The 81,301-nt window shown below is 45.2% G+C and carries 52 protein-coding genes, 1 other RNA gene and 2 pseudogenes; 20 read left to right on the forward strand and 35 right to left on the reverse strand.

All coding sequences use genetic code 11. The features are described from left to right. Window positions 1-547: 547 nt before the first annotated feature. The 5 genes and pseudogenes from argS to D7D25_RS18825 form a co-directional block, all read left to right on the forward strand. On the forward strand, window positions 548-2,341 hold the full coding sequence (gene argS, locus D7D25_RS13490; protein ID WP_122969472.1) for an arginine--tRNA ligase: 1,794 nt from the start codon (window positions 548-550) through the stop codon (window positions 2,339-2,341). Between the two features lie 57 nt (window positions 2,342-2,398). Then, window positions 2,399-3,646 carry an acyloxyacyl hydrolase gene (locus D7D25_RS13495; protein ID WP_122969473.1) on the forward strand — a complete coding sequence of 416 codons (1,248 nt, stop codon included), beginning with the start codon at window positions 2,399-2,401 and terminating at the stop codon, window positions 3,644-3,646. Between the two features lie 161 nt (window positions 3,647-3,807). Then, entirely contained in the window at window positions 3,808-6,264 is a 2,457-nt protein-coding gene (locus tag D7D25_RS13500; RefSeq protein ID WP_122969474.1) for a glycoside hydrolase N-terminal domain-containing protein, read from the forward strand. 63 nt (window positions 6,265-6,327) lie between these two features. Then, on the forward strand, window positions 6,328-6,591 hold the full coding sequence (locus tag D7D25_RS13505) for a hypothetical protein (protein ID WP_122969475.1): 264 nt from the start codon (window positions 6,328-6,330) through the stop codon (window positions 6,589-6,591). 10 nt (window positions 6,592-6,601) lie between these two features. Then, a pseudogene (locus D7D25_RS18825) lies at window positions 6,602-6,694 on the forward strand (ThuA domain-containing protein); the annotation flags it as partial. A gap of 21 nt (window positions 6,695-6,715) precedes the next feature. On the opposite strand, the gene D7D25_RS13515 reads toward D7D25_RS18825, so the two are convergent. Beyond that, window positions 6,716-8,989, reverse strand: a complete 2,274-nt coding sequence (locus D7D25_RS13515) for a S9 family peptidase (RefSeq protein ID WP_255417309.1) — start codon at window positions 8,987-8,989, stop codon at window positions 6,716-6,718. A gap of 177 nt (window positions 8,990-9,166) precedes the next feature. On the opposite strand from D7D25_RS13515, the gene D7D25_RS13520 reads away from it, so the two are divergent. Next, on the forward strand, window positions 9,167-9,385 hold the full coding sequence (locus tag D7D25_RS13520) for a hypothetical protein (RefSeq protein WP_148038930.1): 219 nt from the start codon (window positions 9,167-9,169) through the stop codon (window positions 9,383-9,385). Window positions 9,386-9,636: 251 nt separating this feature from the next. Here D7D25_RS13520 and D7D25_RS13525 read toward each other — a convergent pair whose 3' ends face one another. The 26 genes from D7D25_RS13525 to rnpB all read right to left on the reverse strand — a co-directional run bounded on the left by D7D25_RS13525 (window position 9,637) and on the right by rnpB (window position 47,512). Then, window positions 9,637-10,161, reverse strand: a complete 525-nt coding sequence (locus D7D25_RS13525; RefSeq protein WP_122969477.1) for a hypothetical protein — start codon at window positions 10,159-10,161, stop codon at window positions 9,637-9,639. Window positions 10,162-10,397: 236 nt separating this feature from the next. After that, window positions 10,398-12,032 carry a beta-N-acetylhexosaminidase gene (locus D7D25_RS13530; RefSeq protein WP_122969478.1) on the reverse strand — a complete coding sequence of 545 codons (1,635 nt, stop codon included), beginning with the start codon at window positions 12,030-12,032 and terminating at the stop codon, window positions 10,398-10,400. A 74-nt stretch (window positions 12,033-12,106) separates the two neighbouring features. After that, a complete protein-coding gene (locus tag D7D25_RS13535) occupies window positions 12,107-13,480 on the reverse strand; it encodes a DUF5016 domain-containing protein (RefSeq protein WP_122969479.1) in 1,374 nt (457 codons plus the stop codon). A gap of 30 nt (window positions 13,481-13,510) precedes the next feature. After that, the gene (locus tag D7D25_RS13540; RefSeq protein WP_255417310.1) at window positions 13,511-14,998 is read right to left on the reverse strand and encodes a RagB/SusD family nutrient uptake outer membrane protein; all 1,488 of its coding nucleotides are present in this window, start codon (window positions 14,996-14,998) and stop codon (window positions 13,511-13,513) included. Window positions 14,999-15,119: 121 nt separating this feature from the next. Further along, entirely contained in the window at window positions 15,120-18,371 is a 3,252-nt protein-coding gene (locus tag D7D25_RS13545) for a TonB-dependent receptor (RefSeq protein WP_370453857.1), read from the reverse strand. Window positions 18,372-18,536: 165 nt separating this feature from the next. Continuing rightward, a complete protein-coding gene (locus D7D25_RS13550) occupies window positions 18,537-19,499 on the reverse strand; it encodes a FecR family protein (RefSeq protein ID WP_122969480.1) in 963 nt (320 codons plus the stop codon). A 63-nt stretch (window positions 19,500-19,562) separates the two neighbouring features. Next, entirely contained in the window at window positions 19,563-20,129 is a 567-nt protein-coding gene (locus tag D7D25_RS13555; RefSeq protein ID WP_122969481.1) for an RNA polymerase sigma factor, read from the reverse strand. Window positions 20,130-20,380: 251 nt separating this feature from the next. Continuing rightward, window positions 20,381-21,520: a Gfo/Idh/MocA family protein gene (locus D7D25_RS13560; protein WP_255417311.1), complete on the reverse strand. Its 1,140-nt coding sequence runs from the start codon at window positions 21,518-21,520 to the stop codon at window positions 20,381-20,383. Between the two features lie 177 nt (window positions 21,521-21,697). Continuing rightward, on the reverse strand, window positions 21,698-24,043 hold the full coding sequence (locus D7D25_RS13565) for a glycoside hydrolase family 3 N-terminal domain-containing protein (RefSeq protein ID WP_122969482.1): 2,346 nt from the start codon (window positions 24,041-24,043) through the stop codon (window positions 21,698-21,700). Window positions 24,044-24,088: 45 nt separating this feature from the next. After that, entirely contained in the window at window positions 24,089-25,225 is a 1,137-nt protein-coding gene (locus D7D25_RS13570) for a family 16 glycosylhydrolase (RefSeq protein WP_255417312.1), read from the reverse strand. A gap of 17 nt (window positions 25,226-25,242) precedes the next feature. Beyond that, window positions 25,243-27,114 carry a hypothetical protein gene (locus tag D7D25_RS13575; RefSeq protein WP_122969520.1) on the reverse strand — a complete coding sequence of 624 codons (1,872 nt, stop codon included), beginning with the start codon at window positions 27,112-27,114 and terminating at the stop codon, window positions 25,243-25,245. Window positions 27,115-27,129: 15 nt separating this feature from the next. Next, entirely contained in the window at window positions 27,130-28,650 is a 1,521-nt protein-coding gene (locus tag D7D25_RS13580) for a RagB/SusD family nutrient uptake outer membrane protein (protein ID WP_185140263.1), read from the reverse strand. 19 nt (window positions 28,651-28,669) lie between these two features. Continuing rightward, complete coding sequence (locus D7D25_RS13585) at window positions 28,670-32,098, reverse strand: TonB-dependent receptor (RefSeq protein WP_255417313.1); 3,429 nt, start codon at window positions 32,096-32,098, stop codon at window positions 28,670-28,672. Between the two features lie 317 nt (window positions 32,099-32,415). Next, window positions 32,416-35,232, reverse strand: coding sequence for a carboxypeptidase-like regulatory domain-containing protein (locus D7D25_RS13590; protein ID WP_122969485.1), 2,817 nt, complete (start codon window positions 35,230-35,232; stop codon window positions 32,416-32,418). A 3-nt stretch (window positions 35,233-35,235) separates the two neighbouring features. Then, window positions 35,236-36,267, reverse strand: a complete 1,032-nt coding sequence (locus tag D7D25_RS13595) for a hypothetical protein (protein ID WP_148038931.1) — start codon at window positions 36,265-36,267, stop codon at window positions 35,236-35,238. Then, a complete protein-coding gene (locus tag D7D25_RS13600; RefSeq protein ID WP_122969487.1) occupies window positions 36,260-37,072 on the reverse strand; it encodes a molecular chaperone in 813 nt (270 codons plus the stop codon). The genes D7D25_RS13595 and D7D25_RS13600 overlap by 8 nt, the downstream gene beginning before the upstream one ends. 24 nt (window positions 37,073-37,096) lie before the next feature. Then, complete coding sequence (locus D7D25_RS13605; RefSeq protein ID WP_122969488.1) at window positions 37,097-37,660, reverse strand: hypothetical protein; 564 nt, start codon at window positions 37,658-37,660, stop codon at window positions 37,097-37,099. A 712-nt stretch (window positions 37,661-38,372) separates the two neighbouring features. Next, a complete protein-coding gene (locus D7D25_RS13610; protein WP_122969489.1) occupies window positions 38,373-39,356 on the reverse strand; it encodes a FecR family protein in 984 nt (327 codons plus the stop codon). A gap of 214 nt (window positions 39,357-39,570) precedes the next feature. Beyond that, complete coding sequence (locus D7D25_RS13615) at window positions 39,571-40,149, reverse strand: RNA polymerase sigma-70 factor (RefSeq protein WP_122969490.1); 579 nt, start codon at window positions 40,147-40,149, stop codon at window positions 39,571-39,573. Between the two features lie 79 nt (window positions 40,150-40,228). Beyond that, a complete protein-coding gene (locus tag D7D25_RS13620) occupies window positions 40,229-41,452 on the reverse strand; it encodes an aminotransferase class V-fold PLP-dependent enzyme (protein WP_122969491.1) in 1,224 nt (407 codons plus the stop codon). Between the two features lie 3 nt (window positions 41,453-41,455). After that, a complete protein-coding gene (gene sufD / locus D7D25_RS13625; RefSeq protein WP_122969492.1) occupies window positions 41,456-42,796 on the reverse strand; it encodes a Fe-S cluster assembly protein SufD in 1,341 nt (446 codons plus the stop codon). Between the two features lie 21 nt (window positions 42,797-42,817). Further along, entirely contained in the window at window positions 42,818-43,561 is a 744-nt protein-coding gene (gene sufC, locus D7D25_RS13630) for a Fe-S cluster assembly ATPase SufC (RefSeq protein ID WP_122969521.1), read from the reverse strand. Between the two features lie 144 nt (window positions 43,562-43,705). Beyond that, window positions 43,706-44,470, reverse strand: coding sequence for an ABC transporter ATP-binding protein (locus D7D25_RS13635; RefSeq protein ID WP_122969493.1), 765 nt, complete (start codon window positions 44,468-44,470; stop codon window positions 43,706-43,708). A 12-nt stretch (window positions 44,471-44,482) separates the two neighbouring features. Next, a complete protein-coding gene (locus D7D25_RS13640; protein WP_122969494.1) occupies window positions 44,483-45,232 on the reverse strand; it encodes an ABC transporter permease in 750 nt (249 codons plus the stop codon). A gap of 75 nt (window positions 45,233-45,307) precedes the next feature. Further along, complete coding sequence (locus D7D25_RS13645; RefSeq protein ID WP_122969495.1) at window positions 45,308-46,840, reverse strand: YihY/virulence factor BrkB family protein; 1,533 nt, start codon at window positions 46,838-46,840, stop codon at window positions 45,308-45,310. Between the two features lie 310 nt (window positions 46,841-47,150). After that, window positions 47,151-47,512: RNase P RNA component class A (gene rnpB / locus D7D25_RS13650), an RNA gene on the reverse strand. Window positions 47,513-47,584: 72 nt separating this feature from the next. On the opposite strand from rnpB, the gene D7D25_RS18575 reads away from it, so the two are divergent. The 10 genes from D7D25_RS18575 (at window position 47,585) to D7D25_RS13695 (ending at window position 64,273) form a co-directional block, all read left to right on the forward strand. Continuing rightward, window positions 47,585-47,752: a DUF6051 family protein gene (locus D7D25_RS18575; protein ID WP_255417314.1), complete on the forward strand. Its 168-nt coding sequence runs from the start codon at window positions 47,585-47,587 to the stop codon at window positions 47,750-47,752. Window positions 47,753-47,945: 193 nt separating this feature from the next. Next, entirely contained in the window at window positions 47,946-49,094 is a 1,149-nt protein-coding gene (locus D7D25_RS13655) for an efflux RND transporter periplasmic adaptor subunit (protein WP_122969496.1), read from the forward strand. Window position 49,095: 1 nt separating this feature from the next. Then, window positions 49,096-52,278 (forward strand): efflux RND transporter permease subunit, encoded by a 3,183-nt coding sequence (locus D7D25_RS13660; protein ID WP_122969497.1) that lies wholly within the window; start codon window positions 49,096-49,098, stop codon window positions 52,276-52,278. Beyond that, window positions 52,265-53,674: an efflux transporter outer membrane subunit gene (locus D7D25_RS13665; RefSeq protein WP_122969498.1), complete on the forward strand. Its 1,410-nt coding sequence runs from the start codon at window positions 52,265-52,267 to the stop codon at window positions 53,672-53,674. Before D7D25_RS13660 ends, D7D25_RS13665 begins: the two co-directional genes overlap by 14 nt. Window positions 53,675-53,802: 128 nt before the next feature. After that, entirely contained in the window at window positions 53,803-54,366 is a 564-nt protein-coding gene (locus D7D25_RS13670; protein WP_255417315.1) for an RNA polymerase sigma-70 factor, read from the forward strand. A 127-nt stretch (window positions 54,367-54,493) separates the two neighbouring features. Further along, window positions 54,494-55,465, forward strand: coding sequence for a FecR family protein (locus tag D7D25_RS13675; RefSeq protein WP_122969500.1), 972 nt, complete (start codon window positions 54,494-54,496; stop codon window positions 55,463-55,465). 217 nt (window positions 55,466-55,682) lie between these two features. Beyond that, entirely contained in the window at window positions 55,683-59,168 is a 3,486-nt protein-coding gene (locus D7D25_RS13680) for a TonB-dependent receptor (RefSeq protein ID WP_122969522.1), read from the forward strand. A gap of 12 nt (window positions 59,169-59,180) precedes the next feature. Next, window positions 59,181-61,070, forward strand: coding sequence for a RagB/SusD family nutrient uptake outer membrane protein (locus D7D25_RS13685; RefSeq protein ID WP_122969501.1), 1,890 nt, complete (start codon window positions 59,181-59,183; stop codon window positions 61,068-61,070). A 136-nt stretch (window positions 61,071-61,206) separates the two neighbouring features. Continuing rightward, on the forward strand, window positions 61,207-62,607 hold the full coding sequence (locus D7D25_RS13690) for an arylsulfatase (protein ID WP_122969502.1): 1,401 nt from the start codon (window positions 61,207-61,209) through the stop codon (window positions 62,605-62,607). 109 nt (window positions 62,608-62,716) lie between these two features. Continuing rightward, window positions 62,717-64,273, forward strand: coding sequence for an arylsulfatase (locus D7D25_RS13695; RefSeq protein WP_122969503.1), 1,557 nt, complete (start codon window positions 62,717-62,719; stop codon window positions 64,271-64,273). 69 nt (window positions 64,274-64,342) lie between these two features. Here the strand turns inward: D7D25_RS13695 and D7D25_RS13700 are convergent, their stop codons facing one another. The 8 genes and pseudogenes from D7D25_RS13700 to D7D25_RS13730 all read right to left on the reverse strand — a co-directional run bounded on the left by D7D25_RS13700 (window position 64,343) and on the right by D7D25_RS13730 (window position 75,164). Further along, complete coding sequence (locus D7D25_RS13700; protein WP_122969504.1) at window positions 64,343-65,488, reverse strand: ATP-binding protein; 1,146 nt, start codon at window positions 65,486-65,488, stop codon at window positions 64,343-64,345. Window positions 65,489-65,812: 324 nt separating this feature from the next. Then, the gene (locus D7D25_RS18055; RefSeq protein WP_158602623.1) at window positions 65,813-65,974 is read right to left on the reverse strand and encodes a hypothetical protein; all 162 of its coding nucleotides are present in this window, start codon (window positions 65,972-65,974) and stop codon (window positions 65,813-65,815) included. Window positions 65,975-65,976: 2 nt separating this feature from the next. Further along, window positions 65,977-67,515, reverse strand: coding sequence for a sulfatase (locus D7D25_RS13705; RefSeq protein ID WP_122969505.1), 1,539 nt, complete (start codon window positions 67,513-67,515; stop codon window positions 65,977-65,979). Window positions 67,516-67,784: 269 nt separating this feature from the next. Continuing rightward, window positions 67,785-68,129, reverse strand: a pseudogene (locus D7D25_RS18580) (alpha-L-fucosidase); the annotation flags it as partial. A 152-nt stretch (window positions 68,130-68,281) separates the two neighbouring features. Next, on the reverse strand, window positions 68,282-69,772 hold the full coding sequence (locus D7D25_RS13715; RefSeq protein WP_122969507.1) for a RagB/SusD family nutrient uptake outer membrane protein: 1,491 nt from the start codon (window positions 69,770-69,772) through the stop codon (window positions 68,282-68,284). 15 nt (window positions 69,773-69,787) lie between these two features. Continuing rightward, window positions 69,788-73,105, reverse strand: a complete 3,318-nt coding sequence (locus tag D7D25_RS13720; protein WP_122969508.1) for a TonB-dependent receptor — start codon at window positions 73,103-73,105, stop codon at window positions 69,788-69,790. Between the two features lie 289 nt (window positions 73,106-73,394). Continuing rightward, window positions 73,395-74,384 carry a FecR family protein gene (locus D7D25_RS13725; protein ID WP_122969509.1) on the reverse strand — a complete coding sequence of 330 codons (990 nt, stop codon included), beginning with the start codon at window positions 74,382-74,384 and terminating at the stop codon, window positions 73,395-73,397. Window positions 74,385-74,597: 213 nt separating this feature from the next. After that, window positions 74,598-75,164 (reverse strand): RNA polymerase sigma-70 factor, encoded by a 567-nt coding sequence (locus tag D7D25_RS13730; protein WP_158602624.1) that lies wholly within the window; start codon window positions 75,162-75,164, stop codon window positions 74,598-74,600. 971 nt (window positions 75,165-76,135) lie between these two features. On the opposite strand from D7D25_RS13730, the gene D7D25_RS13740 reads away from it, so the two are divergent. The 4 genes from D7D25_RS13740 (at window position 76,136) to D7D25_RS13755 (ending at window position 81,285) form a co-directional block, all read left to right on the forward strand. Further along, window positions 76,136-78,604, forward strand: a complete 2,469-nt coding sequence (locus D7D25_RS13740) for a glycoside hydrolase family 9 protein (RefSeq protein ID WP_122969511.1) — start codon at window positions 76,136-76,138, stop codon at window positions 78,602-78,604. A 688-nt stretch (window positions 78,605-79,292) separates the two neighbouring features. Continuing rightward, complete coding sequence (locus tag D7D25_RS13745; protein ID WP_158602625.1) at window positions 79,293-80,117, forward strand: endonuclease/exonuclease/phosphatase family protein; 825 nt, start codon at window positions 79,293-79,295, stop codon at window positions 80,115-80,117. A 165-nt stretch (window positions 80,118-80,282) separates the two neighbouring features. Beyond that, window positions 80,283-80,540 (forward strand): hypothetical protein, encoded by a 258-nt coding sequence (locus D7D25_RS13750; protein ID WP_122969513.1) that lies wholly within the window; start codon window positions 80,283-80,285, stop codon window positions 80,538-80,540. A 244-nt stretch (window positions 80,541-80,784) separates the two neighbouring features. Next, entirely contained in the window at window positions 80,785-81,285 is a 501-nt protein-coding gene (locus tag D7D25_RS13755; RefSeq protein WP_122969514.1) for a hypothetical protein, read from the forward strand. The last annotated feature ends 16 nt before the right edge of the window (window positions 81,286-81,301 follow it).

The raw sequence follows: 81,301 nt of genomic DNA on the forward strand, positions 1-81,301 counted from the left end.
CCCCCCCCCCCCCCCCCCCCCCCCCCCCCCCCCCCCCCCCCCCCCCCCCCCCCCCCCCCCCCCCCCCCCCCCCCCGAGAACGACCTTCCTTCCATTCTGTACCATAGCGCTGGTTACTCTCCGGCAGATCAACTTCAATCCGAAATAGCACAGCGGATATTATTGCCCCGGCATAGGCAAAAAGATGGTATGGTGAAGCTGTCTTATAAATCAAAAAACATTGAATCCGCATACATGGTTATGGCCGGAATTGACAAGCAGGAGCAAATACTGTATTCCGATACCCTTCATCTTATTCCTGGCACTAATATCGTATCTCTTTCAAGGAAAATCCATTTACAGCAAAAAATATTTCACAACCTATCGGCAATCGGCTTGGCCTGCAAGATCCTCTTTGGATCACTCCGGGTACATCGCCGGTTGAACAGGGATCCTCTTGCCATATAAAATCAGTGACACCCGGATTATGGAGTTACACACAGATAGAAGCAACGCGGTTCCATTATTTTTTACTACTTTTGTGTCTCTAAAACAGCAATATCAAGACATGCATATCGAGAATAATCTTCAGGATGCCATTATCCGGGCGATAAAAGCACTTTATCAGGCAGACGTGGAAACGTCGCAAATCACGCTTCAAAAAACAAAGAAAGAGTTTAAAGGACACTACACGCTCGTCACCTTCCCTTTGCTGAAAATCTCCCGGAAAAAACCGGAGGAGACGGCACAAGATATAGGTTCCTGGTTAACGGAAAAGACAGCGATCATCTCCGGATTCAATGTAATCAAGGGATTCCTGAATCTGGAAATTACGGCAGATGCTTGGCTCCGATTACTGGAACGAATCGACGGAGAACCCGATTACGGTTTCACACCTGTTGCGGACGACGCACCACTCTATATGATAGAGTACTCTTCTCCCAACACCAATAAACCACTGCACTTGGGGCATGTGCGAAACAACCTCCTGGGACATTCGTTGTGCCAAGTATTGGCCGCCAACGGAAAACGGGTGGTGAAAACCAACATCGTGAACGACCGGGGTATCCATATCTGCAAATCGATGCTTGCCTGGCAGAAATGGGGCAACGGCGAGACGCCCGAATCTTCCGGTAAGAAGGGGGATCACCTCATCGGCGACTATTATGTGCTGTTCGACAAAAAATATAAAGAGGAATTGGGTTCATTACAGGACAAAGGCCTGTCGAAAGAGGAGGCCGATGAACAGTCGCGACTCATGGCGGAAGCCCGCGAAATGTTACGCAAATGGGAAGCCGGGGACGAGGAGACCGTCAACCTGTGGAAGCGGATGAACAAGTGGGTATATGCGGGGTTTGACGAGACCTACCGCCGGATGGGCGTGTCATTCGATAAGATCTACTATGAATCGGAGACTTACCTTGCCGGAAAAGAAGAGGTGCTGCGAGGCCTGAATCAAGGACTTTTCTACCGGAAAGAAGATGGATCGGTGTGGGCCGATCTCACTCCCCACGGACTGGATCACAAGCTGCTACTACGGGGCGACGGGACATCGGTTTATATGACGCAGGATATCGGCACAGCCAAATTACGGTTTGACGACTATCCCATCGACACCATGATCTATGTGGTGGGGAATGAACAGAACTATCATTTCCAGGTACTTTCCATCCTGCTCGACATGCTTGGATTTGAGTTTGGCAAGGGACTCGCGCACTTCTCCTACGGCATGGTGGAACTACCCGAGGGGAAAATGAAATCGCGTGAAGGGACAGTGGTCGATGCCGACGAGCTGATGAGCGAAATGGTGGAAACGGCCCGTGAGACATCCAAGGAATTGGGTAAACTGGATGGCATATCCACCCAAGAAGCCGACAAAATCGCGGAGATGGTGGGTATGGGCGCACTCAAATACTTTATACTGAAAGTGGATCCGAAGAAGAACATGACCTTTAATCCGAAAGAATCAATCGATTTTAACGGCAACACAGGGCCATTCATCCAATACACCCACGCGCGTATACAATCCGTCCTGCGCAAAGCCGGTGAACAGGGCATCACCATTCCTGAAAGACTGGAGAACACCCTCGCCCTTTCCGGGAAAGAAGAAGGGCTGGTACAGTTACTCGCGGAATTCGACGCGGTGGTGAAACAGGCAGGCACCGAATACAATGTCTCCCTCATCGGGAACTATGTGTACGAGCTGGCAAAAGAATTCAACCAGTTCTACCACGATTTCTCCATCCTTCGTGAAGAGAACAGCTCGTTACGTGATTTCCGGTTGTTATTGTCAAAAAACATAGCCCTGACCATCAAAAAAGGAATGAAATTATTTGGCATAGAGGTTCCCGAACGGATGTGATATCAACTGAAGAATTGATTCAGTCGGAAGTCCGGGATCTGCCATATCGGAAGCGCCATGAGCAAAACAAAAATCAATAGAAACATACTTCTTCTTGCCATCCTGTTTTTCTGGAACACAGGGGGCGTGCGCTCACAACTCCATCGCGACTCGGTTTACTCCGACCGGCCGACTCTTATTCACCGGGTAGAGATAGGAGGCCGTCCGGGTTACATCATTCCCACCAACAAATTCCTGGGGGGAGTGAATGAACGATCCCGACCCATCAGGTATGCCTTTTCCTCTCACCTGAAATATGCTTTCCAGTTCCATCCCGACAGCCGTGCCGGACAGATCTACCGCGGCGCTTATCAAGGAATCGGGTTTGCCTATTATAATTTTGACAATTCCCGTGAGATCGGCAACCCGAAAGCGGCCTATCTGTTTCAGGGAGCGACCCTGGCCGAGATCACCCCTCGCCTGTCGTTCGATTATGAATGGAATTTCGGGCTGTCGACCGGATGGAATCCTTACGACTACTACAAAAATCCTTACAACGGAATGGTCGGATCAAAGGTCAACGCCTATATGAACGTGAACTTTTATTTCCGGCATCTTCTTTCCCGGTATTTCGATCTTATTTACGGCGTCACTTTCACCCATTTCTCCAACGGAAATACTAAATTCCCCAATGCCGGATTGAATGTGACAGACATAAAAGCGGGGATCACCTATAATATCAACCGGCAGGTAAACCAGCTCTCACAAGGCTTGCCAGGATACGGCTCTCTTATAAGGGATTTTCCCCGACATGTAAGTTACGATGTGGTTTTCTTCGGATCCTGGCGTCGCAAAGGGATCGTCTTCAATGGCGAGCCAATGGCTTCGCCTGACAAGTACACCGTGCTTGGATTCAACATCAACCCCATGTACAACCTGGGATACAAGCTCCGGATTGGGGCATCGTTGGACGGGGTATATGACAACAGCGCCAACATATATACCGAAGATTACATCATCTCCTACGGCGACCCCAATCCCGGATATACATTTTATAAACCGGCGGTGAATAAACAACTGGCGCTGGGGCTTTCCGCGCGGGCAGAATATGTGATGCCCTATTTCGATGTGGGAGTGGGTGTGGGGGCCAACCTCTTGCACGGCGGTGGCGACCTTAAAGGGTTTTACCAAATATTGGCTTTAAAAATAAAAGTCACCCGTCACTCGTTCATCCATATCGGATATAACCTGCAGAATTTTGATACGCCTAACTACCTGATGTTAGGCCTTGGCCTGCGGCTGAATAACCAGCATCCGCAGCATTAAATAAAGTGGAAAGGCGGAAAAGTGATTTGAATTAGCAATTACCAATTACTAATTACCAATGGATCAATGTGATATAAGTCCGGGATCCCAAATTTTTCATTTTTCACTTTTAGTTTAAGAAGTCTTGATTCATGACTCCAAGAGTCTTAATTCTAAATAAAATGAAACTAAAAAAACTGATCACATCTTTTTTCCTGACAGGCAGTATAGTGTTGACCTGGGGGCAGAATCCCGCATTAATGACGCACTATGATTCTCCCGCTACAAATTGGGAAAATGAAGCTCTGCCGATTGGCAACGGCCACATAGGTGCAATGGTCTTCGGCGGTGTCGACGAAGATGTTATTCTTGTGAATGAAAAAACATTATGGTCAGGCGGACCGGGTAAAAATCCTGATTACAACGGCGGGCACCGGAGAACGCCTGCTGAAAACCATCGTACTTTGCAACATATCAGAAATACTTTACAGGAGAAAATGACGGATTTCACAGCTACACAGTCCGCAGGAATAGATGCAAACGGAAAAGTTATCGCACATGATTATGCTCCTGAAGACGACGGATTGAAAAGCCATATCCTGGACCTGACGGGGAACAGAGACGATTTTGGTTCCTATCAGCAATTGAGCAACATCCACATTGGCTCGAATCCGGCAACATCTGCCGGTTATTCCCGGTACGCACGTAAACTGGATATCGACAATGCGGTTGCTAAAACGACGTATCTCCAAAATGGAATAAATTACACACGTGAATATTTCGTCAGCCATCCCGACAATATAATTGTCATTCGTCTTACGGCTGATAAAAGAGGTTCACTTTCACATACATTTTATTTCACATCGCCGCAGGAAAGCATCCTTATAAGCGTGAGAGATAACGTTATTACCCTGGAAGGGAGGCCGGCCGACCATGGCGACGACGGCTTGAAGTTTGTCCAGCAAATGATAATCATCCCTACAGGCGGAGCGATAAGTAATGACGGTAACCAAATCAAGGTGAAAAATGCCGACGAAATATTGCTGATCTCCTCGGCCGCAACCAATTACCATCAGTCGATGAATGCTGATTTCAATTATTTTTCCAGCATCAATCCCCGCAACACAGTTGAAAACACAATACATAAAGCAGTTCAAAAAACCTATACCCAATTGTTGGACACACATATTCGGGATTATAAATCACTGTACGGCAGGATGAGTATTTCATTGGGCAATGCGGCTAACATCAATAATAAGACTACTGATGAGTTATTAAAAGGATATAAAGACGGTACCAATACAACCGCAGAAAATTTATACCTCGAGCAGTTGTATTATCAATTTGGACGCTATCTATTGATTTCATCTTCCCGAAAAGGCTCTTTGCCCGCCAATCTTCAGGGGATCTGGGCAAAAGGATTAACCCCTCCATGGAATGCTGACTATCATACCAACATTAATGTCCAGATGAATTATTGGCTGGCCCAACAAACCAATCTGTCCGACTGCCATATACCGGTCATTGAATATACCAAAAGCCTTGTTTCGCGGGGAAGACTTACCGCGCAACATTATTATTGTAAACAAGACGGAAGTCCGGTGAGAGGCTGGGTCATTCATCATGAAAATAATATCTGGGGTAATACCGCCCCCGGAAACTGGTACACAGCATTTTACTTTCCGGCTGCCGCCGCCTGGATGTGCCAGGATATCTGGGAGTATTATCAGTTCAATCAGGACATAGAATTCCTGAGGGACTACTACCCGATCATGACAGATGCCGCATTATTCTGGGTAGATAATCTCTGGCGCGATTCCCGCGACGGAACGCTTGTCGCGAATCCCTCTTATTCACCAGAACATGGCCCCTATTCGCTTGGCGCATCAGCCGATCAGGCCATTATATGGGAACTGTTCGATATGGTAATCAAGGCAAGCGACACATTAAAATATGATACTCCGGAATTACAGGAGATAAAGAAGGCAAAGGATCAGTTGGCCGGACCCCGGATCGGTCTTGCCGGACAACTGATGGAATGGAAAGATGAGTTGCTGATGGACATTACGGGCGACAATGGGCATCGGCACGTCAACCATTTACACTGGTTGCATCCGGGAAGCAGGATCGTACCAGGCAGAAGTGCGGAGGAGAACCTATATGCAAAAGCGATGCAAACCACACTAAATACGCGTGGCGATGGGGGTACAGGCTGGAGTAAGGCATGGAAAATAAATTTCTGGGCACGACTGCATGACGGTGACCGTGCTCATAAACTGGTGCAGGAAATATTGAAAGAATCCACACTGACAAATCTGTTCGATACCCACCCGCCCTTCCAGATCGACGGGAACTTTGGTGCTACTTCAGGAATGACCGAGATGCTCGTGCAAAGTCACGGCGGTTATATCGAATTATTGCCCTCACTCCCTGATGCCTGGACCAGCGGCAGCTTTAAAGGGATCAAAGCCCGGGGAAATTTTGAAATAGAAGCAGAATGGAATGATGGAAAAATCACATCATTGAAGATCACCTCTGAGTCGGGAAACGATTGCGTGGTGAAATACAACGGGAAAACATTTTCTTTCCCAACCACCGCGGGAACTACCTACGATTTGAGCAATAAAACAAAATTTTAATCATTTGAAACGAGCATGTAAACTATTCTTTTTTATTTTTATTGTGATTGCATTGTCGCCCAGATGTTCTTCGAACACACATCAACTACATCATTAAACTCAGCCGTACTGGGTACTGCCATTCCTTTGGGTGCGGCAACTCCGGCTATTTTCACATCGTGTTCGGGTAACACAAAAAAGAGTTCAGGAAAAACCTACTCGGCAGAGGAATTGGGGATGTTTTCATCCGTGGATATTGCACCGGATGGAAAACCGTTAAAAGCGGCCCTTGTCGGATGCGGGGACAGAGGCACCGGAGCGGCAGTCGATTTCCTAAGTTCAGGTTGAAGGAGCCGTAATGCCTGTAGTGTGGAAAAAACAGTACGGCAAGGGACGTGTTTTCTATTCTTCACTGGGACACGTCGCCAGCGATTTTGATGTACCCGAAGCACTCGAGATCATGAGTCCAATCCTACTTGAGGTATTTCGCCAGGAATCCCAGCATGGTGCTGTAAAAGTCCATACGATTCTCTTCGCGATAGAAGCCGTGGCCTTCGTTGTATTTCACCATATAAGGTATTTCCAGGCCTTTGGCGCGCAGTGCCGTCACAATCTGGTCGGATTCGTGGATGTTCACGCGCGGGTCGTTGGCACCCTGCACCACATAGACCGGCTTGGTGATCTTATCGATCTGGTAGACCGGCGAAGCTTCACGGGCAATGATCTTCTCTTCGGGATCATCCAGGTCGTACCATATCTGCTTCACCATCTCGGTCATCGGCTTCCAGTATTCGGGAAACGACGAGAAGAAAGTCTCGATATTGGAGACACCCACATAATCCACCCCGCAAGTATAGAGATCGGGCGTTTTCACAAGTCCCATCAGGGTAGCATAGCCCCCATGGCTGCCTCCATAGATCGCGATTTTGTTTTCGTCGGCCCAACCCTGTGCAATGGCATAGCGCACACCGTCTTCCACATCATCCATCACTTTCCTGCCGATCTGCTTGAAACCGGCACGCAGGAACTCTTTACCATATCCGCCCGAGATGCGGAAGTTCACCTGCAGGGTGGCATAGCCGCGGCTGGCAAACAATTGCGTCTCGGGATTGAATCCCCACGAGTCGCGGATTCCCTGCGGACCGCCATGCGGATTCACCACCATAGGCACCCTTTTGCCTTCCAGTGCCTCTTTCGGGAGTGTGACATATCCGTGGATCGTCAGTCCGTCACGGCTCTTAAAGGAGATAGGACGCATTTCCGCCATATCCTCTTCCTTCAGTTGCGGCATCAGGTCGTATAACAGGGTGAACTGTTTTGTCTTCACGTCGTACTCATAGTACTTTCCATACAACTTATCGCTTTGCAGGATGATCAGGAATGTGTTTTCATCGTCATCATGATCGGCAATACCGTATATCTTTCCAGGGAAGTGCCGCTTCACGCCGGCATCGATTTCCTTGTAGAGGTCACTCACAGGGATAATTTCCGATTTTTCGCCCTCGTAGCTGAAATAATCAATTTCGTAGTCGCGTTTACGGGAGAGCCCCATACTGGCCACATCATAATGAGGGTTTGAAAACACTTCTTTTATTTCACGGCTGTTTTTCAGGTCGTAGAGAACGATACGGGTTTTATCTCCGTCGAGGTTGGTGACCACATAAGCATCATCGGGGTCGGGCGTATTGTAATTAAAGGCGATGATCGAGAAGCTGTCGTCCCAGTTCGTTTTTTTCTTCAACTCGAAAACCCCTGTTTCCCTGTTCTTATAATACAACTCCATTTCCACTCCGTTTACCATTTTGGTATAGGCGCGCAAATCACCCTCCTTGTCAAAATCATATCCTTGGATAGGATTAGCGGCATCACTGTTTTCATAGAGTTTTTCCAATTCACCCGTCACCACATTCAGTTTATAAGGCTCGAATATCTGCGGGTTATCTTTATTCATTGAAATGATGATGTAATCTTTCTGGTCTTTCAGGAGAGAAATGATTCCGGCCTTTACCCCCTCAAAAGGAGTGAGGTCGCGGCTGTTTCCCCCATCGATATTTGTCGCGTAAATATGGTAGTTCTCATTTCCCCCGTTGTCCATCGCATAAAACAACCGATCGTCGTTGATCCATCCATATCCTTTGATCGGCTCCTCTTTTTCCTCGATGGCACGGATCACCTCCCCGGAGGCAAGGTTTTTGATATACACATGGTTTTTAAGTCCATCCTTTTCCTTGTACGACAGATACTTTCCGTTGGGTGACAGTTGGAATGCCGACGCGCTGGGCCGTGCAAAGTAATCGGCCACACTGTATATGTAATCACCCTTATCAAAGTCGGCCAGTTTCCGCAATTCCTCTTCGCCCGTTACCAGGCCGGCATCCCCCGGCAGTTTACTTTCAAACCGTTTCAAAGTAAGCGGGAGAGTCATTCCGGCTTGCTCGTAGTTCCCGGTAATACTGTCTCCCCGCAGTTCCCCATTATAAACGATCTGCGCCGCGGTCACGCCCAGTTTCAGCCGATTACCCGTCAGCTCCGCCTTGTCCACCGGTATGCCGGCCGCTCCCTGCATAGGCACGTCCATTGTGCCGGACAAATCCCCGTCGCCACCGGTAAGGTGAAAAATCAGTTCCAGATCCACTCCCTGCACCGAGAGGGTGCCTTTCCAGTCACCTGCAATAGTTTGCGCATTCAGACTCATAGTTGTCACAATCACGGCGATCAATACGCCCATTCTTTTTATTATGTTCATATCATTAAGCTACTTTTATTCAGGTTAAAATATCTTCACATAAATTTATCCGCTATCATCAAATGACAAAAAAACATTCGAAAATATAATTATCTGACTATGAACGAAATAAATTGATTCTATTTGGCAAAGATCTTGAATTTTTTGTGTCTTACAGCTGATTGCCGGTTAGTCATAATGAAAACAAAAGAATCCAAGGTCTCGCACAAAAGTAGTGAATTCGTTCAAGTTCTGAAAAAGAATCTCGGGGAAAATATCAACCTTGCCCGAAAAAAAATCAATGGCACCGCTTACACCTCACTCTCCTACAAGGAAGTCCAGGGCAAAGCCAGGCAGTTCGCTGCCGGGTTAAATCAACGTCACGCGCCAACCTGGAAGCATTGGAAAACCTGTTGAAATCGCAGTCCTTGCACCGAGTCGAGAAAAAATGTCACAAAACATCATTATAAGGCAACAACATCGTTTCATTATCAAGACCCTTTTTCAATGTCGAAGACACCACGGAATACTGCCTGCTGAGCAAGGACCACGGGTGGGTTTCGGAATTTGAAGGGAAAGAGATTCCCACAGTTTCTCCGGCCTTATCCACGAATAAAGGCGTACCATCCGTACGCCTTTATTCAACTCCCTTCCAATGCAAGGGAAAATCAGTTGAGTTTCTTTTCGACGTCTTTCACCACGTCTTTCACTCCTTCCTTAAAGTTTTTCCAACCTTTTTCAACGCTCGCCGCCACTTTATTGTAGGTGCGATTCACATCTTTCTTGAGCTGTTCCCAATTCTCTTCGGTACTGTTCTGGATTTTGTCCACTTCTACCTTAAACTCGTCTCTTTCTTTTTCCAAAGCGGCAATGGATTTTTCGTATTCAGCTTTAGCCTCGGCCGATAATTCCTTTGACTTTTCTTTAAAGTCGGCTTTCATTCCGTCAATTTGCCGATTCAGCCTATCCAGCTCGGCGTTAGCGTCGGTTAATGCCTTATCTTTATCGGCATATGTGTAAACGGTAAAATCCTTAGCTGTGACTGTGGTTTTGTTTTTGTCTTCAACCACTACTGATACGGTATCTTTGGCCGTTGTGGTCTCTTTTTGCTTGGGATTATTACATGAGAACAAAGTCAGTCCCGCCGCGAAAGCAGCTACAAATACAATTTTTCTTACATTCTTGATTTTCATTTTTTTCTTTTTTATCCATTAAACTTCCCTTATATAACAAATTCTGTTTTAGGATTGTTTGCTGGAACTCATCAAAAACACTTATTGTCTTTGCCCGGTCGCCCGCGGCGTTGTAAGCAAACGTCGCTGTAATGCCGTTTTGGACGACAAATCGCTCAATTGACTGAAAAAATGGGGTTCAGGAATTCATATTTCAAGAGCGGCCGGCATGACCACATGTCCACCGCCCCGGTCTCTTAATGGGTAAATGCTGATTTTCTGGGTTTGAATCCTGATTGTTCAAGCCGGTGCAAGTGCCAGGGAATACGGGCCTGAAAACCGCCCCAGTTACGTTGGCTGCCCCATGCGAGTTCGGAGAAAGCCTGAAGGGAGGGGAATAAATGATACTCCAGCCTTGTTTCGTTAGGGATCATCTCCGTCCAGACACATGCCTGGAAACCATTCACATTGCTCTTCACAATATTCTTGAACTGTGGTTCAAACTCAAATTCATAAAGCGATCGCAATTGCGCATCGGAAGGATCAGCGCTCAAATAGAAACGTCCCCACTCCATAAATATCATCTGAAACCCTCCCTGAGTTATCAGGCCAGGCCTGTCCGACATCCAGTCCCTCCAGTAAGTATACAACAGCTCCTGCGGCTCGGAAGGGATGAATGCGTCGTCCCAGGCCATCACCTCTTTACCCAGAGACCGGGCATAATCGGCCATCTCTTTGATAAAATAGTTCTGCAATCCCTCTTCGCCGTTCAGTCCTTTTTCGACGATGAGCGCTTGGCAATGAGGACATTTCTTCCATTGCGTTTTCTCCACTTCATCTCCGCCGATATGAAAATATTTACCGGGAAAAAGTTCCGCCACTTCTTTTATTATATTTTTAATCATGGGATAGTTCTCCGTCTTACCCGCACAGAGAGGATGGGAGAATTCCGTCCCCCACCCGGCCTCACCTGTACAGGAGAGGTCGTTGTGGGCGTTGATGGCTGCGGTGAAATGTCCCGGCATATCAATCTCGGGGATTACCTCTATCCCCCGCGTGGAGGCATAGTTAACCAGCTCCTTCAGTTCGTCCCGGGTATAAAACCCGCCGTATTGATCCACACCTCTGATAAAACGGGAGTCAATCCTGAAACTGTCATCAGACTTAGCCTGTTCAATGAGCCTAAGATCATACTCATCAAAAGGGCGCCATGCCCCGATCTCGGTAAGAGCAGGATATTGCTTTATCTCCACACGCCATCCCTGGTCATCTGTGAGATGTAACTGCAGCTTGTTTATTTTATAGAAAGAGAGATGATCTACAATTTTTTTCAGATAATCGATCGTAAACATGTGGCGCGCCACATCTATATGGAATCCTCTCCAAGCTTTTTTGGGTGCGTCCGACAATATCAACAGGGGGATATTCTTGACTCCATCGTCGGAAGTGCCACACTGAAGGAGTATCTGCCTCATGGTTTGAATCCCCCATAGAAGACCTTCGGGGGCACTGTAATAGATACTGCATCCATCATCTTCAACGGTGATCCTGTAACCTTCTTTTTGCAATGTGTTGTCGTTATAAATGCGGATGAAAGCATTCCCGTTTGCGGCGCCACCGGGGTTAACTGTTATTTCCGCAAGGGTAGCCGACAGCAAGTCCCTTCCTATTCCTTTGATATCCTCACTTATGGTCGCATCTCGGGGTATGGCGATATTATATCGGCCATGTTCAAGCGAGACGGGTAATGGAATTATTGAAACCCTTTTTACCGTGAACTGATTTTGCGCCTGACCGTTGTCGTCCGAACAGGAGTAAGCGGACAGAAGCTGAATAGCCATCAGGAAGAATAGTAAACCCTTCCTCTTCATCGTTATATATGTTTTTTTCATCTGATTATTTTATTGTTTTATTCCGGTATATGGAACCTTTGATGTCTTCACATTCCACCGGCCCGTTCCACCATTTAATTGCTTAAACGCTCAATCTTCATACTCTCCTTACCCACACCGCCCGAGGTGTCAAAAGTAAGACGGAAATATCCGGGAACAAAGCCTGTGTCATTTGTAAAACCATTGGATAGAGACACTTTAAAGCCGGTGGCATCGCCGCTGAACGATTCTTCCGACAGTAACATACCTTTCTCCTTTCCCCACCCCAGATCACTATATATTTCCACTTCGAAAGAAGCCCATTCATGCGTATCGTTAAGATATATGGTTGCCTGGTATGTATGTTCCCGGGTCTTCACAGCATAAGCCAGACGGGTAATGTCCTCAAGATTCCACCCCCCGGAACTATAATCATCATGCCACCGGGGAGCACAGGTGAACCCGTGCCCGACAAGCCAGAAGGCATCGGGTGCCACATCCCTCATATCCGCGACCCACATATAATTATACTTCATTGAGTAGTAAACCGTCCATGTCCCTGTTTCACGGATAAAAGCCAGTTTCCCGGTTGTTTGGTCATAACTGAAGAAGTCCCGGTTATAGGCACCTCCCAGATCCTGAATACCCGTCACTTCTATATCGGCATTCCGGGTGAAGTCTATTGTAGCCTGATAGAGGCCGTTATTGTCAAGCATGAGTTGTACTCCGTTTACGGATATTATTTTAGAAATGCCGGCAAACCCGAGATTAAAGCTGAATGTGTTAAAAATAACCCTTTGTATGACAGCATTTTCAAAATTAAAAATGAAATTAGCGCCGGTTCCGGATACTAGCTCAGCCCCATTCCTGGTTTGGGAAAGTCCCCAAATCAAGGCAGATGCCTCAAGCGTGGGAGCAGTAGATATCTTGCCGTCGAAGGTCTCGGGAAAATCACCGTTCTCCGTCTGATACTCGTAAGGATTATTCTCAGTACGTGTCATGGGCAACACCCTCCCGTCGTAATGGAGGTAGAGGGTGGCCGGAAGTTCCGGACGCTTAATCCTGAAAGTCTTCAGCTCGGTTTTTTCGCTGCCCTCCACATTTATCGCCGTGAGGTTGAGGATAGCATCCCCTTCGTCAAAAAGGCTATGAAAAGGGATGAATATGCCGTGGTTCTTGATCTGGGCTGATGATCCTTTGGTACGGATTGTTTCGGAATAGATCACTTCATCCTCAAAGGTCAAAGTCACTTCGAGAGTTGAGAGTGGCGTCAGGGGATCGGTTATGTCCATGGAAAAGAAAATGGAGTCAGCCGCTTCCACTTCGTTGGCAAAGGAGTACGACACATTGGATATTTCGGGAGAGGAGTAAGGGTAAACAACACGTCCGCTACTGTCGTCCTCACACCCACCCAGCCAAAATGCCATACAGGAAACCATCATATATATGTACGTATATTTGTTTTTCATCTCAATTCAGTTTTAGTCAGACATCAATAATCAATAACCTTCATTTTGCGTGAGGCGCTCATTCTTATCTATCTCGCTCTGAGGAATAGGCCATTTCGCCCTGAAAGGTTGTAAAGAGGCAAACAATATCTTACCGTCTTTATTTTTATGTTTTGTCATCACCTCTGTCAGCCGATCGTTACGGACAAGGTCGAACCAGCGCTGGCCTTCCATATACAATTCGAGTTGACGTTCGTTTTCAACGGCGAGACGGGCGTCAGACTGTCCCATATTCCGGTTCAGGGACGATGTCCCCAGACCGGCCCTTTCACGTATCCGATTTACGATGTCGATTGCTTCGGGAACCTTGTCCAATTCGACCAAAGCCTCGGCTTTCAATAATAAAATATCAGCCAGGCGCATCAATATTATTTCCGAGTTTTTTTCTCGGATTTTATACGAGAACGGATAATTATCGGCCGGATAATACACATCATAAGGAGCGTTTTTCCAGATTATGGACGAAGAATAACGGCTATCATTTACTTTATCGAACTTGGCGATGAAATCGTGTGTAGGAGTGCAATAGCGTCTCCATGTCACAGACCCGTCATCATATTCCTTGAGCAAAGTCCAATAAGCCCAGTTAGGAGCTTCGGTGGTATAGTAAACTTCAAAAATGCTCTCTGTGGTGAATTTGTTATCCGGTTTCCACAAATCGTCGAAATCGCCCACCAACTGATACCCTTGGGCGATGACTTTATCACAGAATTCAACCACTTTGGTATAATCACGCCTACCCTTTTCTCCTTTTGTAGCCAACACTTTCGCCAATAAACCGTAAGCGGCCCCCTTGGAAGCCTTAAATCCCCCTTTATGCTGACTGTCCAGATATTGAATTGTTTGCTCCTCATCAAGATCTTTCAGTATTTGCTCGTATACTCCATCTTCAGGTGTCCGTTCGGGATATATGACAGGATACCACCGTTCGATATTGTCATTGGTCAAAGCAGGTACAAGTTGATTGGTCATCGGGATACCACCCCATATCCGTACCATATCAAAATAAGCCCATGCCCTGATGAATTTTGCCTCAGCCATGATCCGTTTTCTTTCCGCATCCGCTATCGCCGACACATCCATTAATTTCACATTTTCCAGGACATTCGTGGCGGCTCCGGCCATTGAAAGATACTGCTCCCACACCAACTGCACCTTCTTATTGGTCGCATACATGTTTATCATGTCCACATATTCCTCGTCCGTTCCGTCGCCTCCGACGTAACAATTATCCGATTGTACATCATTGAGCATAAAATTCTCCTGCTGAAAGATATCCGCCTTGAAATTGTTGTATGCCCCCGACAGTTCGGCTTCCGCTTCCGCCTGGTTTTTATATTTGGACACAAGGTCTTCCTCACCGGTCCCTTCTTCTGTAAAATCGGCTTGCGGATTCTCATTCAGGAAATCCTCACATGCGCTAAAGGCACCCAGGAACAAAGACAAACTTGCCATGATTAATATTTTTTTCTTCATCATATAATGTCTATTTTCAACTTGTTTGTAGTATCATGAAACCTATTATAATGGTCTGATTATCACGGATAATATTGATCTAACCAATCACAACACAATTTATATCCGTCTCCTATTCTCCGGATTAAAACTCCATATTGAATCCAAACACAACTGCCTTAGACTGAGGATAAGTGCCATAGTCCACCCCCATTGCCACGGCGTGTCCGCCATATGCGTTGACTTCGGGATCGTAACCACTGTAACGGGTTAAGGTAAAGAGGTTCTGTGCTGTGGCATATACCTGCAAACGGGACAGATGTATCTTTTTGAGCAACGAAGGCATAAAATCATAAGACAGGGTTATATTCTTCACCCGCAAATATGAACCGTCTTCCACGAATCGACTTGAGTTGTGTATATTCTCCGCATTTCCCGGCCGGGGTATATCGGTGACCATACCCGGCCTTCTCCATCTGTCAATGACCTTCACGGACTGGTTGCGGAAATCCATCATACCTTCGGTATCTATTTTCGACGCATTGAATATTTGGTTACCCTGGCTGCCCTGCAGAAACAGGGAGAGAGAAACGTTCTTATAGGAAAATGTATTGGTCATGCCGTATATGAAGTCGGGTTGCGCACTGCCTATCACAGTCCTGTCTTCCGGCCCCACAGAGCCGTTTCCGCTTATATCACGGTATATGATATCCCCCGTTTCAGGATCCACGCCCTCCGATATATATCCGAAGAACGACCCCAGTTCCAAGCCTTCCTTCAGAATAACCGCATGCTCTTCGGTGCCGTATGTAGGAGCATAATAATACACTTTGGCAAGTCCCAGTCTGGTAACTTTATTCCGGTTGAAAGAGATATTAAGATCGGTATCCCATCCGAATTCACCCGTGAGATTCTTTGATGATACCAGGAATTCCACTCCTCTATTTATCATCTCTCCGTCATTGCGGGTAAAATTTCCTGACAGATTGCTAATATTGGCGGGGAGGGTTACATCGAGCAACAGGTCGGTGGTTTTTTTATGGTATGCGTCAATGGTTATATTGAGACGGGAACCAAGAAGCGTCATATCAAGCCCGGCATTCCACTGCGACGTTTTTTCCCATGTAAGTTCAGTGTTTGCGGCCCTGCTCTTCCATATTGCCTGCCCGGGATACTGATTATCGGTAGTAGGCACCACGCGGCTCGCTCCCAGTCCTGCAAGATAAGCATAGTTGCCGATTCCTCCTTGATTACCGTTCTTACCGTATCCGACCCTTATTTTCATATCATCTACCAAGGGTTGCAGCGGCTTCATGAACTCCTCGCTGGAGACACGCCACCCTGCTGAAAGTGAGGGGAAATACCCCCATCTATACCCCGGAGCGAATCGCGACGATCCATCGGAGCGGAAGTTTACCGTAAGCAGGTATTTACTGTCATAATTGTATGCCAGTCGACCGAGGAATGAGGCCAATGACCATGCCGAAGCGGGTGAACTGGCAGCATCTTTGTCTATCTGGTTTGCAGCATTGATGGAATGGAGATGGGGATAACCCACCGCCATGTCAAAAGCGGCAAGATAGAGACCATCAGCCTGAGCATGTTGTTGCGTGGCTCCACCCATCAACGAGAGGTTATGTTTGTTGAAAGAACGGTCATAAGTAAGGATATTTTCTATCAGCCATTCATTATTCTTACTGAAACTCTCCTCGACACGCCCCTTGGTGGCACGTCCATCGGAGGTGGAAAGGGGGTCGAGATAATAGTTCCATTGTTCGTTGTAGATGTCGGTGCCGAAAGTGGATTTGAGTTTTAACCCCCTATAAAGGTCGAAGGTGAATGCCAAAGAACCTTTCAGGAAATCCGTAGCAGTCACATTGTCGGCGGCGTTCGCGGCCAATGGATTCATGATACGCGCCCCATAAGCAGTTTCATCATATTGTCCGGGATTGTCGGGATCCCACTCCTGCATGAATGGAGGGGTATTGATCACAGACAAGATAGATCCCGACCTTAAAGAGCTGGCATTGGACCTGACCCACTGCCCCTTTGTCTTGGAATATGAAAAATTCAGGGCGACATGGAGCCAGTCGGTCTGTTGGCTGTCTATATTGGCGCGAAAGTTGTAACGATTAAACTTCGATTTTCCGACAATTCCCTTCTCATCACTAAATCCCCCTGAAACAGCATACTGAATTTTTTCAGACCCTTTACTTACCGATACCTGATAATTCTGATTAATCCCGGTCTCGAAAAACCGGTCCGTCCAGTCTGAATAACGGTATTCATCATCAGGAATAGTAGGAGCGGCGATGGATCCTTGTTTTTTCAGGTCTTTCATCAGTTCCTTATATTGCTCCGTATCAAGGGCATTTATCTTCTTGCCGAGTCTTGAAAATCCAGTGTAAGCATTCAGTCTGACCCGGGTTTCTCCTACCCGTCCGCGTTTGGTGGTAATCAGCACAACACCGTTTGCCGCGCGTGCGCCATAAATCGCCGCTGATGAAGCGTCTTTCAGTATTTGCATCGACTCAATATCGTTAGGACTGATATTGGAAATATTGTCCGTAGGCATACCATCCACCACATATAAGGGCTCGTTGGATGCCTGCACCGACGTTGCCCCGCGCACGCGGATAGTCATTCCCGCTCCGGGTTCCCCCGACGGCTGAACAACTTGCACACCTGCGGCTTTTCCCTGCAAAGCCTGCGCTGCAGACATAAGTGGGCGTTTGTCTATGTCTTCGGTCGACACAACCGATACGGCGGTGGTAATATCGGCTCGCCTCATCGTACCGTAACCTATCACAACCAGTTCTTCCAACGATCGCGTATCTTCCTGCAAGACAATAGTGAAATTGCCCCGTCCGGCGGTGTTGACATACTGAGTCAAATAACCGATATAGGATACAAGAAGCACGGCATCACTTTTCACCTGTAACGAAAAATTACCGTCAATATCGGTCACCGTACCATTGCTGGTGCCTTTTTCGATGATATTTGCGCCGATAACCGGCTCATTGTTCTGATCAAGGACAGTTCCGGTGATTGACTTCGTTGATGGGCCGTCTGCCGGCATCGATTGGACTTTTTCAATCAGATTTTTTATCAGAATTTGGCGGTTCCTGACTTCATAAGTGAGAGACATCGGAGTCAATACACTCTTCAGGATATTATCCAATGAAGTTTGATTTACCTCTATGCTTACTTTTTGATCCAGATCAACATTACTATACATAAATGTATATTCTGTTTTGGATTCTATGGTTTGAAAAAATTCCTTTAATGTCTTTTCTTTTAATGCCAGATCCAATTTTTTTCCTGTTTGCGCAAACATGCCGATAGGCATGCACATACAAAAAGCAATAAGCAGTATTGTATAATTAGATTTTTCCATGTTATTTTTTACTTTCAATTAAAGTGCTTATTTTTGTTGAGAATACAAAACCCTATAGTTAAGAAATCCCTGATTTCATAACTACCATAGCGGAAAGGTGAAAGTATTCTCCAGGCATGGGAACTGTCGCGGTTCTCATGCTTTTTTTTCATGGACAAAGGAGTATCATTTATATCTGATGGTCACCTCCTCTCCGTTAATACTGTACTCCAACGGAGTCAGCTCGTTCATCAATTCCAGGAATTCGCGGAAAGATTCTTCCTTGATAGTGAATCCATAGCGATAATCCGTATTATTGTTTTCCAAATGGATATTCAACCCATACCAATACCCCATTCTCTTAAAAACTTCTTCTGCCGTGGCATTTTCCACCCGGCATTTATTCTCACTCCAGAGAGCGGTTAATTGGGTATCCTCCTCTATGATTTCAAATTGCAGATTCCCGGTGTTTACCTTGAAGGTTTGATTCGGTATCAGCATGGCTAACCTGTTTTGTTCTTTATCTTCCACCGATATACTTCCTTCAATAAGGGATATATTTGTTTCCGGTGCATGGGGATGGGCCGCCACATTAAATTTGGTGCCATGTACCTGAATGTTCACCCCCTCGGTTTCGACAGAGAATAGTTTTGTGTGATCTTTCGTAACTTCAAAATATCCTTCGCCTGCTAACCGTACTGTCCTGGTTTTAGTCCCGAAATCGGAGGGATAACTTAAAAATGATCCTGAGTTCAACCATACCTTTGATCCATCCGGTAAGATGAGATGCGTTTTTTGTCCTGATTCGGCCATCACGATCATATCCGGCACGGATATTTTGTCAGGAGAAAAATAGAGGTAAGGGCCCCAGGTGAGAAGAAGTGGCAGGATAATCACAGCGGCAATTTTCAACCAGCGGAGATTATGGGATTTGACATGAATATGTCGTTCCAGCACTTCCACAATGCGTTGATTCCTCTCTTCCGGTACCGGAAGAGGTGTAAGCGGGTCTTCCCACAATCTTCGCATGGTGGATTCCAGCTCTTTATCCGAACTGTTATTCAGGATGGAACGTAATTCCCTGAATTGCCCGGGAGTAATCTTGCCGAACATGAGTTGCGACAATAGCCTTATTAATGAAGTCTTCATGTATATCCCCTTTCTGCAAGTAATACGGAAAAAAGGGATGGATGTCCCGAGCCAATTTATATGTTATATAACATAAAATAGGAAAAATAATAATAAATCAGCCTTAAGGGTCGCCAGGATCAGTGATATTTGATTGTTTACCGTTTTATCCGATATGCCCAGGCGTTCGGCTATCTCTCTGGCTGATAATTCTTCTTGCCTGCTCATGCGGAATATCTCTTGCTGGCGTGGAGTGAGTTTGGCGACCGATTGGGCTATCAGCCGGTGGTATTCCTCCAGGGTGATTTGTTGTTCGGTATTATTCTCCGACAATTGCCGGTAATAATTACTCGCGATAAAATTCTCGAAATCAACGGAATTAATCCGTTTACGAAAATGATCAATCACCAAGTTATAAGTAATCTGGAAAAGATAGGACTTAAAAGACGCGTCGGAAGATATGTTGTTTCTGTTATCCCAAATGCGTATAAATGTTTCCTGCAGGATATCCTCCGCATCCTCTGTGGATTTGGTCAATCTCAGGGCAAAGCCATAAATCGACGCGGAATAGAGTGAGTACAACCGGGTAAAGGCCTCTTTGGAGCCTCCGGCCAACTGTTTAACAAGATTAGCATGTACATCCACTTCCATACATGCAAATTACTTCCTTTTTTTTTTTACTCGCAAAAATTTTTGAGCGTTTTAACAAAACGTCTCACCCCGACGCCAATATCCTCTGGATTCCATCCTCAACCGGATGAGCGGGGGTGAGAACCACTCCTTTTGTCACGACTTTGTATGGAAGTTTGGACGATTTGTTGTTTTCACAGCAATTCCACCTATATCCTATTCGAAAAAAACAGTATTCCCTCAAACCGGTTGAACGGATCGATTTTGCGGCATCAGATGTCAAAAACAGAAGACTTCTTTTTGAACTGAACGGTTCCACCCTCTGCCGCGCTCTGTTTTGCCGCATCTAATATTCTCACGACGATCAGGTTGTTTTCAAGAGAAGAAAGGTCTGTCTCTTCCACTTTGATATCTCCTCTGATCACATCCGCGAAATAGCTGAACGGTTCTTTCGCATCCAAAGGAAATTGGGTGACTTTCATTTGTTTTTTGGGAACAGAACGATTTAAACGATATTCCAAATCTTGCCCGTTGAGCGCCGTCACATAGCCCTCCTTTCCGTAAATGGAGAGGTCTTTTCTCTCCACAGGCCAATTCCACGATCCCTGGATTATCGCCTGCGCATGCGGATAAGTCAGGATAATGGTCGCCTGATCATCCACTTCGGGATAAACTTCGGGTTTGATCGTCTGCAATACAGCCGTAACCGTTTCAGGTTCCTGGTTCCGCATAATCCAAGTCATCAGGTTGGCTCCGTAACAGCCAAAATCGGTTACCGCCCCTCCCCCATTCAAAACGGGATCGGTAAGCCAGTCAAGGAATCCGGGAGAGCATCCAATCTCCACAGGCCCTTTATGTCCATCATTGATAACAACTTTGTTTATATCTCCGATCTGCCGGTTCCGGACAGCCATTTCGAAAACTTTGTAATAGGTCGGATACCATGTGGTTTCGTAGTTGGTCAAAAGATGAATATTATTTTCCCGGGCCAATTTCGCCATTTTTCCGGCATGTTCTCCACTGACGGCCAACGGTTTCTCGACCATTACATGGATTCCTCTCGGGGCGCACACCTCCACGGTGTTTAAATGATCGTAAATCGAATTAAAAGCAACCACACCTTGCGGTTGGGTCTGCTCTACCATTGCAGCCAGATCATCGTATACGATATTCATGTCGAATCCGTATCGGTCTGCCAACTCCTGTGCTCTTTTTTTATTGGGTTCGGCAATACCGACAATCTGAATATCTGCACGCTTCCTATGGTTATTCAAAAGGCCGTGAACATGGTCATGCGACAGGCCGTCGATCCCGATCCTTACAGGATGACCCGATGGCGGCGTATCAATAAGCTGCTTGCAAAGCAAGCCTGCAAGAAGAATAAGACCAATTGATAAAACAGGAAATTTCATATAATGCTCCTTCACGTGTTGCATTCATTAAAAACAGAAAGCAGGAAAAACCTGCTTTTCCTGTTTATTACGCGAGAGCAAATGTAATGAAAAATTTTTTCAACTTACCTATAATAATGATGGTATCTTACGAAATCTTACATTCGTGTCTGAATAATGATGATTCCGGCACACTTTTCACTTATTTGGCGTATCCCAAATTCGCGCTTTCGCACAATGAATCATCGCGATCTGATCGCCCGCCTGTAGTTTGAACTCGCCCGCTTCAAGTGTCCATTCTCCTTTTTCGTTTACAAAGGCAAGGTCATCGGCCGCCAATCGAAGCGTAACGGTCTTGGTCTCACCCGGTTCGAGTGCTATCTTCTCGAATGCACGCAGGCGACGCACATCGGGAGAAAGGGAGGCCACCATATCGCTGCTGAAGAGCAGTACTGCTTCCTTACCGGCCACTGTTCCGCTGTTCTTCACATCTACGGTTATAGTCAGCAGGTCACCCGAGACAAAATCTTTCTTGTCCACCGCCAAATTAGCATACTCAAACGTGGTATAGCTCAGACCGAAACCAAACGGATACTGCACCGAAGTCTGCGCTCCGTAATCGTAAGCGCCTTCCATCTTACCGTCGATATTCTGGCTGGGCTTATGATCGTAGGTGATCAATCCATGTTCGAACTTGGGATAAGTATAGGGCAACTTGCCGCTGGGATTGACATCTCCCGCGAGGATATCGGCCAGGGCATCTCCCCCGAAATTACCCGGGAGATAAAGCTGAAGCACCGCTTTGGAATCGGGTTCAATCTTACGGATCAGGCGGGGTCGTCCTTCATTCAATACCAGTACGACCGGTTTTCCTGTCTTTTGCAGCGCCAGTGCGAGGGCTGTCTGGTTTTCCGACAGCGCCAGTTCATCCAGGTTACCCGGTGTCTCGCAGTAGGAGTTCTCACCCACACACAATACGATATAATCCACTCCGGCTGCGGCGGCTACCGCTTTTCCGATCTCAGGGGGATTTTCTTCGTAATACTGCCCATCCATCTTATAGGTAACTCCCGGCTCATATCTCACGTTGGTGGCACCAAATTTGTTTTGCAGCGCCTCGTAGATGGTATTGTAACCCTGGGCGAACTCTTCGGTTTTTTCCCCCTGCCAGGAATAGCTCCACCCCCCGTTGAGGGTACGCATAGAGTGTGCATTGGGTCCCGCTACCAGGATACGGGCATTGGTCGGCAACGGAAGAATGTCATTTTCATTCTTCAAAAGAGTGATCGACTCGTCCGCAGCCGCCTTGGCTACTGCTTCGCTCTCACTACCCCCAAAATCGGGATATTCGGAGCGTGACCAGTAAGGCCGTTCAAAAAGCCCCAGACGGAATTTCAACCGCAATACCCTGCGTACCGCATCGTCGATCCGTTTCATCGGCACCTCACCCTTTTCCACCAGCTCTACTAAAGTGGGGCAGAACGCGAGGTTATACGGCTCCATGACTAAATCGATCCCCGCATTGATAGCCGTTTTCACCGCTCCTTTATAATCGGTGGCAATCCTGTCGCGCGAGAGCAGGTTCTGCACATCGGCCCAGTCGGTCACAATTACTCCGTCGAAAGCGAGGTCTTCTTTCACCCATTCGGTCAATAACCTATAGTCGGCATGCGTGGACACACCGTTGATGATACCCGAATTGACCATCAGCGAAAGCGCTCCTCCTTCGACGATAGAAGCGCGAAAGGGTTCAAAATATTTCTCACGCAGTTCGCTTTCGGAGATGATGGCCGGCGTACGGTCTTTGCCCGAGACCGGTACTCCATAACCCATATAATGCTTCACACAGGCCGCGATACGATGGCTGCCCACACTATTGCGGTCATCACCCTGAAACCCGAGTGTGGAGGCCAAACCCATTCGCGCATTGAGATAAGCATCCTCGCCGTAACTCTCCCACTGGCGCGGCCAGCGGGCATCCCTTCCCAGATCCATGGTAGGGGCAAAAGTCCAGGGGATATTACTGGCACGGGTTTCGTAAGCCGTAATACGGGAACCCTCTTTCATCAGCTCGGTATTAAAGGAGGCGGCCATACCCACACCCTGAGGAAAAAGGGTAGATCCGGCGGTATAGGTGGTTCCGTGAATGGCATCAATGCCATAGAGCACAGGTATACCTGTCTCGGCCAATGCCCTCTCCTGAATAGCTTGCACTGTTCTTTCCCAGACTTCAGTGGTACGTGCCCGGTTGTTCGCCGTATTCAGGATGGAACCCACCTTGTATTTGCCTATCACCGTATCTAGCATGGCGGGATCGATTTCGAAAGGCTCGTCGCTGAAATAGACATTCCCTCCTTTTCCGATCACGTCGAGCGTGAACTGTGCCATCTGCCCCACTTTCTCCTCAAGGGTCATCCGCGCCATGATACTGTCGATCCGTTTCTCGATACCGGGATCCAAACCCAAGCCGGATGCTTTTTCATTTCCCCCGTCACAGGCAACCAGCAGCAGTATCGTCAGGATAAAAAAACTGATTTTCTTCATTTTTCACTTTTCACTTTTCATTCTTCATTCTTCATTCTTCATTCTTCACTTTTTCTGATATACTCTTACGTAATCAATTTCATAGGAGGCAGGCAATGCCGATTCATCCACCCCTTGGGCGCCCCCCCAGGATCCGCCCCAAGCCAGATTAAGCTTCAGATAGAATGGATTGAAAAAAGGCCATGTATCTTTCTTCCCGGCCTTATCATTGGGAAAGTGGAAATATTCAACTCCATCCACAAACCCTTTGATATAATCGGGAGTCCATTCAGTAGCATAGACATGGAATTGGGTTGAAGCATTCTGTATGGTTCTGGATGCGCCTTTCTGTGTTTGATTCGTATGATTGTATGCTTTGGTATGTACGGTAGAATGCACGACATTGGGCTCATAACCCACATATTCCATAATATCGATCTCACCGTCATCGGGCCAAGCGGTGAAATTTTTCGGCATCATCCAGAAAGCGGGCCAGGTACCTCTCCCAGCCGGGAGTTTCAGGCGTGCCTCAAAATAACCGTATGTCCAGCTTTTATCGGTATTCATACGGATAGAATAAACCGTCCCGCCTATTTTTTTCGCAGTGATGGTGAGAATACCGTTTTTTACCACAGCCAATCGCTCCCCATCTTTATCACCGCTGACATAGTGCTGCAATTCTCCATTTCCCCAGCCTCCACCACCGGTTTCGTACCACCATTCTGAGGCATTGGGCCGGTCGCCTTCATCGAACTCATCGTTCCACACCAGGGTATAACCTTCCGGAGCCTCGACATTGGGCACCGGTTTGCCTTCCTGTTCTACCGGAATACTGACCCGCCGGGTTCCCGCTTTAACGACAACCGCACCTTCGCGCGCTGAAGTACTGGTGTTGGCGGCAATGGTTACTGTTACCGTCCCGGTAGTATTGACGGAACCCGTCGGACTGCAGGTTATCCAATCGTCATTACTATAAGCAGCCCACTCGCGGTCAGCCGTAACATCAATGGTGGAGGTCTCCTTGCCATGACCCGCATAAATTTGGGTGGGAGAGCAAGTAACGCTCCCACTTGCTTCAATTTCGCTGTCTTTACTACTGCAACAGACTATGGCAAGCACAAGTAACGACAAAAACAACAACTTCATTTCACTCATAATCATATAATTAAAAGCATGCGCGGCAAAACCATGATGCCGCACCATGCTATAGATTCATTATTTTATTCGTTGCATTCGGATTCTTTCAGGATAATGCTGCTGACGGTGACTTCGGCATTCGCCGGATTCCCTCCAAAGTCAAATACCAAATTTATCTTATCAATCTCAACTCCATCCATAGCGGGCATCTTAAACACATAATCCTCATATGCTGTAAGATCAATATTCTTGGTGAAGAAGAATGTGTTGTCGTCATCGACTTTGGTGAGTTTGACAGTTACCGACCTGATATCCTTGTTTGAATTAAGGATACAGCGGAAATCGTACTTATGCGCGGCGCTGGTGGCAATATTGTCAGTTTTGAAATGCACCTGTGCCTGCCATTGGGCAAATGTTTCTTGGGACAACGTAATCTTGTATGAGTTGCCGTCAGCCACGAAACCGGGGTCTGCTATCTGGTTCCAGCCCGGTGCATAATAAAAGAAGTTGGTATAGTTAACCGACTTCCACATATTGCAGTCGGAGTCCGGCAACCAGTTCACATCATCTTCTTCAGGTTCTTCGATGACGGTGCCGTCGTCGCAACTATGCTCTTTCAATACAATACGACTGACAGTAACGACCGTTTCTGCCGCATTACCGCCAAAGTCGAGCACAAGGCTCACCTTCTCCATGTCAATGCCGGCCATATCTGTCTGAATAAAGGTATAATCTTGATATGCTTTCAGTGAAATACTTTCCTGAAAGTAATACACTCCGTCGTCTCCCGTCTTAACCAGCTTTACCGTCACATTGTTGTGATCCTTGGTGGAATTGAAGATAGTCGAAAAATCATAATTCGTCGCCGCATTCGTCGACAGGTCGGTTAGAAATTTCACTTGCGCCTGCCACTGGTCGGAAGTGGCCTCGGGCAAGGTAATCTGATAAGAATTAGCGTTGTCGGCAAAGCCGGGATTATCTATCTGGCTCCAACCCGGGGCATAGTAAAACTCGTTGGTGAACGTTGCGCTCTTCCACATGTTGCAGTCACTATCCGGATCATAACCGCCCGGTTTTGTTTCTTCACCGCTTGTCAGGATATAATGCCAGGCAATGGATCCGTTGTCCGAAATCAGCTCTATTTTGGTAGGTGAAATACCTGCCAGTTTATATTTCGGAGTATTGTAAATATCGTCGTTGGCGATATAAGGGAAGAGCGTGTGCGCCGGGAACGTCAGGTAAATGTCGTTTCCTTCCGCCACAAAACCATAGGTGGTTACCTGTTCCGGAACGGCCGCCATAAAGTCGTTCCCGTCGTTGGTATTATACTCGCTGAACAGGGAACAACCGGTATTCACATACACTGTGCCTCCCGCACCCGGATGATAGGTATAGCCCATGCCCGTCGTAAAGGTAAGTATATCGTCATAAAGCCCCCATGCTGCTTTCTCGTTAGGCGATGCGCTCCACCAACCCGTCCCGTCGGTTCCCGATTCTCCACAAGCCAAGTGCGCGGGTTCGCTGGCAGCAATTGACCATGTTTTGCTTTCAGCCCCGGCAAGGAATGTAATGTACTTGTCAAAGTCCACCATCGTGTTGTCGATCGTAAACGTCCTGATGATAGAGCCATCGCTGATACCGTTTGCATTCCCGATCTTGATCTCTACCGTGTAGGTGCCGGCAGTGCTGTAAATTTTGGTAAGGCCGTTCACTGTGGAATAGGTGGTTTTACTTTGTTCCTCAAAGATCCATACCGGATACGCGGCCCTGTTATTCAATGTGAACGTTACCTGGTTGATTTCCTGGTCGACAGTGATATTCACGTCAATATCCGCGGCCAGGGGGATGCCAGACTCGTTCGGCGATGTAAAACCGTCCGGTGAACAGTCTGCCAGGCAAAAAGCCATCGCCGCCATCAAGAGGGTAGCCCTGATATAGCCATATATATTTTTCATAATCATTCTATTTTATTAATAGTTATTCTGAGTTAACGTGCCTTGCGCCGCATCAATCTCATTTTGAGGAATGGGGAGGTGTTTTTTATTGGTTGTCCATGAGTTTGTGCGGTACTGGCCATCGGGAACAAGCACGGTGGTCGCTTTACCGGTACGCACCAGATCCCAGTAACGTTTTCCTTCGCCCACAAATTCCAACCGTCGCTCCTGCATGATGTTGTCCAGCGTGGCAGGAATGTTTCCCAATCCCGCCCTGCCGCGTACTTCGTTTAAATAGTTCTGTGCCGTTCCTTTACCTGAAATACCGCGGACTAAAAGCTCGGATGCGTACAATAATGTTTCCGCATATCTGTAAACACGGAAATTGTTATTGTAGTTCATATCGGCAACGGCAGCATGTCCCGCATTCCCACCCACCCGGGGCAGGTATTTCCTTAAGAAATATCCGGTATCCTGATAACGTCCTGAGTAAGTAGCACCGGTGGAGAGGGCATAGTGGGCGAAATTAAGGATGCCGCCATCGCGACGTTCATCGGCTTCATCATACATTTCGTAAGTTTCCACCCGAACCGGTTCAAATCCCCATCCGCCCTCATAATCGGGACTGCCGCCCAGATTGTTTATGCCTATAAATTTCGGATAAATTGAACCACCCGCGCCAGTCGCATTGTCCCAAGCGCGTTTACCGGCAGTGGAAACATAATTGATCTCGAAAATCGACTCGGGATTCCATTCCCCGGCTTCTTCCCAGATGGAAGCGAAATCGTCCACGAGCGCGTAGCTGCCGGAAGCGATGATCTCTTCCATATAGCTCAGCGCTTTGGAGTATCTGCTTTCGTCCTGTTGGTACATTACCACTTCAGTATAGAGCATATACGCCATGGCTTTCGACACGCGTCCATACCATTGGGCCGTTGTACGCATGGGTAATCCCCCGTTATCGATCGCATCTTCCAATGATGTTATTATACCATTGTACACATCATCGGCAGTGCTTTGCTCATGTATATAAGGGAACGCGAGATTCTGTTCATAATAGGGAATATTGCCCCACAATTTCCACAACCACGTATAATAGAACGAACGCAATACTTTTGCCTCGGCCGTATAAAGAGCCTTATTCTCGTTAGAAATATCGATTACATTTTCAATGTTTTCCATTACAACATTCGAACGGTTTACACCGGAATAGAATGTTGTCCAAAGATCACTTACCACAGAGGTGGGCAAAGCGTTGTAGTTAAACATACGGTGCAAATAAATACAGTCATTTTCATCGGCTCCCCCGACGTAAACGTCATCAGCCATCACATCTGAGACCAAACCGATATGCGTATATTGCCCCCAGGCATAGTCAAACCATTTTAATGGGTCGTATGCGGCAACGAGAGCTTCAAAGATCCTTGCATCCGAATTATAATATTCGTCGACAAAAACCTTGTCGGGCGATTCTACATCCAGAAAATCAGTCGTACAGGATGTTCCCGTCAGACCCAACAGTATGCAACTTATTAAAATTAAAATATATTTTTTCATACGATAGCCTGATTAGCAATTAAAAATTTAAATTTAACCCGAATGTATACGTTCTTGCCTGAGGATATATACCCCGGTCGATACCGATCTGTGTGCCTCCGGCGGATATTTCAGGATCAAACCCTTCATACCTGGTAAAAGTCAGCAGGTTTTCAGCTGCTACAAAAAGGCGCAAGCTTGAAATCAGGAGATTTTTCGTCATCTCTCTCGGGAGGGTGTATCCCAACTGTATGTTCTTCAACCGCCAATACGAACCGTCTTTCACGTACAAATCGGAGGAGAGCCAATTGTTATTATCATCGGTAAAGGTGAAACGCGGAATACGGTTGGAAGTCCCTTCGCCCGTCCATCGCTCCAACATATACGAAGGCAGGTTGATATAAGCGATATCGGTACGGCGCGTCGCATCAAAAATATCGTTTCCTTGTGTACCCTGCCACATCATGTTGAAATCAAAATCTTTCCATGCAACAGAAAAATGCAACCCAAATGTCCAGTCGGGCATCCCTTTACCGATTTTGGTCTTGTCGTTATCATCAATTTTACCATCGCCGTTTATATCGACGAACCGCACATCGCCCGGCATCGCTTTAGGCTGTATCAAAGACACATTTCCATCGGCATCGGTATGGGTATAACTGTTGATTTCATCCAAGTTCTGAAAAATACCGTTGGTTTTATACCCGTAGAAGAAAGGGAACGGTTGGCCGTTTTCGGCTCTCGATACAGTTCCCACGTTCTGGTAATTGTCGTAATTTTCGAATCCGGTTTCGTTACCCAATTTAATGAGTTTATTTTTCAGGTAGGTAGCATTCCCCCCGATACGGAAGTTAAAATCGGATACCTTGAATCTATAGCTTGTTTCGAATTCAAAGCCGGAGTTTTCCATTTCACCGACGTTACCCCAGGGTTTGGATTCACCCACATAAGAAGGGATGGGCATTACCATCAACATACCGTCCGTAATTTTCTTGTAATAATCACCACTGAAGGTCAATGCATTTCCAAGCAATCCGAAGTCAACACCGATATTGGTCTGTATGGATTGTTCCCAACGCAGGTCTCTGTTTGCCAGTCCGTTTGGTTTGGTACCGTTGAGCAGTCGGATGGCATCTCCTGTGCCGAAGAAATAGTTATTTCCGGTTTGGGTAAGCGCCACATAACGGAAGTCATCGAGGTTTTCGTTACCGTTTTTACCCCATGAAAACCGTAGTTTTGTGCTGTTCAGCCAATCGGGACGGTTTTGCGCAAACTCTTCGTTCATAATATTCCATCCCAGCGAGAAGGAGGGAAAGGTGGCCCAAGGATTGTTGGTTCCAAACCGGGAAGAACCGTCGCGGCGAACAGTTGCCTGAAACATGTAACGCTCGGCGTAGTTGTAGCTTAACCGCGCGAAATAAGAAGCCAGGGCATGAGGATTGGTAGCGCCTCCGTAAACCGACATGTCGCCGTTGGCAGCGGTACCGGTCGTGAAGTTGATATTCGCCTTGTTGGGATTTTCTTCCACCATATAGTAATTGCTGCCACCCAATTGGCGCCCGCCGGTTTTCTTTGCCGATTGTCCCAACAGCACAGCCATATTATGCAGTCCGACAGCCTTATCGTAAGACAATGTGTTTTCTAACTGCCATACTAAAGAACGGTTCATCTGCGACCACACGGATGATTTTTCAGCCTTATTGGATTGTCCCAGGTAATACACGGGAGTCCAACCATCGGTTCCCCAGAATGACAGATCCGTCCCGAACGACGACCGGAATTTCAGGTTATCCCAAATGGTGAGTTCGCCCCAGAAATTGGCAATAAACTTGTCGGCATTCCCCTTCTCGCCCGGTAAGGTCAGCGCGGCCAACGGATTGACAATTTCATTATAGTCTGAGCCGGCAATGGTATAGATTCGTCCGTTATTTTTATCGCGTACGGGACTAAACTTCGTCACGTTGGCATATCTTTCGAATACGGCATCCTCGTCTTCTTCATAAATTCCGAGGATAGGCGAGAAAGCCAGAGCGCTGCCCAAAGGCGAACCATACTCGGAATTAGTGGTGATACCTTGCGACTGGATGCGCGAATAGGCCAGATTGGCGCCAAAAGTGACATTATTTAACCAGTTACGTTCGTTCTTGGTATCCATGAGCACGTACGTGTTGTTGGAACGTAACGCGAGACGTTTGTAATTGGAGCGGTCGAAATTTCCACCGACAATACCTTCCTGCGAGTAATAACCTGCCGACAGGTAATAGTTGAGCCGTTGCGTGGTACCGCTCGCGCTGAACTGATGCTGGACTAACGGTGCGTTATAATTGAAAACTTCCTTCTGCCAGTTTGTCCCCTCCCCAAAAGAATAAGGATCGGCATACAAGGGCGAGTTTCCCCCGTTTAGCCTGCCTTCATTCATTAATATGGCATATTCGGTGGCATTCAGCACTTCCCTTTCTTTCCAAGGGCTTTGCATCCCATAGGAGAAATCATAGGTAAAACTCACTTTTCCCTCTTTTCCCTTTTTCGTGGTGACAAGAATAACACCATTCGCGGCGCGCGTGCCGTAAATAGCTCCCGAAGCGGCATCTTTCAATACTTCTATGGATTCAATATCATTTGGGTTAAGGTAATCTATACCTCCGTCGATCGGCATGCCGTCCACAATATAAACGGGATTGGAATCATTAATGGTTCCGATACCACGCACACGCACCTTTGCCGCGTCACCGGGCTGACCGGAAGCGGAAGTAACGGTGACCCCTGCCGTAAGCCCTTTCAACGCATTATCCACCCTGACGGGAGCCGTAAAGGCGAGATCATCGGCAGTGACACGACCGATAGCGGCCGTGACCACGCTCTTGCGCTGTACCCCATAGCCGATTACCACCAGTTCATCGAGCATTTCGTTATCTTCCCGCAGTTGCACGTTAAGCACGGTTTGATTGGCAATAGTGAATTGTTGTTCCAGATAGCCGATATAAGATACCCGAAGGATAGCTCCTCTCGGTACTGATAACGCATAATTCCCATCTATATCCGTGACGGTGCCGATTGTAGTTTCCGGAACGGAAATGTTGGCGCCGATGACCGGATCACCATTTTCATCAGTCACCCGCCCGCTCAGACGTATTTCCTGTTGCGGAGCCTGCGTTGTTTCAGTTGTTGCGGCCGTCGACTTATCAAAAATATAAATTTTGTTGTCTCTCAGCTCGTAACCGATATTACGGGGTGTAAACAACTGATCCAACACCTGCGTTAGATCGGTATCGGTCACCCTGATCGTCACCGCATCATTCAGATCCACCGCTTCCTTGCTAAAGGCCAGGGTGTAGTCTGTCTGTCGGGTGATACTTTCCAGTACGGTTCTCAGATTTGTTTGGCTGAAATTCAGGTTCACTTTTTGTGCCGAACTGATTACGGTGCTCAGCACAAAGAGCGACATCAGAATCATCCATCGCCTTTTCATTGGAATTTTTCCCATGGTTTGTTCACCTATTAAAAATTAGACATTAAAAATTTTTCACATCACTATAATTTATCTGTGCTCTCTATTTTTTACCACAGATACTGATTTAACACTTTTGAATGCTTGTTATCGCTTCTTTATAGTAGACACCGGGGAAAAGAAAAAGGATGAGTAAAAAATAAAAATTTAACAAAACGACAAGAAAAACGCAAAAAACAGGAAAGAGATAATGATAATGACAAAAAGTCACCATGCTCCGCAGAAAAGGGTCGAAGGAGAACAGGCACAATATCCGAAACATATGAACATCATATCGGTCAATCGGAGGCGAAGAAGCGTTTTATATTAATTTTCCTCTCTTTCACTTCGATCTGAAAAAGATCGAGCACTGTGGTTTTACCGGCTTCGATGGTGAAAGCGCGGCTATAATCTTTACACTGGGAGTGTTCAGGCAACGTTTTGGCATCGAGGGTAATGGTGTAGGTTCCCATGGGCAGGAAAGTGGTGAATTTTCCGTCGGCATCGGTGACAACGGTTTGAACGACCGCTCCGCCGGCATCCATTACCATAAATCGATGGCCTTCATACCTGGGCAGAATCTCCACACTATTCTCGTCGCTGATATAACCGACCCTTCCCTGTAATGTACCGCTTTGTTTGAGGGGAATATTGATCACCGTTCCGGCACTGTTGACAGTGATTTTCTCCCGGTCGAAGCACCAGCGCCCCGCCTGCAGCGGACTCACCACATACTCGCCGTAGGGTACCCGCGAGTAGCGTACCGTGCCTTCTTTGTCAGAAATAAAGGCTTTGTTATCAATGCTCAGCAGATAGTCTCCGGCCGGCTCATCTCCGTCATCATAGCGGTTATTGGCATTATGGTCGTAATAGACTTGAGCGACTACCTTGCTCTTCCGCCCCTTCATCGGCTGCGATTTGCTGAAATTCCATGTCACCCCCACCTGCACGTGGAACATATCACTGTGATTGACAAACCTGTGTCTGTACCAATAAGCGTTCATAAAAAAAGCCCTATTATCTTTCGCGAAAAAGTTTGCAGTGAGGTTCGCCGACGGCACGCTGCCCTGACACACATCATGGCTGAAGTTGACACCTGAGGAGAAAGATAATTTTTTAGAAATTTTTTTATTGATGGAAACCGAAGAGGCAAACCGGTTGAACCCCTTATGCTGTTGCCTCGCCATCATATATTCATAGAGATAGCAAGCTCCTTTCTGGTATGAGGCGTCTATCATCACTTCCCGGAATGAGTAATTCAGGGTTGTTTTTGCCTGTCCCGAAGGACCACCTTCCAAAGGATCGGCAAAAAACCCCGCCTCCAGTGTGCCGAAGAGGGAGTGCCTCGCATTGGGACTTTGCCATCGCGCTTGCCACCCCATGCGATGAGAAGTCATTCTCACATTCCCTGAAACAGTTGTTTCATCGAGCAAGGAAGCGTATGAGGGGGAACTTTCACCTTGATGCCGGTAATAGAGCGACGAGGTTACTCTCCCCAATTTTGGCAATGAAAGCATGATATTTCCATAACTGTTTTCCGAACGGTAAGTGTGGGTGTAGGAGTATGATTGGGGCGCCGTTCTGTTGTAACCAATACTGCCGCTGACATAGGTGTTTTCAGACAATCTCTTGTTGACTCCCTGCGTGAAGGAGAGAGTTCCTTTTCTGCTTCCTGGAAAATATCCGTCGCTGTAATAACCCGATCCGTCCAAAACGACTCCGAAAGGGAGATTGCCCCTGTAACGAAGTTCAGCCGCGCCGGAGAATTTACCCTCCGGCAGGTTCTCATAGCTGCCCAATGCCCCATGCGCCTCCAGGTGGATGCTCCAATTCCTTCCTAACAAGCTTCTCCACTGAAGGCCCCCCACATTATATATGGCTTTTTCATAAGGGTTTTTCTGGTAGATATAGGTCGCTTCCATACCCCTGTCTGGATTATTGGCTCCCAACGCGCCTTGCATGTAAAACGAGTAATACTCGGTAAACCATGGCTGTGAACCTATCAGGTTAAAATTCTGATCGACCGCCCCGAAAGTGAGCGTTTTTCCCCTGTCGGCAGTCGACAACATTGCTTTTCCGCCCCGGCCAAATAGCGGCAATTCCGCCTGTTCGCTCACGTTGCCAATGGTGAATTCATTCTCCTCAAACTTATACATCAGCGAGGTATTGGTAATCATGGGTGTATGACCGGAATTGTATTTGTAGATATTCCCTTTCAGGTGAAGATAGCCGGAAGGCAGGTTCATATATCCCCCACCCTGCAATTGCACCATATTCGAAGTGGCATTGTACTGCCGGCAGCTCAATGTGACTGAATTGTCGGCCAATCCCTGTCCGGGATACAAACCACGGGCGGGATGGGTATCCACATACCTCCTTACCGTAAAAACATTCTGCACGGTAACGGTCTTGCTCCCAAAAATCATTTTGTCCTTCCCCTTCATGGCAGTGACATGCACCGAAAACTGTGCCGACGAAAGGAGATTGCCACTGGGAATAAAGCTGTGGGTAAACCGTTTCTGTTCCATTGGCGCCATGGTGATTTTCATCTCCGTGAAAGCAGGTGCCTCCCGCAGGTTGGGAACGTTAAACACCAATGTCACCTCCTGATATGTGTTTCCGCTGTTATTCACCGCCACATGCACCCGCACCGAATCCTCCTGACGGGTTATCATCAGCGGGGTGTCATCTGTCATGAAAAATATCTGCTCCCGCTCTTCAATATTGATGTGGGTTTCCCGGGCCAGCACCCTTTCTTTTTTCGCATTGACAAGGATATACCGGATAGTCTTTTTTCCCGCGCCGACATCCCTGCCTGCAATTAGACGGTAAGCGACAAAAACACTGTCATCCGGAGCAACAGAGATCTCACGTTCACCCAGTGACAGGGAACGGAGTTCGGAGAGTGGATCCAACAGGACAGTTCCTGTGAATATCTGTTCCGACCGATTGGTTATCTTCAGGATATGGCTTATAACCTGCGCATTGACCGAACACTCCCGTATCTCCAAGCCGACCGGTTCTTCCGCCACAGATTGTGCCTTTATTCCGTGGAAAGGATAAAGGCTGATGAGCAATAATCCTGTGAGGGGGAGCTTTTTCCTATTGCGCCACATTGGCTATCGGGGAGAAATTTCATATGTGAGCGATGTCTCGTATTGTTCGGGAGGAACATTGAACAGGCGCGAATCATTCGCTTCGGTAAAATAGGTAATATCAAAATTCACAGGTGTGCCCCCGGTAGAGGTTCCTTCCAGTATGGTCTGGGTGCCTGCGGAAAGCGTACGGGAATACCTGTTTCCGCTTCCTCCGCTTAATTGCAGGCGAACAACATCCAACGGTAAGGTATTGCCGGCGGAGGAGGAGAAATGGGAGGATACGGATCTTACCGTAACCTGATAGGCAGTAGTGGCCGAAACAGATAATCCGTCGGCATAAGTAACACTTTTGCCGTTGATATGATCCGCCATCGTTTTAAATTCCAGCAGTCCGTTAGAAGCTTCCGTTGAAACCCGGATGGTGTACCGTTTCTCTTCAGGAGGAGGATTACCCAGACTGGCTACCTGTATCTTAAAAGCATGTTGCAGCCGGGCTATGGGTATGTTATTTTTATCGTACAGCGTATATTCTATCTGGAACGGATACTCTTTCCATGCCTGCAGGGAATTCAAATAGCTGCCGGGAGCGACCGTCAGATTAAATCCCATAATAAACTCAAAATAATCATTTTGAATGGGGCTCTTGTTTATGATGGGGGCATTGGAATTGGGAACAAGATAGACTTCATTCGGTCCGTTTTGAAATGGAACGGATAAAGGCATTCCCACCTGAGTAACGCCGGGGGCGGGCCCCGGTTTCAAATTGCCGGATGTCGCTGTGGGGGAGAAACTTATTTTGTCCGCGGGAAATTCATTCCCTCCGTATACAACCGGGTAGTTTACTATCCGGGCGGATAATTTCCAGTTCCCGAAAGTAATATTCCCATTCCCGCTGATTTTCAACCTGGCAACATCCGCTTGTGACACCGCACCTGAATAGGAACCCACGCTAAGATAGTCGGATCCCCCCTGCCAGGCCAGATTCACCTGCCCGTATGCCGATAGATGGAATAAGAGAAAAAGAAATTCTATGTATATGAATAGCCTACTCATGAGTGAACAGCAGCTCCGCGGCTTCTATCGTGGTGCGGTCACCGCAATCGAGCATCACGGTGGCGGTATATCTTCCTTTCTCCAGCTCGTGCCGGAGAGGAATCTGCATGATGCGGCGGTCACCGGGCATCGTATAAAAATCGGCCGCTTCTATGTTCAATTCTTTGCCGTCATCCTGGTTGAACAGGTTGGCGCTCGCCCGGCCGTTAATCCAAATATTACCTAAGTTGCTGAATAAGAGCATCAGCGAATTGGTTTCCCTATCGTATGCCAGATTCTCAATTTCCACTTTCTTTATTTCCGGAGCGTTGCCTTTACGGTATATTTTTATTCCCTGGCGGACATTGATCTTGATGGCTGCCCCCCGCGTGTCCACGCCCTCCACGGGATTCATCTGCGTTACAAACAGCATGGCGGTCTGCACATTCGCGTCACGGTCTATTTCGGCAGGTATGGTCATAGTCAGATCGATCTCCCGGCTTTCTCCCGGCCCAAGGGTCATATACATGCCACCAGTCAGGCTTAGCCAGCCGGCACAGGAATTATCCAGTGAATCGGGTGGGAACATAAGGTTGCCACCATGACTGTCGTATTCCCAATCCCCCATTGTAAGGGAGAAATTGAGCGGATGATCTTTACTGACATTGCTGACCAGCACTTTCTGTGATCCTGTCTCTCCCGCGTCCAGACTATAATATAGCCGCGGCGGGGACACCGAAATCCCTACCTGTGAAAAGAGGGTGGAAGGAATTATGAAAAAAAGTCCGGCGAATAGTAAAAAAGAGCGTACTAACAGATATCTCATCGATTAGAATATTTGACTCATACTTTATTTTGATACTATAGTGTAGGTCACCTGTGCTGTATACACTGATTCGGCATCATCATGGATATATCTGTTGATGTACTGGTATGAGGCGCCGGCGGCAGTGTTATCGTACTTTACATTGTAATTGAGCACACTTCCCCCCTTCGATGCTGTAATTATAGGGGTGTCCCCCGTCGTTAAAGCTTGTTCATTAAACTCACCCACCGCGGTATTTGTGCCAAGTGATGCTAAAATCTTCACGTCACCGGCCGATATAACCTCCACTCCGTCACCTCTCTTAAACTCCCCGTTCGATTTCACATTTACCTCAAATCCTCCGGTACTGAACACAGTCAAATGATCCTTTTGCTCGGAAGAGACACCACTCGCATAATGATCTTTTGTTTCGTACACGAGATTTACTGTTTTCTGACTCGGATTAACAACAATTGTCTGAATTGGGTTAAACCGGATATTCACGGTCACATTATCCGCATTCGACGGACCTTCTGCTTTCACATTGTTCACACATGCCAAGCCGCAAATGATCAAAGCGGCGATTGAAAGAAAGTTTTTAGTTCTCATTTTTGAATTGATTTATAAAGTGTTTATTTCTTTATCTTTGGTCTGTTTACCGGCCGACCATGCCATGAATTTATATATAAAGGCATTTTATTATGCTTTACAGACAACTGAATCCGACAGATAATAAGACAAAAATCCGGAAATCATTGCCGTGCAATTTTTTTCGGGTTTTCACCTATTAAACTACTTGTAAAATAATCTTTTTTGTGATCCGGATATCGAATCCTGCAGGGTGAATGTGCAGATATCCTTAATACGAGTCAGTGAAGATGATTTTTGTATGCCCACTTATTTTCACTCTCTGTGCCATGAATAATCCATCCTTTATTCAACAGACATATTACATCATATTCACTCAAGAAAGTGAGTCAAAGGTACGTCGACTTTTCAGAATAACAAAAAAAGGACATTATTTTTCATTTATTTAACATACATAGCACTTATCGAGTAGTTTTAGCCAAGGTTAATCATCCGTAATAAACTTATTCCAAAAAGGTTGTTTAAATTACATGAAAAGCACCCCGTCCATTTTTTAACGATTAATATCACAAATCATCAGATGTGTGTCAGTTTTTTACAAGACATCCTATTGGGCAACAGATAAGTCGCATAGTGATACATGTTAAGGGTTTATAGTAAGGGAAACAAGAAGAATGAACAAACGGGGAATCCAGTGGAGTCAGACACCAGTCCTGCGGGGTTTGCGAAAAGATTAAATAGAAACAGTCACCGTATCGCCCTCGACAACAAATTTCACCGGGGATATTTTCTGAAGCTCCTTCAGCACATTTTCAATACCGGGTTGCCTGGTCGTGAGGGTGTAACTATAATTCAATGCTGCTGCATCTTGCACCTGAAATTGCACGTCAAATCGTCTCTCCAGCTCTTTCATCACTTCAGCAAGCGGGGTATCATAGAAATGGAGCACATTCTTTTTCCATAATGAAGCATTGGAGGGATTGATAAGATTCCGCAAAGTTATTCTCCCGGTCGACTTGTCATATTCTATTTTTTGTCCCGGCAACATGGGGTAACTGTTTTGATGCACGTGAAAAGCGGTTCTCCCCTCATCCAGCACTACTTCTATAGTGTTGCTATTGCCATAGGCTCTTACATTGAAAGAGGTACCTACCACCTCTGTCTCGGTATGCTGGGCGCGCACCACAAAGGGTCTGCCGCGATTGGAAGCCACATTAAAATAGGCCTCTCCTTCGAGATAGATTTCCCTTTTCCGTAATCCGAACCTGTTCGGATAACGGATCTTTGTATCTGCGTTAAGGAATACCTCCGTACCGTCCTGGAAAAAGATCCGCGCATCTTCTCCTTTAGGAACATATACTTCGGTATAGGTTGTTCCGGAGAAAAGATCGGTCTGCCTGTTCAGGTAAAAACCCAATCCACAAAGAAGCAATATGGGCAAAAGAACGGCAACCACTTTGAGTAGATTTTTCCTGAGGCGGTTTTGGTAGATGTTCCTGTCGATCCTTTTGTACAGGAGATCGGACTGTAATGGGGTAAATGATTCACCAAGGTTAGCTTCATTCTCCATCAGATAAGCATCTCTATCGAGCATATCCGACAGGCATTGCTGTCCCTCGACCGTGGAAGAGAACCAATCGACCACCTCCACAGCCTCCTCTTTCGAAGCCGATTCGGCTATAACCCTGTTAATAATATTTTTGTCCGATGATTGCATTTAATAACGACTTTAGAGTCAAGAACCAAGACTTATTAAATTAAAAATGAAAAATGAAAAATGAAAAATGAAAGTGAAAAATTTGGGATCTCGGACTTGTGTCGCATCGATCCATTGGTTATTCGCAATTCGTAATTGCCAATTAAATCAATTTCCCTCTTTCTACCATATAGACACATATCCGGGCAAAAGAAATGAGTTTCGTTTCCTGTTTTTATAATAAGAGCATCTTAATCTGCTGAAAATAGGATCGTAATATTTTTAAAGATTCCTGATAATGGGACTTGACAGTATGAACCGATATCCCCATCTTATCGGCAATCTCCTGATTACTGTCGGATGTCTTCAGTTTCCTCATACAGATTTCTTTTTTCTGAGGCGGAAGTTGTTCTATACATTTATAAAGCATTTCATGCATCTGCTTCTCTTCCACCTCCCTCAAAACATCCTCATGCGCGGGAAAATCGATCTGCGCATTGACATAGTTAAGAGATACTGCCTCCTTATGATCGCGGATCATATTCAGAATATAATTCTTTGTCATCGTATAGAGATAATTCTTCAAGTTGATCTCTATGTGAATATCCGCAGTGGATTCCCACAATTTCACGAACACATGCTGTACGGCATCTTCCGCCATTTGCACACTCTTGAGGTATTTCAGCGCCAATGAATAGAGATACCGGTGATACTTTTGATATATCATGGAGAAAGCCTCTTTATCCCTCTTTTTTAACAAGATGAATAAAGCGTGATCTTCATTTCTCTCCTTACCCCGGAACTCTTTTTGCATATAGTCTTTACTGGATTGGTTGATTTGATGATCTAACGATTGGATGATTAGTAGAATCAGTCAGCGGATCAACCTATTATTATCGAAACATTTCAACAATCCTTTGAATGCCGCGTATGAGCACATCTATTTCCTCTTTGGTATTATAAAAGGCAAAAGAAGCACGGACAGTGCCCTCCACACCCAATTCCCGCATCAACGGCTCGGCACAGTGGTGTCCGGTACGGACCGCGATCCCCATTTTATCCAGCAGGGTACCCATATCGTAGGGATGGACACCATCCACCAGAAAAGAGATTACGCTGCTCTTATCAGCGGCATTACCCAGGATTCGCAATCCCGATACGGCAAGCAGCTTGCCGGTAGCGTACCGGAGCAACTCGCGCTCATAAATATCTATATTCTCCAGTCCTATAGAAGTAATATAGCGCAAGGCCGAAGCCAATGCCGCCGTGCCCACAAAATCGGGAGTACCCGCTTCAAACTTGAATGGCAGGCTGTTGAAAGTGGTTTTCTGAAATGAGACACTCGAGATCATCTCTCCCCCGCCCTGGTAAGGGGAGAGTGCGTCAAGCCATTTCTCCTTTCCATATAATACACCCACACCGGTAGGCCCATACACTTTATGTGAGGAGAAAACCAAGAAATCGCAATCGATCTCGCGCACGTCCACTTTCCGGTGCTGCACACTTTGCGCCGCATCGACCAGCACGGGGATATCATGCCGGTGGGCTGTCTCCACGATCCGATCTATCGGATTGACCGTTCCCAGCACATTGGAGATATGGGTAACCGCAATCAGTTTGGTACGGGAGGTGATCTTTTTCTCCAATTCATCCATGATCAGCTCACCCTCGGCATTGATTGGCACCACTTCCAGTTTCAATCCGTAATAATCACATTGCAACTGCCAGGGAACAATATTGGAATGGTGCTCCATGGCTGTGATCACCAGCTCGTCGCCTTTCCGGCAGAAGTCCCTGCAAAATGATGACGCCACCAGATTGATCGACTCGGTGGCACCTCGGGTGAAAACGATTTCATTGGAAGACGCGGCGTTAATAAATTCCTGAACCGTCCTTCTTGAAGCTTCATGCTCATCGGTCGCCGCCTGGCTAAGAAAATGCACACCCCTGTGCACATTGGCGTTCACAGTGGCGTACATCTCGTTGATCTTATCCATGACACACTGCGGCTTTTGCGTGGTAGCAGCATTATCAAAATAGACCAGGGGCTTCCCGTACACTTCACGCGAAAGTATAGGGAAATCGGCACGTATCTTATGTATATCGAGTTCTTTCACTTTTCATTTACAAACAGCACAGTTCCCACAACGCATCAGTTCTCCGCGGAAACGCTTGTCGATAAGGGTGATCAGGCGCTCCTGCAACGTGGGAATACGGATCATATCTATCACGTCGCGGGTGAATGCCACCATAAGCAAGAGGCGGGCCTCTTCCTTGTCGATACCACGGGCACGCATATAAAACAGGGCATCCTCATCAAGTTGCCCGGTGGTAAGCCCATGGGAACATTTCACATCATCGGCATATATCTCAAGCTGCGGCTTTGAGAACATCTGCGCAGTGTCGGTCGAAACCAGGTTCCGATTGGTTTGATATGCCTGTGTTTTCTGCGCATCTTTCTCCACCAATATCTTCCCGCAGAAAACACCGGTCGCCTTATCCTTCAACACATTCTTAAACAGCTCATTGCTGGTACAATTGGGTACCGCGTGATCGAGAAAAGCAAAGTTGTCGATATGCTGTGTTTTATCGCAGATCGCCAATCCCCCCGCATGCGCTTCGGCGTGCTCGCCTAACAAGCGAAACCGGTAGTTATTACGGGTATAACCATTGTGAAGTGTGATGCCGCTGGTAACCACATTGGAATTCTCTTTTTGTTCACTAAAGAGATTGCTCAACCGGGTTACTTTTTCAGAATTCTCTTCAAGTTCGTAAAAATCAACCTGTGCCGAAGGACCGGCAACGATTTCCGTCACCTGGGTCACCACGAAGTGGACATCATCCACGGCATGGTCACAAACAAGCAATTTCACATGGGCGTTCTCCTCCGCGATGATCAGGATTCTGCGGTTCACATTCAGATCCACACCGCCGCGCAGGATATTGATCAACTGCAACGGTTTTTCAACCTCCACATTTTTAGGGACATACACCACAAAACCATCCTGGGCGAACATGGTGTTATAAGCCACTATGCCGTTCTTATGCATGTCGGCAATCCGGGCATAATGCATATCAAACTGTGTGGGATACTCTTTTGCGAATTGCTGTAAACTACCCGCGAAAACGCCATCGGGCAGACCCTCCGTTTGCCCTGCCTTGTCGTAATATCTGTCGTTAATAAGAAAAAAGGTATGTGTGGAGAGGTTGGGGACGTCACATTTGAAAGCATCATAAGGATTGACCGGAATGGGAATATTGCGCAGGTTCAATCCCAAATCCGCATCAAAACAGCGCATTATGTTCGAATGCTTGTAGTCTTCCTGTTTTGAAGAGGGAAACCCTATCTGTGTGAATATATCGAAAGCTCTATCCCGGTGCCTGTTCAGTCCTTCCGTGGAATTGGCGTCCAATTCACCGCGATACTGCCTAAACAGATCTATATATTGTTGTTCAATCATTTTTATTCAGGGGTTACGGGGTTATGACTTTATCAGCCAGTCGTATCCTTTCTTTTCAAGTTCCAACGCAAGTTCCGGTCCGCCGGATTTAATAATTTTACCTGCGTATAACACATGTACGAAATCAGGTTTGATATATTCCAACAGACGTTGATAGTGCGTGATAAGGATAGTAGCGTTTTCTTTGGTCTGCAGCTTGTTTACACCGGCAGCAACCACTCTCAGGGCATCGATATCGAGTCCGGAATCGGTCTCGTCGAGGATGGACAACAGGGGATTGATCATCGCCATCTGAAAGATCTCGTTTTTTTTCTTTTCACCTCCAGAGAAACCTTCGTTCACCGAACGGCTTACCAACTGACTGTCCATACCCAGTAAATCCCGTTTATCACGCATCAACTTCAAGAAATCGGTGGCCGATATCGGCTCCTCCCTCCTGTATTTCCGTTGTTCATTGACCGCCGCGCGCATAAAGTTAACCATACTCACACCGGGAATCTCCACCGGATATTGGAAACTGAGGAATATCCCCTCACGTGCCCTGTCTTCGGGTTCCATCTCCAACAGTTCCTTTCCTTTAAAAAGAATACTGCCGCGAGTAACTTCGAATTTCGGGTTGCCTGCCAGCACAGAAGCCAGGGTGCTCTTTCCGGATCCGTTCGGTCCCATGACCGCATGCACTTCGCCGGCATTGACTTCAAGATCAATCCCTTTCAATATCTCCTGTTCTTCCACAACTGCATGCAGGTTCTTTATCTTTAACATATTCGGATATTTTATAAATATATACAAGCGGCTATTTTAACTGGCCGCTTAAAAAACTGATTATTATATAATGATTTTGTGCAATACGCATTATTCAACTACGGAGTAACAACTCTTACCGTGAAATTGTTCTATCCTTATCCTTTATCCCTTCTCCTCTTCTGCTTCCTTGATCTTTTTGAAAAGGTCGGAGGCGAACACGAAATCATTCAGCTTCTCGTTGTCGGTTCCCATTACTTCCGATTTATTTCCTTCCCACTCTTTCACTCCTTCATTGATGAAGATCACTTTGTCGCCAATGTTGATCACCGAATTCATGTCGTGCGAAACCACTATGGTGGTCATCGAAAAATCTTTTGTCAGATCGAAGATCAGCTCATCGATAAGTTGTGATGTCTTCGGATCGAGACCGGAATTGGGTTCATCACAGAAGAGATATTTCGGGTTCAGGGCAATGGCTCTCGCGATGGCCGCCCTCTTTTTCATACCGCCACTGATCTCAGAAGGATAAAGATGGGCAGCCTCCAGCAGATTCACTCTTTCCAGGCAAAACTCAGCCCGTTTTTTGCGTTCCCGCCGATTCTTGCGGGAAAACATATCGAGGGGGAACATCACATTTTCCAGTACTGTCCTCGAGTCGAAGAGTGCCGCTCCCTGAAAGAGCATCCCTATATCACGGCGTAAACGGCGTACTTCTTTCGATTTGAGCCCCACGAAATTCCTGCCGTCATACCGGATATCTCCCGAAGTGGGGGCCATAAGCCCCACAAGGCATTTCAACAGCACCGTCTTTCCCGAGCCACTCTTGCCAATGATCATATTGACCATTCCATTTTGAAAGGAAGCATTGATATTGTCGAGAACAACCTCGCCGTCAAATTCTTTCCTGAGATTTTTCACTTCTATCATAACGGCATCTCTTTATCCCAATGCTAATTGTGTGAATACCAAGTCACATACCAATATCAGCACGCTGTTGATCACCACTGAATTGGTGCTGGCCTGCCCCACCTCCAATGCCCCTCCTTTGGCAGTATATCCGAAATAGGCGGCAACCGATGCGATAATAAAGCCGAATAACATCGATTTGAATATCGAATACCAGATAAACGACTCCCTGAAGAAAGCCTGAATACCATAGACATAAGTCTCTACCGAGGGAGTTCCTAAAACCAGGCAGATGATATATCCACCAGACAACCCCGTGAACATACTAAAAACAACCAATACCGGCATAAAAGCCACAAATGAAGCTATCTTGGGGAATATCAGATAATTGGCCGAATTCACTCCCATAATATCTAACGCGTCGATCTGCTCGGTAATACGCATTGTTCCTATTTCCGAAGCCACATTCGAACCCACTTTGCCGGCCAGAATAAGACACATGATGGTAGAGGAGAACTCCAACAGGATGATCTCACGCGAAACCACACCGACCGTAAAGCGGGGTAGCATCGGAGAATCTATGTTAAGTGCGATCTGCAGCACAATAACAGCCCCGATGAAGAAAGAAATAATCACTACAATCCAGATAGAATTCACTCCTAAAAAAAAGACACCTTTCATGAATTCTTTCATGAATTCACTCATCCTGTCCGGAATGGTAAGCACCTTTTTCAACAGCAGCGCATATTCCCCTACATCTTCTATGGAACTTATAAAACTCATGTGGCCTGTTCGAAAAGTATCCTGTTGCTATACTTCGCAAAGATAATCATTTTATTTTTTATCTGCTGCGGGGGCTCAAAGATCTTTCAGCAGGAGATCACCGTTTCCGCCATGGAGCCCCATACGCGTGTTCATCAACGCTTTCCAGTGCTCGTGATAAATCCCGTCGATATCGATCATAAAATCTTCCGACCCCTGTTCATCCAATTCGGAAATTAACCGGTCTACGGTAATCAGATTTATATCCATGGCAGGCTGAAAGGCCGGCACACGTTCGTCGCCTCCGCAGGGAGTCACCGAAATGATGTTCAGCTCTACCAATTGATCCAGAATATCGTTGGTAAGCCGTCCCGGCACCTTACATCTGACCGATATCTGATCAGCCGTAAGGGGAGGTTTTTCATCGGCAAAACGCTGTACAATCTCCGAAGCGATCATCAATGTGAAGAAGTCTCTGTAACGCCGGCTGATATTACGGGTTTCCTTTTCGAATGAGAATTTCCGCACGTTCTGCGCCGCATAGGAGATCTCCGCCCCGATCAGCACAATGAACCACGACATCTGTATCCACAGCAGCATCAGAGGGATGGCGGCAAACGTACCGTAGATGGCGTTATAGCGGGTAATCCACATCTGTCCGCTCAGGTAGAGCATCTGGAAGAACTGGAATGCCATGCCGGCGACAATCCCGGCGATCAGGGCATTCATGAACTTCACTTTTGTATTGGGCAGGAACTTGTAGAGCGCGGTGAACAGCAAAATCATTACCACGAAAGGCACAATATCCAATAAACGGGGAATAAAAGGATAAAGGATATAGATGATCTTGAGCGTATCGTTTTGCGGGTAGCTGAGAATATTGAGCGCATTGACGAGAATAAAAAATACCGGCATAAAGAGCACCATGGCGGTGTAATCGGTCATCTTGCGCCCGATCGCCCTCCCTTTGCTCACCTGCCATATCTTGTTCAGGTTGTTCTCTATATCGTTGAAAAGGATCAGCACCGTGTAGAGGAACAGTAAAATACCAATTCCGGCAAATACTCCTCCGCCCTTGGCTTCTTCGAGCGAATTATCAATAATCTGGAACAGGAGGTCGAGAAATTCCCGTGTCCGTTCCTCTGCCGAAACTTCTTCTTCAGCGGTTATCGCCGGTGAGATAGCTGGAATCGTATCCACAACTCCCATCCCCGTAACAATGGCTACCGTGCTGTCGCCTCCCGATTCCGGTGCCGCAATCACAACCTCTTCAGAAGGCCTGTTACCCAGCATAAAACTGAAGATGCTGCTCTCCATGATATTCTCGATGCCAAAGCCGCGGGCAATGGCAAAGATGATAGCCAGTAGCGGCACAATAGAGAGCAATGTCCTGTAAGTGAGTGAACGGGCACTCGCGGCGATATCCAATTCCTGCACATTTCTGACGGTAAGCATAATCGTCTTGATGGCATCGTACAGGATATTTCTTTTGCCGGACAGTGTTTCTGGATTTTGGCGCCAGATACCGTAGGATAGGAAGCGGATCAACTCCTTTATCTTGATCCTCAACTGTTCAAGCCTGCCGGGCTTTTCCTCTTCCGGTTCATATCTTTTCCTTTTCTTGCCCATGACTTTTTCAATTTCATTAGACTATTTGAGTCGCATTCGCTCCTCCATACCCAATTGAGTCGCCTCCGCTCCTCCATACCCAATTGAGTCGCCTCCACTCCTCGATTTTCAATTGAGTCACATTCGCTCCTCGATTTTCAATTGAGTCACATTCGCTCCTCGATTTTCAATTCTCGCTATGGCAGAATATAAACAAGTTTATCTTCCGCACATTTTGATAAATAACTTGGCCTCTGCAATGTTTCAAGGGAGGTTGACATTGCCCTCGCTTAACCGTAATTTTAGCTTAACGAAATAGTTCTAAAAAAAAAAAAGCAGCCGGTCTATAAGCCGGGTTCTGTATACCGACGAATCGGATGTTTGTCATTTATCTACGGAGAAATGTCACCACTCTCCTTTAGCGGCCTACCCCTCGGCATCGGGCGAGCAACCCTAAAAATCCGATATACATGGCCTTGCAACCCATAATGCGTACGGCACACCGCATTACTGCGGCGTCCGGTGAGCTCTTACCTCACCTTTTCACCCTTACCCCGACATCAGCCGGGGCGGTCATTTTCTGTTACGCTTATCTGCCCTCACGGACACCTTCCCGTTAGGAAGCATGGTGCTCTGTGTTGCCCGGACTTTCCTCCACGACACGAGTGTCGTAGCGACAAACCGACCTGCTGCAAGCACAAAAGTAATACGAAATTAGTGATTTAACCCCTATTCCCGCACTTTTTTTACATTTCAGAATATGATTTGGCGTGGAATCCCAATTCCAGAAGTATCCTGGACAAAGCTGCTTTCGAAAAACTGCAGGAGTACTACATTCATATTTTTGGAAACGAAGCCTCTCCCCTATGGGAGCGTGACAATGCTCGCAGAGGCTTCTTTTCGGCACTGTTCTTTCCGCCCAAGGTCAATTGATCGCATTCTATCATCTCGATAACACAAAAAATGTTCATTGGCCATGATATGCAGTTTGTCGATTTTTTTTGTCAAAACGGAAAAATATCCTTTTTTTTGCACGTCAAAAAGGTTTGGGTTATTGAATTCATCCCATTCCTTTTAAGATTGGGTTATTCCCCATTTGTTATGATGTAAAAATCATCCATTATTTATGAGTCATACAATTAAAAAAAACGGGTATTTCATTTCGTCGGCCCTTCTGATAATGCTATTCTCTACCGCCTGCGGAGAGAGATCAAAAAACGACGCCCACACTTTATCAGCGAGGATTTATCCAGTACGGGAGCTTACAAAGCAAACTGCCATGCTGGAGTCAGTGTTCCCCGTTACCCTGAGAGGGGAAGAAGATGCTGAGATCAAACCGCGGGTGAACGGATATATCGACAAGGTATATATCGAAGAGGGCGCTGTTGTGAAAAAAGGGCAGGCGCTGTTCTCCATTAATTCGCCTACTTCCGAACATGACCTGGCCTCGGCAAAAGCAGCAGTGGAGAGTGCGAACGCCAACCTCAACACAGCGCGGTTAAATGTGGAACGCATACGCCCTCTTGCCCAAAAAAATATCGTCAGCGGGGTACAGCTCCAAACCTACGAGAACGCTTATACTGCGGCACAAGCGGCTTACAGTGAGGCTCAGGTGGCACTGAAAGCGGCGCAGGCCACTTCCGGCTGGACAACTGTCACCAGCCCGATCGATGGAATAGCCGGATCAATCCCGTACCGTAGCGGAAATATGGTTACCAACGCAACCACACTGACCACCATTTCAAAGACCCACACCACATATGCCTATTTCTCTCTGAATGAAAAAGCATTATCCTCCTTATTCGGGACTCTTGAAGGAGAAACCCAGGCCGAAAAAATAAACAATATCCCCGAGGCCACTCTCCTTCTGGCCGATGGGAGCATATACCCCGAAAAAGGGAAAATAACAGCCATTTCCGGCATTGTCAATTCCCAGACAGGCGCCGTAAGCCTCCGCGCGACTTTCCCTAACAAGCACGGAACGCTCAGAAGCGGAGCCAGTGGCAGAATATCCATTCCCAGAGAGCTGGATGATGTCTTTGTCATACCCCAAAAAGCCACTTTTACCCAACAGGACAAAGTGGTACTCTATAAAGTGGTGAAAGATTCGGCCAATGAAAACGACTCCACCGTACAAACAATTATATCGGTACTCCCTTTGCCCGATGGCAAGCATTATGCCGTAACCTCAGGCTTGTCAGAAGGAGACAGGATCGTGGTGGACGGGATAGCCACACTGGGCAATGCACGAAAAATAAAAACCGCACAACAATAATATGCTGAAAATATTTGTAGAAAGGCCGGTGCTTGCCACCGTTATTTCGATCCTGATAGTAGTGCTGGGGATAATAGGCCTGGCTACCCTTCCCGTAGAGCAATATCCCAATATTTCTCCTCCCACCATACGCGTATCCACCAATTATAGTGGAGCGAGCGCTGAAGTGGTGATGAACAGCGTGATCATACCGTTGGAAGAGCAGATAAACGGCGTGGAAGGTATGACCTATATGACTTCCACCGCCACCAACAGTGGTTCGGGAAGTATCACTGTATATTTTGAACCGGGAGTCAATCAGGATATCGCTGCCGTGATGGTACAAAACCGGGTAAGCCAGGCAACCTCCCTCCTTCCGGCAGAAGTCACGCGATCTGGTGTAACCGTGGCCAAACAACAGAGTGATAATGTGTTGACAATCTCTTTATCGTCCACCAATCCGGATCATGACCAGGCATTTATCCAGAATTATACCGATATCAACGTGCTGCCTCAGATAAAACGTGTGATGGGTGTTGGAGATGCCAGCGTAATGGGAGCAAAGACATATTCAATGCGAATCTGGCTGAACCCGAACCTTATGGCATCCTACAATCTGACTCCTGCCGAGGTGCAGACGGCGTTAAACGACCAGAATGTGGAAGCGGCGCCCGGCTCAATCGGCCAAAACAGCGATCAGACATTTGAATATTCTCTGCAATATACCGGAAGATTAAAGTCGGTAGAAGAGTTCGAGAACATTATTATCCGTTCTCAGGACGGACACATACTCCGCCTGGGTGATGTGGCAGAGGTTGAGTTAGGGGCCCTATTTTACGCGGTAATGTCGGCCACCGATGGCAGCCCTTCAGTAGTGATGCAGGTAAGCCAGATCGCCGGCTCCAACGCCACCGAGTTGATCAAAAATATAAAAGCGACACTCGATGAAGCCTCAAAAACCTTCCCTCCGGGTTTTAAATTCGTCTATATGGCAGACGCCAGCGAATTTTTAGATGCATCTATCTCCAAAGTTATCTCCACCTTTTTTGAGGCGTTTCTGCTTGTATTTCTCGTAGTTTTTCTCTTTCTGCAAAGTTTCCGTTCCACCTTGATACCTGCCATAGCTGTTCCGGTTGCCATTATAGGAACTTTCTTCGTGTTGCAGGTAATGGGATTTTCGATCAACCTGTTGACGCTGTTCGCCCTTATCCTTGCCATCGGTATTGTGGTGGACGACGCCATAGTGGTGGTCGAGGCGGTACATGCCCAGTTGGAGAAGGGAGTTAAAAATGCGAAAGAAGCGACCCTGTTGACATTAAAGGAGATAGCCCCGGCCATTATATCCATTACGCTGGTGATGGCATCGGTATTTATTCCGGTCAGCTTTATCGGGGGGACGAGCGGTGTCTTCTACAAACAATTCGGCCTCACATTGGCAGTGGCTATTTTCATCTCAGCCATCAACGCCCTCACATTAAGTCCCTCGTTGAGTGCATTGTTACTCACTTCACCGCACGCGGCAGAGGCGGCGGAGAAGAAAAATATATTCAAGCGTTTCACGGCATGGTTTAACAAATGGTTTCTGAAACTGACCGATCAATATGAAAAAACATTGCGTTATCTGGGAAAGAAAAATCACCGCTGGATAACCGTAACAATGATTTTAGTATTCAGCCTGGCACTGTTTTTATTGATGAAAACCACCCCCACCGGATTTGTTCCCCAAGAGGATAGCGGATCGATGCTCTGTATGATCACCCTGCCGCCGGGATCCTCACTCGAGAGGACCGACTCGATGGTGCACCGGGCATACGAAATCGCAAAAGAAATACCGGAGGTGGCACACATTTCAAGTATCAGCGGTGTCAACTTCATGAGTGGCCTGGGCAGCCCCTACGGCACACTCATCATCAAACTGACACCCTGGAAAGAGAGAAAGAGGACAGCTTCAGAGATAGTGACCGCTTTGACCGAAGAAACAAGCTCTATCATAGGCGCTTCGTTTACGGTGTTCAGCTCCCCCACATTAAGGGGCTTTGGGTTGAGTAGCGGCGTGGAGTTAAAGATGCAGGACAGGACAGGAGGGAATATCTATGATTTCTTTGATGTCACACAGGATTTTCTGGGCAAGTTGCAGTCTACAGATCAGATACTGGCCGCTTACACCACTTTTAATCCCAATTTTCCCCAGAAGCAGATAGAGGTGGATATCGCCAAGGTAAAAGAATCGGGGTTACAACTCAATGATATTTTATCCACCCTGCAAATGTATATCGGCAGCATGTACACCTCCAACTTTACGTTGTACGGAAAACCCTACCGTGTTATTATACAGGCTTCACCCGAATACCGTAAAAACATGGATAACCTGAATGCCCTTTTTGTGAAAACCGCATCAGGCGAAATGGCTCCTATTACCGAATACCTGACAATAACCGACTTTTCCGGACCACAATCCTACACCCGGTATAATATGTACGCGTCGATGGATGTCACCATTGTTCCCAACTTTAGTGAAGGATACAGTACCGGTGACGTTATCAATCTTGTCGACCGGATGGGAGCGGAAGAACTTCCGGTAGGATATGGGTTCGAATATACTGGGATGACGCGCGAGGAGGTCGGCAGCGGTAACCAGACACTGCTTATTTTTGTGATCTGCCTGATATTCGTCTATCTCCTTCTTTGTGCCCTTTATGAAAGTTATATCATCCCCCTTTCCGTGATATTTTCGCTTCCGGTAGGTTTGGCAGGTGTATTTATCTTCCTGAAATTATTTGGGGTGACACAGGGTATTACCAATAACATATACGTTCAGATCTCCCTTATCATGCTGATCGGCTTGTTGGCTAAAAACGCCATCCTGATTGTGGAGTTTGCCATCCAGCGACGAAAACAGGGAATGAATTTAGTGGAGGCGGCCGTCAAGGGAGCGGTGGCCCGCTTGCGTCCTATCCTGATGACCTCGTTCGCTTTCATTGCAGGGCTGACACCCCTCTTTTTTGCAACCGGAGCGGGATCTGTCGGAAACCGTTCCATCGGCATCAGTGCCATTGGAGGCATGCTGATCGGAACCGTACTGGGTGTGTTGATCATTCCTTCACTTTACATCATATTCCAAACCCTGCATGATAAATTCGCAAAATCAGGCATTGTGAACATAAGTGATGACTCAATAAACAAAAACAGCAATGAGCAAAAATAAAAATATACTGCCGGTCATCTTCATAGGGATGGTCTTGGTCTTTCCGGGATTATCCTCCTGTCAGGTGTTAAACCGCTACCAAAGACCCGAAATAGACACCTCGGATCTATACAGGGACAGTCACGCAGGGGATACAACCACCATTGCCGATATCCCCTGGAGGGAGTTTTTCACCGACACCCATTTGATTGGATTGATCGAGGAAGGCCTGAAACACAACGCCGATTTGCAGGTGGCGGTAACCGGTATCCGTCAGGCCGAAGCGAACCTGAACATGGCGCGCGCATCCTATTTCCCCACTGTGTCACTTACAGGCCAGGTATCAAACATGACAACGAGTGACGCCAATAAGAGGCTTGGCTACAATTCGAATAACGTCACACTGGGAATTGCCGCGTCGTGGGAACTGGACCTGTGGGGAAGACTGAACCGCCAAGCCAGGTCGAAACATGCGTTGTTCCTGCAAAGCCATTCTTATAGAAATCTCATCCAGAGCTCTCTCATCGCCAATATTGCCACCTCTTATTTTTCTCTGCTGGCGCTTGACGAGCAACTGCAAATAACCACAGAAACAGTCGCGCTTCTGGAAAAAAATGTGGAAACAATGATGGCGCTGAAAGAGGCTGGGATGCAAAATGTAAATGAGGCTGCCGTAGAACAAAGCCGTGCTTTGATGTTGAGGACAAAATTGAGTATCTATGATCTTGAGAGCGCTATCCGTCAAATGGAAAACGCCATTTCTGTAATGCTCGGCCGCAAACCCGGTGCAATAGAACGATCGGCATTCGAAACGCAGACGATCCCGGGGAAACTGCAAACAGGAGTGCCCGCCCAACTGTTGGCAAGGCGTCCCGATGTAATACAGGCAGAACTTGACTTACGTTCTGCTTTTGAGTTGACGAATGCGGCACAGGCGAGTTTTTACCCCTCTGTCACATTGAATGCGGGTTCGATGATAGGTTTCGCGGCCTCCGGATTCACCAACTTCTTCAGCAGTGAAAACTTATTGGCAAACGTTATCGGGGGATTAACCCAACCGATCTTCAACAGGGGACAATTGAAAGGAAACCTGAAAATAGCAAAAGCCCAACAGGAAGCGGCCCTGATTACTTTCAAAAATACCCTGCTAAGGGCAGGACAGGAAGTCTCGGATATCTTGTTTTCTTATCAATCATCCGCTAAAAAAAACAGTGTCCGCCAGGAGCAAATCGTCTCAACCCGGAAAGCAGTGGAATATACAAAGGATTTACTGATCGCCGGTGAAGCCAATTATACCGAAGTGCTCACAGCAGAACAAAACTATCTCTCGGCACAACTTAGCGAGGTAAGCGACAAGCTCGAACAATTGCAATATTCAGTGAATTTATACCGGGCCTTGGGAGGAGGTGCTGAATGAATTGCCTCCCCTTATAGCTATCTTTGCAAAGTATTGCCGACCGTAAAATGATAATCGGTTCGCCGGCTTATTATATTTTTTGTATTTTTGAATTTTATTATATTGAAAAAATACAAAAAATAACATCAGTGCAAGCCTCACCGACATATAAGGCTCGATTTGAAGAAGCGTATGTCTCTTATTATGCGCGAATGAAACGCTTCGCCCGGCAATATTTGATCCGCGAGGAAGATGCGGAAAATATTGTGCAGGATATTTTTTCCGAACTTTGGGAAAAGCGGTTAGATTTTACCTCCTTGGTCAACCTCAATGGATTCCTGTTTATGATGCTAAAAAACAGGTGTGTCGATTTTCTACGACGCAAGACATTTGAGCAACTTGCCGTTGACGAAATACAATCTGAGTACACCCGTACACTCAAACTGAAATTCGACTCACTGGAAGCCCTGGATAATAAATTACTCAACGAGAACGACATAGATACCATTATCTCTAATGCCATAGATAGCCTTCCGGAGAGATGCCGGGAAATCTTTGTGATGAATAAGATCGAAGGGAAAAAACAGAAAGTGATCGCGCGGGAACTCAATATTTCCATCCACACCGTGGAAAGCCAGATGGCCATTGCCTATAAAAAACTGAAAGAAGCATTAAAGGATTACATGCCGCTTTTTCTTTTCTTTTTTATTTGATTATCAATTAATTTATTATCAGAATATAGGTCAAGCAGGGTTAACTCTATACCTCTTTAACAAAAAAATTTCTTTTTTCTTAGCGGATTTTCATCACTTATTCGTTTTATATATAACAAGCATTAAGATGGACGACCAACTTTTACTATATTTTTCAGGAGAATTAACGGTTGAGGCACGACTGGCATTGATTCGGCGCATTGAAAACGACGACAGGTTAAAGGCTGAATTTATTCGTCTGCAGAACCTGAATGCGGTCTCGCAACTCTCATCCCGTCCCACAGACCGTAATGAAGGCGTCAGCCATTTCAAGGTATTCACTTCCCAAATCAAGCGGAATGCCCAAAGAAAGTTCTTCTTCAATATGGCAAAGTATGCAGCCATCGCACTTATTCTTGTGGCTTCCACTGTTTGGGTTACATTTTATCTGTCGAACCCGGACCCGGGGACAGCCATGAACACATTACACGTACCGGCCGGACAACGCGCCCAAATAACGTTGCAAGACGGAACAAAAGTCTGGCTGAATGCACAATCGACATTAGTGTACCCGTCCCAATTCTCCAAAAAGAACCGTACCGTGGAAATAACTGGCGAGGCATTCTTCGATGTGGCCCAGGAGAAAAAGCGGCCATTCATTGTATCTACACAGCATATCGACATGGAGGTACTGGGCACACAATTCAATGTATACAGTTATCCCGGCGCCGGCTACATTCAGACAGATCTGGTAGAGGGTTCAGTGAAAGTCTATCAGGCGGATGATGAAAAAAGCAATATTATCCTGAAACCGAACGAACAGGTAATAATCAGAGGTAAAGATATGACTGTCAGTAATACAAATAATCCCGAACACATGCTCTGGAGAAATGGAATTTACGCTTTTACCAATGAACGCTTAATCACTATTATCGAAAAATTACAACTCTATTATGACATAAAAATTGTAGTAGAAGATTCTGATATCTTTAATGTAAGGTATACCGGGAAATTCCGTCAACGTGACGGCATTGAAGAGATCTTGCATATCTTACAAAAAATTCAAACCTTCAAAATTGAAAGAGATAGAGAAAACAATATTATTACTTTGACAAAGTAAATTAATTCACTAATTATTTAATTTATAAATGCCTATGAGAAATAATATAGAAGTAAAATAAAAGCGACAAGTGCGCCAACACTTGCCGCTCCAATTAAAGCAAAACACTCAATTATCAATTTAGTATTCACTCTAAACACACAAATGTATGAAAATAAACACTTCATTTGATCACTTTTCGCGAAAAAAAAGTGATTGTAAATATTTATTTAAAATCATGAAAATCTGCTTACTATTCCTATTTGCCTTCACTTTTCAATTGATGGCACTCAATACAAACGCACAGGACGCGGTTATTGAACTTAAGACGAATTCCGTGACCATTGGCCAGTTAATCGACGAAATTGAGAAGCAAACCGATTATCTGGTCGTTTATAGTAACCGGGAAGTAGATACCAACCGGAAAGTGAATTTCCAGCACAATTCGGGTAGAGTATCTTCCTATCTCAATACCGCTTTCTCCGACACCGATATTGGTTATAATTTTGAGAAAGATTATATTGTTCTATCAAAAAAAGTACATCAAAATGCCACAGCCATCCAAGCCGCTCAGCAAAATAGAACGATAACAGGAAGGGTTACCGATGAAAACGGAGAACCGATTATCGGTGCAACCATCATTGAAAAAGGAAATTCTTCCAACGGTACCATCACCGATATCGACGGTAATTTCGTCTTTAGCATATCTCTCGATGCCGTATTAGAGGTAACCTATGTGGGATACCAGCCGCAAAGCGTTTCCACAGTCGGGCTAAATACCTTACACATTATATTGCAGGAAGATACGAAAACGTTAGAAGAGGTGGTAGTCGTGGGATACGGCACCCAAAGAAAAGCAAATCTCACAGGTGCTGTTTCTGCCCTAAAGATGGACGATGTGTTGGGGGACAGACCAGTAAACAATGCATTTGCAGCTTTGCAGGGATCGATCCCAGGTCTGATGATATCAGGGTCTTCCACTCCTGGACAGAACAACAAGTCAATCAATATCCGGGGAACACTCTCTATCAACGGAGGTGAGCCTTTGGTATTAATCGATAACGTTCCCGGCGATTTAAATATGATAAATCCCGAGGATATCGAATCTGTCAGTGTACTTAAAGATGCCGCGTCTTCCGCTATTTATGGTGCCCGCGCTGCTAATGGCGTTTTATTGATTACTACCAAACGTCCAAACAGCAACACTGCCTTTCAGTTAAACTACAATAATAACTTCGGGTTTGAGTCATCCATCAACCGTCCTCAGCAGGCTCCTCTATCGGATTATTTCAGAGCCTATCAGGACGCAGGATTTAGCAATATCTACTGGTCTAATTCACAAGATGTGAGCAAGTGGATGGAATATTTAGAAGAATATAAAAGAAACCCCGGTTCGTTTAATACGATTGGGGATGGAATTTATGTAGACAATGGAATACCTTATTACCTACATGAAAAAGACCTGTTTGACAATGTATTAACAACAGGTTACTATTCGAGTCACAATATCTCTGCATCCGGAGGAACGGAAAAAGTCCGTTACAGGATGGCAGGAGGCTACAGTTCTGAAGATGGCCCAATGATTACAAACAAAGACTATTACCGAAGAATGAATATCAGTAGTTTTATTTCGGCAGATATGACGGATTGGTTTACGCAGGAATTGGATATCCGGTATGCACAGAGTAAAAAAACAATGCCCCAGGGAAGAGGAAACGACATCTATACACTGCGTCTCGTTAATTATTATCCCGAAGGGATGTTGCCAGCCTCTCTTTCCCTATCGGGAGAGGAAGCACCGCTATTTACACCCAAGAACGTAATCATGTATGCCAATACCAGCAATACGATCAGAAACAATCCCCGTATCTTCTCAAAATCAATTATAAAACCAATAGAAAATCTGGATATTGTATTCGAATACACTTACGACAAAGACGACTTTAACTACTCCTATTACACCGATAAATGGACACACACCACCATTCAATTGGCTGTGAGCACTGCCCCTACCAACGATGAATTGACAAGGCAACGGTACTTCACAGATTATAATGCGATCAACACGTATGCTACTTATTCCCATTCATTCGGAGGCCATAATTTTAAGTTAATGGGCGGATTTAACCAGGAATCCAGTGCGTATGAAATAATCGAAAATAAAGTGAAAGACCAAGTGTCAAATGTTATTCCATCGTTAGGCAATGCTACCGGTGAAAAAACGCTGAAGGAAGAATATTCAGAGTATTCCATTCGCAGTGGATTTTATCGTTTAAACTATAATTATCTGGATAAATATTTGTTCGAAATGAACGGACGGTATGATGGTTCCTCAAAATTTCCAAAATCAAAAAGATTTGGTTTCTTCCCCTCCGTTTCAGCCGGATGGCAGGTTGCACAAGAAGATTTCATGGGTTTCTCAAAGAGATGGCTGGAAGAACTGAAATTCCGCATATCGTGGGGACAAATAGGTAATCAGGCTATTAATCCTTATCAATACAGTCCCGAGATGGTCATTAATAGTGCAAATACGGTCTGGTTGATCGATGGAAACAGGGTGACCACCATTGGTTTACCTGGGTTGGTAAGCAGCACATTCACCTGGGAGACTGTGGAAACCCTTGACTTCGGTATTGACTTTAGCTTACTCAAGTACCGGCTCAGAGGGACTTTTGACTGGTATCAACGCGATACCCGGGGAATGCTGACAAAAGCCGGAGCTTTACAACTCCCGGCAGTAGTAGGAGCAGAAGCTCCCGCGCAAAACGGCGCTGATATGAGGACACGCGGATGGGAATTGGCTGTTTCCTGGAGGGATAGGATAGGAAAAGTTGGTTACAATATAGGATTTAATATTTATGACCATCGTTCACATATTACTAAATTTGCCAACGAAGGTGGATTATTTTATGACAGAAACGATGCCCAAGATGCAAAAAGATATCGTGTAGGCATGGAGCTTGGAGAAATTTGGGGCTATGTTGCCGACGGATACTATTCAGTGAATGATTTTGCAGATTTAAATACATGGCAATTAAAAGAAGGAGTCACTTCAATTCAAGGATACAATGTCCGGCCAGGTGACATGAAGTTCAAAAATCTAAGAGATGACGAGAACAGTAAAAATCGAATAGACACCGGAGATAATACAGTGGACAATCCGGGAGATAAAACCATCATCGGCAATTCAACTTCACGTTACCAGTTCGGTGCTAACTTGGGAGTTAATTACAAAGGGTTTGATGTAAGCGTGATGCTCCAAGGTGTAGGTAAACGTGATGTCTGGTTGAGTGGAGCAGCTATGTTCCCGTTTGGAGGGACGAGCGCCAGCGATGCAATTTTTCAACCGTTATACTATAATCAGACAGATTATTGGAAACCTGTAAGCACTGATCCGGCAGATCCCAATTATATGGTTGCTGAAAATCCTAACGCAAAATATTACCGTCTTTACGGACAAGTACAAAATGTGGAGTCCAATGCACGTATCTCGGATAAGTTTTTACAAAGTGCTGCTTATTTACGTGTGAAAAACGTCACTCTTTCCTATGCTTTTCCAACCTCTTTAACACAAAATCTTCATGTTAAACAGTTAAAGTTATTTGTGGGAGTGGAAAATTTGACAACATTCTCGTCACTACCCAAGGGTATAGACCCTGAACGGATTAGTTGGAACTACCCATTTTATCGTACTGTTTCATTCGGTGCAAATATCACATTTTAATTTTAAGAAACAATGAGAAAATATATCCTTATATTATTAACAGCCGCTTTGATTATGGCTTGCAACGATGACTTCTTGGAGAAAAATCCACGTACATCGTTAGTGGAAGAGAACGCTTTCAAGACATATGATAATTTCAAAGCATTTATATTCCCCTGTTATGAGATGTTCACCAACACAACGATTGCCACATCCCTTTCCAATGGTTTTTCACAGAATGCCCAATACAGGGGTGACGTAAACGCCGGTTATCTGACTACACGGTTTAATTTTAACTCATACGCTTTTCAAACCGTGCAGAACGCTACCACAGGTAATGGATGGAACTTCGACTATATCCGCCGGATAAACATCATGTTATCGCATGTTGACCAAGACAATGAACTGACACAGGCCGAAAGAGATCACTGGAAAGCTGTCGGTTACTTTTTTCATTCCTTTTGGTATATGGAACTCGTAAACCGTTTCGGCGATGTGCCCTGGATTACCCAAGTGCTGAATGAGACCTCCACTGATGCTTACGGGCCGAGAAACGACCGCAAGATGGTTACCGATTCCATATTGACCCGTTTAAAATGGGCCGAAGAACATATAGGGGATTTCGAAGCCAAAAATGGTAAAAACACCATTAACCAGAATGCGGTGCAAGCCGCCTTGTCACGCTTTACGTTGAGGGAGGGTACATGGCGTAAGTATCATGGCTTAGGCGATCATGATAAATATTTCTCCGAATGTGCACGCGTTTCCGAAATATTAATGGCTAAATATCCGACACTTTACACCGGTACGGACGGACAACCGGCAGCCGGATACGGTGAAATGTGGACAACGGAAGATTTAGGTAAAGTCCCCGGGGTGATTCTTTATAAAGAATACAGGGAGTCCACCCTGTTGAACAACAATAATTATGTAGAGCACACCTCTTCCCATATTATTGAAATGCCGCAGCACACGGTAGACATGTATTTATGTAAAGACGGGAAAACTATCTCAAATTCTTCATTATATGACGGAGATAAAGACATGTACTCCACATTTCGAAACAGGGATCCTCGTATGTATCATACCATCATGCCCCCTTATAGAGTGAAAGCCGGAAAAGGAGATTATAATACCTGGTCTTTTACAGATAATCCGGCTGACAGGGAATATATTGATATAATGGGAATTAACAGTTCCACTTCCAATCCCGGTGTTGGAATGAAACGTCTTCCTGCCCAAAACTGGGGAGCAAACCTCCTAGCCTATGTACCCAATTTACAGAATGGCATAGCTGCACAAGGAACGAAAGCGGCGGCATATGTAGCATGTCGTTCGGGTTACTATGTATATAAAAATTGGAATCAATGGGAAACAAATTTCAATCAGGCGGCTTTAAATACTTCCGATAAACCCATTTTTAAAATAGAAGAAGTTCTCTTAAACTACGCAGAAGTAAAATGGGAACAAGGCCTGTTTAATCAGACAATTGCCAATATGAGCATCAATAAGCTTCGCGAAAGAGCCGGAGTTGATCCCATGATTGTGGCCGAAATTGATGCGAACTTCGACCCGAAAAGAGACACGACCGTAGATCCTGTACTCTGGGAAATACGCCGGGAACGTATGATTGAGCTCATGGGTGAAGGGTTTGGATTCGATGATGTGCGCAGGTGGAAAAAAGCATCTTGGTATATCAACAGACAGCAGTTGGGCATGTGGATACAACAGTCAAAGGTTAACGAGTCGCTTTGGGATGAAAATACGCATTTACCAACCAAATCTAAATCTGAAGGTTATATTTATTTGTGGGCTGATCCCATTGTAGAGGGTAAGGGATGGCTCGACAAATATTATTTGTACCAGGTTCCAACGGATGAAATAGTATTGAATCCGGCATTAGAACAAAATCCCGGATATTAATATTATTTTTTAAACCCTAAAGGCTGTTACGCACAGCGCATGTAAGGGCGGAAGTGGAAAGATTCAGATTTCCTTTTGAAAAATAATATTTCACTCTATTTGATGTAACTTTGAAAAATAACTCGAACGAAACAATATGAAGACTGAAATTTTTGCTGCGGGACTTTCCCTGGCAGCGTTAACCCCGCTCAACGCCCAGCAAAAACCCAATGTGGTGTTTATCGTGGCCGATGATTTGGGCTACGGGGACCTGAGTTGTTACGGCCAGGAAAAATTCCAAACACCCCATATCGACCGGTTGGCGCTCGACGGGATCCGGTTCACCCGCTCCTATTCAGGAACCACCGTGAGCGCACCCTCGCGCGCCAGCCTGATGACCGGATTGCACACCGGCCACACCCCCATCCGCGGAAATCAGGAAATAAAACCCGAAGGACAGTTTCCCCTGCCGGCCGGCACCTTTACGCTTTTCCACCTGTTCAAGAATGCAGGCTATACCACCGGCGCCTTTGGCAAATGGGGATTGGGGCAACCCGGTTCCACAGGCGACCCCAACAATCAGGGTGTGGATGAATTTTATGGATACAATTGCCAACTCCTGGCACATAACTATTACCCAAGCCATTTATGGTACAATCAGACAAAAATAGCGTTTCCTGAAAATGATAACGGACAATTCGGCGCGTACTCGCAAGACCTGATCCAGGCGAAAACGCTGGAGTTTATCGATAAATACAATGGGGATCCGTTCTTCCTCTTCGTTCCCATGGTGCTTCCACACGCGGAACTGATTGTACCCGAAGATTCCATCATCCAAAACCTGAGAGGGAAATTCGATGAAAACCCATACCAGGGGATTGATTCCGGCCCCGCATTCAGAAAAGGAGGATATATGTCACAGGAACATCCGCGGGCTACACACGCCGCGATGGTTTCACGTATCGACATGTATGTGGGACAGATTATCGGGAAGCTCAAAGAGACAGGTGTCTATGAAAATACACTCATCATATTTACGAGCGATAATGGTCCCCACCGCGAGGGAGGCGCTGATCCGGATTTCTTCAATAGCAATGGCATTTACCGCGGATATAAACGTGACCTGTATGAAGGGGGTATCCGTGTACCTACCATCATTGCATGGCACGGCAAAATCGCCTCCGGCAAGGAGAGCAGTTTTCCTTTCGCATTCTGGGATTATATGTCTACCTTTGCAGAATTGCTGGATATCCAGCTACCGGGAGAGAGTGACGGAATCAGCATTCTACCCACATTATTGGATAAAGAAGGCCAGCAGAAGCGTGATTATTTTTATTTCGAGTTTCAGGAATTGGGTGGCCGGCAAGCGGTAATAAAAGACAACTGGAAACTGTTGCACCTTGATATCCGCCAGGAAGGACTGTACGAACTCTATAATCTTGCGTCCGATCCTTCGGAGAATCACAATCTGCTCGATCTCTATCCTCAAAAAGCGGCAGAACTGAAACAGATCATGATGAAGGCCAGAACCGACGATCCCAACTGGCCCTTGTTTTAAGTAATTGATCCGGCCCTCCAATGGAGTTCATCTCGAATAAGATTTTAGATGTCTGATTATCAACAATCTTATTCCTTAATCAATATAATATCTAATAAACTTTCCAATTATGAAAAATTTTTCTACCCGGTCACTCCTCACTTTCGGCAGCTGTCTGGCGCTTCCCGCGCAAGCACAGGAGGTAAAGCCGACAGTGATTCAGGAGAAACCCAACATTGTATTGATCTATGCCGATGATATCGGCTATGGAGATCTCTCCTGTTACGGGGCTCACCGGGTGACTACTCCCCATGTGGATATGTTGGCAGCGAATGGTGTACGCTTCCTCAACGCCCATTCCGCTGCCGCAACCAGCACCCCCTCCCGTTACGGGCTTTTTACGGGCGAGTACCCATGGAGAAGGAACGGCACCGGTATTGCCCGTGGCGATGCAGGTTTGATCATCAAACCGCATCGGTACAATGTGGCTAAACTGATGAGAGAGGCTGGATATACCACCGGAGCGGTAGGAAAATGGCACCTCGGCATCGGAGAGGAGACCGGCACCCAGAATTGGAACGCGAGAATTGCTCCCGGCCCGCGCGAAATCGGATTCGACTACTCCTACCTTATGGCGGCAACGGGCGATAGGGTACCCTGTGTCTATCTGGAAAACCAGGAAGTGGCAAACCTCGACCTAAATGACCCGATCAGCGTAAGCTATTCGCGGAACTTTCCCGGGGAGCCTACCGGCAAGGATAATCCCGAACTGCTGACAAAATTGAGGCCAAGTCCCAACCACGGCCATGATCAGAGCATTATCAACGGGATCTCCCGCATCGGTTATATGAAAGGGGGCAAAGCTGCCCTCTGGGAGGATGAGACCATTGCCGACAGCATCACCTCACGCGCCGTCCGTTTTATAGAACAGAATAAAGAGAAACCCTTCTTCCTTTATTTCGGCACCAACGATATCCATGTGCCGCGCTATCCGAACGAGCGGTTCCGGGGCAAAACCGAGATGGGACACCGGGGCGACGCAATCGCCCAGTTCGACTGGTCGGTGGGTGAAGTGATCCGCGCATTGAAAGAGGCGGGAGTGTATGAGAATACGCTGATTATTTTGTCGAGCGACAACGGCCCGGTGGTGGACGACGGTTATGCGGACGAAGCCGTGGAGCGCCTGATGGATCACAAACCGTGGGGGCCTTATCGCGGCGGCAAGTACAGTATGTTTGAAGCAGGAACAAGAGTGCCTTTTATTGTTCACTGGCCGCAGGTGGTCCGTCCTGGCATTTCCGATGCGCTGGTTTCCCAGATCGACTTCTTAGCCACGCTGGCCGCTTTGACGGGTATTGAGTTGGAGGAGGAAAAATCAAGCGATAGCAGGAATCAACTTCCCGCATGGCTCGGCCTCGACAGCGAAGGGCGTGAGTACCTGATCGGAGCCGGCACTTCGCTTATGATCCGCACCAAAGACTGGAAATATATTGAGCCAAATAATGGCAATGCATACCAAAGGCTCACCGATATTGAAATGGGGAACAGCCCGGAGGACCAACTCTACGATTTACGCCATGACCGGGGGGAATACGACAATGTGGCTGAAAAGAACCGCCTGAAGGTGAGATTTTTTAAGCAGATACTCGAGGAGGAGAAGAGTAAAGGCGTAGGGATGGATTTGTAGGTTACGGACATGAATGTCATCCGCTCCTTCCACCCAAATATTTGATCTGAGCCACGAGAATTTCAATAATCATTCATTCTGTAGCCAACGCATCAGGAACTTATCTTCTACCTCATAATATGGATCCTCTACAGACAAATTATTATAAATAATTGCCTTGTCGACAAGCGCTTTCAAATTACGCTGTAATGTTGAGACAGTCCCCAAGCTATATTTCTTTATAAAAGATTGTGAATATGGCTGATAAACAGCCTCTTCTGCAGCAACCGCTTTTAAGGTTTTCCATTGTGTCTTTGTCAATAAGTTTCTATATTGAAAATAAACAGCCTCATTCTGTTGAATTAATTTATAAAGGATATTTACAACATCTTTTTCTTTTACATAGGATATTCGGTCAGCATAGATTTCATGACATAGCCGTTGTGTATAATATGTATGGGTACATGTAAGATCTAATATCATTTCAAGAACTTTTTCATCTGTCTCTACCCCTACGGAATGAAATGAATTCTTAATAAAAGAGACATATTCCTCTCTGGGTATTTTATTTAGAGTCATGAAGTTGGTACTTCCGTAAAAGGGTCTTTTGGCACTATTGAAAATTTCGATCATTAACCGACTATCACTCCCTGAAAATATAAAGGAGATATTGTGTAGATTTTGTATAATTGTTCTAAGTAAAGCCTCCACATTTTTTTCAGGGTATGAGAGTATCTGTTGAAACTCATCAATAGCAATTACTATCTTTTTTTCCTGTTGGTCAAGAAAAGAAAAAAGTTGAGGAAGGCTTTTCTCTATCTGTTCAGGTTGAGAAATATCCAGTGTTAACTCAGGTTCTCCGCTCAATCCATTTATTTTAAGTATAGGCCGTAATAATTTTATGTGTTCCCAAAATTTTCTCCCTGTACTTTTATGTATGGGGAACTCTTTGTAAATAGCTGTAGCTAAGTAATCTGTAAATTCTTTTAAGGATGAAGTTGGAAAGATATCCAGATAGATGGTACTTTGTTTTTTTTTCAAAAGATAAAAGACATGCTTGAGAAGCGCCGTCTTCCCTAACCTGCGCTGAGAGAACACGGCTGTGTTATTCTTATTATTTATATTCTTCAATAAAATTTCTGTTTCTTTATGTCTGTCGCAGAAATAATCGGGATCTAGATAATTGTATAATAAAAACGGATTCATACTTATTATATTGATTTTAATTTCGTACAAATATATGCAATTTTCAAAAATTACGCAAATCGCGTAACGCAAATTGCGTAATTTCTCAAAGGTCGATTTGGATAAAATACATATTTATCTACCAGCTAAATCTAAAGGATATATTTATTTTGTGGGGATATCCTATTGTAGAAGGCAAAGGATGGCTAGACAGATATTATCTATACCTTAAGCAGATACTCGAGGAGGAGAAGAGTAAAGGAATAGGGATGGATTTGTAGAAAAGCGTACCACTTCCAACAGAAAGAGGTTGTTCAGTATAAGATTTGATCTGAACAACCTCTTTTTGACTTAGAATTACAGATATATCAATCTTCACAAAGGATACTGCTCCCTGATAGGATCATCATACTGTTCCCGTAACCGTTTCAGTTCGGCCTTCAAGTCTACAATGATGCTGTTATATTCCGGATTGCCATAAAGATGATTCATTTCCTGGATATCTTTACTAATGGTATTGTTGAATTTATATTTCATTTTTAAATTTCATCAGTCCAGGGGCACATCTTTCCGGAAGTTTTGAATATCGGACGTTGTGCTTCCACGCTGCGAAGATATTCTCCCAACTCTTTTGAAAGTTGTTCCACCAATCCTGGCTCTTGTGTTGCCCGGTTCGTCGTTTCCCCAATGTCTTCGGTAATATTAAACAACTCTTTTTTACCCGTCTCATAATAATAAATCAATTTCCAGTCTCCTTTACGGATGCAGCTTGTGGGACCAATGCCCGGGCCTTCATTACCCCAGAGGTTAGGATAATGCCAATAGAGAGCACGTCCGGTATAATCGGTCTTTCTTCCTTCCAGCATCGGCATAAAACTGATACCGTCTACCGCTTGTTTTGTTTCGCGACTCTTCACCTGGGCTATATCGAGCAAGGTGGGGAAAAAATCTTCAACGATGAGATAGTCGTCACACCGGGTATTGGGGGGCACAGTTTCCGGCCATCTTACGATCATGGGTACACGAATCCCCCCTTCATAGGCTGATCCTTTCCCGCTATTCAACGGAGCATTCTGTCTGTGTAAAGGTGTGTCACGCCACTGGGTGGAAGTGGAGAAACCTCCGTTATCCGACATGAAAATAATCACGGTATTGTCATCCAGCTTATTCTCTTCCAGCCAATCCATCAGATCACCCAGGCTTTTGTCCATCCCTTCGATCAGGGCGGCATAGGCTGCCTCTTTTTCAGAGAGTCCGTCATCGATATATTTTTTATAGAAACGCTGATCCTTGTCTATGGGGATATGGATGGCGTAGTGTGCCATGTAGAGGTAAAAGGGCTGACCCAAGCTTTTGGCTTTGTCTAGGGCTTTCAGGCATTCCAGGGTCAATGCTTCTGTAGCGAAAGTTTCCGTTCCCCAATATTTTTCAAGACCGGGGATAGCTTGTAACGGAGAGGGTTTTCCATCGACCCGGTTTCCATAATTCTGTTCACCGTAATAACTGGCGATTCCACCTCCCGCGTGTCCCGCAATATTTACTTCAAAGCCAAAGTGGTGGGGGTTTTCACCAGGCGTGTCGATGGCTCCCCAATGGGCTTTGCCACAATGGATGGTGTGGTAGCCGCTGTTTTTAAGCAGTTGCGGCAACGACGTTACTTCATACGTGAAGGGTATACCGGGGACTTGGCAGATACCATTTACATTCCACTCCGGAAACTGAAGCACTTCGCTCTCTCTGTCGGTAGAACTGTTTTTTTCAAGGGTCCAGTTGGTTACGCGGTGTCGGGCGGCGTTCATGCCGGTCATCAGGCTCACACGGGTAGGAGAACTTACGGCACATGCGTATGCTTGTGTAAACATCATCCCCTGCGAAGCCAGCCGCTCCATGTTGGGAGTATGATAACGCTCGTTAAGCGGGGTTCTCTCTTTCCAGAAAGGCAATGAGGTATCCTGCCACCCCATATCATCTACCATAAATAAGATTATATTGGGACGACTATCGGAAATAACAGTGTTCTGGGCTGACAATCCGGTCAGCGGAATCAATGCAAGTGGTAAAATTTTTTTTGGGTTCATAACTATTGATCTATTTTGTGGACACTAAAATTAGAAATTTCTGGGGTACCTACCTGTTTGTTTACAACTAATCGAATCTTGCCAACAGTAACCGGAGAGAATCTTTGGATACGCTTGTGTCCTATCGATTCTCCTTGGCAAAGAATTTCCCAGCCTCGGCAGGTCAATCCTTCTACATGATAATCACGAACACTTTCGCCTTTGATGATCTCTTCTTGTAGAATAATTTGATTGACGGGTTGTGCTTTATCCAGTTTTAGTTCAATTTTGTATGGATTTGCATCACTTTGGTAAATGGCAAATCCGGTCTCATGAGAGGCAGTAATGATGGCGAAGGTTGCACCGGCATCTTTCGCCGCCTTTATCCATTGATCGGTGTCCAGCCTGGTCGGATTAAAAATGTTATAATCTTCCACGGGATGTATACGATTAGCAGTCTGATTGTATTTTTTTCCATCGAAAACGTGCAAGTCGTAGTGAAAAATCACACCTAATTCAGCATTTGCCCAACGAAGCTGAGAAGCACTGGGAGTAGGTCGCTGGTGGATTTGGGCAACCACACCAACTGTCGACAATAAAAAAATAAAGAAAAGAGAGATTGATTTTTTTGGCATGATATTCAGCAAGTTGTAATACACAAGGCAATGGCAAAGGAAAGAACAGGTTTATATCGTTAATCTTCCCCCTTACATTACAAAAATAATATTTATAGCAAGAAGTTCATAATCTTCTAAAAAGATCATAAGTTCTTGGAATGATATATAAATTACTGTGTATAGCCTTCATTTTGTACAAGCTTTTCATTAGCCTCTATTTGTCGTTGCGGAATGGGAAAAACTATTTGATATGGTTTTGCCGCTTTACCTCGATCAATAGCACTAGAAATAAATTTACCGTGACGTATCAAATCCTCACGGCGTAATCCTTCCGAGAAAAACTCACGACCACGTTCAGCTAAAATAAAATCTCGTAATTCTTCTTTTGAAGAGAACTGATCTAAAGATACCTCAGAAACTCCTGCCCGGTGTCGAATTTTGTTAATGAGGTCGATACTCTCCTGATTCGGATAATTTTTCTCATTCAATGCTTCCGCTTTACTCATTAAAATATCTGCATAACGCACATAAACAATATCGTTCCCATTTGCTTCCCCAACAGCATTCGGGTCAGGCCAGTATTTGAAACTACGCACATCATCTAAAGGATTACCGTTTTCATCTTCCAGTAGTTTTACCAATGTTCCTGACAAATCTTCATATTCTGCAATGATTAGTTTTCTTCGATTGTCATTTTCATCAAACGTCTTATAAAAAGTTGTATAAGTGCGGAATTGTGCACCAAAATTTACCCAATTAGATTGAATAGGGTAATTCGGAGGAAAGGCATGTGGCATGTAATTATTATGATAACCATTTTGTGCGATACAAGGAGCTCGATAGATAAACTCTTTATTATCCTCTCCTTCCACTGAAAATAACCTAGTGTAATCACTATAAAGTGAGTAATAATTCAAGTCGATTACTTCTTGAGCTGTAGTAATAACATTCTCCCAATCCTTTTCATGTAGATAGAGTTTTGTCAATACTCCTAAAGCTGCACCTTTAGTAGCCCTTCCAATAGGATTTTCTTCTACGGTAAGATTTTCAGCCGCAAAAGTCAAATCATCGATCAAATATTTAACAAAGACATCTTTGATTGCACGGGGTGTAGATTTGCCAATTTGTTCGATTTCATCAGGAGTTGCTCCTGAGGGAATTTCAATAATTGGAGTAGGCCCAAAAATATTATATAAGAAATAATAAGAAGTACCTCTAATAAACCGCGCTTCACCTTTTATTTTGTTTACGAGTGTTTCTGGAAGCCCCGAAAGTCCATCTGCTACACTCAGTACATTATTGGCACTCGCGATAGCCTGATACATCTGTATCCAAAAATTATTCAGAAAACCATCATTGATGGCCCAGGTAAAATCAATGTAAGGCTTTGCATCACGTTCTAAACCTCCTCCTGTTTCAAAAGCAATATCAGTAGTAAACTCGTTCATTAGGTAGGTATAGTTTCTGCTTGTATAACTGATAATCCGTGAACGGGCATATGCACCTGTAAGTAATGCGTCGATACCCGATTGTTCTTTTAAAAACTCATTCGGGTCGTATTCAGTATATACCTTTTCTTCCAAGAAATTACTGCAACCTATTACTGAAGATAGTAGAACGATTGACAATATTTGTAATAGTTGTTTTTTATATGGTCTCATTATAATTCTATTTTATTAAAATGTTACATTTACTCCCATTCTAATTGTACGTGCCAAAGGGTAACTGTTATAATTAACTTTGGAGACACTCTCTCCTCGTGCACTGGCATCGGGATCAAATCCATCAAATTTGGTAATAGTGAATAAATTATCACCGGAAGCATATACTTGCAGATTACGAATAAATTTATTCGTCTTAACAGGTATATCATAGCTTAGGCTAACTGTTTTCAAGCGTACAAACGACGCATCGGTAACTGTAAGTGAATTAATCGAATAAGCGCCACCATAACTACTCGGATTCACACCACTCGGATAAGTATCCGAAGGATTATCTTCTGTCCATCGATTCAAATAATACTTCGCAATACGATTGCGATACTCATTCGTTGGATAAATGCTTTCGGCTACATTCGCATCTAATGTCTCAATACCATTTACCCATTGGAGAAATAGGTCAAAGGTGAAATTTTTATAACTAATGCGGTTGTTTAATCCTCCCGTAAAATCAGGAAAAGGTTTTCCAAGAATTACCCGGTCGTTGAGGTCTATTACATTATCACCGTTCTGATTTTTAAATTTTAAATCTCCCGGTTTCGCGTTAGGTTGTGCTGAATTGGCGATATCATCTCCTTTTTGAAAAATACCTTCCACCTCATATCCATAAAATGAATAAATAGGATGTCCTATCTTTGTCAATTCATAACCAGAAATAAATCCTGCAATTGATCCGGTTATCAATTCGGGGATAAATGAGGGTAATTCTGTTACTTCATTTTTTAAGAAGGAGAGATTGAATGATGTCTCCCAATTAAAATCACGATTTTGTATGTTTAGCGTATTAATCATAATATCCACACCGCTATTTTTTACAGTGCCCGCATTGACCATAATGTCATTGAATCCGATCGCAGATGGTAGCGGTTTACTGAACAGTTGATCTTTGGTATTGCGGATAAAGTAATCAACCGTCCCACTAATTCGATTCCTCAAGAGACTAAAATCAATTCCCATGTTCAACTCGGATGTTGTTTCCCATTTCAGATCGGGATTTGGTAATCGCGCAGGGAGTACACCTGAGGCCAATCCATTACCGAAAACAGCTGATCCTCCGGCAACCAAAGTCTGTATAGTCTGGTAATTGTCAATACCCTGATTTCCTAATTCTCCATATCCGATACGTAATTTTAAATCATCAACGACATTTATGTTGAAAAATGGTTCACCCGATAGACGCCACGCTCCTGCAACAGAGGGGAAAAAGGCGTATTGGTTTTTTGGGGAAAATCGTGAGGAGCCATCGTAACGGAATGATGCCGTAAGTAAATATTTATCAAGCAATTCATAATTTATACGTCCGAGTATGCCATTGAGACGATTCCTTGATTTAAAAGAACGTATGTTATCACCATTGAGGTTATCACCACTTTGCAGTAAATCAGCTCCTGTCACGTCAGATAAAAATCCCCGAGAGTCTGCATATACATATTGTCTCATGAACTGTTCATAGGTAGTACCTGCTAACAATGAAATCCGATGAATGCCATTGAAGTTCTTTTTATAATTCAGTAAAAATTCAACGAGCCATTGTGTATTTTCATCTGCTTGCTTGGATCCAATCCCTTTATTGGCAAGTCCATTCATTGTCATTCGGTTTCTATATGAAGACTGCATATAGGACATTACAGTCCCACCTAAACGTATGGTAGCTACCAAGTCTTTCAGGGGTTCTATTTCGCTGGTGAACGTTCCGTAAACAGTATTACGCTGATTCTGTCCTTTTACACCGTTAAGAAGTGCCATTGGGTTGTCAAGTGCAATGAAGTTGTTGAGATAATATCTTCCTGTTTCAGGATTAATTCCCGCAGGTAAAGTTGGATCAAACTGTAAAGCAGAGTTAATAGGACCAGCCCCCTCGTTAACGCCATCCATGTTCTCATACATAGAATTGCGATCGGCACGAGTATAATTTAGTGTGAATTTAAAGCGCAAAAACTCTTTTGGATCAAAGTTCATATTTGCCCGTACGTTGAATTTTTTAAAATCTGACTTCTTAACCAATCCTTCCTGATTAAAATAATTCAACCCTAAGTAATAATCACTTTTTGGCGCACCCCCTGCAAATGACAATTGATAGTTCTGAACCGGGGCTGTCGTACGGAAAATTTCGTTCTGCCAATTTGTTCCCCTTCCAGCAGCGGCAATTTCTTCTGGAGAATAGATCTCACCTCGTGGATCTTTTGATTCAATACGGAGAGCATTCAGTATCTCCATATATTGTCTGGCATCCAACATATCCATTTTCTTAGCTACTGATTGTGCTCCGAATTCGGAACCAAATTTCACTACAACTTCACCTTTCTCTCCTCCTTTGGTTGTAATGAGTACTACACCATTTGCCGCACGGGTTCCATAAATGGCGGCAGCCGATGCGTCTTTCAAAACCTCAATGGATTTGATGTCTTCCGGGCTGATAGAGCTAGGATCTACTCCAGGCAATCCATCTACAACTATAAGGGCGGCGTTGCTACTGTTGATGGAACCAGCTCCGCGAATCTGAATTTTAGTGTCAGCTCCCGGTGCAGAACTTGTTTGGCTAACATTTACACCTGCGGCTTTCCCATTTAACATTTGCAAGGCATTGGTATTTATTCCCTCTGTAAATCGTCCTTCAGATAATGAAACCACCGAACCTGTAAGATCCCGTTTACGAAGAGTTCCATACCCTATAACTACTAATTCGTCCAATAATTCTGTATCTGAACGCATTGTTATATTTATTGTGCTCTTTCCATTTAAAGCAACCTCTTGTGTTGCCATTCCGACATAGCTAATCAGGAGTACAGCGTTTTCAGAAAGGCTCGTCAGAGTAAATTCCCCATTAATATCAGAAACTGTCCCATGGGCCTGATTACCTTTCTCGACAATGGTGGCCCCGATAATTGGTTCCCCATGCTCATCTTGGATCAATCCGGATATGGCTTTTCCCCTCTGTTGCTGAACTGTATTAACAAGTGATTGTTGCTGTTCGCCTTTTACAGACACCGCTATCTGCGTATTATTAATCTGGTAACCAATATTTGTATTCCGGAATAAAGTGTCCAGTATGTTTTCAATTGTTTCATCCTGTGCCTGAACAGTCACTTTCCGGCTTAAATCCAGGAAATTATCACTGTAAAAGAAACTATACTCGCTTATCTTTTCAATTTGCCGAAGTACGTTTCTTATTTCCGTATTTGTCGCGGAAACACTTAGTTGTGCTATGGTTTGTCCAATGCTTAACAGGAGCAAAACCAAACAACTTACACCAATTCGTTTAATTTGTTTGTTCATTGAATGATTTTTTAGATTTTAGTTTGTTTTAAGATAGAATTAAGGATAAAAAAGCACGGAATTCTCTTTGATTGAGTATTTTTGCACTAACATGAGAATGCGGTCCACAGCGTTTTCCTTCTACTAAGGCGCTGTCATGCTATTATCCTAATTTAGCAGATATTGCATTCTTTAAAGCTTTCGCTTTCTGCCGGAGTAATGCCCTCACATTGCTCCGGCTTTTTTACCATGTAATTGGGTTCGTTATTCTCCGTTTTATTTCATAGGCGTCAGTTTTATGAGTTATTATTTATTTTCTACTGAATGTAATGTGTGATTCGGTCAATGTGTACTGCAGAGGAGAAACAACGGTAATAAGGCTTAATACGTTCTCCATACTGTTGTTTTTTATTTTCCCACTGTACTGTATCTCTTTTATATCGGGAGATGCAAAAGAAATGGTTACGTTATATGTCCGTTCCAGCATTTTGGCAATATTTTCCAGCGTTTCTTTGTCGAATACGAATTGATCTGTCATCCAGAAAATGGCTTCCTCCACATTGTCGATATGAGATCTGCTGAACGTCATTTCTTTGGTATGGTACGCAATCCGGTCATAGGGATTCAGCACTTCGGATAACAGCGGGCTGCTTACTTCAATTTTGCCTTCGATAAGTGTCCCGGTTATTTGTTCCTCGTTGGGATAAGATTTGATATTGAATTTCGTCCCCAGTGCCTTTACTTGTAAATCTCCTCGGGTGAGCACGATGAACGGGTTGTCGGGATTGCTTTGCACATCAAAATAAGCTTCCCCCAGCAGCTTTACAGTCCGGTTTTTCTTTCCAAAATCCGGAGAATACCGGAGCTCACTTGCCGAATTGAGACGCACATGCGAACCGTCGGGAAGTTGAACACTTGCTTTTTGCCCATTTTCCACCATCACAATAAGTTCTTGCTGTGAATGCCCACGAAGCAGGTGAAACGATATGCCCAGCATAAAAAACAAGATAGCAACAGCTGCCACGCTTGCATACGAAACCCATCTGTTTTTACGTTTCGGAAGCATTGCCCCATTTTCGCGCATATGCATCTGGAACTGTTTCCATATCCTCTTTTTTCCTTCATCGCAAAAAGGAGATGCATACTGTCCGGCACTTCTCCATTTGCCGGCATAATATTCATCGAACTGCTCCTCGCTTATCTGTTTTTGTTGATAAGCGCGTAGCAACCGATGCATCTCCTCCTTCGATATGGAGCTGGAGAGAAACTTTTCAACCAATCTTATAATTTCTTCTGACATATTTATTGTTTTATACGTGAAAAAGGGAAAAACCTTACAGGAATATCGTTTTTATTTTAACGAAATATTAACCTTTGTTAAAAGACAATAACTAAAGCCATGACAGGTTTGAGAAGATCCACATCAGACGCTTTACTAAGCCTTAAGAGAAAAAGAGAGTCTGAATTACTTGAAAGAAAAGTACAATAAAAACCTAAAAATCCATTGAACAGATCAAAAAAAGAGTGAATTGAGATAATATTTCATCTTTTCTCTTAAAAAAATGAGAGAACGCCTAATCTGAGTTTCCACCGTTTTTTCGGAAATCTGCAAACGGGAAGCGATTTCTTTGTTCGATAGATTTTCTTTCCGACTCAATAGGAAAATTCTGCGGCGATCCGCAGGCAGCTTCCCAATAAGTTCGGAAAGAATATTTTCCAGAAAACGGCTGTTTACATCTGCTTCAATATCGGAATTTTCTTGTGCTTTTTCTTGTTGATACTGTTCATATCTATATTTCAGCAACAGCTTCTCTGTTTGCCGGTACACATGGTTTCTGGCAATGGTATAGAGATAAGGGACTATATTGGTTTCTGTATCGATTGTTTCCCTCTTTTCCCAAAGAGAAATGAAAACCGATTGCGTGATATCTTCGGCAAAGGTTTTATCGAAAAGCGTATTCAGGACAAATGTATAAATCTGATTGTAATAGTAATGAAAAATATATTCAAAAGCCTTCTCGTCTCCTTCCCTCAGAAGGTGCAGAATCCGGGAATTTATATGGATGGGTTTATTTTTCAACCTATTATTTAAATTTAGGAATTGTGAGTCTCCCTCGCTCCTCAATTTTCAATTCTCGGAACGATATAGTCCATACTACACTACTTAGAAACTCTTTAAATTTTATTGTTCAACTGTTTTGAATCTATTGTGGGATAGATTTTCTTGCGGATTTATCGGGCTAAATCAAAAGGAAAAAGTGAAAAAGATACCCAAAAGAGACCAAAACCGCAGCAAAGAAAAAATAAACAGTACAATTATAAAAATATTTCGGTAAAATTTAAACAGTTTCTTAATCTCTACAAAGTTAAAGGATTTTTATGATTACTGTCGAAAATGATTATTTTTTTATCGGCACTCTTGTCAGCCAGGCCAACCTGTATCCCCTCCATCATCCGGTGGGTTTATGTGAGAGGGAGTGGTTATGAGAATATCTACCCGGGAGCGATATAAACTTCTCCCAGGGAAAAGCACCAGTCATCAACTGTAATTTTCTTCTAAGGAAAATGGCAGAATCAGTTTTTTTGTCTACCTTGCGGGAAATAATAGAAAATGATTGTACATGAAATCAAAGGTTTTTATCCATACCTTGGGGCAGCGTTTTCTCAACTTGCCAGGCGGTTGGTGCAAGTGATCGAGACACCGGATAAATCTCATTGGACCTATGAAATGATTGTATCTGGATCTTTTCGCATACAGGCATCAATAATGTAAACATAGATGTGGCGCTTCATGCTAAGGAATTGGGGATGAAAGTGATTGTTTTTGGATCCGCTGCCGAAGCAGAAGGAAGGGTAACCCGGCATCCTAGCGGGAAAACAATCTTCGAAATTGCGGATATTGTGGTGGACTCGTGTGTTCCCGTGGCAGACGCTTCGGTAACCCTGAAGAATCACCCGCACAATGTTCCGGGGACACCACTGCCCATGAGCGTCTGGACGCTTGTCTTGCCGAATACAAGAAACGGGTCGCGTCGGTTTAAATGTAATTTTATGAGAAAAATAAATGTAACCCTGTCGCTTCTTTTTGTCGTATTTGTGGGTTATTCCCAGTCATCCTGGTTGCGCGTCAACCAGGTGGGTTACCTGGAAGACGACGTGAAAGTGGCCGTCTGGATCAGCAAGGAGGAGAATGTTGTCCGTGAGTTCCAGGTAATAGATATGGCTACCCAAAAGGCCGTATTTACAGGTTCGGATGTCCTGGATACAGGGAAGCAACCGGCATTCGAATCATCCGCACGGCTCAATTTCACGGCCCTCAAAAGGCCGGGCAACTACATCGTGAGAGTGGGGGAAACGGAATCCGTCCCTTTCCGTATCGGTAACGATATATATGCCGGGGCTGCGGAAATCCCGTTAATGTATATGCGTCAGCAGCGGTGCGGATACAATCCGTTCCTGCAAGACTCATGCCACGTGCACGATGCCATTTCCGTGGGCGATCCCGACGGAAAACGTGACGGGCTCTATTTCAATACCACCGGCGGATGGCATGATGCGTCGGATTACCTGCAATATGTGGCCACATCGGCCAATGCCGTGTACCAGATGCTTTTTGCTTACAGCCAACACCCGGGATCGTTCGGGGACAGATACGATGCAAACGGGCACGAAGGGGCCAACGGTATCCCCGATATCCTGGACGAGGCCAAATGGGGATTGGACTGGCTGGTGAAGATGAATCCCGACTCCGCTACTTACTTCAACCAGGTGGCCGACGATCGCGATCATGTGGGATTTACATTGCCTAACGAACAGCAGGTCGATTATGGATGGGGCCTGGGAAGAGAACGTCCCGTCTATTTTGTCAGCTCCAGACCGCAGGGTTTATTCAAACACAAGAACAGGAGCACCGGAATGGCTTCCACCTTAGGGAAATATGCGTCCGCATTTTCCTTGGGCGCCCAATTACTGGAGGCGTATTACCCTGAATTTTCCGGTATGCTGGTGCAAAAAGCCGAAGATGCCTACCGCAAAGGGGTTGAAAACCCCGGGGTTTCGCAGACCGCACCGGGAGGCGCGCCTTATTTTTACGAAGAGGATAATTGGGCGGACGACATGCAGTTGGCTGCCGTGGAGATGTATAATACTTCCGGAGAAAAAGAATATTTGAAACAAGCGGTCGATTATGGCAGACTGGAGCCTGTCACACCCTGGATGGGTGCCGATTCGGCAAGGCATTACCAATGGTACCCGTTCGTGAATCTGGGCAATTACCATCTGGCCGCGCAGCACGGCAACCTGCGTGTCAGAAAGGAGTTCATACGGAATATGAGGACTGGCTTGCAGCGTGTGAAGGACAGGGCTGAGGGGGATGCTTTTTTAAATGGGATACCGTTCATCTGGTGTTCCAATAACCTGACGGTGGGCTTTATCACCCAATGCAGGTTGTACCACGAAGTTACGGGGGACGATTCGTTCCTTGAGATCGAAACGGCCATGCGTGACTGGCTATTGGGATGTAATCCATGGGGTACTTCCATGGTCGTGGGATACCCCGCAGAAGGCGATACGCCCGAAGATCCACATTCGGCATTTACACACCTGCACCGCATACCCGTCACGGGGGGCATTGTGGATGGGCCCATCTACAACTCGATCTTCAGCAGCTTAATAGGGATTTATCTGGCTGGTGAAGATGAATATGCCCGTTTTCAATCGGATTATGCGGTGTACCATGATGATTACGCGGATTACTCCACCAATGAACCGACCATGGACGGGACCGCCTCGCTTACTTATTATCTGGGCTATTTGAGCGCACGGGCAAGGCAACCGGAAAAAGTAGCGGGCGGCATCGTACGCGGCGGTGCATCCGGAAAACGGCTGTCGCTTGTTTTTACCGGCCACGAATATGCCGACGGGGCCGGTACGATACGGAAGGTATTGAAAAAAAACAATATAAGAGGGACATTTTTTCTTACAGGTGATTTCTACAGGAAATATCCTACCATCGCAAGGGATCTGCGGAAGGACGGCCATTATCTCGGCCCGCACTCCGATAAGCACCTTTTATATGCCGATTGGCAGAACCGTGATTCGACATTGATTTCCCGATCTGATTTTGAAAAGGATCTAGACGACAACTACCGGGCAATGGGAAAAATAGGGTTGAAAATAGAGTCGCCACGCTATTTTATGCCGCCCTACGAATGGTACAACCAGGAAATCAGCAACTGGGCGGAAGCCATGGGCGCACAGGTGGTGAATTTCACTCCGGGAACAACCTCCAATGCCGATTATACTACTCCCGATATGAAGAATTATCTTTCGTCGGAAACAATTTACAACAATATTTTGACCTACGAAGAAAAGAAGGGTCTGAACGGCTTTCTCCTCCTAATCCATATCGGTACCGACCCGAAACGGACCGACAAACTGTATGACCGGCTGGATGACCTGATAAAGGAATTGAAAAACAGGGGATATGAATTCAAGGGAATAACAGAACTATTGCGTTAGTCTATTCATTCTTCAATAAAGTATAATTTTTCTTTCAAATCGGCTGGCAAAGTCGGTTTTTTTTCTTACCTTGCCCGGAAATAATAAAATGGCTGCAGACAGGTGAATGAATCCGGAGCCTGTTTTGTCATGCGGCCCAAGAAGAACTTCACGTTCTGCAGGATCTATTCCTGGGAAGTTGACAAGTCGACGGGCGGGCAAAAAATTCCTGAAAGAATATCTCGAAAGCCAGAATTAATGTGCCAATATGCTAATGTGCCAATGTGCCAATATGCTAATGTGCCAATTTATTGATTTCTTGATTTGACAGTTAGTAGTTTTTAGTTTATAAAAGTCTTTGTCCTTTATTCTAAGAAGCTGTTTTGAATTTTTTCATCCATTGTTTTTTAGCCATTTTTTGATGGATTGGGATTTTCATTGATTGAAATGTGGCGGGCCACTTAAAAGAAATGAAAGTTCAAAGGCGCGAAAAAGGGCAAAAAACAATAAAGGTTCCATATACCGAAATAAAAAAAATAATCATATGAAACGAGCATGATAATCATTATCTCACAAGATCATGACTAAAGCGAGTTCCATATGACACCATTGAAAATAAATATTTTAGTCATATGAAAGAGTGGAAAAATAAGCGTGAAATAATTACTCGTGAAATTCAAAACAGTTTCTAAAAGTAATGTACAATCCGATGAAAAAAATAGTCTTTATATCAATCTTCAGCCTCGTGCTGCTGCACGCAGGAGCGCAAACATTTCCACAGCGGGAAAATACGCACCGACTTATGAGTTACAATATCCATCATGGCAAAGGGATGGACGGTAAAATAGATATTGAACGGATCGGTAAACTGATCATTGACATCAACCCCGAAGTAGTGGGATTACAGGAGGTGGACAGTGTTGTGGCCAGAAGCGGCAATATCGACATCCTGCAACTACTTTCCGAACAAACCGGCATGTATGCCACCTTCGGGTATTCCATCCTGCACGACGGGGGGAAGTACGGCAACGGCGTCCTGACAAGGGAAAAGCCGATCGCGGTAAAAAAGATTCCTCTTCCTGGAGCCAAAGAAGCCCGCACCGCATTGATAGTGGAACTCGACAAATACGTGGTAGTCAATACGCATCTGTCGCTTACAAACGAAGAACGGCTCGAATCGGTTAAGATCATAACCGATGCCGTAGAAATATACGACAAACCGATATTTCTGATGGGAGACCTCAACGCCACCCCTGATTCCGAACCTGTCACATTCCTGCAGGATAAATGGCAAATCCTCTCCAATCCCAAACAGCCCACCTCCCCATCGGTCAATCCCCGGTCGACTATCGATTACATACTGGGATATACGGCCAAAGGCGAGACCTATGCGAAATACAGGGCTCACGTAATCGATGAGCAGGTAGCATCAGACCATAGACCGCTGTTTGTGGATATCCGCCTGAAAACACCCGCATCTGAAGTAATGCGCACCATCCATTCGAGGCATGATCCAAATTATTGCGCTGATTGAGGATAGATCGCTGAGAATACAATTGGGACAGAATGCGAGGCAATTATACGAAAACAAATTCACATTGGAGCGCATGATAAAACAAACAGCAAAAGTGTACCTAAAAGTGATAGGATAAAGGATATAAGAGTTAAGTAATTAGTTTAAATAATTTAAATTTTCATCATGAAAAAATTAACTAGAAAAAGTTTAGAGGAATTGGCGGTATTGATGCCTATTATTAACGAGATTCAGCAATTTCATATCATGGGAGGAGGTACGGATTCCTGTGTATTTAATTGTTTTGATTATTTAGACGGAAATATGTATACGTCTTCTTATTATTATAACCTAACTTCGGGAGTATTAGGATATACGCCTGATAACTCCGGGAATGTCCAGACGTATGACCCATCCGGATCATATTCGGGAAGTTATGCTTGAAAATACTTGTAAGAAGATTATAGAACAGATAGATATTGGTCTAAGTATAAATAACAACGGTATATTGAGAAGTGCAAGAAGTGGATGTTTCCTTGCCGTGTGTAGAGAATAAATATCATTGCCCCCTACACATGTCTTTGAATGAGACATCTATGAAACATTGAAATGGGGTGGATCATTTTAAAATTTGAGTTTTCTTGTACCGAAATAAGTTTCTAAGTTTAAAGTCTGAAAGGTAAGAGATATGAAAATAATTAGATTTATTTTGATTTTTTTTATTCTGAGTGATTTCTCCTGTATTGCCCAAAACAAAGTGCTGATTATACCAATAGAAGACAATGACACGACAGCACTTGAATATGAATGGTTGGGATCTGACTCCAGAATTCTTACTTCTATGAATGTTGTCTACAGAAAACCTGACGGATTCAAGGAACTTCCATCAGTTACTGAATGCTTCAAGGAGAATGTGAAGTTTGAAGAAGCATTTAGCTGTGTTTTTCATCTATTACAATCGGAAGATAATCAGTTCATGACATTTATGCAAACTTTCAGGCTATACACTGAAAGTGAAATCATGGAAATGAGACGATTTTTTCCAGATTTTGATCCTGAGAATTCTCACATTGATAATATGAAATATATCATCAAAGTCTTTTTTGGTAAGGAAAAAGCAGATAATTGTGTGTATTTCGGTCTGATAGTGCCACTCTTTTCGGTCAAACCGTGCCACTATAATTCATAGTTCTTTTAGCTATTTG

Origin of the sequence: Proteiniphilum sp. X52 (assembly GCF_003712195.1) — a bacterium.
Taxonomy (GTDB): Bacteria; Bacteroidota; Bacteroidia; order Bacteroidales; family Dysgonomonadaceae; genus Proteiniphilum.

Bases quoted from the DNA above. Each gene is read 5' to 3' on its own strand.
- D7D25_RS13575 (WP_122969520.1), bottom strand. From the start codon at position 27,114: ATGAAAAATATATATGGCTATATCAGGGCTACCCTCTTGATGGCGGCG.
- D7D25_RS13550 (WP_122969480.1), bottom strand. From the start codon at position 19,499: ATGAAGACTTCATTAATAAGGCTATTGTCGCAACTCATGTTCGGCAAG.
- D7D25_RS13535 (WP_122969479.1), bottom strand. From the start codon at position 13,480: ATGAAAAACAAATATACGTACATATATATGATGGTTTCCTGTATGGCA.
- D7D25_RS13500 (WP_122969474.1), top strand. From the start codon at position 3,808: ATGAAACTAAAAAAACTGATCACATCTTTTTTCCTGACAGGCAGTATA.
- D7D25_RS13740 (WP_122969511.1), top strand. From the start codon at position 76,136: ATGAGAAAAATAAATGTAACCCTGTCGCTTCTTTTTGTCGTATTTGTG.
- D7D25_RS13595 (WP_148038931.1), bottom strand. From the start codon at position 36,267: ATGAGTAGGCTATTCATATACATAGAATTTCTTTTTCTCTTATTCCAT.
- D7D25_RS13495 (WP_122969473.1), top strand. From the start codon at position 2,399: ATGAGCAAAACAAAAATCAATAGAAACATACTTCTTCTTGCCATCCTG.
- D7D25_RS13725 (WP_122969509.1), bottom strand. From the start codon at position 74,384: ATGTCAGAAGAAATTATAAGATTGGTTGAAAAGTTTCTCTCCAGCTCC.
- D7D25_RS13690 (WP_122969502.1), top strand. From the start codon at position 61,207: ATGAAGACTGAAATTTTTGCTGCGGGACTTTCCCTGGCAGCGTTAACC.
- D7D25_RS13515 (WP_255417309.1), bottom strand. From the start codon at position 8,989: ATGAACATAATAAAAAGAATGGGCGTATTGATCGCCGTGATTGTGACA.
- D7D25_RS13585 (WP_255417313.1), bottom strand. From the start codon at position 32,098: ATGAAAAGGCGATGGATGATTCTGATGTCGCTCTTTGTGCTGAGCACC.
- D7D25_RS13720 (WP_122969508.1), bottom strand. From the start codon at position 73,105: ATGAACAAACAAATTAAACGAATTGGTGTAAGTTGTTTGGTTTTGCTC.
- D7D25_RS13525 (WP_122969477.1), bottom strand. From the start codon at position 10,161: ATGAAAATCAAGAATGTAAGAAAAATTGTATTTGTAGCTGCTTTCGCG.
- D7D25_RS18055 (WP_158602623.1), bottom strand. From the start codon at position 65,974: ATGAAATATAAATTCAACAATACCATTAGTAAAGATATCCAGGAAATG.
- D7D25_RS13645 (WP_122969495.1), bottom strand. From the start codon at position 46,840: ATGGGCAAGAAAAGGAAAAGATATGAACCGGAAGAGGAAAAGCCCGGC.
- D7D25_RS13715 (WP_122969507.1), bottom strand. From the start codon at position 69,772: ATGAGACCATATAAAAAACAACTATTACAAATATTGTCAATCGTTCTA.
- D7D25_RS13505 (WP_122969475.1), top strand. From the start codon at position 6,328: ATGTTCTTCGAACACACATCAACTACATCATTAAACTCAGCCGTACTG.
- D7D25_RS13600 (WP_122969487.1), bottom strand. From the start codon at position 37,072: ATGAGATATCTGTTAGTACGCTCTTTTTTACTATTCGCCGGACTTTTT.
- D7D25_RS13605 (WP_122969488.1), bottom strand. From the start codon at position 37,660: ATGAGAACTAAAAACTTTCTTTCAATCGCCGCTTTGATCATTTGCGGC.
- D7D25_RS13570 (WP_255417312.1), bottom strand. From the start codon at position 25,225: ATGGTGCGGCATCATGGTTTTGCCGCGCATGCTTTTAATTATATGATT.
- D7D25_RS13640 (WP_122969494.1), bottom strand. From the start codon at position 45,232: ATGAGTTTTATAAGTTCCATAGAAGATGTAGGGGAATATGCGCTGCTG.
- D7D25_RS13665 (WP_122969498.1), top strand. From the start codon at position 52,265: ATGAGCAAAAATAAAAATATACTGCCGGTCATCTTCATAGGGATGGTC.
- D7D25_RS13520 (WP_148038930.1), top strand. From the start codon at position 9,167: ATGAAAACAAAAGAATCCAAGGTCTCGCACAAAAGTAGTGAATTCGTT.
- D7D25_RS13635 (WP_122969493.1), bottom strand. From the start codon at position 44,470: ATGATAGAAGTGAAAAATCTCAGGAAAGAATTTGACGGCGAGGTTGTT.
- sufC (WP_122969521.1), bottom strand. From the start codon at position 43,561: ATGTTAAAGATAAAGAACCTGCATGCAGTTGTGGAAGAACAGGAGATA.
- D7D25_RS13615 (WP_122969490.1), bottom strand. From the start codon at position 40,149: ATGCAAAAAGAGTTCCGGGGTAAGGAGAGAAATGAAGATCACGCTTTA.
- D7D25_RS13745 (WP_158602625.1), top strand. From the start codon at position 79,293: ATGAAAAAAATAGTCTTTATATCAATCTTCAGCCTCGTGCTGCTGCAC.
- D7D25_RS13580 (WP_185140263.1), bottom strand. From the start codon at position 28,650: ATGAAAAAATATATTTTAATTTTAATAAGTTGCATACTGTTGGGTCTG.
- D7D25_RS13610 (WP_122969489.1), bottom strand. From the start codon at position 39,356: ATGCAATCATCGGACAAAAATATTATTAACAGGGTTATAGCCGAATCG.
- D7D25_RS13530 (WP_122969478.1), bottom strand. From the start codon at position 12,032: ATGAAAAAAACATATATAACGATGAAGAGGAAGGGTTTACTATTCTTC.
- D7D25_RS13680 (WP_122969522.1), top strand. From the start codon at position 55,683: ATGAAAATCTGCTTACTATTCCTATTTGCCTTCACTTTTCAATTGATG.
- D7D25_RS13685 (WP_122969501.1), top strand. From the start codon at position 59,181: ATGAGAAAATATATCCTTATATTATTAACAGCCGCTTTGATTATGGCT.
- D7D25_RS13755 (WP_122969514.1), top strand. From the start codon at position 80,785: ATGAAAATAATTAGATTTATTTTGATTTTTTTTATTCTGAGTGATTTC.
- D7D25_RS13565 (WP_122969482.1), bottom strand. From the start codon at position 24,043: ATGAAGAAAATCAGTTTTTTTATCCTGACGATACTGCTGCTGGTTGCC.
- D7D25_RS13540 (WP_255417310.1), bottom strand. From the start codon at position 14,998: ATGATGAAGAAAAAAATATTAATCATGGCAAGTTTGTCTTTGTTCCTG.
- D7D25_RS13560 (WP_255417311.1), bottom strand. From the start codon at position 21,520: ATGAAATTTCCTGTTTTATCAATTGGTCTTATTCTTCTTGCAGGCTTG.
- D7D25_RS13675 (WP_122969500.1), top strand. From the start codon at position 54,494: ATGGACGACCAACTTTTACTATATTTTTCAGGAGAATTAACGGTTGAG.
- D7D25_RS13695 (WP_122969503.1), top strand. From the start codon at position 62,717: ATGAAAAATTTTTCTACCCGGTCACTCCTCACTTTCGGCAGCTGTCTG.
- D7D25_RS13660 (WP_122969497.1), top strand. From the start codon at position 49,096: ATGCTGAAAATATTTGTAGAAAGGCCGGTGCTTGCCACCGTTATTTCG.
- D7D25_RS13590 (WP_122969485.1), bottom strand. From the start codon at position 35,232: ATGTGGCGCAATAGGAAAAAGCTCCCCCTCACAGGATTATTGCTCATC.
- D7D25_RS13655 (WP_122969496.1), top strand. From the start codon at position 47,946: ATGAGTCATACAATTAAAAAAAACGGGTATTTCATTTCGTCGGCCCTT.
- D7D25_RS13545 (WP_370453857.1), bottom strand. From the start codon at position 18,371: ATGGAAAAATCTAATTATACAATACTGCTTATTGCTTTTTGTATGTGC.
- argS (WP_122969472.1), top strand. From the start codon at position 548: ATGCATATCGAGAATAATCTTCAGGATGCCATTATCCGGGCGATAAAA.
- D7D25_RS13555 (WP_122969481.1), bottom strand. From the start codon at position 20,129: ATGGAAGTGGATGTACATGCTAATCTTGTTAAACAGTTGGCCGGAGGC.
- D7D25_RS13750 (WP_122969513.1), top strand. From the start codon at position 80,283: ATGAAAAAATTAACTAGAAAAAGTTTAGAGGAATTGGCGGTATTGATG.
- D7D25_RS13705 (WP_122969505.1), bottom strand. From the start codon at position 67,515: ATGAACCCAAAAAAAATTTTACCACTTGCATTGATTCCGCTGACCGGA.
- sufD (WP_122969492.1), bottom strand. From the start codon at position 42,796: ATGATTGAACAACAATATATAGATCTGTTTAGGCAGTATCGCGGTGAA.